This is a genomic window from Brevundimonas sp. ABV4_179, from assembly GCF_056311945.1.
Genome location: NZ_CM149976.1, coordinates 57,672 through 167,285 on the forward strand (window position 1 = coordinate 57,672; position 109,614 = coordinate 167,285).

Consider the following 109,614-nt stretch of genomic DNA (forward strand, 5'->3'; position numbering starts at 1 on the left):
GCGTCGGGCGAGATCCGAACCCTGATCGCAACCTCCGCCGCCCAGGTGGCGCGCGGGGTCGAACTGGTCGAACGGGCCGGCGAGGCCTTGCAGAGCATCGGTCAGCGGGTCGCGGCGGTCGACGACCTGGCCGGCGGCATGGCCTCGGCCTCGCGCCACCAGGCGGATCGGTTGGCCGAGGTGCGCCAGGCCCTGGCACAGTTGGACGAAATCACCCAGCAGAACGCCGCCATGACCGAACAGGCCACCGCCGCCAGCCGCCAACTGGCCAACGAGGCCGAGACCCTGGCCCGCCAGATCGCCGGCTTCCGCTTCGACGAGACCGATGCGCAGCCAGAATCTCAGGCGCGTCGCGCGGCGTGAGGCTTTCTTAAGCGCCGACGCCTAAAAGTCAGGCGCATGGAACGCCGCGCTCTTCTTGGTCTCGCCGTCGTCGCGACGGCCTCCGCCACGACCACCCCGGCCGCCCGCGCCTCTTCGGGCGGCGGCGCGGCTTCGCCCGACACCTATTTCCGCCTGCCGATCATCACCGCCGCGATCATTCACGGCGACGGGCGACGCGGGGTCCTGACCATCGAGACCGGGGTGGACGTGCCGGACGCCGCGCTTCGCACCCGCGCCCAGCAGTCGGCGCCGCGTCTGCGCGCCGCCTACAACACCGTGGCCCAGCGGTTCGGCGCGGGCCTTCGTCCCGGCGCCGTGCCCGACGTCGACCGACTGGCCGCCGATCTCCAGACCGCCACCAACGCCACCCTGGGCCGTCCCGGCGCGCGTTTGCTGCTGGGCACGGTCATGGCCGTCTGAGACCGAGCCGCCCCTAGAGGAACGAATAGGGGTCCACGTCGACGGTCAGGCGCACCGAGCCCGGCGCCTTGACCCGCTGCAGCCACGCCCGCAGGAAGGCTTGGAGGTTCACGTCGCGGTCGGCCCGCACCAGCAGGCGCTTGCGCCTTCGTCCCCGCACCAGGGCCAGCGGCGCATCCGCGGGTCCGTAAACCTCCAGCCGCTCGGCGTTGGGAATGGCTTGGGTCAGATCATTGGCCAGTTTCTCCACCGCGACCGCATTCTCGCTGGACAGGATGATCGCCGCCAGCCGGCCATAGGGCGGCAGGGACGCCGCCGCGCGCTCGGCCATCTCGGCCTCCACGAAGGCGTCTCGGTCGCCGGCCGCCAAGGCCATCAGCACCGGATGTTCGGGCGTCCAGGTCTGCAACAGCGCCCGCCCCGGCTTGTCCGACCGCCCCGCCCGGCCCGTCGCCTGGGCCAGCAGTTGATAGGTGCGTTCGGCCGCCCGCAGGTCGCCGCCGCGCAGGCCCAGATCCGCGTCCACCACGCCCACCAGGGTCAGGCGCGGGAAATTGTGCCCCTTGGCCGCGGCTTGGGTCGCCACCAGAATGTCGATCTCCCCCTCCGTCATCCGCTGGATCAGGGCGCGGGCCGACCGGGCGTCAGGCGCGGTGTCGGAACTGAACACCGCCGTGCGCGCCTCGGGGAATAGCTGGCGCACCTCTTCCTCGACCCGCTCGACCCCCGGTCCGACCGAGACGAGCGAGTCCTCGGCCCCGCATGACGGACACAGTTTAGGCCGCGCCATGGAGAAGCCGGTGAGGTGACAGACCAGCCGCCCTGTATAGCGATGCTCGACCAGCCAGCTGTCAGTGTCCGGCGCCGTCAGCCGATGACCGCAGGCGCGGCACAGGACGACGGGCGCATAGCCGCGCCGATTCAGGAACAGCAGCGTCTGCTCGCCCCGCAGCAAGGTCTCGCCGATGGCCAGCCGCAGCGGCTGCGAAAGCCAGGTCTGGGGATCGGGCGTGTTCTGCCTCAGGTCCAGCAGGCCGATGTCCGGCAGGACGGCCTTCCCGTGCCGCGCGCCCAGCTTCAGCCAGTCGTAGCGACCGCTGTGGGCGTTCCATAGCGTCTCCAGCGAGGGCGTCGCCGAGGCCAGGACCACCGCCGCCCCCTCGATCCGCGCGCGCGCCACCGCCAGGTCGCGGCCGTGATAGACCAGCCCTTCCTCCTGTTTGAACGAGCCGTCGTGTTCCTCGTCCACCACGATAAGGCGCAGATTGACGAAGGGCAGGAACAGGGCCGAGCGCGCCCCGACCACGATGTTGCAGCGCCCGGCGACCACCGCCTCCCACACCTGACGACGGCGCGGCGGAGCGACGCCGGAATGCCATTCAGCCGGGGCCGCGCCGAACCGAGCCGTGATCCGCTCGATCAGGGCCTGGGTCAGGGCGATCTCGGGCAATAGGATCAGGACCTGCGCCGCCGGATCGGCGCGCAGCACCCGCGCGATGGCCTCCAGATAGGCCTCGGTCTTGCCCGATCCCGTCACCCCGTCCAGCAGGAAGGGCCGAAAGCCGCCGCCCGTCACGCCGTCCGCCATGGCCGCCGCCGCCGCCGCCTGGTCGCCGTTCAGCAAGGCGGGCGCATGGTCGGGATCGGGTCGCTCGAACGCGGCCTCTGCCGCGATCTCGATGATCTCCAGCACGCCTTCGTCGATCAGACCCTTGACCACGCCGGACGAGACCCCCGCCGCGCGCGCCAGATCGGCGGCCGTCATCGCCCGGTCGCCCAAGGCGTCCAGCACGCCCGTCCGCGCCGGGGTCGCTCGCGACGGGGCCCGCTCGCCCACCCTCCGCACCCGGCGTTCCGGCCGGGGACGCGGCGCGCGCAGACCCTTCAACGCCGTCGCGGCCATCTCGCCCGGCGGCGACAGGGTCCAGCGCGCGGCCCATTCCACGAACTCCATCACGCCCGCCGGCAGGGCAGGATCGTCCAGCCGACTGTCCACCGCCTTCAGCCGCCGGTTCGATCCGGTCGTCTCGAACACCTCCGACACCACGCCCCGGATCAGGCGCGGCCCCAGCGGCACGGCGACCTGATCGCCGCGCGCCAAATCTCCGTGGGCCAGCGTCAGCGCCTCGGGAACCTCATAGTCGAAGGCCTCCGGCACCGGCAGGGGAATGAGGACCGAGGCGACTTTCACCGAACTGCGCCCTCGGCTATGAAGCCACTCATGAAACTCTTTCTCGATACCGCCGACGTCGCCGTCATCAAGGACATGGTCCCCACCGGGATGGTGGACGGCGTCACCACCAATCCGTCGCTGATCGCCAAGTCGGGTCGGAACATCGCCGAGGTCATCGCCGAAATCTGCGCCCTGGTCGAGGGGCCGATTTCCGCCGAGGCCGTCTCGCTGGATTTCGAGACCATGGTCAAGGAAGGCGACACGCTGGCCGCCATCGCGCCGAACGTGGTGGTGAAACTGCCCCTGACCTGGGATGGACTGCGCGCCTGCCGCGTCTTCTCCGACAAGGGGATCAAGACCAACGTCACCCTGTGCTTCTCGGCCGCCCAGGCTCTGCTGGCCGCCAAGGCCGGCGCCACCTTCGTCTCGCCGTTCGTCGGCCGGCTTGAGGACAACGGCGCCGACGGCATCGGCCTGTTGGAGGAAATCCGCGTCCTGTACGACGTCCACGGTTTCGAGACCCAGATCCTGGCCGCCAGCCTGCGGAATGTCGGCCACGTGGCCGCCGCCGCCGTGGCCGGGTCGGACGCCGCCACCTTCGGAGCGGACACCTTCAAGGCGCTGGTGAACCACCCGTTAACCGACAAGGGTCTTGATGCCTTCGTGGCGGACTGGGCCAAGACGGGTCAGTCGATTCTGTAGCATTTCACGTCCCGGAGAGGTCTGTTGAGCGGCTCATTGGACCTTTTCGAAACGTCTGAAACGGACGCAGGCGCCCCCATCGGCGACGGTCTGCATTGGCCCCAGGTGCGCGGCTGGTTGCAGACCCACGCCCAGACCCTGCTGGACGACCGTTCCCTGCTGGAAGAGATCGGCCTGCGTCCCCATGGGCGCAATGTGGTGGACTTCGGCGCCGCCGCCCTGACACGACTGGAGGCCGTCGCCGAGCGCGAGGCGGGCGCCCGGCGCGAGATCGAGATGGTCGCCCGCGCCAACTTCGCCGCCCAGACCCAGACCCACGTCTCCACCCTGGACCTGATGGAGGCGCGCAATCACTCCGATCTGGCCCGTCGCCTGGACGGGGCGGCGCAAGGGAGGTTCGGCCTGGCGGGCGCCGCCATCGCCCTGGAAAAGCCCGGCGGCGTGCCTTTCGGCTGGCGCGCGCTGGAAGAAGGCGACGTCGACAACCTGCTGGGCGAGCACGGCCTGACCTGGCTGGGGCCGATGATCGCGGGGCTGAACTTTTTCGGCGCCGCCGAGGACGAGGTGAAGTCCATCGCCCTGGTCCGCATGGCGCCGCACCTGACGCCCGGCGGTCCGCCGCGCCCCTGCCTGTGCGCCTTCGGCTCGCCCGAGCCCGAGGGCTTCACGCCCAACATGGGCTGCGAGCTGGCCGCCTTCCTGGCGCGGGTGGTCGAGCGGATGGCCGAGCGATGGCCCATCCTGAACTGACCGCCCCCGACGCCCTGCGCGCCTGGCTGGATCATCTGGCGCATGAGCGGCGGCTGTCGCCCCGCACCCTGGAAGCCTATGGCCACATCGGACGGCTGTACGTCGCCTTTCTGGAGCGCCATCGCGGCGAAGCCCCGTCGCTGAATGACATGGGAACCATCACCGCCGCCGAGGTGCGCGCCCATATGGCCGAGCGGCGCAGCGGCGGTCATCCGCTGGCCGCCCGTTCGCTGAGCCAGACCCTGTCGGCCATTCGCGGCTTTCACGCCTTTCTGGACCGGCGGCTGGAGACGCCTGCGCCGCAGCTGGCCCTGGTGCGCGGCCCCAGGGCCAAGCCCAGCCTGCCCCGCCCGGTGACGGAGGATCAGGCGCGCGGCCTGTTGGCCGAACCCGACGCCGATCCCGACGCCGAACCGTGGGAGGCCGCCCGCGACCGCGCCGTCCTGACCCTGCTCTACGGCTGCGGCCTGCGGATATCGGAGGGGCTGTCGCTGACACGCGCCGATGCGCCGCTGGGCGAGACCCTGCGGATCGTCGGCAAGGGATCAAAGACCCGGATCGTCCCGACCCTGCCCGCCGTGCGTCAGGCGGTGGACGACTATCTGGCGCTTCTGCCCTTTCCGCTCCAACCCGCTGACGCCCTGTTTCGCGCCCGGCGCGGGGGACCGCTCAGTCCCCGCCACGTCCAGGCCTCGGTCCAGCGGCTGCGCGGGCGACTGGGCCTGCCCGACCGGACCACGCCCCACGCCCTGCGCCACAGTTTCGCGACCCATCTGCTAGGCGCCGGCGCCGACCTGCGCTCGATCCAGGAGCTGCTGGGCCACGCCAGCCTTTCCACGACCCAGAAATACACCGGCGTCGACGCGGATAGACTTTTGAACGCCTATGCGGCCGCCCATCCCCGCGCCTAGAACGGTCGGATGAGCATCGACATCTTGGTGATCGGCCTGCCCGCCCTGGCCGACGACATCCTGACACGGCAGGCGTACGAGCGGGGCTGGACCCTGCATCGTCCCGGCCCGGACGGCCTGGGGCCGCCCGAAGTCGCGGGCCGGATCGTCGGTGTCGCCGCCTCGGGCGCCGCAACCGTGGACGCCCGGCTGATCGACACAATGCCGGGGCTGAAGATCATCTCCGTCCACGCCGTCGGCTATGATCTGACCGACGTCGCCCACGCCCGGTCGCGCGGCGTGGTCGTCACCCATACGCCAGACGTTCTGAACGACGATGTGGCGGACCTGGCCCTGCTGCTGGCGCTGGCGACGCTGCGTCGACTGCCCGCCATGGACGCCTATGTCCGCGCCGGGCGCTGGGCGTCCGAGGGGCCGGCGCCCTTGTCGCGCCGCGCATCCGGCCTGAAGTACGGTCTGCTGGGTCTGGGCCGCATCGGCCGGGCCATCGCCGAGCGGCTGGTTCCGCTGGCCGGAGAGATCGCCTATCACACCCGTCGCCCCGTCGCCGACGCGCCCTGGCGGCACGTGCCGAACCTGGTCGATCTGGCGGCCCAGGTCGATGTGCTGATCGTCATCGTTCCGGGCGGCGCATCGACGCGCGGCCTGGTCTGCGCCCAGGTGCTGGCGGCCCTGGGCCCCGCCGGCGTTCTGATCAATGTGGCGCGCGGCGAGGTGGTGGATCAGGACGCTCTGGTCGCCGCCCTGACCACGGGCCGGCTGGGTGGCGCGGGCCTGGATGTCTTCGCCGACGAGCCGAACGCGCCCCAGGCCCTGATCGACAGCGACCGCTGTGTCCTGACGCCGCACGTCGCCTCGGCCACCGTCCAAACGCGAGAGGCAATGGCCGCGCTGATGATCGACAATCTTGAGGCCGTGCTATCGGACCGCCAGCCGGTCAGCCCGGTTCCCAACTGATCAGCGAGGGGGCGGCGCGAAGGGTCGGGGCGCCGGCGCCGGGTCCGGCCGAAGCAGATTGCGCCCCAGCGCCACGCCCTGACCCGGCACATCGAAGCTGATCGGCGTGGGGCAGTTGCTCTGATCGCGCAGATCGAACAGCAGATACCGTCGCGCCTGCCCCGCGTCGCGCGAGCGGTCCAGAAGGGCGCCAGGGCGATCAACCGCGGCCACGGGCTTCGCCCCCGCCTCCTGCAGCATGGGATCGCAGGCGACCGCCGTCCGATTCACGACCGGCGCCGGCCGAACCATCGCCGGATCGATCGCGGCAGCGGAATGGGCGATGGCCGCGCCATCGACGACGATCCGCATCAACAGGGGCAACATCACAAACCTCCAGTCCGAGCCGGCAGGCTACACTCACAACTGCCGATTGCCTAGATCGCCTTGATCGCTCCGCCGTCCAGCCGGATCAGCGAGCCGGTGATATAGGCCGCCAGCGGGCTGGCCAAAAAGGCGGCGGCGGCGCCGAACTCCTCGGGCGCGCCGATGCGGCCGACGGGGATGGACCTGACGGAATCCGCGCGCGCCTGCTGCGGCGTCACGCCCTTCCGTTCGGCCGCCGCCTGGTCCAGCCGCGCTATGCGCGGCGTGTCGATCCGGCCCGGCAACAGGGTGTTGACGGTCACGCCGTCCGGCCCGACCTCGCCCGCCAGGGTCTTGGCCCAGGCGGCGACCGAGGCCCTCAACGTATTTGACACCCCCAGCGCGGCCGACGGTTCGACTACGGTGATGGAGGCGACGTTCAGAATGCGCCCCCATCCCGCCGCCCGCATGGCCGGCAGCACCCGATCCGTCAGACGAAAGATCGACAGCACCATGGCTTCGAAATGGTCGCGCCAGATGGCGGGCTCCAGCCCGGAGACCCCGGAAGGCGGCGGCCCGCCGGTGTTGTTCAGCAATATCTCAACCGGCCCGCCCAGCAGCGCCTCGGCCTGATCGACGGCCTTCAGCAGGCCGGCGTGATCGGCCAGGTCCGCCGGTACGAAGCCCGCCCGCCCCGGCCCCATGGCGTTCAGCGCCTCGGCCGCCTCGGCCAAGGCGGCGCCGTCGCGCGACAGCAGGACGACATGGACGCCCTCAGCGACCAGGGCCGTCGCCACCGCCCGCCCCAGGCCCGACGAGCCGCCGCAGATCAGGGCGCGCTTCCCTTGAAGTTTCAGGTCCATGATCGTCTCCACGCTGCGGTTTGCCCAAGCGATATCGGACGCGCCGCCCGGCGATGCAAACGCGGCGTTAACCGATACGGCGCAACCCTTATTCTCACGCGGCGCCGAAGGCCGTCGGGACAGGCCGGGGAGGGCTAAAGCCCATGTCGACCAAGATGACGTCCAGCACCCGCCGCCACAGCGACCATTTCGAGCCGCAGGACACGGATCCGCAGGAACAGCGGCGCCTGCGCGGCCAACTGGAGCAGATCGACTACGCCGCCTATATCGCCAACAGGGAGGTGATCGGCCAGGCCCTGACCGGCGTCGACCCCTCATCCCTTCAGAAGCTGGCGGTCATGACCGCCACGGCCCGCGCCAAATGGGTGGCGGAATCCCTGCGCCTGGCCCACTCCGGCTCGGCCGTCACCCCCGACCAGATCGCCCGTCTGACCTCGGCCCGCACAGCCTATGACGAACTCGCCGAAGCCTATGAAGCGCTGCGCCGCATCATCGAACGGGGCTATGTCGTCCTGCGGTGAAACGACGTCGGGAACCCGCAGCGACGATGGCCGTTTGGGGCGCCATGACGTTTCGACGAACCCTTCTTCCCCTGCTTCTCGTCGGCGGCGCCGTGGCCCTTGGGGCCTGCGCCACCCTGCAACGCGGGCCGGTCGGCAACATGGCGGTCCCGCAACCGGCCAAGCCCGTCGATCTCGAGCGGTACGCCGGCCTCTGGTATGAGATAGGACGCTACGAAAACGGCTTCGAACGCGGCTGCGAAGGCGTCACCGCCCAGTACACCATGCGTGAAGACGGACGGGTCGGCGTGCTGAACACCTGTAGACAGGGCGGCGTGTCCGGCCCGCAGAAGACTTCCCAAGGCAAGGCCAAGATCGTTCCGGGCAGCCAGAACGCCAAGCTGAAGGTCTCCTTCTTCGGCCCCTTCTACGTCGGAGATTACTGGGTTTTGGATCACGCGGACGACTATTCCTGGTCAATCGTCGGCGAACCCTCCGGTCGTTATCTGTGGTTGCTCAGCCGCTCGGCCCGTCCCTCGGACGAGACGCGCGACGTCATCATGAACCGCACACGCGCGTTGGGATACGATCTGGATCTGGTTAGACCAACCCAGCATTGAGGCCGCACGGACGGTTGAACCCTCCCCCACAATCCCTCCGACCTTGAGGATTTCCCATGCGCAGTTCCGCCATCGCAGCCCTCGCCGCCGCACCCGCCCTGCTCCTGTCCCCCAGCGCCGCATCGGCCGAAACCATCTCGACCCATGTTCTGGACCTGGCGCGCGGCGTCGGCGGGCGCGATGTGCCGGTCACTCTGGCGATCAAGGACGATGACGGCGGCTGGCGACAACTGGCCGCCGCGCGCACGGACGAAAACGGCCGCGTGCGGTCATTCGGCGATCAGATCACCACCCGCGCCGCCACCTACAAGCTGACGTTCGACATGTCCCATTACGGCGAGGCCGAAACCCAGCCCTTCTTCCCCGAAATCGACGTCGTGTTCCAGGTCCGCGACCCCAGCGTCCACTATCACGTGCCGGTCGTCGTCAGCCCCTACGGATACAGCACTTATCGCGGCAACTAAGCCGCCCGCGCCGACATCATTAGGATTAGAACCAAAGGCCTGGTGGAGCCGAGGGGAGTCGAACCCCTGACCTCGTCATTGCGAACGACGCGCTCTACCAACTGAGCTACGGCCCCGTTCCGGCGCTGGATCGGGTTTCACAGGCGAGGCGGACATAGAAGGCGCGCGGGCGTGGTGTCAACGGGCTTGTGCGCGCAATCGGCGCAGGCGCGACGCGGCCGTTGTCGGGAGGGGGGCGAACCGCTAGAAGCGCCGTTCGACTATAGAGGCAGGGTTCATGGGCTACGCGATCGTCTGGTTGATCAACACCATCATCAGTCTGATGATCTGGTTCATCATCGCCCAGGCCATACTGAGCTGGCTGGTGGCGTTCGACGTCGTCAACTATCGCAACCGCTTCGTCTATTCGGTGGGGACCTTCCTGGACCGGGTCACGGCGCCGCTGCTGGAGCCGTTCCGCCGCATCATTCCGAACCTGGGCGGCATCGACATCTCGCCCATCGTGGTGATCCTGCTGCTGCAGTTCATCGGCGTGCTGTTCAACCGTACGGCGGCGCCGGCCCTGATCCAGTTGCTGGGCTGAGGCGACACGGCCGGCGGGAATCTGGCCTGCTGGCGTCAATCCGCTCTTGCGCCGCGCGCCGTCCTTCCTAAAGGTGCCCGCCCGACCACTATCGACCAGGGTTCATGAGCACGATTTCCACAGTCGCCATTCTGGGCGCCGGACAGATGGGCGCAGGCATCGCCCAGGCCGTCGCGCTGGGAGGCTATTCGGTGCGGCTGTACGATGTCGTCGCCGACCGTCTGCCGATGGCCCAGGGCGAGATCGCCGCCAGCCTGGCGCGGCAGGCCGGGCGCGGCCTGGTGGACCCGGCGGCCGCCGACGCCGCCCTGGCCCGCATCAAGCCGGCGAACGGGATCGCCGAGGCGGTGGCGGGCGCCGATCTGGTGATTGAGGCCACGCTCGAGGACGAGGCGGTCAAGAAGGCCGTGTACGCCGATGTGTTGCCGCACCTGGGGCCACAGACGCTGATCGCATCCAACACCTCGTCCATTTCGATCACCCGCCTGGCGTCGGCGACGGACCGGCCGGACCGGTTCGTGGGCCTGCACTTCATGAAGCCGGCGCCGATCATGAAACTGGTCGAGATCGTACGCGGCATCGCCACCTCGGCCGAGACCCATTCCGCCGCCGTCGCCTTCGCCGAAAGCCTGGGCAAGACCACCACGGACGCCGAGGATTTCCCGGCCTTCATCGTCAACCGCATCCTGGTGCCGATGATGAACGAGGCGATCTTCGCCCTGTACGAAGGCGTCGGCAACGTCGCCTCCATCGACAAGGCGCTGCGCCTGGGGGCCAACCACCCGATGGGGCCGCTGGAGCTGGCGGACTTCATGGGGCTGGACGTCGTCCTGGCCATCATGAATGTGCTGTACGACGGCCTGGCCGACAGCAAATACCGCCCCTGCCCGCTGCTGGTGAAATATGTCGAGGCGGGCTGGCTGGGCCGCAAGAGCGGACGCGGCTTCTACGACTATTCGGGCCCCACGCCGGCGCCGACGCGATGAGCCGGTTCGAGACCTATTCCGACCTGCCCGGTCAGACGACCATCGCGGCGCGCCCGGCCCCGCTGTATCCCGTCCTGGCCTGCCTGGCGGGCGCGGCCTGGCCGCCGCTTTGGCTGACGCTGCTGATCTGGCGACCCCATGCGGTCATGCCGGGACGCGACATGGACTGGCGGCTGGTGGCGCTGGTGATCGGGTTGATCGCGGTTCCGCTGGCGCTCTATCGCGTTCTGGGCGAACGTCGGCGCGAGGGGCGGCCGGGCACGCGGCTGGGCGTGGTGTGGCGCTTCATGCTGTACGGCGGCCTGATGGCGGCCTTGCTGCAGATCGTCGTCGCCCTGGGCATGAGCGTGATCGGCTGGTTCGGGGCCGCCGATGTCATGCAGGCCTTGGGAGCCACGGAGACGACGTTGCTGATCTTCGGCGTCGGCGGCCTGCCCATCGCCATGGTGGTGGGCGTCAGCTACGCCCTGTGGGCCGGCCTGTGCGCCGCCTTCATCGCCTTCGAGGCCAAGCCGGCCGTCAAGGATCGCCTGGGCCTGATGCCCAAGGGGTGAGGCCGCGCGTCGGGGATTGACGCCGACGTCCCGGATGCGGAACTCTGGCCCCAACAAGGATCCGGGGGCCTTCAGGATGCTGCAGTCAGACACGCCCCCGGCGCCCGCCGTCGAGCGCATCGCCACTCTGGATCTGGTGCGTGGGCTGGCGGTGCTGGGCATATTGGCCGTCAATGCGGGCGGGTTCGCCGCCACCCTGTCGGCCTATGGCAGTCCGGGGCTGTGGCCTTTTCCCGACACGGGAGCCTCGGCGACGGCCCAGTGGATCGTGGACGCCCTGTTCCACCAGAAGTTCATCTCCCTGTTCTCGATGCTGTTCGGGGCCTCGCTGTTTTTGGTCGGGGGCGAGCGGGCGGATGTTCAGCGCGGGCGGCGGTTGAGGCGTAGGCTGGCGTGGCTGGCGGTCATCGCCCTGATCCACGGCCTGGCGATCTGGTGGGGCGACGTGCTGCTGCTTTACGCCTGGTCCGGCCTGTTCGTAATGCTGGCGCGGTCGTGGCGGCCGGTGATCCTCTTCCGGGTCGGGCTGGTGCTGTTCGGGCTGTTTTCGCTGGTGCAGATCGTGGGGCCGCTGAGCCTGTATTTCGCGCCGGCCGACGTGCAGGCGCGCCTCGCCGCCGAACTGACCCCCACCGCCGCCCAGATCGCCCAGGTGCGGGCCGACATCGCCGAGGCGGCCGGGTCGCTGGCCGGCGCCTATCGCCAGAATTTCAGCGCCTGGGTGGAGTTGCAGTTGTCCAGCCTGATGGTCTTTGTCTTCCCGACCGTCGGCCTGATGATGATCGGCCTGGGCCTGTTCAAGACCGGGTTTCTGGGCGGGGCGCTGTCCGTCCGCCTGTATCGCGGCGTCGTGGCGGCGGGCGCCGTGGCGCTGGCGGTCGTGTGCGGCCTGACTTGGCTCGACGACATGGCTCATGCCCGGATGTTGTGGACGGCCGGGATAGAGGGGCTGCTCAATCCGCTGATCGGCCTGGGCTACGCCTCGATCCTGATCCTGCTTTGGAAGGCCGACCGCGCCGGCGGGCTGAGGCCGCTGGCGGCGGCCGGGCAGATGGCGCTGAGCAACTATCTGGCCCAGTCGATCATCATGACCAGCCTGTTCTGGGGCGGGCGAGGGCTGGGGCTGATGGGCCAGGTGGATCGGCCGATGCTGTGGGCCGTGGTGATCGGTGTGTGGACGTTGCAACTGATCTGGTCGCCGCTGTGGCTGTCGCGCTTCGCCATGGGGCCGGCCGAATGGGTGTGGCGCTGCCTGACCTATGGGCGGCGGTTGCCGATGCGAAAACCAGCCTGACGACGCTTTTATCGTAGGCTCGAACCGACTAACTGAAGGGCATGGCCGCCCCGGACACCCCCGCCGAAACCTTCAAGCGCGCGCTCGGCCACGCCGCGCGGGCCCTGGCCGAACAGCCGGAGCTGGAGGTGGCCTTCGGATCGGACGGGCCGCGGCTGTCGAACGGCGTCCTGACCCTGCCCCATCCGCCCCGCGATCCTTCCGGGCCGGAGAGTGCGGCCCTGCGCGGTCAGGCCGACCGACTGGCCCTGCGGCTGGCCAATCACGACCCGGCGCTGGACGGCCGGATGCGACCTGCCGACGCCAAGGCGGCCGAGGTGTTCGACGCGGTCGAACAGGCGCGGATCGAGGCGTTCGGATCGGAACATCTGGCCGGGGTGCGCGACAACCTGGGCGCCGCCCTGGTGACGCGGCTGGAAAAGAGCGGCGCCCTGCGCATCAGCGAGGCGGAGCGCGTGCCGGTGTCCGAGGCCGTGGCCCTTCTGGTGCGCGAGCGGCTGACCGGCCGGCCCGCGCCGGACGGCGCCAGGGCCATGCTGGATCTGGTGCGCGCCAATATCGAGGCCAAGGCCGGCGCGCGACTGGACGCCCTGGCCGGGACCGCCGGCGATCAGGCAGCCTTCGCCCGCAAGATGCACGAGGTGCTGCGCGCCCTGGACCTGGACCCTGGGGACGGACGCGGCGAGGACGCTTCGGAGGACCCCGGCGACGAAGAGCCGGATCCCCAGGACCCCGCATCCGACGAGGATCAGGACGAGGAGGAGGAAGAGGACGGCGGCGAAGGCTCGCAGTCGATGGAGGGCGACGCCGACGATCAGTCCTCGGATGAAGAGCGTGAAAGCCGCCCGCACGGCGCCCCCGCCGATCCGCAAGGCGAAGGCGCCGACGACGGCCCCGAGCTTCAGGAAGGCCAGCAGCCCAACCGCCAGCAGACCGCCGACGACGGCCGGGCGACCGACCTCTACCGCGTCTTCACCACCGCCTTCGACGAGGTGATAGACGCCGCCGACCTGTGCGATCCGGTCGAGCTGGATCGGCTGCGCGCCCTGTTGGACGGACAGCTTGCGATATTGTCGAGCGTCGTCTCGCGCCTGGCCAACAAACTGCAACGCCGCCTTCTGGCGCAGCAGAATCGCTCCTGGGTGTTCGATCTGGAAGAGGGGATGCTGGACACCGCGCGCCTGACGCGGATCGTCACCGATCCGACCGCTCCCCTGTCATTCAAGGCCGAAAGCGAAAGCCCGTTCCGCGATACGGTCGTGACCCTGCTGCTGGACAACTCCGGCTCGATGCGCGGACGGCCGATCATGGTGGCGGCGGTCTGCGCCGACATCCTGGCCCGGACGCTGGAGCGGTGCGGCGTCAAGGTCGAGATACTGGGCTTCACCACCCGCGCCTGGAAGGGCGGCCAGAGCCGCGAAGCCTGGATCACCGCCGGCAAGCCGCAAAATCCCGGCCGCCTGAACGACCTGCGCCATATCATCTACAAGGCCGCCGACGCGCCCTGGCGCCGGGCCAAGAAAAACTTGGGCCTGATGATGCGCGAGGGCCTGCTGAAGGAGAACATCGACGGCGAGGCTCTGCAATGGGCGCACGGGCGGCTGTTGGCCCGTACCGAACAGCGCCGCATTCTGATGGTCATTTCCGACGGTTCGCCGGTCGACGATTCGACCCAGTCGGCCAATGCGGCGCTCTATCTGGACAAACACCTGCGTCAGGTGATCGCCGAGATCGAGGATCGTTCGCCGGTCGAGCTTCTGGCCATCGGCATCGGTCATGACGTGACCCGCTGGTATCGTCGCGCCCTGACCATCGTCGATGTGGAGCAGCTGGCCGGCGCCATGACCGAGAAGCTCGCCGAACTGTTCGAGAATGAGGGGGCGGCGGCCCCCGCGCGCCGGTCGCGGCGCAAAATCGCGGCATGAGCCGGTTTCGCCGTCTCGCGGTCCTGTGGGCCGCCCTGTCCCTGACGGCCTGCGCCGCGTCGCTGGGCGCGCCCCGCCCCTATCCCTTGTCTGAGGACGGCTGGACCCCGGCGGTGGCGGAGTTGCGCAGCGTGGGCCTGGGCCTGCCCGGCGGGGCGCAACTGGCGCCGGGCGTGCGTTTCGCGGGCGGGCTGAACATCCTGTCGGCGCCGACGTCGCCCCTGCACAGTCTGTCAGACCTGAAGCTGACAGGCGACGGGGGCCTCGTCACCGTTTCGGACGTAGGCGACCTTGTGCGCGCCGACATCCGGCTGGACGCCCGCGGACGGCTGGTCGGCCTGGATCACTTTCGCACGCGGCGGCTGACCCTGGCGGACGGCCGGCCGATCTCCGACAAGCAGGATGGCGACGCAGAGGGTCTGGCCCTGACGGCGTCCGGCGATCTGCTGGTCAGTTTCGAACGGCGCCACCGCATCTGGAACTATGGACCGCTGACGGCCCTGACCGACCGGCCGACGCCGGTGCGCGCGCCGGACTTTCCCTTCACCGAAAACGACGGGATGGAGGGGCTGGCGGCCGGACCGAACGGCTGGCGCGTCGGCGGCGAAGCCGGCGGAGTCTGGGACTGCACGCCTGCCCGCTGCACCGTGGTCACTCCGCCGCCGACCGTGCCGATCCCCGACAGCGAATACCGCATCACCGGCATCGACCGCGATCCATCGGGCGACGGCTGGTTCGTGGTTCAGCGCCGCTATCGCGCCCCGATCGACGCCCGCGCCCATGTGCGCCACATGACGGCGGACGGCGCGCTGGGGCCGGTGCTGATCGAGCTGAAACTGCCCGGCACCACAGACAATTTCGAAGGGATCGCCGCTGAGCGCCGCAATGGGGCGACACGGCTCTACATCCTGTCGGACGACAATTTCAGCCCGGCCCAACGCACCCTGATGCTCGCCTTCGACGTCCGCTGATCGTCACGCCGCCCCGGCCCACCGGGTCGATTGGGACGTCGCCTCGTCCGAGCGCAGCGCCCGCACGAAGTCGTCGCGCCAGATGCCGACATCGGTGGCGCACACCACCTCCATCAACGCCTGCCATTTGCGGATCCGCTCGGCCTTGGGCATGGTCAGGGCCTTCTGGATCGCGTCCGACAACTCCTCGCGGCTGTAGGGATTGACCAGCAGGGCCTCGCCCATCTGCTCGGCCGCGCCGGCGAAACGCGACAGGATCAGCACGCCGGGATCGTCCGGGTTCTGGGCCGCCACATATTCCTTGGCCACTAGGTTCATGCCGTCACGCAACGGCGTGACCAGCCCGACCCGCGCCGCCCGGTAGATGCCGGCCAGCTGATCCCTGCGATACGTGCGGTTCAGATAGCGGATCGGCTGCCAATCCATGTCGGCGAAGGCGCCGTTGATCCGCCCCGCCAGGGCGTCCAGACGCGAGCGGATGTCCTGATAGCTGTCCACGTCGTCGCGCGAGATGGGCGTGACCTGCAGCAGAAAGACCTCTCCCCGCATCGAGGCGTTGTCGTGCAGAAACTGTTCATAGCCCAGCAGCCGTTCTTCCAGCCCCTTGGAATAGTCCAGCCGGTCCACCCCGACGATCATGGACCGGAACGCCGCCGAGGCCGCCATCCGGTCGTAGGTGCGCGCCCCCAGGGTCGAGTTGCGCGCCGCTAGGAAGCCGTCCACGTCTATGCCGATGGGGAAGACGCCGGTCTGGACCCGCCGCCCGAAACACTCCAGCCCGCCGTGGCCGAACAACTCGCCTTGCGCCTCAGACACCACATAGTCGGTGAAAAGGTCGCTCCATTCTCGGGTGTGGAAGCCGATCAGGTCGAAGTCGAACATCGATTCCACCAGCCGCCGATGGTGCGGCAGGGTCACCAGCAGCTGGCGCGCCGGCCAGGGCGTATGCAGGAAGAAGCCGATCCGGTTGCGGATGCCCAGGCGGCGCAGGTCCCGCGCCATCGGGATCATATGATAGTCGTGGACCCAGATGACGTCGTCTGGCTGGATCAGCGGCGCCAGCACCTCGGCGAAGCGGCGGTTCACACGCTCATAACCCTCGCCATACGACCGCTCGTACTGCGCCAGGTCGATGCGGTGGTGGAACAGCGGCCACAGGGTCTTGTTGGCGTAGCCGTTGTAATATTCGTCGACGTCCTGTGCCTCCAGATCGACCAGACCCACGGTCACGCCGGCGCGATCCTCGATCTTGACCTCGCCGGTCCAGTGGTCGACCGTCTCGCCGGACCAGCCGAACCACAGGCCGTCGTATTTTCGCAGGGCCGCGGACAGGGCCATGGCCAGGCCGCCGGCGGAACCGGCGGCAGGGTCCGTCGGGGCGGACACCCGATTGGATACGACGATAAGTCGGCTCATGATTCCACTTCGTTCGGCGGCCCCAGCCCCGGGGCCAGACAGTTCAACGCACGTCGGTCCAGGATCGGCTCAACAACACGGCACAATTGATGATGCCGACCAGCGAATAGGTTTGGGGGTAGTTGCCCCACAGTTCGCCGTCCTCGATGGAGATGTCCTCGCTGAGCAGGCCTGCGGCGGTGCGGCGGTTCAGCATCTCCTGGAAGATCGCGCGCGCCTCCTCGATCCGGCCGTTCTGGTGCAGGGCCTCGATGAACCAGAAGGTGCAGAAGTTGAAGGCCGTCTCCGGCTCGCCGAAGTCGTCAGGTTCGACGTAGCGGAACAGGTGGCTGCCCTTCTTCAGGTCGCGTTCGATGGCGTCGAAGGTGGCGACCTGGCGCGGATCGTGCGCCTCCAAGAAGCCCAGGTCGGTCATCTGCAACAGGGAGGCGTCCAGTTGTCGCCCGCCATAGCTGGCGGCGAACCGGCCCTCGTCGGGCAGATAGGCCTCGGCCTCGATCCGCTCGCGGATAAGACGCGCCCGTTCCCGCCACACCTCGGCCCGGTCCGGCAGGTTCAGATGGTCCGCCGCCTTGGCCAGACGGTCGCACGCGGCCCAGCACATGACCGAGGAATAGGTGTGGACCCGCGCAATGGTGCGGAACTCCCACAGGCCGGCGTCGGTCTGGTCGTGCATGGCGAACGCCCGCTCGCCGACCTTCTCCAGCGCATGGAAATCCTCAATCGTGCCAGGGCGCAGCAGACGCTGGTCGTAGAAGGCCTGAACCAGCGGAAGGACGATCTGTCCGTACACGTCATGCTGCAGATGCTCGTGGGCCTGATTGCCGATCCGCACCGGCTTCATGCCGCGATAGCCCTCTACCGTCTCGACGATGCTCTCGCCGATGCCCGGCTCCAGACCCACGCCATAAACGGGCTGCACGTGGCCGCCGGCGGAATCGTCGACCAGATTCCTTAGATAGACGAGATAGTTCTCCAGGATGTCCACCGCGCCCAGGCGGTTCAGCGCTCGCACCGTGTAATAGGCGTCGCGGATCCAGCAGTAGCGATAGTCCCAGTTGCGTCCGCTCTCCTTGAACTCGGGCACCGAGGTCGTCATGGCCGCCACGATGGCTCCCGTCTCCTCGTAGGCGCAGAGTTTCAGCGTGATCGCCGCTCGGATCACCGCCTCCTGATAATCCAGCGGCAGATAGAGTTTGCGCACCCAGTCCTGCCAATAGGCGACCGTGCGATCCAGCGCCGCCTGGACCCCGTGGCCCACGTCCTGATCATAGCCCTCGTCCGGCCCCAGGAAGAAGGCGTGCGCGCGTTCCAGCCGGAACACCCGCTCCTCCAGAATATGCGACACCGGGCAATCGGTGGTCAGGCGGAACGTCACCTCGGCGCATTGATAGCGGATGTGGTTGGATCCGGACGTATGCGGGGCCGGCCGCGCGCCCCAGTCGGTCGAAGGCCTCAGGCGCACGCGAATGCGCGGCGTCCCAGACAGCGGCCGCACAATGCGCGCGAACGCCAAGGGCCGATAGGTGCGCGAATGTTTCGGATGGCGGGGCGCGAAGTCGATGATCTCGCACGACGCCCCGTCCTCAGCCGTCATCACCGTGCGCAGAACCGGCGTGTTGCGGACATAGGCCTGTTTGATCGACGTCATGCCGTCCATCTCGACCGACCAGAAACCGTGATCGGGGCTCGATCCATCCATCAGGGCCGAGAAGACGGGATCGCCGTCAACGCGCGGCGCGCAGGCCCAGACGAACCGGCCCTGACGGTCGATCAGGGCGCTAACCGCGCAGTTGCCGATGGGAAAGAGGTCCAGATTGGGCGTCATCGGTTCAGGCCTTTGCAACGGCTTCGAGCCAGGTCAGGACATCGTCCACGTCGTTCAGGCGGTATCGCGCCGCCGTTTCTCGTTCGGAGCCGACCAGGACGCCGTAACCGCCCAAAGCGGCGGCGGCCTGAAACCCGTATTCGTCGGTCAGGTCGTCGCCCAGCATGACGGGTACGCCGTTCTTGAACGGCGTCTCCTGCATGAAGGCGGCGACGGCGGTGCCCTTGTCGGCGCCGGGCGTCTTCAGCTCCAGCACCATATGGCCGGGTTGGCAGCTCAGACCGGTCTGGTCCGCCAAATCCTGCGCCAGCGCCTGGGCGGCCCCAGCCGCGTCGGGGGCCATGCGGTAATGCAGACCGGCCGACACGCCCTTGTCTTCAACGATCACGCCGGGGCGGTCGGCGGCGAATATCTTGAAGGCCGCCAGGGCGCGGGCCACGCCCGCGTGGGCGGCAAGGCGCTGGATCGACCCGTCCTTCAAACGTCGCTCAAGACCATGGACGCCGGAGCCGGACATCAGGGCGTTGTCGGAAATCCGGTCGATCTCGGCGATGGTGCGGCCGCTGACGATGGCGACCCGTCCGGCCAGACGCGCCTCGACCGCCTTCAGCGCCGCCGTGCGGCGCGCAACCGGCCCCACGGCGTCGGGGGTCGGGGCCATCGGCGCCAGCACTCCGTCCATGTCCAGAAACAGTGAAATCCCGTCGGCGACGACAGGCGGGCGCGCAAGCAACAGTTCGGCGGCTCCGGCGTGAGACGGCATGGATCGTAAGGCTCTTGTTCAACTTCCCCAGCGACGACAACGCGCAAGCGCGGCAAAGGTTGACCCGAAACCGACAAAGTCGTCTGAAAAGGAAACGCCGCACCATCCCGCGCAACCGTCGCGCGGCGCGCGTCTCGACAATAAGGAGAGCCCGGTTGCGGGCCGCTGGGATCAATGACCGAGATCACGTCTTCCACCCCGCAGGACATCGCCGCCATGACCGACCGCGCCCGAGAGGTCGTGCGGTTGAACATAGAGGCGCTGGAGGCGTTGGAACGCTCCATCGACGTCTCCCTGGCGCGCGCCGTGGATGTGATCATGAGCCGACCGGGGTATGTCGTGGTGACGGGCATGGGCAAGTCAGGCCACATCGGGGGCAAGATCGCCGCCACCCTGGCCTCCACCGGCACCAACGCCTTCTTCGTTCACCCGGCGGAAATGAGCCACGGCGACCTGGGGATGCTGCGCCCGGACGTGACGCTTCTGGCCATCTCCAACTCGGGCGAGAGCCGCGAACTGCGCGATCCCCTGATCTATTGCCAGCGCAACAACATTCCGGTCATCGCCATCACCCAGCGGCCGGCCAGCTTTCTGGGCCGCAACGCCGCCGTCTGCCTGACGATGCCCAGCGTCGCCGAGGCCTGCCCCAACGGTCTTGCGCCCACAACCTCGACCTTGATGACCCTGGCGCTGGGCGACGCCCTGGCCATGGTCTTGATGGATCGTCGCCAGTTCACGGCGATGGACTTCGGCCTGCACCACCCCGGCGGCGCCCTGGGCATGAGCCTGCAGAGCGTGCGCGAATGGATGGGCGACAACGCCGCCGTGCCAGCCAGCGTACCGCTGAACGCCGATTTCGGAGAGGTCGTCTCGGCCATCACCGAGGGTCGCAAGGGCGCCGTGGCGGTGCTGGACGAGACGGGCGCCCTGGCCGGGATCGTCACCGACGGCGACCTGCGTCGCGCCTTCCAGCGTGACACCACCAATCTGAAGGCGTCCGACATCATGGGCGCCAATCCGATCACCGTCGAGCCGGACGCCCGGATGAGCGACGTCGTCGATCTGCTGACGGCCAACAAGATCGCCAACCTGTTCGTGGTCGAGGACGGCCGGCCCACGGCCATCGTCCATATCGCCGAACTGATGCAGGCTGGTTACGTCGCCTGACCATGCGTATCCTTTATGACGCCAGCCGGCTGATGAGCCGGGCCGACCGCTCCGCGCCGACCGGCGTGGACCGGGTCTGTCTGGCCTATGCGGAATGGCTGTTGACGACGCCGGGCGTAATCGTCCTGCCTGTGCGCGGGCGAAAGAACCGGCTGGTGCCGGTCGATCCCGCCTGGTTCGGCCGTTTCATCGCCGACCTTCGCAGCCGCTGGAACGGCGCGGCCTCCACCGCCGGCGACCGCGCCCACGAAGCGCGGCTGCTACAGGCGCTGACGGCGTCGGCGCGTCCCGCCGCCTCGGTGATCGGCGCCCCGCCCGCGCCGGTTCAGGACAAGCCGGCCGACAAGGCGCGGGTGTTCAAGCAGTTCTTCCGGTCGAAGCACGCCACGCCCCTGCCTGACGCGGATCTCTATCTGAATGTCGGCCACACCACCCTGCACGAGCCGACAGCACTGAGGGATCTGGAGGCGGCCGGCATCGAACGGGTCGTGTTGATCCACGACCTGATCCCCATCACCCATCCCGAGTTCTGCCGACCGGGCGATGGCGACAAACATCACGCCCGCGTCGCCAACACCCTGCGCCACGCCAGCCGGATCATCGTCAACTCGGCCTATACGGGCGACGAACTGCGCGCCTTCGCCCAGAGCGAAGGTCTGCCACAGCCCCCGATCCACGTCGCCCACCTGGGTCTGGAGCCCGCCTTCGCCGCCGGCGAAGCGGTCGCCGCGCCGCGCCCCTATTTCGTTCATGTCGGCACTATCGAGGCGCGCAAGAACCTAGCCCTTCTGCTGACCCTGTGGCGGCGGCTGGAGGAACGGCTGGGCGCGCGCACGCCTTCGCTGGTTCTGGTCGGCCGCTACGGCTGGGAGAACGAGGCCGTTCTGGATCACCTGCAACGCTCGCCCAATCTGCAGGGCGTGGTCCACCAGGCGTCCAACCTGTCGGACGCGGCGCTGGCCCGTCTGATGCGCGGCGCGCGGGCGGTCCTGGCGCCTTCCTCCGTGGAGGGGTTCGACCTGCCGGCGGTCGAGGCCTGCGCCATGGGGTTGCGGTTGATCGCCTCGGACATTCCGCCCCACCGCGAGCTGACGCCCGGCGCCGAACTGATCGACCCGCTGGACGGCCTGGGCTGGCTGGACGCCATCGAAAGAGCGACCTTGGCGACATCCGCAGTTCCATCGAACGCCTACGCCGCGCCCGACTGGGCCGGACATTTCCGCATCGTGGCGGAAGCCATCGGTCTTGATCGTGCTTCGCCTCTGGCGAGCGCGACCAAAGGCTTGTAATCAATCCGCGAACAAGGGCTATCCAGCTTCATGACGCGCACCATTCTGCCGCTTGCCATCGTCGCCATCCTGGGCGGCTGCTCCACCCTGCCGCGCGACGGGCCGTCCGGCGCCTCGGTCGACGCCGGGGCCACCACCGCCTCAGCTTTGGGCAGCTACGCCCTTGTGCCGCTGACCTATGAAGTCACAGAGCGGATGAAGCAGGTGCCGCCGCAGTTCTTCGGCACACTGGCGGCCGGTTCCAGCGACCAGCCCGCCGATGTGATCGGCGAAGGCGACACCCTGGCCATCTCGATCTTCGATCCGTCCGGTTCGCTGTTCGGCGGAACCCTAGGGGCCGGCTCGTCGTCCGGCCGCAACGCCGCGACCATGTCCGGCGGCAATCAGGCCCTGCCGGGCGCCACGGTGGATCGCACGGGCTCGGTGACCATTCCCTTCGGCGGCCAGGTTCGGGTCCAGGGCCTGACCTCGACCCAGGCGGCGGCCGCCATCCGCCGCGCCCTGGTCGGCAAGGTCGCCAATCCCCAGGTGCTGGTCTCCATCGCCGGCAATGCGTCGAACACTGTCAATGTGCTGGGCGACGTGCGCCAGCCGGGTCGCGCGCCGCTGGGCGTCAACAGCGACCGGATTCTGGACGTCATCGCGGCGGCCGGCGGCTCGGCCCGCACCACCGACGACCTGACCATCTCGATCCAGCGCGGCGGCCAGACCTATACCGCCCCCCTGTCGGCGGTGACGACCGAGTTCGGCGAGAACGTCCGCCTGCAGCGCGGCGACGTGATCAATGTCCAGTACAAGCCCCGCCGCTTCTCCACCTTCGGCGCCCTGAACGCTGTGGCCCAGGTGGACATGCCGGCCGGCCCCATGACCCTGACCGGCGCCATGTCCAAGGTAGGCGGCCTGAATACGGCGACGGCGAACGCCCGCCGCGTTCTGATTTTCCGCTTCGAGCGCCCCGAGGTGGCCCAGGCCCTGGGCATCACTCAACCCGCCACCCCGCGCGGCGTGCCCGTGGTCTATGAGCTGAACTTCAACGACGCCGCCAACGTCTTCGCCGCCACCAACATGCAGGTCATGCCCGAGGACGTGATCTATGTGCCGCTGGCCGGCGCAGCGGAGGCGCGCAAGTTCTTCGAGTTCGTGCAGAGCGTGACGCGCGTCGTCTATGACGTGTCGGTGACCAGCACGCTGAACCGCTGACGTCATGGTCGGCGGCCGGTCGTTGATCCCGGGCCTGTTTCGACGCCGGCCCGTCGTCGCCTCCGCCGCCGATGCGGTCGATCCGTTCGACCGGCCCGACGACGCGACGCCGGCCGAACCCGACCCGCTCAGCCTGGCGCTGGACGAGATCGAGGCCGGCGCCCTGGCCCTCTATGCGGCGGCGGGTTTGCCGACCCAGGCCGGCCATTACCGGCGCGGCCCCGACGGCGACGACTGGACCTTCGTCGCCGCGACCTTGACGCCGCAGGAACGGTTCGCCCTGGCGCTGGCGCATCCGCCGGAACAGGGCTGGCGCTTCGCCCAGCTGCAGGATCTGGGCGCCCGTTCCGAGCGCGAGGATCTGCGCGCCGCGTCTCGACTGCTGGGCGACATCGCCCGCCTCAGGGCCTCACGCCGCGAAGTTCTGACGCAGGACCACCTGCTGACGGCGATGGAGCTGGGCGCCGCCTGGCGGGCCCTGCGCGATTCCAAAGCCTTCGACGCTTCACGCCTGACCTTGTCCGCGCCCGAAGCCGCGCCGCCCGCCGTCGCACACGACAAGCGACGCAAGCCGCGATAAGGACGCCGCCTCCCCCAAGATCAGGTTCCGTCATCCATGTCCGACACCCCCGAACAGCCGCCAGAATACCAGCCGGTCGGCCGCATCATCGCCATGCCGGCCGACACCAATCCCGAGGGTGACATCTTCGGCGGCTGGCTGCTGGCGCAGATGGACGTGGCGGGAGCGACCCCGGCGTTCGAACTGGCCTGCGGTCGGTGCGCCACCGTGGCCTTGGACGGCATGGTCTTTCATCAGCCCGTCTCGGTCGGCGACGAGGTCAGCATCTACGCCCACGTCATCGGCTCGGGCCGCACCTCGATCCGCGTCCAGGTTGAGGCGTGGAAGCGCGCCCGGGGCCAGCCCCAGGCCGCCTCGGTGCGCGTGACCCAGGGCGTCTTCACCTATGTCGCCATCGACGAAAACCGCAAACCCCGTCCCCTGCCCGGCAAGGCCTGAGGCGCCAAGTCCGACCGCGACGCTCGGAAATCTTGACCTGACGCCGGGGCGGGCCTACCTCCCCGGCATGGCCATCCGTCGCATCCTCACCATCGACAACGCCGCCGATCTGGCGATCCTGAAACAGGTTTCAAAGCCCGTCGCGGCGGTGGACGACGCCGTCCGCGCCCTGATGGACGACATGCTGGAGACCATGTACGACGCGCCCGGCATCGGCCTGGCCGCCGTGCAGGTCGGCGCACTGGACCGGGTCATCGTCATGGACCTGGGCGACAAGGACGGCGTGGTCTGCGAGACCGAGGAAGAGGCCGCCGAAAACGCCGAAGCGCGCAAGAACCCGCGTTTCTTCGCCAATCCCGAAATCCTGTGGACCTCGGACGACCTCTACACCTACGAGGAAGGCTGCCTGTCGATCCCGGAGTATTTCGACAAGGTGGAACGCCCCGCCCGCGTCCGCATTCGCTATCTGAACCGTGACGGTCAGTCGGTGGAGGAGGAGGCCGAGGGTCTCTACGCCGTCTGCATCCAGCACGAAATGGACCATTTGAACGGCGTGCTCTTCATCGACCACCTGTCTCGGCTGAAGCGGGAACGCGCCGTGACCAAGGTCAAGAAGGCCGCCAAGGACAGGATCGCCGCCTGATGAAACGCCAAGCCCGCCCGCCGCTCCGCAGGGGTCAGTCGCTGGTCATCGACACCGAGGGCCGCCGCCGTCTGACCCGCAGCCAGAAGGTCGGCGTCGCCGGCGTGGCCACCCTGGCGGGCGTCGCCCTGATCGGCGTGGTCGCGGGCCTGCTGCTGGATCGTCTGCTCGACTTCGACGACGCGCTGGACGCGGGCGGCGAGTGGGACGAGGGCGGCGGCGTCTTCACCCGCTGGCAGTAAACCTCTAAAGGCGTGCCCATGCGCCTTGCCTTCATGGGAACTCCCGACTTCGCCGTGCCGTCTCTGGCCGAGTTGATCGCCTCGGGTCACGAGATCGTCGCCGTCTATTCACAGCCGCCGCGCCCCAAGGGGCGGGGCCAGAAGCTGACGCCGTCGCCGGTTCACGCCTTCGCCGAGACCATGGGCCTGCCGGTCTTCACGCCCGAGAGCATGAAGACTCCCGAAGCCATCGCCGACTTCCAGAGCCTGGATCTGGATGCCGCCTGCGTGGTCGCCTATGGCCAGATCCTGAAGCCCGCCGTGCTTGAGGCGCCGCGTCTGGGCTGTCTGAACCTGCACGGGTCGCTGCTGCCGCGCTGGCGGGGCGCCGCGCCGATCCAGCGCGCCATCATGGCCGGCGACGCCCAGACCGGCGTCCAGATCATGCAGATGGGCGAGGGGTTGGACGAAGGCCCCATCCTGCTCAGCGAACTGATGGACATTCGGCCTGACGACACGGCCGCCAGCCTGTCCGAACGCATGGCCCACGTCGGCGCCGCCCTGTGGCCCCGCGCCCTGGCCGCCATCGAACGCGGCGGCGTCACCCCGACCGAACAGGTCGGCGAAGCGACCTACGCCAAAAAGATCACCCCCGCCGAGGCCCGCATCGACTGGACCCGCCCGGCGGCGGAGGTGGACGCCCACATTCGCGGCCTGTCGCCCTTCCCCGGCGCCTGGTTCGACGCCCCCTCCGAGGCTGGCTTCGTGCGGGTCAAGACCCTGCTGTCGGCCTTGGCGGAGGGTTCAGGCGCGCCGGGCGCGGTGCTGGACGACGCCCTGACCGTCGCCTGCGGCGCCGGCGCCGTGCGCCTGATCCGCGTTCAGCGCGAGGGCAAGGCGGCGCAGAGCGCAGACGAGATGCTGCGCGGCTTTCCCCTGCCCGCCGGGACCGTGCTCGGCTGATGCCGCGCTACAAGCTGACCCTCGAATACGACGGCACGGCCTATAACGGGTTTCAGGCTCAGGACGGCCAGCCGACGGTGCAGGGGGCGCTGGAAGACGCCATCGCGGCCTTTTCGGGAGAGCGCATCCGCATCGCGGCGGCGGGGCGCACCGACACCGGCGTCCACGCCACGGCCCAGGTCATCCATGCCGATCTGGCGCGCGACTGGCCGGTCGCCACGGTGTTGAACGCCATGAACGCCCATCTGGTGCGTCAGGACGTCTGCGTCCTGTCGGCGGAATACGCGCCTGACGCCGACTGGCATGCGCGCTTCTCGGCTACGGGGCGCGGCTATCTGTACCGCATCCTGAACCGTCGCCCCCAGCCGGTGCTGGAGCGCGACAGGGTGTGGCACGTCAAGAAGACGCTGGATGCAGAAGCCATGCATCACGCGGCCCAGGTTCTGGTGGGCCATCACGACTTCACCACCTTCCGCGACGTGGGCTGTCAGTCCAAATCCCCGGTCAGGACGCTGGACGTGGCCCGCGTCAGCCGCTTCGGCGAAGAGGTGCATCTGGTGTTTCAAGCCCGCAGCTTCCTGCATCGTCAGGTCCGGTCGATGGCCGGGACCCTGGTGGAGGTGGGGCTCGGCCGCTGGAGCGTCCATGACGTCAAGGCGGCGTTGGAGGCGAAGGACCGCGCCCGTTGCGGCCCCGTCGCCCCCTCGGCGGGGCTGTATCTCAGCGGCGTGCGCTACGACTGAACCCCGTTTGTTCGCGGGTGTCAGCCGTTCTGCTGGACCAGAACTTCTGCGATCTGAACGGCGTTCAGGGCGGCGCCCTTCCTCAGATTGTCGTTGGAGACGAACAGGGCCAGGCCGTGCTCGACCGTCGGATCAGGGCGGACGCGGCCGACGAAGACCGGGTCCTTGCCGGTGGCGTCCAGCGGGTTCGGAACCGCGGTCACCACAACGCCCGGCGCATTGCCCAGCAGGTCCAGCGCCGCCTTAACCGAGATCGGACGGTCGAACTCGGCGTTGATCGACAGGGAGTGGCCCGAATAGACCGGCACGCGGACGCAGGTGCCGGACACCGGCAGGCCGGGGATTTCCAGAATCCTGCGGCTCTCGTCGCGCAGCTTCAGCTCCTCGTCGGTATAGCCGTCTTCCGACAGGGTGTAGTTCAGGGCCACCACATTGTTGGCGATCGGCACGACCCACTTTTCAGGCGCGCCGAAATCGACCGAGCCGCCGTCGCGGGCCAGGGCCGCGCCCTGATCGACGCTGGCGCGCGACTGGGTCTCCAGAACGCGGATGCCCTCGACGCCGCCGCCCGACACGGCCTGATAGGTCGAGACCGTCAGACGCTTCAGACCCGCCGCCTCATGCAGGGGCTTCAGCACCGGCATGGCGGCCATAGTTGTGCAGTTGGGGTTGGCTATGATGCCCTTGGGCCGGTCGGCCAGGGCGTGGGGGTTCACCTCGGCGACGACCAGCGGCACCTGCGGGTCGCTGCGATAGGCGGACGAGTTGTCGATGACCACGGCGCCGGCGGCCGCGACCTTAGGGGCCAGGGCGCGCGAGGTCTCGCCGCCGGCCGAGAAGAAGACGATGTCGAGCCCTGCGTAATCCGCAGTCGCCGCATCCTCGACCACCACGTCGACATCGCCGAAGCGGATGGTCTTGCCCGCCGATCGGGCCGAGGCGAACAGGCGAAGCGACGCCAGCGGGAAGTTCCGCTCGGCCAGCAGGCCGCGCATCATCTCGCCAACAAGGCCGGTGGCGCCGACGATGCCGACGTGGGGCGGATTGGACGGGGAAAAGGTCATTTAAGCGTCTCCTGGGAAGGTGGGAGGCGCGGGGTTCAGCCGGATCGACCGCCCCGCGCGTCAGCGGGGCTTGGGATCGGGGTTGTCGCCTAGACCTTGCGCACACCCGAAACCGCCCCGCCGAAGCCGGTGGTTTTCGAGGTAATCGCTTTGGTCATGAGCATGGACACGGCGACGCTCTGTAAGGGCGAGAAACGGTCGTGTAAACGGGCGCTGACGAAAAAATAGACGCGAGACGCGGCCGCCCAAGCTTGTCCCGCGCAATAAAGCCGCCGTCACGCCCCCTACCGTCATCCTCGGGTCAAGCCCGAGGATGATAGGGCCTGAGCGTAGCGCCTCAGACCTTCGACAGGATAAGCGTCCCGTTGGTGCCGCCAAAGCCGAAGCTGTTGGACATGATGTGGGTCAGTTCGCCGTCATGACGCTGGCGCAGGATGGGCATGCCGTCGAACGCCGGATCGAGGGTTTCGATATGGGCGCTCTCGGCGGCGAAACCGTTCTGCATCATCAACAGGCAGTAGATGGCTTCCTGCGCGCCTGCGGCGCCGAGCGAGTGGCCCGTCAGCGACTTGGTCGAGGAGATCATCGGCATCTGGTCGCCAAAGACGGCGCGCACGGCCTCCATCTCCTTGGCGTCGCCCACCGGGGTCGAGGTGCCATGCGGGTTCAGATAGTCGATCCGGGGATTGCCTGCCTGTTCCAGCGCGATCTTCATGCAGCGCTGGGCGCCCTCGCCGGAGGGGGCGACCATGTCATAGCCGTCCGCGTTGGCGCCATAGCCGGTGACCTCGGCATAGATGGTCGCGCCGCGCGCCTTGGCCCGCTCGTATTCCTCCAGCACCACGATGCCCGCACCGCCCGCGATGACGAAGCCGTCGCGATTGGCGTCATAGGCGCGCGAGGCCACCGACGGATTGTCGTTGAAGTCGGACGACATGGCGCCCATGGCGTCGAACATGTTCGACATGGACCAGTCGATGTCCTCGCAGCCGCCGGCGAAGATCACGTCCTGCTTGCCCCACTGGATCTGTTCGACCCCGGCGCCGATGCAGTGGGCCGACGTCGCGCAGGCCGAGCTGATCGAATAGTTGATGCCCCGCATCTGGAACCAGGTCGACAGGACCGCCGACGGACCCGACGCCATGGCCTTGGGCACCGCGAACGGGCCGATGCGCTTGGGCGCGCCCTTTTCGACCGTCGTGGCCGCCGCCTGCAGGATGACCTGGGTCGAGGGGCCGCCCTCGCCGACGATCAGGCCGATGCGGTCGTCGCGGATTTCCTCGGCCGTCATGCCCGACGACTTCAGCGCCTCTTCGAAGGCGATGTGCGCCCAGGCGGTGCCGTTGGCCAGGAAGCGGGCGGCGCGGCGGTCGACCAGTTCTTCCCACGGGCCGATCCGGGGCGGCGCCCAGACCTGGCTGCGGAAGCCGTATTTGGCGTGATCGGGGGCATGAACGACGCCCGAACGGGCCTCGCGCAGCGATTGGGTGACCTCTTCGGCGCCGTGGCCGATGGAGGAGACGATGCCCAGGCCGGTGACGACGACACGACGCATGGTGTTTCCTTCTTATGCTTCTCGACCCGGAGGTCTTCCGCCCTGTTGACGGTATATAGGCGCTCAGGCCGCTGTCGGCTCGTCTTTGGCGGCGCCGAACAGGCCCACCCGCATGTCGTTGCAGGTGTAGATGACCTGGCCGTCGGCCTCCAGCACGCCGTCGGCGATGCCCATGACCAGCTTGCGGTTGATGACGCGCTTCAGGTGGATCTTGTAAACCACCTTCTTGATGTCCGGGGTGACTTGGCCGGTGAACTTGACCTCGCCGACGCCCAGCGCACGGCCGCGCCCCGGTCCGCCGATCCAGCCCAGGTAGAAGCCGACCAACTGCCACATGGCGTCCAGCCCCAGGCAGCCGGGCATGACCGGGTCGCCGATGAAGTGGCACTGGAAGAACCAGAGCTCGGGATTGATGTCGAGTTCGGCCTCGACATAGCCCTTTCCGTGGTCGCCGCCGTCCGCATTGATCGTGACGATGCGATCGAACATCAGCATCGGCGGGGCCGGCAGCTGGGCGTTGCCGGGACCGAACAGCTCGCCGCGGCCCGAGGCCAGCAGGGCCTCGTGATCGAAGGACGAAGGATATTGGGACTGGGTCAAGGCGCTTCCGTTTCTTAAAGGCGTTGCGCGCGGGTTACACGACCACGCCGCTTCGCTCAACAGCGGCGCGTCAGCTCCGGCCCGTGCCAGCAGGCCGGTTGGCGTTGCACAGCGCCCGTTCCTGGGTTCCGAACACGGCGCGTTGCGGCGCCCAGCCCTGCATCCGGCGCGCCCGGACCTTGCACCAGCCGTCCTCGCATTCGTCCAGGGCGATCAAGGCGCGCGGCGACAGGCGCGCACGCACCGAGGCCGTCTCGGATCGGCCCGAACGGATCGGGATTTCCTCGGCCGTCGTGTTGAAGACATAGCGCCGGCCCGACGACACCGTGCGGTGGATCCAGGCCACGGCCCCGTCAGGATCGCAGATCTTGCGCCATTCGCTGGTCTCAGCGATCACCTGCACCGGCAGGCCCGCGGCGCGATATTCCCATAGGATAGGGTAATCCAGCCCTGGCCCCTGGCGCGCCCGCACGTGCGAGGACTTCAGCGAGATCCAGCGCGGCACCTCCAGCCCCGTGGGCGTGGGGCGGCCGTCGGGCATGGTGGCGCCCGCCCCGGCCATCACGGCAAGACCCGTCAGGGCGAGGACCACGACCATGCGGCGTCGCAGGCTTTGGAAGATGGTGGCGGCTTTGCTAGACACTGGATGGAACGACCCGTCGCGCGGGCTTTCGTCCCGAAGAACCGCCGCCCGCAAACCAAGGCCGAGAATGTCCGCCCGCAAGCTTAAGGTCGTATTAACCAGACGCCTGCCCGACGCGGTGGAAACGCGGATGCGCGAGCTTTTCGACGCCGAGCTGAACCTGAAGGACCAGCCGATGGACCGCGCCGCCCTGCAGGCGGCCGTCCAGCGCGCCGAGGTTCTGGTGCCGACCATCACCGACGTCATTGACGCCGACCTGATCGACGGGGCGGGCGACCAGCTGAAGATGATCGCCAACTTCGGCGCGGGCGTGGACCATATCGACATCGACGCCGCCGTAGCGCGCGGGATCGTCGTCACCAACACCCCCGGCGTCCTGACCGAGGACACCGCCGACCTGGCCATGAGCCTGATCCTGGCCGTCAGCCGCCGCATCGTCGAGGGCGCCCAGGTCATCGCCGACAACCGATTCGAGGGCTGGACCCCCACCTGGATGTGCGGCCGCAAACTGTGGGGCAAGCGGCTGGGTATCGTCGGCATGGGCCGGATCGGCCAGGCCTTGGCCCGGCGCGCCAAGGCGTTTGGCCTTCAGGTCCATTATCACAACAGAAAGCCCGTCTCGGCCCTGATCGAGGAGGAGCTGGGCGCGACCTACTGGGACGATCTGGACCAGATGCTGGCCCGCATGGACATCGTGTCGCTGAACTGCCCGGCGACGAAGGACACCCACCATCTGCTGTCGGCCGAACGGCTAGCCCGGCTCCAGCCCCACGCCATCCTGGTCAACACCGCGCGCGGCGAGCTGATCGACGAGGCGGCCCTGGCCCAGGCGGTGGCGATGCGGGCGATCTCGGGCGTCGGTCTGGATGTGTTCGAGAACGAGCCGGACATCCACCCCGGTCTGCTGGGCCAGCCGAACGTGGTGCTTCTGCCCCACTTGGGCTCGGCCACACTCGAGGCGCGCCAAGACATGGGCGACCGCGTCATCGCCAATGTCATGACCTATCAGAACGGCCATCGCCCGCCCGACCGCGTCATCCCGGCGATGCTCTAGGCCGGCGATGCTCTAGGCCGGCGATGCTCTAGGCCGGCGATGCTCTAGGCCGGCGATGCTTCAGGCCGAGGCCAGCAGCCGTTCGGCCGCGTCGGGGTATTTCTGCGCCAGCCGCGCCGCCCAGTCGGCCTTCAGCGGCAGAGGCGAACGGACCTCCCTGATCCGGCGTTCGACCAAGGCGGCCGCCTCGCGGTGGGCGGGCCAGTCCATCAGGAAGCCCAGCGCCGTCTCCAAGTCCGCATGGGCCGCCGCATGCGCCAAGGCCCGATCCAGCGCCTCCACATCGTCGAAATCGGGCAGGCGCGCCAGATAGGCCCGCAGCACGGGCGCCGACAGATCGCGCTCAAACAGCGCCCAGCGCAGATCCTGCGCCTCGTCCTTGCGCCCCTCCGCCTCCATCAGGTCGATCGAGGCCGCCTCCCAGGCGGGCGTCAGGCGCGGCGTCCCCTGCGGCGAGCGGCCGAAGGTCCAGCGCCGATTGGCCGGCGACGGCGACAGGGCGGCCTCCAGCGCCTGGCGCGCCTCGGCCACGCGACCCGCGATCAGCAGCCGCCGCGCCATCGCGGCGGCGAAATCGGGCGAGCCGCGCTCCTCGGGCGTGACCAGCGACAGCCACAGGTCCAGGTCGTCGGCCCGGTCCGCCAACCGCCGCACCACCGTCCGCATCCCGCGCACGCCCGACTCGACGTCCAGCCCCTCCAGCAGGCGCCGCGCCAAGGCGGGCGTCAGCGCCTCGCCCGCCGCGCCGATCCAGCGGGCGTAGTCCAGCGGATGGGCCTGAACGGCGTCGGCCAGGATTTCGGCGATGGCGGGATCGGCCTGGACCGCCGCATCGGCCGCCTGCCACAGGGCGGGTGCCCCCGTTTCGAACAGGTCCGCAACCTCGGCGCGCGGATCCTTGACCCGCTGCGTCAGGCCGCGAAACAGGTCGAACCAAGCCATGCGCCGCACCACTCCCTCCGCGGGCGCCAGTCGGCTCAAGGTCTCCACGCCCTCGCTCAGCACCGACAGGTCGCGGATAAGGTCCGGCCGCTTTCGCCACGACACCCGCGCCCGGCTGGCCGCCACGGCCGTCAGCCGTTTGTCCAACTCCAGCGCCAGGGCGTCGGCCCCCGCCTCCGCCGCCAGGATCAGCCGCAGGCGACGCTTCAGGATCGGGTCCGCATCGGCCGCCTGCATCAACAGATCGCCCAGCCGATCCGCCCCCAGCCCGGTCAGATTGGCGGCGTTCAGGCGTTTCGGCGCGGGGGGTCGTCGGGCCATCCGGCCTCCTTTTTCACAAGTCTGTCGAGCGCCCCTTATACGGCTGTCGAAAACCACGGGCAGGAGCGGAACCGCCGCAGACGAACTTCGTTTCCGGCGTCCTGATTGAGGAAGTGTCGCGTTGGATTCCTACTATTGCATCGTCAATCTGCCCGGCGTGCCGGTCAGGGACATCTGCGTTCTGGACGCCTCGAACGACCAGATCGCCAATCAGGCGCTGGAGGCCGTGGCGCGCAACTGGATCGGGTTCGAAACCCTGTACCTCTACTGCGGCGAACGTCTGGTGACGGTGTTGAGCAACCCGGCCCTGGGCTTCGCTGCGCCCCTTCCCGATCGGGATCTGGCCGACCTGGATCTGGCCGACATCCGCTTCGCCACCGCCGCCTGAGCGGTCAGCCGCACACTGGACAGGCCGGGTCGGCGGCGACCCGAACAGTTCGCGCCACACCCTTCAGACCGTCATACAGCAGCAACCGCCCGGTCAGCGCCTCGCCCGCGCCGGTCAGAACCTTGATCGCCTCCAGCGCGGCCATGGACCCGATCACGCCCGCCAACGCCCCGATCACGCCCACGCGGGCGCAGGTCTCGGCGTCCGGCGGGATTTCGGGAACCAGACAGCGATAGCAGGGCCGCCCCACGAACACCCCGACCTGTCCGCTCCAGCGGCCCAGGGCGCCAGACACCAGCGGCCGCCCGGTCGCGACGCAGGCCGCATTCACCCACAGCCGGGTCTGGAAATCGTCAGTCCCGTCCAGCACCAGGTCATAGGCGCCGATGCGCTCGGCGGCGTTGGCCTGGGTCAGGCGTTCGGCGTGGGTCTCTATCACGACATGGGGGTTCAGCCCCGTCAGCCGATCCGAGGCCGCCTGAACCTTGGCCTGCCCGACCTCGGCGGTCGAAAAGGCGATCTGGCGCTGAAGATTGGACAGGCCCACGACATCGTCGTCGATCAGCCCCAGCGCGCCGACGCCCGCCGCCGCCAGATAAAGGGCCGCCGGCGCGCCGACGCCGCCCACGCCGACGACCAGCACACGCGCGCGTTTCAGCGCCTGTTGCCCCGGCCCGCCCACCTCGGACAGGACCAGGTGGCGCGCATAGCGTTCGACTTCGTCTTCGGAAAAGATCACGCCCCCATCTAGCGATACCGATGGCGGATCGCGAGGGGCGCCGGTCAGACCGCCTTCGGCTGGGTCGGCGAAAGGGCGGTCAGCATCCTATGCAGGGCGTCTTCCATCTCGTCCTCGTCCGTGTCCGCGCTCAGAAAGCGCGCCACGTCCGGCGTCGCCTCGACGCGCGCCATGGCCCAATCAGGGAACATACGCGCCTCCACGCGCCGGTCGGACAGGACGGCCAGATTGGTGTGACGCCCATCGGATCGCACGCGCGTCAGCGTGCGATCAAGATCGACCCGCGCGCCCTCCAGCACCTGCAGGAAACGCCCTTCATGCCGCATCAGAACGCCCGTCAGCTGGTCCCGGCGATTGTTGCGGTCGGACACGCCTATAATGTCCACCAGCGGCATCAGGCCCGATGCGGCCGGTCCGGCGGCCTCGCTGACATAGACGATACGAAACAAGGCCATAACCGAACTCATACGCAACTGTGGGCCGAAACCCCGCCACGACTGCTAGGGCATGAGCGTTAACAGAATGCAGCACCGATCAGGCGGCCTGACGTCGGACCTCCCCGCACAACAGGCGTTCCAGCTCGATGGGTTCGAGGGCGTTCAGCGCCCGGCCAGCCAGCGCCAGCTCGACCTGATGGGGCGTCAGGGCGCACATCCGAATCGGCTCGGTGGCCCGACGGTGGATGACCGGGCGGTCGCCCAGAAGGTGCAGATCGCCCTGACCGTCCGCCTGCATACGGCGCAGCGCGCGGTCCACGTCGACGCGCGCGCCTTCGATCATCTGCACCAGCCATCCGGCGTGGATGAGCATCACGCCGCTGATCTCATCGCGTCGATTGTCCATCATGGCTTCGCCGAGACGTTCAGCCGCAGCACGACCGTCAGGCGCGATCCCGCCGACCAATTCTCTCGCGATGACGAGGCGATAGAGCAACGCGCGTTCCAATTAATGCAAGGCTTGGGGAAGGACGTTGCCCTTATATCGACGACTTCGGTCGAAATATGACACTGTTATGAAAGCGTGGCACGACTTGATCGGGCGGCCCCGCCTGTCCATCTGTCGGTTATGACCCGATCCTTCGACGCGACCGCCTCTTCCTTCCCCGACTGGCATGGCACCACCATACTGGCGGTGCGCAAGAATGGGCGCACCGTAATCGCCGGCGACGGGCAGGTCTCGATGGGCCCGACCATCGTCAAGGGCGCGGCGCGCAAGGTGCGGACCCTGGCGGGCGGCAAGGTTCTGGCGGGGTTCGCCGGCGCGACCGCGGACGCCTTCACCCTGATCGAACGTCTGGAAGCCAAGCTGGAGCAGTATCCCGACCAACTGGCCCGCGCCTGCGTCGATCTGGCCAAGGACTGGCGCACCGACCGTTACCTGCGCCGCCTGGAGGCCATGCTTCTGGTGGCGGACAAGTCGTCGATCTTCACCGTCACCGGCGTCGGCGATGTGCTGGAGCCGGAATACGGCGTCGCAGCCGTAGGGTCGGGCGGCAACTACGCCCTGTCGGCCGCCCGGGCCCTGATCGAGGAATCCGAGCTGGACGCCGAACAGATCGCCCGCAAGGCCATGAAGATCGCCGCCGAGATCTGCGTCTACACCAATGGAAATCTGACGGTGGAAACGCTGGACGCTTGACCCTACGGGTCAGATCACGTCGGCGATCAGGCCCAGGGTCTTGGCTTCCTGCGCCTCGATGTACCAATTTTCCGGCGCACGCTTCAGCACATCGTCCATCGTCACCGACGATCCGCGAACCAGGTTCTCGAACCCTTCGTTCTGGATGGCGATGGAGTGTTCCAACTCATGCAGCACCGCCTTGACCGACGCGATGCAGGTCGTCAGCGGCCCGGCGATGTGCAGTTCCTTGTCCATCTTGCGTTCATGGATCATCACCCGCGTGCCGCGCGTAAGATAGCGGTTCTCGACGGCGAAGAAGCTCATAAAGGTCGCGCCGGCCGAATAAATGGCGGCCTTGCCCAGGAAGACCAGGCGGCGCGACGGATTGATGTCGCTCTGGAACCGGACGTCCTCGCCCATCATGCGCGCTACCTCGGGATCGCCGCCCAGGGTCGACAGTTCGATCAGCGTCAGCCCGGTCTTGGGCGCCTGCGCCAACTGATCGCGGAATCGGTCGTACATGGCGTAGTCGACGGCGCCGGCCAGCAGAATGCGCGGCGTGTCGAAGGCCTCGGCGGTCAGGACGCCGGTTGGGGCGGGATGCGACATCAGGTTTCGGACGACGAGGCGGCGTCTTCGCTGACCGGATAGCCTTGTGCGGAAGCCCAGGACTTCGCCTCGCCGATGGAGAAGAAGGCCTGGTCGCGAATGCGCCGAGACCCCTCGGTGTCCACCAGCTCGCATTCCCACCAGCGGATCGTGCGCCGGTCCGACGTGTTGCAGGTGCGGGCTACGATGAGGGCGTGTGGCGTCATGGCGCTCAACAACGAAACCGGTTCGCCCAGGTTCCGCCCCAATACGATTTATCTTCGCCTAAACAAACGCCTGTGTGCGATCTCAGACATTCGGGGAGCAGCGGCGCGGTGGTGGCCCGACCATGGAATTTGCGGTCAACCGCCCCTTGGCTTAAGCGCGCGGCATGACTGACGACACCCCCATCCGCCCCCTCGCCCGCAATCCACGCGGTTTCGCCGACAAGCGCGGGCGCGACCTGACCGCCGAACGCCGCATTGTTGCGCGCGTGTCCGAGGTCTATGAGCGTTGGGGCTTCGAGCCGCTGGAGACCCCGGCCTTCGAATACGCCGACGCCCTGGGCAAATTCCTGCCGGACGCCGACCGCCCGAACGAAGGGGTCTTCGCGCTGCAGGACGACGCCGGTTCGGACGAGCCAGGCGACTGGATGGCGCTGCGTTACGACCACACCGCGCCCCTGGCCCGGTTCGCGGCCCAGACGTGGGAGACCCTGCCCAAGCCGTTCCGCCGCTATGCCTATGGGCCGGTCTGGCGCAACGAGAAGCCCGGCCCCGGCCGCTTCCGCGAGTTCTGGCAGTGCGACGCCGACACGGTCGGCTCGGACCGGCCCGAGGCGGACGCCGAGATCATCGCCATGGCCTGCGAGGGCCTGCGAGGCTCCGGTCTGGACGCCGGACAGGCCCAGATCCGCGTCTCGAACCGCAAGCTGTTCGACGGCCTGTTCGACGCGGGCGGCGTGACCGAAGCGGGCCAGCGCCTGACCGCCCTTCGCGCCATCGACAAGTTCGACCGTCTGGGCTGGGACGGCGTGGTCCAGCTGTTGGGCGAAGGCCGTCTGGACGACTCGGGCGACTACACCAAGGGCGCGCAACTGCCGACCAGGGTGACGGCGGCCATCGAGGCCTTCCTGGCCTCGGCCAATACGCCCGGCCTGTCGCGGGCCCAGACCCTGGACGCCGTGGCGCGCTCCGGCGATCTGGGCGCGGCGGGCGAGGCGGCGCTGAACGAACTGGCCGCCATCGACCGCGCGCTGAACGCCATGCGGGTCGATCAGGATGCGGTGAAGTTCGATCCGACCATCGTGCGCGGTCTGGAATATTACACTGGCGCCGTGTTCGAGGCCGAACTGCTGCTGGACACCGTTGACGACAAGGGCCGCCCCGTCCGTTTCGGCTCCATCGGCGGCGGCGGGCGCTACGACGATCTGGTCGCCCGCTTCACGGGGCAGAGCGTGCCGGCGACCGGCTTTTCCTTCGGCGTCTCGCGTCTGGCCTCGGCCCTGCGCGCGGCGGGGCGCGGCGCCGAGGACGCCGTGCGCGGCCCGGTCGTGGTCATCGTCTTCTCCGAGGACGACATGGCCCACTATCTGAACGCGGTCGCCGAACTGCGCGCCGCAGGCGTCGCGGCCGAGCTTTATCTGGGTCGCGCGGGCATGAAGGCCCAGATGAAATACGCCGACCGGCGCGGCGCCCCCGCCGTCGTCATTCTGGGCGGCGATGAGATCGCGGCGGGCGAGGTGACCATTAAGGATCTGGACGCCGGACGCGCCGCCGCCGCCGCCATCGCCGACAACGACGCCTGGAAGGCTGAACGTCCGGGCCAGATGAAGATCGCCCGCGAGGGCCTGGTCGCCGCCATCAAGGGCATTATCGAATAAGCTTCGATAATTCGCGGGCGCTAAAATGACTTATCAGCGATAAGTCGAAGAAAGTTCGACTCTGGCGAAACGGGCCGTTGACGACCGACCGGCCCTTGCGTCAAATGAACTCACTCGAGGGCAAGCGTTGCTCAAGCGCGCAGCACTCGAAGGCGTTTCGGGGAGGAAACGTCCGCTCTTTAAAGAGCAAGATAGCCCGCTGCGATGTATCCCCCGCAGCGGGCTTTTCTATGCCTGAAATCCCTGTCCGCCCTCGCTTTGCCGCCCGCGCACGCCGCGCATCGGGGCCATGCGTTGACCATGAAAAAGGCCGGGGCGAACCCCGGCCTTTCCCGTCTATCCAAGAGCCATCGTCTTACCAGATGCGAACGCGCTGGTCCGGCGTCAGATAGTATTTCGCGCCAGGCCGGACGTCGAAGGCGTCGTACCAGGCGTCCACATTGCGCAGCGGACCGATGACGCGGAACTGGGCGGCCGAGTGCGGGTCGGTGGCGACCTGCTGTTTCAGCGCCTCGTCGCGATACTTCGACTGCCAGACCTGGGCCCAGCCGTAGAAGAAGCGCTGATCTCCGGTCGTGCCGTCGATCACCGGCGCGGCCTGGCCGTTCAGCGACAGGTGATAGGCCTCAAGACCCACGGCCACGCCCGAGGCGTCGCCGATATTCTCACCCATCGTCAGGCCGGGGTTGATGTGATAGCCGGCGATCGGCTCGTAGGTGGCGTATTGCTCGCCCAGACGCGTGGTCAGGGCGTCAAACTTGGCCTTGTCTTCGGCGGTCCACCAGTTGCGCAGCACGCCGTCGCCGTCGGACTTGGAGCCCTGGTCGTCGAAGCCGTGGCCGATCTCGTGGCCGATCACGCCGCCGATGCCGCCATAGTTGACCGCCGCATCGCCGTTCGGATCGAAGAAGGGCGGCTGCAGGATGGCGGCCGGGAAGACGATCTCGTTATTGGCCGAGTTGTAATAGGCGTTGACCGTCTGCGGGGTCATGCCCCACTCGGACTTGTCGACCGGCTCGTTCAGGCGCGACAGGTCGTAGTTCCATTCGAAAAGGCCGCGACGCTCGGCGTTGCCCACCAGATCGTCGGCGCGGATGTCCAGGCCGGAGTAGTCGCGCCACTTGTCAGGATAGCCGATCTTGACGGTGAATTTGCGCAGTTTCTCCTGCGCCGCCGCCTTGGTCTCAGCGCCCATCCAGGTCAGGTTTTCGATGCGGTGCGACAGGGCGGTGCGCAGATTGGCGACCAGTTCTTCCATCTTGGCCTTGGATTCGGCCGGGAAATACTGGGCGACGTAAAGGCGGCCCGTCGCCTCGCCCAGCGAACCCTCGGCGAAGGAGATGGCGCGCTTCTCGCGGGTGCGCTGCTCGGGTTGGCCCGACAGGTCGCGCGAACGGAACTCCCACTGGGCGTCCGAGAACCGCTTGGACATCAGCGGCGCCATGTCGTCGGCGGTGTGGAAGGCTTCCCACGCCTGCAGCAGGGCCACCGGCGTTTCGGCGTAGATGGCCGCGATCTTGGGCATGGCCGTGTCCTGACGCACGATCAAGCGCGACACGCCGCCCAGCTTGGCGGCGTCGTAATAGTCCTGCCATTCGAAGCCGGGCGCCTGCTGGGCCAGCTGAGCGATGGTGAACTCGTTATAGGTCTTGTCGCGATTGCGGTTCTCGACAGGGCTCCAGTGGGCCTCGGCGATCTTCTGTTCCAGGGCGACGATCTGGGCGGCGGTCTCGGTAGGGTTCTCCCAGCCGATCATCGTCAGCATCCGGCCGACATAGGCCTGATACTTCTCCTTCTTGTCCGCATAGCGGGCGTCCAGATAATAGTCGCGGTTCGGCAGGCCCAGGCCCGACTGGCCCGTTGAGACGACATAGCGGGTCGGCTGTTTCGCATCGATGGTGATGCCGGTGCCGAAGAAGGACGAGCCGAAGCGGCCGACCGTCTGGCCCATATAGACGGCCATCTTCTCATGGCTGTCGGCGGCGCGGATCGCCGCCAGATAGGGTTGCAGCGGCTGGGCGTCCAGTTGCTCGATACGCGCCTCGTCGATGTATGAGCGATAGGCGTCGGCGATCTTGGCTTCGTCCGAACCGGCGGCTAGATCGCGGCGCGCGGCGAGCCCCGTCACCAGCTCCTTCATGCGGTTGTCCGACAGTTCGCGCAGCAGGGCGAAGGAGCCGTAGCTGGTGCGGTCCGACGGAATGACCAGCTTCTCCAGCGCCTTGCCGTTGGCGAACTGGAAGAAGTCGTCGCCCGGCTTCACCGCCGTGTCGCGGCCCGCCATGTCGAAGCCCCAGGTTCCATAACGCGGAGCCTGCGTGCCCTGCCAGCCCGCGGCGGTCTCCTCGCCCGAGAACAGGGAGACGATCGAACAGGTCTCGTCGATGCAGGCGTGGTCGTGGTCGGCGTCTTGAGCGAAGGCGGCGCTGGCGGGCAGCAGAAGGGCGCCGACGGCGGCGCCGATAAGCAGTCGTTTCATCACTGGATCCTAGGCTCCGCCCCGGAAATGGGCGGTTCGGCGCGGACCCTAGACCCGGTTGGGGGTGTGTCGCCTTAAAAAAAATTCATGAAGGCGCTGCGACGTCTCGCCACGGTCGCCGGTTCAGGGTCAGATGCACCGACGACGGAGGGGCGATGCACGGACACGGCGGGGATTATAAGGATCTGGTGGTCTTCTTAGCCGCCGCCGGGGTCATGGTGCCTCTGGTCAATCGGCTGAAAATCAGCCCGGTGCTGGGTTTCCTGGCGGCGGGGGTGGTTTTGGGGCCCGACGGTCTGGCCCGGTTCGCCCACGCCCTTCCCTTCCTGTCCTATTTCACCATCAGCGATCCGGGACAGCTGGCGCAGCTGTCGGAATTGGGCGTGGCCTTCCTTCTATTCATGATCGGGCTGGAGCTGTCGTGGGAGCGGCTGCGAGCCATGCGCCGGCTGGTGTTCGGCCTGGGGCTGATGCAGGTGGCCGCGTGCGCCGCGGTCCTGGCCGGAGGCTTCATGCTGATGGGCCAGACGCTGGCCAGCGCCGTGGTTCTGGGCATGGGGCTGGCCCTGTCCTCGACCGCCGTGGTCATGCCGGTTCTGGCGGAACGCGGACGGCTGAAGGGCGTGGTCGGCCGCTCGACCTTCGCCATCCTGCTGGCCCAGGACCTGTCGGTGGCCCCCATTCTGATCACCGTCACCGTCCTGGCGGCCGTGGCCCAGCAGGGGGGAGCGCTGGAAGCCGCCATCCTGGGCCGGTCGCTGTTCACCCTGATCCCGGCGGCGGTGGGGCTGGGTCTTCTGGTCCTGCTGGGGCGGTTGGTTCTGCGGCCCATGTTCCGGTCGGTGGCCAAGGCGCGCAAGGCGGCCCAGGGCGGGGAGCTGTTCGTCGCCGCCAGCCTGCTGGTTGTCGTGGGCGCCGGTCTGGCGGCCCAGGCCAGCGGCCTGTCCATGAGCATCGGCGCCCTGGTCGCCGGGGTCCTTCTGGCCGAGACAGAGTTCCGGCGCGAGGTCGAGGTGTCGATCGAACCGTTCAAGGGGCTGCTGTTGGGCGTCTTCTTCGTCGGCGTCGGCCTGGGGCTGGATCTGGACGCCATCGCCGCCGATCCGGTCGGCGTCTTCGGCCTGGCCCTGGCCCTGACCGCGGTCAAGACCGGCGTCATCTTCGCCCTGGCGCGGTTGTGGGGGCTGGGCGCGCGGCCCGCGTTGGAGACAGCCCTGGTCCTGGCCCCGGCGGGCGAGTTCGCCTTCGTCGTCTTCGCCACCGGGATGGTCGAAGGCCTGGCTCCGACCGGCCTGACCAACACCGTCGCCCTGTCGGCGACCGTCAGCATCTTCTCCATTCCGCTACTGGCCATGATCGGTCAGAAGCTGACCAAACGGACAGGACCGGACACGGCGGTCCTACCCGACATCCCCGGCCCGGCGGCGGCGGACGGCGCGGTCATCATCGTCGGATTCGGCCGGGTGGGCCGTCTGATCGGCGAGATGCTGAAGGAACACGACCAGCCCTTCATCGCCCTGGACACCGACGCCGCCGCCGTCTCCATCGGCCGTCGCGACGGATTCGAGGTCTTCTATGGCGACGCCGGTCGGCGCGAGATGCTGCAGCACTGCGGCGTCCAGTCGACCCGCGCCCTGATCGTGACCATGGATACCCCCGCAAAGGTGGACGAGGTGGTCCAGGCGGCGCGGGCGATGCGCGACGACCTGATCCTGATCGCCCGCGCCCGCGACGACCAGCACGCCATGCGCCTGTACGCCCTGGGCGTGACTGACGCCGTGCCGGAGACGACCGAGGCCAGCCTGCAGCTGGCCGAGAACACCCTGGTCGATCTGGGCGTGCCGATGGGTCTGGTCCTGGCCTCGATCCACGACCGGCGCGACCAGTTCCGAAAGGCCTTCCAGGCCGCGACGCCGGTCGAGCGCCGTAATCGCCCCAGCCGCGCCCTGCGCCGCACGGCGCGGCCCGTCCGCCCCGAACCCAACGCCGGCTAAGGGTTGATACCTAGCGTCGTCCGGCGGACCCATTTTCGTCATGGTTCCGTGATGCAAGCGCACCATTGCTATTCCTGCGCCGATAGGGCGGAAAGCGCCTGTCCGTCCCGGCACCGGGGCCGCGATCTTCACCTCAAGTCGCCTTCGGGCCCGCCTGCGGCGTCCGAGACTTAAAGTAGAGTAAAAGCCTGAATTCATGACTGATACCGTCGCAACCCTCGCCGTCGAACCTCGCTTGAACCGCCGCCAGGCCGCCAAGATCCGCACACGGCAAAAGGTTCTGGACGCCGCCCGCTCGCTGTTCGCCGAGCGGGGCTACGAACCCGCCACCATCCGCGACATCGCCAAGGGCGCGGGCATGTCCACCGGCGCCGTCTTCGCCAACTTCCAGGACAAGGCCGAACTGTTCGAAGCCGTCCTGACCGAGGACATGACGCGCTTGGCCGAGGTGGTCGAGGCCGCCGCCCCGGCGGGCGAGCCCGTCCGCCAGCGTCTGCTCAGCGCCTTGACCGCCGGCTATCAGTCGTCATTGGAACATCTGCCGCTGTTCCAGGCCATCGTCGCCCGCTCGTGGTTCCAGCCCCTGGCCGCCGAGATGCGCGCCCGCGCCGCGACCAAGAATCTGCTCTTGGCCATCGGCGGCATTCTGCAGGACGCCGTGGCCAAGAACGAGCTGAGCAAGGACGCCGACATCCGCCTGTTGGTCGAACTGATCTGGGACGCCTATCTGTCCAACTATCGCCGCGCCGCCTATGACGAATGGGACGCTCAGGCCCTGTCGGACCATATGGGCAAGCAGATCGACGTGATCCTGGCCGGCGCCCTCGCCGCCAAATAGGCCGACGACAGACCGCTTCGAAAGGCCGGGTCCGCCAGCGCGGGCCCGGCCTTTTTCCATGGGTCAGACGCGACGCTTCAGGGTGACGTAGAAGGCGCCGTTGCCGCCATGCCTCTGGTGGGCGGTGGTGAAGCCGGACACCACGCCGCGCAGGGCCGGCGACTGCATCCACTCGGCGAAGGCCGAACGAATCACGCCGCCGCCCATCCGGCCCTGGCCGGTGATGACCAGAACCGCCCGCATCCCGCGCGCCTGGCACGAGGTTAGAAAGCCGCGCAACTGATCCTCGGCCTCGAACCGGCCGAAGCCGTGCAGGTCGATGCGCGCCTCGATGGGATCGCGTTCGCGCGACAGCCGCTGCTTGCGGCGCGGCTCCAGCGCTTCCGGCGCCGGCTTGGGGCGTGTCGGCGAGACCCGCGGCTTGTCGATGGGCGAGGCCGGCGCCGGGCGCGAGGGCTTCGGCGCCGGACGCAGGGGGACTGGCGACGTCGGTGCGATGACGGGCGGCGGCGTCTCCGCGCCCGGCGTGACGCGCGCGGCCTTTCGCGCGCGCGGCGGAGCGACCGAGTTGGAGACCCGGGTCCAGATGCGACGGTCCTCGGGCGTCAATCCGTTGTCGTCGCGCCCCGGCCCCTTTCGCCTCATGCCGCCTCGTCGTCCTCGAACACGTCGCCCGGACCCGGCTCGTGCGCCAACAGGTCGCCGGGTTGGCACTCCAGTTCGCGGCACAGGGCGTCCAGGGTCGAGAAGCGCACCGCCCTCGCCTTGCCCGTCTTCAGAATCGACAGATTGGCCACCGTCACGCCGACACGATCCGCCAATTCGGTCAGGGACATGCGGCGTTCGACAAGAACGCGATCGAGCTGGACGCGAATGGCCATGCGGAAATCCTAGTCGAAACGGCTCAGATCGTCAGTTCGGATTCGCGGCGCAGGCGCGCACCCTCGCGGAACACCTCCGCCAGGACGAAGACGATCAGGACAGAGAATATGGGGGTCAGCAGTTCGCCCAGGCCTTGCGGGTCCATCACCCCGGGCGCCAGTCGCTTGGCCACGAACCCCTGCGCCAGCCAGACGCCGCCGGTCACCACCGCCAGGGTCAGGCCGATCTGGCGCAGACGGCGCACATTGTCAGGCTGGAAGGGGTCGCCCATGGCCAGGGTGCGGATTATGCGCCGCAGGCTGCGCAGGATCAGCATGAAGCCGCCGAAATAGGAGGTCGCGGCGCCAAGGCCGAACAGCAACAGCGTGCGGGTCAGCGGCAGTTGCTTGCCGCCGGCGTCGCCGCTGACGGTGATGTTCACATTGTCCAGGGGAATGAAGATGGCCGCGATCACCAGCAGCAGCAGAACCCCGGTGATCAGCCACAACAGCACATAGGCCACGTCCAGCACCATCTTCAGCACGCTGGACACCGATCCCGGCCCCATGGCCTTCAGCCATGTCAGGGATCGCGCCTCGCCTCGCTTCGTCGGATGTCGCGGCGTCGGCAGGCGCATGGCGGTTCTGGTCTCAGGTCTGAAGAGGACGGGCGGCGGCCGCGCGGGGTGCGAAGAACCCGCGCGCGGCTCTATACATCGCGGTCTTCATGCAGATCGTCAAAACTCTCGTGATCGAAATGGCGTAAGGATCAGAAGGCTTGCATCAGCACGGTCACGAGGGCGGTCGGCAGGGCGGCGATCAGAACCGTGCTGACGAAAGCAGCGCCGACCCTGTCCAGCCACATCGAGGTGTTCATCGTATGCATCTTAGTTCTCCGTCTTTCCTGAAGGACGATTATCGCCCGGTTTGTTTTTGTGATCGCACGAACCTTTCGGCTTTGACCGAAATCAAGAACGCTGCGACCTCGTTCTCGATGATCGAGAGATAGGCCGTGCGAGATGGAAAAGCACGTTACATATCGTTTAACGATATTAAACTTTGGCAATAGACTGTTTCAGAGGTAGGAGCGCCTATGAACCTCAAGCTTATCAAGGGGATGCGGATCGTGGTCGCGACCCACAATCCGGGCAAGGTCCCGGAAATCTCGGCCTTGCTGGGCGGAGATTACGAGATCGTCACAGCGGGCCAGCTGAACCTTCCCGAGCCGGACGAAACCGAGACCACCTTCGCCGGCAACGCCATGCTGAAGGCGCGCCATGCAGCCGAGCGGTCGGGGGAGGTGTCGCTGGCCGACGATTCCGGCCTGTCGGTCGCGGCGCTTGACGGAGCGCCGGGCATCTTCTCGGCGCGCTGGGCCGGACCGGGCAAGGATTTCGCCGTGGCCATGACCAAGGTTGAGCAGCGCCTGGAGGAGATCGGCGCGACCGACCGCACGGCCTGGTTCACCTCGGCCCTGGCCGTCGCCTGGCCCGACGGCCCCTGCGTCGTGGTGGAAGGGGTGGTCGACGGTCATCTGACCTTCCCGCCGCGCGGCGACCGGGGCTTCGGCTACGACCCCCTTTTCATTCCCCAGGGCGGCGACCTGACCTTCGGCGAGATGGAGCCGGCGGCCAAGGACGCGATCAGCCACCGCACCCGCGCCTTCGAAAAGCTGAGGGCCGTCCTGATTGACTGACATGCCGCCGCCCGATCCGGGGTCGGACGTCGCCCTCTATGTCCACTGGCCCTATTGTTCGCGCATCTGCCCCTATTGCGACTTCAACGTGGTGCGCGACCGGGGACGGGCGGCCGAGCAGGCGGGGCTGGCCGCCGCCATCGTTCAGGATCTCCAGGCCCAGCGGACGCTGACTGGGCCCCGGCGGCTGGCCTCCATCTTCTTCGGCGGCGGCACGCCCTCGCTAATGGCGCCTGAGGCCGTGGCCCGCATCGTGGAGACGGCCCAGCGTCTCTATCCGCCCGCCGGCCGGATCGAGATCATCCTAGAGGCCAATCCCACCGACGCCGAGGCCGCCCGCTTCGCCGCCGTGGCCCAGGCCGGGGTCAATCGCCTGTCGATGGGGGTTCAGGCGCTGGACGACGACGCCTTACGCTTTCTGGGCCGCGATCATTCGGCGGCCGAGGCCTATCGCGCGGTCGACCTGGCGCGCCAGGTCTTCGACCGTCTGTCCATCGACCTGATCTACGCCCGACCGGACCAGACGCCTCGGGCCTGGGCCGCCGAACTGACGACCGCGCTGGACCTGGGGTTCGAACACGTCTCGCCCTATCAACTGACGATAGAGCCGACCACCGCCTTCGGCCGGGCCTTTGCGCGCGGAACCCTGATCCCCCCGGACGAGGATGTCGCCGCCGCCCTTTACGAGACCACCCAGGCGGTTCTGTCGGCGGCCGGTTTCGGGGCCTATGAGGTGTCCAATCATGCGCGCGGCCCGGCCGCGCGCTCGGCGCACAATCTGCACGTCTGGCGCGGCGGCGACTATCTGGGCCTGGGCCCCGGCGCCCACGGGCGGCTGACGCTGGGCGGGGTCAGGACCGCGACCGTCGCCCACCGCCGCATCGCCGACTATGTTGCGGGCGTGGAGGCCTCTACGCCGTGGTCGGACCGCGAAACCCTGTCGCCCGCCGATGCGGCGGAGGAACGGTTCCTTCTGGCGCTGCGGACCACCGAAGGCGCGCCGGCGGCCCTGTTGTCGGCGCTGGGCCTGTCGCCCGAGGCCGCGCCGGTCGCAGACCTCATCGCGGACGGATTCCTAACGCTGCGCCAGGGCCGGCTGATCGCCACCGACCAGGGCCGACCCGTTCTGGACGGGGTGCTGAAGTCGCTTCTGACCTAGCTCTTCTTCAGACCCAGCATTCCCAGCCAGCCGCCGCTGGTTAGCAGGGCCACGTCCAGCAGGGCCAGAGGCAGGGGCGTGGAGACGGGCGCGGCGATGAAGCGCGAGCGCCAGTCGGGCGCGAACTTGGCCTTGTAGCTGCGCAGGCCCTGGAAGCCGTAAAGCGCGCCCCCCTCGTCGAACACCAAGGCGCCGACCCGGGCGAACACCGGCGCGATCCGCCGATCCTCCAGTCCCGCCAGCGGCGCCATGCCAAGGTCGAAACTGGCCAGACCCTGATCCTTGGCCCATTGGGCGCAGCGGATGAACAGATAGTCCATCACCCCATGCGGCGCGTCCGGGTGGTGGCGCATCAGATCGACCGCCGCCTCGTCCGGCGCCGTCAGCAGATTGGCGAAGGCGACGATCCGTCCGCCCTCCCTCACGACCGCCAGCGGCGTCAGGTCCAGATAGTCGACGTCGAAACGTCCCAGGGAAAATGCCTTTTCCGCCCCCTCATGCATGGCCAACCACGCATCGGACACCGCCTTCAGTTCGTCGGCGATGGGACGCGCGGAGCCCGGCGGCAGGATTTCGAAGGTCGCGCCCTCGCGTTCCGCCCGGTTGATGGCCGTCCGCAAATTCTGCTTGGACTTGCCTTCCAATGAGAAGGCGGCGGTGTCGATCACCGCCGTCTCGCCGACCTTACGCACCGCCAGCCCCATGGTGGCCAGGTCGCCCAGCGCCTCTTCGCTGACGGAATAGAAGACCGCCGCCCCGCCGTAGCTGTCGGCCATTTCGGCGAAGGACCACAACAGTTCGCGCCTTTCGGACTTCAGACCCGCCGGCTCGCCCATGGCGATCCACCGCCGCCCGCGCACGCGATAGGCCAGGAAGCTGCCGCCGGAGGGGCTGAACATCAGCGCCTTGTCGCCCAGCATGGCCAGCCAGGCCTCGGGCGTCGCCGAATCCGCCGCCGCCAGCGCCGCGCGCGCGCGTTCGATGTCGGCAGGCTTCGCCGGACCGTGGCTGTGGGCGCCAGGCGAGCTGAGCAGCGACCGGCCCGCCACCACCAGCGTCAGGATCGCCAGCACCAGGCCCGCGCGCAGGAAGCCCGACGCCTGGCGATCGCTGAGGAAGCGCCACCACAACTCGTCATTATAATCGACGTCGCGATAGGCGAAGAAACCCAGCCACAACATGGCCGCGACCACCGCTGTCAGCAGCAACAGCCAGCTGGGCCGCAGCGGCTCGCTGAGGCGTGAGCGTCGGTTGAAGGCGGTGCGGCAGGGCGCGAGCAGGGCGGCCACGATCAGCAGGTCGGTCGCCTGTTGCCAGTCCAGCCCCTTCAGCACCGAGAACACCGCCCCGATCCCCAGCACGGCCAGCGCCGCCCAATAGGCGCCGCGCCGACGCCGCCATAGACCCGCTGACAGCATCAGCAGAAGAAAGCCCGCGATGCTGCCCACGAAATGGGACAGGTCCACCAGAATTGGCGACACCACCCCGGTCAGCTTGCGCAGACGGTCGTCGAACTCGGGCGTCACGGCCGAGACCAGCATCAGGGCGCCGGCCCCGAAGGCCAGGACCGCGAAGACCAGCGGCGTAAGCTCATAGGCCAGGCCCAGAAGACGGCGGATAAGGCCTGAGGTGTGCGCGGGGCGGTTGGACAAGCAGGAAGCCTTCGATTCGCAAGCGCCCGACCATAGACCAAGAATCGTCCAACCGGGGCGCTCACAAGGTCATTTCGGGGCGGATGAAACAATCGGTAACGCGGGGAGTATATTGGGGTGCGGGCGTCGGGCCCGCGTAACAGGGGACAGTTTCCCATGACCATCAAGACCGCTCTTCTGGCCAGCGCCGCCGCCTTCATGTTCGCCGCGCCCGCCCTGGCGCAGGAAACGCCTGCACCCGCTCCGACCGAGGCGCCCGCTGCGGCCGCCGCTTCGCAACAATCGCTTTCGCTGAACCCAGGCATGACCGTCAGCGGTCCTGACGGCGAGCTCGGCAAGCTGGAAGGCGTGCAGAACAACGCCGAAGGCAAGCAGGAACTCACCGTGCGCGGCGCCGATGGCCAGCTGCGCGCTGTGCCGCTGAGCGGCATCCGTCAGGAAAACGGCGGCGTGGCCGTGGCCTACACCAAGGCCGAATTTGACGCCGCAGCCGCAATCCCTGGCGCCCCGGCGGCCCCCGCTCCGGCGGCTGATCCCGCCGCTGCTCCGACGACGCCGGCCGCCGATCCGGCAGCCCAGCCGACCGATCCGTCGGCGACGCCGCCGACCACGGCCCCGGATGCCGCCGAACCGACCCCGGCGCCGACCGAACCGAACTGATCGGTCGATAGACGACGAAACAAGGGCGGTCGGGTCATCCCGACCGCCCCTTTTCGTATCTGAAGTCGGGCCTCATCCGCGTCATGACGCAGCAAAAAGGGGCGGCTCCCGCGAGCCGCCCCTTCTTCATGTGATGCCGATGTGATCAGGCGCGACGCTTGATCAGACCCAGCAGGAACAGCAGGATGACGGCGCCGATGGTGGCGATGACGGTCGAACCGATCCAGCCGCCCCAGCTGATGCCCAGGGCGCCGGCGACGAACCCGCCGATCAGGGCGCCGATGATGCCGACGATCAGATTGGTCAGCAGGCCGTGGTTGCGGCCCATGATTTGTTCCGCGAGCCAGCCCGCGACGATGCCGATGATGATCCAGGCGATAATGCCCATGGTGAAAACCCTTCCTGTAAAAGCCAAGCTGTCGCTTTAAATGCGCCTCAATCGATCCGGTTGCGCCGCGTGCGCCAGGAATGACGTTTCCCCTGTCGCGCGAACCGGCATGCGGATTGCCGCCGTCGCCGCGTGTCGTCCCGCATCGGGACAGACGTCGCGACGAGGATCACGTCATGGCAGACGATATCGACCTGCATCTGGGCCGCCGCCTGCGCCGGCGCCGACGTCTGCTGGGCCTGACCCAACAACAGTTGGCCGTTCAGGTCGGCATTCGGTTCCAGCAAATTCAGAAATATGAATGCGGCGCTAACCGCATCTCGGCGGCCCGCCTGTGGCAGTTGGCCGAGGCGCTCGAGACGCCGGTCGCCTATTTCTACGACGGCCTGGCCGAGGCGCTGGATCAGGACACGGCGCCGCTGAAAGGCGGCGAGGTCTTCTCACGCAAGGAGACGCTGGACCTGATCCAGGCCTACTATCAGCTGGACGAACGCCCCCGTCGCCGCCTGCTGGACCTAGCCAAGGCGCTGCATTCCGACAGCGCCCCGGCCTGAAACGCATCTGGGGCGCCCAAGCCGTCGAAAGCGCGGTAAGGGAACCGCATGACCGAATACGAAGCCTTCGCCATCGAACTGGCGCGCGAAGCCGCGCGCGTCACCCTGCCCTTCTTCCGCTCGGACATCAGCCATGAGGACAAGGGGGGCCCGGCCGGCTTCGATCCCGTCACCGAGGCCGACAAACAGGCCGAGGCCGCCATCCGCCGCCTGATCGCCGACCGCTATCCCGACCACGGCGTCATCGGCGAGGAATACGGGGCCGACCGTCCCGATGCTGAACATGTCTGGGTTCTTGACCCCATCGACGGCACCCGCGCCTTCATCTCGGGCCTGCCGCTTTGGACGACCCTGATCGCGTTGCGCCAAGCCGGAACGCCCTCGGTCGGCATCATCGCCCAGCCTTATCTGGACGAGATCTTCATTGGCGGCCCGTCCGGCGCCCGCCTGCTGCGTGGCGAGACCGAGACGCCGTTGGCCGTCAGGGCGTGCGAGAAACTGACCGACGCCGTCATCTCCACCACCGACCCCGACATCTTCAACGGCGCGGAACTGGGGGCCTGGACCCAGGTGCGGGCCGCCGCCCGCCTGGCCCGTCTGGGGTGCGACGCCTATGCCTATGCGATGGTGGCGGCGGGCAGGATGGACTTGGTGGCCGAGACCAGCCTGAAGCCCTGGGACTGGTCGGCCCTGGTTCCGGTGATCCAGGCCGCCGGCGGCAAGGTCGTCAACTGGCGCGGCGCGGCGCCCGACGACAACGGCCAGATCCTCGCCGTCGGCGACGCCCGCCTGATCGACCAGGCCCTGGTGACGCTGAAACGGGCGGCGATCTGACGAGCTTACGGGAGTTTAACTGGTCCACGCTTGCGCTGACGGTCCACAAGACCCGGACCTGATTGGTCAATAGGGAGCGACCCATGGATCGGCGCCTTATGCTTCGCACGGGGCTGGCGGCTGTGGCCGGATCGATGATGAGCGGCGCCGCCTGGGCGGTCGAACCCGATCATGATGTCACATTCGTCAGTGATTTCGACGAGTTGTGGGAGACGCTGCGCGATCGGTACTGCTTCTTCTCGGAAAAGCGCACCGACTGGGACCGCGTGCGTGCTTTCTACCGGCCCCTCGCGCGACAGGCGCAATCCCAAGAGGCCTTCGCCGAAGTCCTGCGCTGCACCCTGGCTGAGCTTTACGATCCCCACACCGCGCTGGCCGACCCGCCCGCGGGCTCGCAACGGTTGCCGATCTCCGATCTGATCACAGAATGGCGCAACGGACAGGCCGTGATCATCGCGATTGCGTCCGACAGCGCGGCCGAAGCGGCTGGACTGAAGCTGGACGACGTCATCCTGTCCGCTGACGACCGCGCCATTTCGACCCTGGCTCAGGGTCTGCTGCCCCGATGTCTGACCCGGCCAGATCCGGCGGCGCGGGCTTACGCCCTCAACAGCGCCGTGGCGGGTCTTCGTGGCCAGCCGCGCCGTTACCGCGTGGCCCCAGGTGCGGCGGAACCGCGCGAGGTCGTCCTTCCGATCCGCCAGTCCTCGCCTAAACCCAATGTCGATTGGCGACGACTGGAGGAAGGCGCGGGTTATATCGCCATCCGCAGCTTCGCCGACGACGCCGTGACGGAAAGCTTCGACGAGGCGCTAGCAGAACTTCGAGACGCGCCGGGCCTGATCATCGACGTACGTGACAACGGCGGCGGCGACACGGCGGTAGCGCGCCCGATCATGGGTCGGTTCATCACCGAGACGAAACCCTATGCCCGGATGCGACGCCGGGAAGGGCGGGGCCTCAGCGACTTCTGGACCGAGACCGTCGAGCCGCGCGGTCCATTCACCTACACCCGGCCGGTCGTCGTGCTGACCAACCATTGGAGCGGCAGCATGGCCGAGGGTTTCCCTATGGGAATGCGGGGCCTGGGTCGCGCGACGATCGTCGGAACCCCGATGATGGGACTGGGCGCAGCGGTCTTTCCCATCACCCTCGACCGCACAGGCCTCAAGGCCCAGTATTCCGCAGAGCCCGTCTATGACATGCAGAATCGGCCCCGCTGGCTGATGCAGCCGGACATCGTCGTGCTGGACGGGGCGGATATTCTGGCGGCGGGGCGTCGCGTCCTGGCCGCCGCGACCGCCTAGAGCGCCGCCGTCGCGGCCGTGACGTCCAGGGGCCGCGCCGAGGGGTCGACTGCCGCATCCGCCGTCGGCGACACCAGATCGGCCATGGCGTCGAACTCGTTCAGGAAGACCGCGCGCATATCGTCGGCCTCCATGATGACCTCGTGCTTGGCGCCGGCGACCTCGACATAGCGGCCACGCGGCAGGCGTTTGGCGGCCCAGCGGGTGGTCTGTTTCCACACCACGTCGTCGGCGTCGGCCTGGACGATGCAGACAGGGGCCCTGACCGCCTTCAGAGCCTTGGGCTTCAGGGCGCGCTCACCGGCATCCAGCGCAAAGGCCAGCCAGCCATAGGTCGGTCCGCCGATGGCCAGGTGCGGGCAGGCGAACAACTGCTGACGCCACATCTCGTAGCGGCTGGCGTCCGAGGTCAGGGCGTCCTCGGCGAAGTTGTGGTCGAACGGATCGTCCGGGTCGCCCAGGATGTAGTCGCCCGCCTGGCCGTGACGGATGTTCCAGCGCACCACCAGCTTGACAGACCACATCGACCGCTTGCCGGTCTTGATGCGCAGCATGGGGCTTGACAGGACGGCGCCCGCGAACCGCTCCTCGCCGCCTTCCAGCGTCAGCAGGTTCAGACAGGCGCCCATCGAATGGCCCACCATGATCCACGGCTTGGGACACTGGGCCTCATAGGTGTTCAACAGGCGATTGTAGTCGTCCAGGAACTCCTCGACCGCGCGGGCGTGGCCCTTAAGCCGGTCGGGCAGCAGACGGGCGGACAGGCCCTGACCCCGCCAGTCGTGGGTCAGGACGCACCAGCCCCGCGCCAGGAAATTGCCGATGACTTCGTAGTATTTCTCGATCGGCTCGGTGCGGCCGGGGCTGAGGACCACGGTGCCGCGCACCTTGTCCGCGCTGAGGTGCGACGGCGTCCACAGGCCGGCGCGCAGGCGCATTCCGCCCGCGCCGCGAAACCAATCCCCCTTGCCGCCAGGGGGCGGATAGGCGCCGGGCACCCCCATCAGGGGGGCGTTGGCGGCGAAGGCTTGGGCGCGGTTCACTCGGGCTTCCTGAACTTCAAGGTCATGCGATCGCTCTCGCCGATCGCCTCGTATTTGGTCCTGTCGAAGGTCGGATCGGCCGGTTGCCCGCGCGGCGCGGTCAGGCGGGTCGGCGCCAGGGTGTCGACCCCGAACGGATGATCCTTGGTGTCTTTCGGATTGGCGTTGATCTCGGACGCCTCGACGAAGACGAACCCGGCCTCGGCGGCCAGCTGGCGCACGAAGGCTTCCTGGACGTAGCCGTTGGCCGCCACGGGGTCCTGATCCTGCGCCGGCGCCAGACGATGCTGTTCGACCCCAAGGACGCCGCCGGGCCGCAACGCCGCGAAGGCGTCGGCAAAGGCCTTCTCGGCGATCCCTGCCGCCATCCAGCCATGCAGGGTGCGCATGAACAGGCACAGGTCCGCCGTGCCGGGCGCCGTCACCGGCCCCGAGGCGGCGCCGAACACGCTGAACTGCGGCTCGCCGTACAGTTTCTTGTCGCTGGAAAAGCGCGTGCGGAAGGCGGCGTTCAGCACCGCCTGCGCCGGATCGGCCGTCGGCCCCTCTGGGAACAGGGCCGCCACATAGGCGCCGCCGCCGCTGGCCAGATAGGGGGCCAGGATTTCGGTGTACCAGCCTCCGCCCGGCCAGAACTCAACCACCGCCATCTTGGGCTGAAGCCCATAGAAGCGCAGGGTCTCCATCGGGTGGCGGAAGGCGTCGCGGGCCTTATCCTGGGCCGAGCGCCACGATCCCTGGACCGCCCATTCCAACGACCCTTCGGGCGGGCCAGAGGGGGCGGGCGGGGCGTTCGGCGCGGCGGGCGCCCTGGGCTCGTCCTTGCGGCCGCAGGCGGCCATGCCGGTCAACGCCATAGCGGTCACGCCGCTCAGCAGGAACCGACGCGACACGCCGCGCCCCATCGCCTGACCTTCCGCCATTCCATACTCCCGCAAGGGTGCGGCCCCGCGCCCGACACACCCGGCGCATCGGGCTTAATCGGGTTCGCGGGCCGGGTCAAAACGGAACGGCCTATTCCGGCTTGCGGAATCGCAGGGTCATCCGATCGCTCTCGCCGATGGCGTCGAAGGCGGCGCGTTCCTCGGCCGTCAGGGTCCGGCCGGACGGATCGTTGCGGGCCGCCGACTGGCGAATGGGCGGCAGGGTCCAGACGCCGAACGGGTGGTCGTGATCGTCCTTGGGATTGGCGTTCAGCTCGCTGCGCGCCTCCAGCACGAAGCCGGCGTTGCGCGCCTCGTGGATCACATAGCTTTCGGGCACATAGCCGCTCGAGGCGACCTCTGCGGCTTTCAGGCCCTCGGCGCTGCGGTGCTGTTCGACGGCCAGGACGCCGCCGGGCTTCAGAGCCTTGAAGAAGGCCTGCAGATAGGGCTGGGTGCGGCCGTCGCGCGCCCAGTTGTGGAAGGCCCGCGCCACCAGGATGAAGTCGGCCTGACCGTCCGCCACGCCCATGCTTTCCAGCGGTTTGTTGACCGGGACATAGCGCCCGCCGGTCGCGGCCGCATAGGGCTCCAGAATGTGACGCCACCATCTGGCGCCGCCCGGCTCGATCTCGACCACCGTCATGCCGGGCGTCAGCCCCCAGAAGGTCAGGGCCTCGTAGGGGTGACGATAGACGTCGCGCGCCCGGTCGGCGGCGGGCCGGGTCTCGGCGGCGACGGCGGCTTGAAGCGCCGTATCCTCGGCGAAGGTCGGCATGGCGCTGGACAGGGCCGAACGCGGCGGCGTCCAGGCCCCCTCGGTCTGGGACGCCGGCGGCGCGGTCTGGGCCATCACGGGCGCGGCGGCCGCCGCAAGGGCGAGAAGGCTGAGGGCGGCGAGACGCATGGGCGACGATCCTGCTCTAAAGGTCGCTTCTCCATAGGCCGCACGGCCTCCGACGCAAATGACGATGGCGCGACGCCGACGATCGGTCGCAGCCTGTCGCGCGCACCCCTTGACGCCGCATTCGGGGTTCCCATCTGATCCATCGAGGGCGCCGATTTCGGGCCCTTCAGACTGACGACGCCGGTTTCGGGTCGTCGATCTGATCGCCTGCCGTCCGGGCCAAACCGCCGGGCGGCTCAACCTTGCTGATCCTCAGGAGGATGCTGATGCGTACCTATGATTTCTCGCCGCTGTACCGTTCGGCCGTCGGCTTCGACCGTCTGGCCAATCTGCTGGAAAGCGCCTCTCGCGCGACCGGCCAGGACACCGGCTACCCCCCCTACAACATCGAGACGACGGGCGAGAACGCCTATCGCATCGAGATCGCCGTCGCGGGCTTCACCACCGATGAACTGAACATCGAGGTGAAGGAAAACCTACTGACCGTGACCGGGCGCAAGACCGCCAACGACGACGCCGCTCCGCAGAAGACCTATCTGCATCGCGGTCTGGCCGAGCGCGACTTCGAGCGCCGGTTCCAGCTGGCCGACTATGTCGTCGTGACCGACGCCGATCTGGTCAACGGCCTGCTGTCGATTTCGCTGAAGCGCGAACTGCCCGAGGCGCTGAAGCCCCGCCGTATCGAAATCGGCGCCGGCTCGACTTTGATCGAAGGCAAGGCCGAGGCGGCCTAAGCCGTCTTACCGTAAACTGGGCAGAGGGCGGCGTTCGCGCCGCCCTTTTTCTATGCGGCCAGATGGGCGAAGGCGGCGACGACCTGTTCATAGGCGGGGCGTTTGAACGGCACGATCAGGTCGCACGCCTCCGACAGATCGCCCCAGCGCCAGGTGTCGAACTCAACCTCCTTGTCGGCGGTCAGATCGATCTCGGTGTCCTCGCCGGTGAAGCGGAAGGCGAACCACTGCTGCTTCTGGCCCTTGAAGCCGCGCCAGGCCTTGGCGTTGTTCATCGCCTCGGGCGGAAAGTCGTAGCGGATCCAGTCCGCCGTCCGGTCCAGCAGCTCGACCGAGGTGACGCCTGTCTCCTCGTGCAGCTCGCGCCGCGCCGCCGCCTCCAGGTCCTCGCCCTCGTCCACGCCGCCTTGCGGGAACTGCCAGTTATAGGGTCCGGGCGTGGCGTGACGGCGGCCATACCAGACGCGGCCGTCGCGATTGAACAGCACGACCCCGACATTGGGGCGATAGGCGGAAAGATCGGACATTAGCGGCCGGGCCGCATCGACATGGCTGAAGCGGGCGCCAGTTGCAGGCCGCGCTGGTCCAGGCCGGCCGTCCAGCGGGCGGCGGCCTCGACCGTCACCGGATAGCTGAAGCCGGTTCCCAGCGCCGAGCCGCGCAGCTTGGCCTGGGCCTCCAGCCCGTTCAGGGCGGCGATGATGGCGGCAGGCGACTGGGTGCGGTCGATGACCCGGTCGGCGCTGGCCCGCGACCAGGCGCCGGGTCGACGCTGAAACGACCCGTCGTCCAGGAAGGCCACGCCCTTCTGGCGCAGCACCGTCAGGAAGGCGTTCATGCCGGTGTCGGAACTTGCGAAACGGTCGCCCAGATAGTTGGTCACGCCGAAATAGCCGGTCGCGCGGCTCAGCAGCCAATCCATCTTGGCCGCCACGTCGTCGGCGCCGCCGTCGGCCAGCAGCGTATAGGGGCCGGGATCGTTGTCGGGATAGCCGGTCGGCTCCATCGGCATTTCCAGCATGACCTCATGGCCCTGGGCCCGCGCCTGGTCGATCCAGGATTGCAGGTTCTCCGCATAGGGCACGAAGCTCAGCGTCACCTCCGGCGGCAGGCGTTCGATGGCGGCGCGGGTCGTCACCGCGTTCAGCCCCAGCCCGCCCACGATCAGGGCCACGCGCGGCTTGCCGTTCGGACGGAACGGTCGGGCATAGGCCTGGGCCGGCACGCGGCCGTCGGGCGCGATCATCGGCAGGGGGCCGTTCGATCCGGGCTGCGACAGGCCCGCGATCGGCGCCTTGACCAAGGGCGAGGCTGCATGGAGCGGCGCCGTATAGGCGGCCGGCGCGGACCCCGACACGCTGCCGCCGTCGGGCAGGGTGATGACCGCCTCGCCGTTGGCCGCCGGATCGCCGCCGCCCGCCAGATTCTGATAAAGCCCCATCGCCCCCATCGAGAAGGCCTCGAACCCGCTAGGGGCCGGGGCGGCCGGGGCGGGCTTGTCGCGCTCCAGCGCCACATGGGCAGAGGGCGCGCCCGCATTGGGGTCGCCCAGCACGGTCAGAAACAGGGCGCCGGCGCCCAGCAGCAGCAGACCCGCAAGGCCCGCCGCGACCGGCGGCTTCCTCAGCGCCTCCACGACGGGCTTGAGGCTGGCGCCGTCCCTGACGCGCGGAGCGGCTCCGGCGGCGGCGGCGAGGGCGGACTGGCGTTTTGCGAACATGGGCACGGGCGGGACCGATCTGGACTCCTACGCCCCATCATCGGCGTGCGCCGGTTAAGAAACCCTAACGGCCGGTTCACCATGATCGTCTGGTTTCGCCCTTTGACACGGTTCGTGCGTTGACGTGACGGTTTGGCATACTTCACATGCGCATCTCCCCGCCTAAGCCCTGGATTACGCAATGATGAGCCCCGCCGCCGACGACGCCATGCGCGATGAAGTCCGTCTGTTGGGCGGCATTCTGGGCGAGGTCATCCGCAAGGAGGGCGGCGAGGCCCTGTACGAGCATGTCGAGGCCGTGCGCCAGGCCTCCATCGCCTATCACCGCGATCCGGCCTCGCACCCGGCCAAGCGGCTGGAGAAGCTGCTGACGGCCATGACGGTGGATCAGGCGGCGGGGCTGGCGCACAGTTTCGCCCTGTTTTCCCTGCTGGCCAATATCGCCGAGGATCGCGCCACCCGCAGGCGCGCGCGCGACCAGTCCGAGGCCGGCGCCCGCCTCGACACGCCCGAGGGGACGCTGAAACGCCTGGCCGAACAGGGCGTGGACAAGGCGGCGGTGACCGATCTGCTGCGTGAAGCGCTGGTCTCGCCCGTTCTGACCGCCCACCCGTCCGAGGTGCGCCGCAAGAGCGTGATCGATCGCATCGCCGCCATCAGCGACCTGCTGGACGCCTGCGACAAGGCCGGGGCGGCCTGCACGCCGGGTTCGATCACCGAGCCGCTGCGCCGCCAGATCGTGATCCTGTGGGCCACGCGCCTGGTGCGGACGCAAGGGCTGGTGGTGCAGGACGAGATCGAGACGGTGGTGTCCTTCCTGGATCGCATCTTCCTGCATGTCGCACCCAAGCAGTTGTCGGCATGGCGCAGCCTGCTGGACGCGCCTGACCTCAAACCCTTCATGCGGGTCGGGACCTGGGTCGGCGGCGATCGCGACGGCAATCCGAACGTGGACGCGGTAGTTCAGGGCGACGCCTTCCGAACCCAGTCGCGCGCGGTGCTGAACTTCTATCTGGACGAGGTTCACGCCCTGGGCGCCGAGCTGAGTCTGGCCGCCGAACTGGCCGAGGTGTCGCCTGCGCTTCAGGCCCTGGCGGACGCCGCCCAAGACCCCTCGCCGCACCGGGCCGACGAGCCCTATCGCCGCGCCCTGACCGGCGTCTATGCACGTCTGGCCGCCACCTATGACAAGCTGGGCGGGTCGCCGCCCCCGCGCCGCGCCCTGGTCGCCGCCGAGGCCTATTCCGGCCCGAACGCTTTCGAAGCCGACCTGAAGGTGCTGCATGAAAGCCTGGTCGCCCAGCATGGCGGCGTCTTCGCCAACGACCGGCTGACCGATCTGATCACGGCGGTCGAGGTGTTCGGCTTCCACATGGCCACCCTGGACCTGCGTCAGAACTCGGACGTACACGAGCGGGTCGTGGGCGATCTGCTTAAGGTCGCGGGCGTCTGCGACGACTATGCCGCGCTGGACGAGGAAAGCCGGTTGTCGGCGCTGGCCGCCGAACTGGCCTCGCCCCGTCAATTGTTCAGCGAATACGCCGAGTATCAGCCTGAGACCCTGAAGGAACGCGCGATCCTTCAGGCCTCGGCCCGCGCCCTGGCCGCCTTCGGGCCCCAGGCCATCCGCACCCATATTGTGTCCAAGACCGATGCGGCGTCGGATCTGCTGGAGGTCTATCTGCTGTTGAAGGAGGTCGGGCTTTACCGGCCTGAAGACCCCGCCGCCTGCCCCATCCAGGCCGCGCCCCTGTTCGAGACCATCGAAGACCTGCGCGCCGCCCGCCCGACGCTGGAACGGCTGCTGCAGGAGCCGTCCGCCCTTGCCGTGGCCAAGGCGCGCGGGGTGCAGGAGGTGATGATCGGCTATTCGGACTCCAACAAGGACGGCTCCTATCTGACCTCGGGCTGGGAGTTGCATGAGGCGTCGCGCGCCCTGGTGGAGGTGACGCAGGCCCATGACCTGAAGCTTCAACTGTTCCACGGGCGCGGCGGCACGGTCGGACGCGGCGGCGGTTCGGCCTTCGCCGGCGTCCTGGCCCAGCCGGAGGGCACGGTTCAGGGCCGCATCCGCACCACCGAACAAGGCGAGGTCATCGCCAACAAATACGGCGAGCCGGAAATCGCCCTGCGCAATCTGGACGCCCTGACCTGCGGGGCGGTGCTGGCGTCGCTGGGCAAGGGGCAGGATCACCTCTTCACCGCCGATCACGGCGCGACCCTGTCGGACCTGTCGGCGCGGTCGATGGCCGCCTATCGCAAGCTGGTCTATGAGACGGAGGGTTTCGTCGACTACTACCGCGCCGCCACCCCCATCGCCGAGATCGCCGACCTGAAGATCGGCTCGCGCCCGTCGTCACGGACGGCCTCGACGCGGATCGAGGACCTGCGCGCCATTCCCTGGGTGTTCAGCTGGTCGCAGAGCCGGGTCATGCTGCCCGGGTGGTACGGGTTCGGATCGGCGGTTCAGGGGCATGACATGGCCGAGCTGAAGGCCATGGCCGAAACCTGGCCCTTCTTCAGGACCCTGGTTCAGAACATGGAGATGGTCATGGCCAAGTCCGACATGACCATCGCCCGCCGCTATTCGACCCTGGTGAGCGACGCCTCTTTGGCGGCCCGCATCTATGGCGAAATCCGCGAGGAGTGGCAGAGAACCCATGACGCCATCCTGGCCATCAATGGTCACGACAGCCTGCTGGGCGGCCAGCCCGAACTGGACCGGCTGATCCGCATTCGGATGCCCTATGTCGAACCGCTGAACCACGTCCAGATCGAACTGATCCGCCGTCGCCGCGCCGGGGACGAGGACCCGCGCGTCCGCGAAGGCATTCTGCTGGCCATCAACGGCGTGGCGGCGGGGTTAAGGAACAGCGGGTAAGGCAGGGCCGCACCGCCTCCGTCATCCTCCGGTCAAGTCCGAGGATGACGGCGGTTAAAGGCTACAGCCACTTCGTCTTCTTGAAGGTGACGAACAGGCCGGCGCAGATGGCGCCCATCAGAGCTAGGGCGGCGAGGTAGCCGTAACGCCAGTGCAGTTCGGGCATGAACTCGAAATTCATGCCGTAGATGCCAGCGATCGCGGTGGGCACGGCCAGGATGGCGGCCCAGGAGGCCAGTTTGCGGGTGATGACGCCCTGGCGCTGCTGTTCCAGCAGATTGGCGACCTCAAACACCGACGACAGAATGTCGTTCAACCCGCCCAGTCGGCTGTTCACCCGCTGCACATGGTCGCTGACGTCGCGAAAATAGGGTCGGACATCGACGTCGATACAGGGCAGGTCCAGCGACTGCAGCCGCCGCGCCACCTCTTCCATCGGCCCCAGGATCCGGCGGAACTTCAGCAGTTCGCGGCGAAGGGTGAACAGGCGCCGGATCTCAACGCGCGACAGGAAGGCGTCCAGCGTCTTCTGCTCCATCTCCAGCACGCTGTCCTCGGACTCATCGACGATGGGGGCGTAGGCGTCGACGATGAAGTCCAGAATGCCGTGCAGGACGAAATCCGGTCCGCGCCTGAGTTCGTCGGGCGAGGCTTCGAGCTGGGCGCGCAGGCTGTCGTGGGTGCGCGACGAGCCGTGGCGGATGCTGATGACATGGTCCGGGCCGACGAAGATGTGGGTCTCGCCATAGATGATCCGTTCGTCGATCCGGGCCGCCGTTCGCGCCACCACGAACAGTTCGCGGCCATAGACTTCGACCTTGGGCATCTGGTGCGCGGCCAGGGCGTCCTCGACCGCCAGGGGGTGCAGCTTGAACCGTTGGACCAGGACGTCGAACTCGGCGTCGGTCGGATCGACCAGACCGACCCAGACGAACTCGCCCGTCTCCAGGGCCAGCCCCTCGGCCGTCAGCGGCGCCGCGCGCAAGCGTTGACCGTCACGATAGACATAAGAGGCGACGACCGGCATGGACGCTCCGTAGATGATCGACCTCAGACTTAGAGGGTGCGGCGGCGCAGTTGAAGCGCCTGCATGGTTCCGACCCGCGCGATCTGCCGGTCGAACCTGACCGAAATGTCATGACGTCGAATTATGAATGCGCCGTCTTTCCGCCCCGGAAGCTTCGCCATTTCGATCCGATCCAGCTTCACCGTTCCCTGCCCCGGAAGACAAGGGGCGGAAAAATGGAAACAGGATCATGTTCAGGATCGCCTCTCTGACGACCGCCGCTGTCCTCGCCGCAGGCTCGGCCGCCGCCGCCCCGATCGAAGCCCGCATTCCCTATGGCGACCTCGACCTGTCGAGCCGCGCGGGGGCGACAGCGTTCGACAACAGGGTTCAGCGTATTGCGCGAAACCTCTGCACCGGCCGGCGGCCCGTCGAAAGGCTGAGTTGCGTGGAAAAGGTGAGGGACGAAGCCCTGTCGCTTCTGCCCGACCGCGCCCGCGCCGACTATGCGCGCGGCCGCATCGCCTTCGACGCCTGAAACGAAAGGACGCCGCCGGACGGATCGTCCGACGGCGTCGCATTCATGACGCTAAAGACCGCCCGAAGGGCGGCGCCCCCATCAGGAAACGGGGAAGCCGCGAACCTTAAGCAAGGCCGCCACGTCCGGGTCGCGACCACGGAAGGCGCGATAGGCCTCGGCGCGGTCGGTCGTGTTGCCCGGCGCCAGCATGATCGACTTGAAGCGGCCCGCGATGTCCGGATTGAACACGTCGCCCGACTCCTCGAAGTACGCCCAGGTGTCGGCGTCCATCGTCTCGGACCACAGATAGCTGTAGTAGCCCGCCGAATAGGCGTCGGACGTGAACAGGTGATTGAACTGCGGCAGGCGGTGCCGCATCACGATCTCCTTGGGCATGCCGATCCGGGCCAGACTGGCCTTTTCGAAGGCGTCGATATCGGTCGGCGGCACGGCCTGGGTGTGCAGGTCCATGTCCACGATGGCCGAGGACAGATAGCTGACCGTCGCATAGCCCTGGTTGAAGGTGGCGGCGGCCTCGATCTTGTCCACCAGCGCCTGCGGCATGGCCGCGCCGGTCTGATAGTGTTTCAGATAGCCGTCCAGGATCGGACGGCTCAGCACCCAGTGCTCATGCACCTGCGACGGATACTCCACGAAGTCGCGCGGCGTATTGCCGAACGACGGATAGGTCACCACCGACGAGAAATAGTGCAGGGTGTGGCCGAACTCGTGGAACAGGGTCTCGGCGTCGTCCAGCGAGATCAGGACGGGCTGGCCCGGCTCGGGCTTGGTGAAGTTGTTGTTGTTCGACCCCAGGATCACCTTCGATCCATCCAGCGTGGAGAATGACCGATAGGTGGTCATCCAGGCGCCCGAACGTTTGCCCGGACGGGCGTAGTCGTCCGTGTAGTAAAGGCCGATCAGCTTGCCGGTGGCCTTGTCGTGCAGCTCATAGACCTCGACGTCCGGCTCGAAGGTCGGGACCGAACCCTTGGGCAGTTTGGTGAATTTGAAGCCGTACAGACGCTCGGCCATGGCGAAGGAGCCGGCGCGGACCGCGTTCAGTTCGAAATAGGGCTTCAGCTGGTTCTGATCCAGGTCGTACTTGGCCTTGCGGACCTTCTCGGCGAAGTAGAGGTAGTCCCACGGCTCGATGTCGAAACCGGCGATCGCCTTCATGTCGGCGACCTCCTCGGCGACGCGGGCCTTGGCCGGCGCCCAGACGCGGTTCATCAGGGCCTCGGCGGCAGCCGGGGTCTTGGCCATGGTGTCCTGCATGCGCAGTTCGGCGTGGTTGCGATAGCCCAGGAGCTTGGCGCGCTGATCGCGCAGCTTCACGATCTCGGCGATGGTCGAGTTGGTGTCGTTGGCGTCGCCGTTGTCGCCGCGATTGACGAACTTCTTCCAGACCTGCTCGCGCAGGGCCCGGTCGTCGGCGAAGGTCAGGAAGGGATCGACCGCCGAACGGGTGTTCAGGATGGCCCAGCCCTGGATGTTGCGGCTGCGCGCGGCCGATGCGGCGGCGGCCTTGTTGGACTCGGGCAGGCCCGACAGACCCGCCTCGTTCGGGATCACCGTCCAGGCGTTCTCGTCGGCGACGACCTTCTGACCGAAGCGGGTGAAGGCGTTGGACAGCGCGGTGTTGATCCGGCCCAGCTCGGCCTTGCCGGCCGCGTCCAGATTGGCGCCCGAACGGATGAAGGCGTCGCGACGGCGCTCGGCCAGACGCTTCTGCTGGGCGCTCAGGCCCGCCGCGTCGGCGGTGTCGGCGACGGTCTTGACCCGCTGGAACAGCTTTTCGTTGAAGGTGATCTCGTCCGAAGCCGCCGACAGCAGGGGCGACAGTTCGGTGTCAACCGCATCATAGGCTTCGCCGCCGATGTTGGAGGTCATGACGCCATAGACATTGGACGCCCGGTCCAGCGGCTCGCCGGCCAGCTCCAGCGCCGCCATGGTGTTGGCGAAGGTCGGGGCCTCGGGGTTGTTCGCAATGGCGGCGATGTCGGCGCGTTGCAGCTCGATGCCTTCCAGCATGGCTTCGCGCAGCTTGGCCGGCGTCACCTTGTCGAACGGCGGCACGCCGTCGTACTTGCCGGTCCAGACCTGAAGCAGTTCGGCGCGCGGCGCCTGGGCGGGCAGGACGGCGCGGGCGATGCGCGCTTCCTCGGCGACGCTGGCGGCCGACGGCGCGGCGGCGGACCCGCCCGAGGCGGCGCCGGTCGCGGCCCCCGTCGAGGCGCAGGCCGACAGGGCCATCAGGCTGCCGCCCGCGATGAGAAGCTGGCGTCTATGCATGGAATGCTCCGAAACATGATCATGGTTGGTCACACACTTAGGCGCACGAAACGGCCCCGTCACCTGATGGAGACGTAATCTTCGCTCCAATCCGGTTGGATACGTCGTCGCACTGTTTTAAAGGCGGGCCATGGCCATTGGTGTTTTCGACTCCGGCGTGGGCGGTCTGACCGTCCACCGCGAACTGACGCGGCGTTTCCCCCAGCGGGACTTCGTCTATCTGGCCGACCAGGCCCACGCCCCCTATGGCGGACGCGGCGGCGAGGACATCGTCGAACTGACCAAGGCGGGCTGCGAGCGTCTGTTCGAGGCCGGGGCCTCCATCGTCGTTCTGGCCTGCAACACCGCCAGCGCCATTGCGCTGCGCCGCCTGCAACAGTCCTGGCTTCCGGGTCTGCGCGAGCGGCTGGGCCGCCCCGTCAACATCCTGGGCATCATAGTGCCGACCATCGAGGCGGCGACCGGCAAGCCCTGGAGCTTCGAGGCCGAGCGCCCGCAAGAGGGCGAAAAGGTCGCCTCCATCGACATCACCGGCGTCTTCTGCACCGCCGCCACCGCCATCAGCCGCGTCTATGAGATCGAGATCGACAAGCGACGCGAGGACATCGCCGTCTTCTGCGAGCCCTGCCCCGGCCTGGCCGGCCTGATCGAACTGGGCGCCCCGGCCGAGGAGTTGAAGGTGGTGATCGACGACCACGTCGATGCGCTGCGTCGCCGCATCGGCCGCCACCCGGACAAGGCCATCCTGGGCTGCACCCACTATGAGATCGTCGCCGAACTGTTCGCTCAGGCCCTGCCGGCGGGGACCGTGCTGATCGAACAGCCTACGGCCGTGGCCGACGCCCTGGAACGCTATTTCAAGGCGCACCCCGAGTACGACCTGGGCGACAGCGGCCGCCGCGACTTCCTGACCACCGGCCAGGCCGGCCCGCAATCCGAACTGGTCGCCCAGTTCTGGGGTGCGCCGGTGACCTTCGAGCAGGCGTAAGGCGGCGTTCGCGCCCCTTCATCCCGTCGAGCATCAACACCCCGGACAATCCGGCAGCGGTTCGTTCTCCAGCTGCAGGGTCGTATGGTTGATGGCGTAGCGCCGCGCCACCGCCTGGGCCTCGGCGATCAGCACGCCTGAATCCGTACGGTCGTGAACCAGATGCGCGGTCAGGGCGGTGTCCGTGGTCGACAGGGCCCAGACGTGCAGGTCGTGCACCGCCCGCACGCCCGGCAAACCCACCAATGCCTTCTCCAGCGCCGGCACGTCCACCCCGCTGGGCGCCCCGTCCAAGGCCAGATTGACCGAATCCTTCAGCAGACCCCAGGTGGACCACAGGATCGCCGCCACAATCACCAGGCTGACCAGCGGATCCACCACCGACCAGCCCGTGGCCAGGATGACCGCGCCCGCGATCACGACGCCCAGCGACACGCCGGCGTCGGCCATCATGTGCAGATAGGCCCCCTTGGCGTTCAGGTCGTGCTGGGACTTCATGAACAGCAGCGCCGTGCCCAGGTTGATGACGAAGCCGATCCCGGCCACCAGCATGATGGTCGCCGACCCTACCGGCGCCGGTTCGTTGAAACGCCGCACGGCCTCGAACGCGATGGCCCCGCAGGCGAAGATAAGCAGAAGCGCATTGCCCAGCGCGGCCAGCACCGTCGCCTTGCCGAACCCATAGGTCCGCCGACCGCCTGCCGCCCCGTGCGCCCCACGCCGCGCCAGCCAGGCCGCCCCGCCCGCCATGGCCAGACCCAGGACGTCGGACAGATTGTGCCCCGCATCGGCCAGCAGGGCGGTGGAATCCGCCATCAGCCCGGCCCCGAACTCGCACGCTACGAAGATCAGATTGACCACCAGCCCGACCGCATAACGCCAGTCGCCCGTATCGACTGGCCCGTGGCTGTGGCCGCCATGACCATGGCTGTGACCGTGCGCGTGCGAATGGCCGTGGCCGTGATCGGCATGACCGTGGTCGTGATCTGGGCCGTGATCAGGGTCGGAGCTGTGATCGTGCGCGGCGTTCATGGTTTCGCCTATACGCCCTTTATCGGAACAGCCAAGCTGCTACTTGATAACAGATTGAATGTTATCACATAATGTCAGTGCTGATGCATGGCCACGACCAGACCCAGCGCGATCAGGGCCAGACCCAGGACCGCCCCTTCGTAACGCGCCCAACGCTCCAGCCGCAGGATGGAGGCGCCGGCGCTAGCCAAGGCCGTGAACACCGCCATGCCTGCGACCGTGCCGACCGCGAACATCACCGTCAGCATAGCCAGGGCGCCGATCCCCGCAGAGGCCGAGGACAGATAGATGGGCAGCAGAACTTCGCCCGGCGACAGCGCCATCATGGCGACCAGGCCCAGGAAGGCCGCCTTGTCCGACACGGCCGGCTCAGGCGTCGCCAGCGCCGGGCCGCCGGCCAGGGCCGGCCGCCGCAGGGCCGAGCGCGCCAGGTAGAAGGCGCCGAACAGGAACAGCAGCACCGCCGCCAGATGCGGCAAAACCCCCTCTATCCATTGGTCCAGCGCCAGGCCCGCCGCCACGATCAGCCCGCCGACCACCGCCGTCGTGGCGATATGGGCCAGGCCCGCCGCCGTCACGACCAGCAGGATGCGATGCGGCCGCCAGCCTTGCGCCCGTCCGACCAAAGTGAAGGGCAGCCAGTGGGTCGGCAGGGCGGCGTGCAGAAAAGCCGCGACGAAGCCGCCCCCCAGCAGGGACAAGAGCACGGACTGTTCGGCGCCGGGGGACATGAGCCGGCCTATAGCGTGTTACTTTATAACAGTCGAGCGGAATTCGACTCTTTACAGCCAGTCGGCGAACGGCTCCCGGTCCAGCATTTCTTCATAGGTCGGACGCGGACGGATCACGGCCCACTGATCCCCGTCCACCAGCACCTCGGGGATCAGCGGCCGGCTGTTATATTCGCTGGCCATGACCGCGCCATAGGCGCCCGCCCCGGTGAAGACAACCAGATCCTCGGCCTCGAGCGGCGCCAGGTCGCGATCGCGCGCGAAGGTGTCGCCCGTCTCGCACACCGGCCCGACCACATCGTAGGCCAGGGCCGCGCCGCCGCGCGGCGCCACCGGTCGGATGTCGTGGAAGGCGTCATACAGCGCCGGCCGCATCAGGTCGTTCATCGCCGCGTCCAGCACCAGGAACCGGCGCCCGTCCGATCTTTCGTTGACTTGGATCACCTGGCTCAACAGCACCCCGGCGTTGGCGGCCAGCAGCCGGCCCGGCTCGAACGCCGCCTCGACGTCCAGCCCGTTCAGCACCCGCGCGGCCATGGCGACATAATGGGCCGGCGACGGCGGCTCGACGCCGCCCGAATAGGGCACGCCCAGGCCGCCGCCCAGGTCCAGCCGGGTCACGGCGTGGCCCTGGCCGCGCAGGGCGCGGGTCATCTCCGCCAGAACGGTGAAGGCGGCCTCCAGCGGGGCCAGGTCGGTGATCTGGCTGCCGATGTGGCAGGCCAGACCGACCGGCGTGACATGCGGCGAGGCCGAGGCCTGGGCGTAGAGGTCCATCGCCTCCTCGACCGGCACCCCGAACTTGTCGCCCTTGCCGCCGGTCGTGATCTTGGCGTGACCGCCCGCCCCCACATTCGGATTGACCCGGATGGCGATGGCCGGCGCCGCATCCATCATCGCCGCGACAGCGATCAGCCGGTCCAGCTCGGCCCCGGATTCGATGTTGATCTGGCGCACCCCGACGCTGATGGCGAAGGCCATCTCGACGTCGGTCTTGCCCACGCCGGAAAAGATGATCCGGTCGGCCGGCACGCCCGCCGCCAGCGCGCGCCGGATTTCGCCCTCGGACACGGTGTCGGCGCCAGACCCCAGCCTCGCCAGGGTCGCCAGGACAGAAAGGTTGGAGTTGGCCTTGACCGCAAAGGCGATCAGGGCCTCGCCCAACGCATCGCGATGCGCGTCGGCGGCGGCGCGCAGCAGGCCGTAATGCCGCTTCAGCGTCGCGGTCGAATAGACATAGGCGGGCGTGCCCACCTCGTCGGCGATCAGCTCCAGCGGCACGCCCTCGGCATGCAGGGCGCCGTCCTTCAGGTCGAAATGGTGCAAGGTCTATCGCGGATCGTTCTGGGCGGCGCCGGCGCCGATGGGGTTGGAGGGGCCGCCGTCGATCGGCAGGCTGCTGGACGGACGGTTTATCGTCGCCGGCTCGGGCAGATGCGGCGCGCGGCTGTCGCGCGGCGCCCGTTCTGTCTGGCGCACCGGCGATTCCAGATCGGCCATGCGGCCGCAGGCGGCGGTCAGGAGGGCGAGCGCGCCCATGAGGATCAGGGTCTTTTTCACAGGCGATCTCTCCAGTCGGCGATGCGCGCGCGGACCTGTTCCGGCGCGGTTCCCCCATAGCTTTGGCGGCTCTGGCACGAAGCCTCGGCGGTCAGCACCTTGTAGACTGTTTCGGTGACGCCCGGCTCCAGTTTCTGCAGTTCGGCCAGCGGCAGTTGCGACAGGTCCACGCCCAGCGCCTCGGCCTGTTTGACGGCCGCCCCCGTGACATGGTGCGCCTTGCGGAACGGCAGGTTCAGTTCGCGCACCAGCCAGTCGGCCAGATCGGTCGCGGTCGAGAAGCCCGCGCCGGCGGCGGCGGCCATCCGTTCGGTGTTGGGACGCAACGCCGCGACCATGGCGGTCATGGCGTTCAGGGCCAGGTCCAGGGCGTCGAAGGCCTCGAACACCGGCGGCTTGTCCTCCTGCATGTCCTTGGAATAGGCCAGCGGAAGACCCTTCATCACCGTGGACAGGGCGACCAGAGAGCCCATGATCCGGCCCGTCTTGGCCCGCACCAGTTCGGCGGCGTCGGGGTTGCGCTTCTGCGGCATGATGGACGAGCCGGTGGTCAGGTCGTCAGGCAGGGAGGCGAAACCGAACATCGGCGTCATCCAGACCACGATCTCCTCGGCCAGGCGCGACAGGTGGCCCGCGGTGATCGAGGCTGCGGCCAGGCTTTCCAGCGCGAAGTCGCGGTCGGACACGGCGTCCAGACTGTTGGCCATCGGGCGCTCGAAGCCCAGGTCCTGCGCCGTCATATGGCGGTCGATGGGGAAGGGTGAACCGGCGAGCGCGGCGGCGCCCAGCGGGCTTTCGTTCATGCGGGCGCGGGCGTCGGCGAAGCGGCCTGCGTCACGGCCGAACATCTCGACATAGGCCATCAGATGGTGACCCAGCGTCACCGGCTGGGCGGTCTGCAGATGGGTGAAGCCCGGCATCAGGTCGCCCGCGTGCTGTTCAGCCCGGTTCAACAGGGCGGCCTGCAAGGCCTTCAGTTGGGCGACGGAGCGATCGCAGGCGTCGCGCACCCAGAGGCGGAAATCCAGCGCCACCTGATCGTTGCGGCTGCGCGCCGTGTGCAGACGGCCCGAGGGTTCGCCGATCAGTTCATTCAGTCGAGCCTCCACATTCATGTGGATGTCCTCGAACTGGTCGCGGAAGGGGAATGTCCCGTCCACGATCTCGGATTCGATGGCGTCCAAGCCGCCCAGGATGGAGTCAGCGTCAGCCTGTTGAATGATCCCCTGCTTGGCCAGCATCCGGCAATGGGCGCGCGATCCGGCCAGATCCTGACGCCACAAACGTTGATCCACGCCGATGGAGACGTTGATCGCCTGCATGATCTCGGCCGGGCGCGACGAAAAGCGTCCGCCCCACATGTCTTGACCCGCCGGCTTCACCGGCGCAGTCGAACCGGCGGATGACGTGGCGTCGGCAGGAGTGGATTGGGTCATGAGCGGCTCTAGAAAGGCGATCTGGGCGATAATCGGCGCGGTCGTGGTGGTCAGCACCATCGCCGGCGTCGGCGGCATGGCGATGTCGCTATACGCCAATCACCGCCAGGACGCGCAAGTGCAAGAGGCCGCAAACGCCAATGCGGCGTCGAAAAGCGATCTGGCGCGCTTCGCTGTCGGGTCGCTTTCCACCCTATCGACCCCGGCCGACCACGCCCTGGCGCCCGAATACGCATTTCGCGACCGCACCGGCACGGCCGCCCGCTTCTCGGCCTTTCACGGCAAGGTGGTGCTGGTGAACCTGTGGGCCATGTGGTGCGCGCCGTGCAAGGCCGAGATGCCGACGCTCCAGGCGCTGGCTAAAGCCTATGCGGCCAACGAGGATCTGGTGGTCCTGCCCATCAACGTCGACGCCACCCCGGACGCGGCGGCTGAGGCCAGGCGCTTCCTCGACGACCACGCGCCCCTGCCCTTCTACAGCGACGCCAAGTTCCAGCTGCCGTTCGAGTTTCCGGGCAAGGGCGCCATGCCCCAGACCATCCTGCTGGATCGCGAAGGCCGCATCCGCGCCGTCAAAACGGGCGAGGCCGACTGGTCCGGCCCAGAGGCCCGCGCCCTGATCGACGCCCTGCTGGCGGAAGGCCCCAAGCCCCGGTGACGGCCGCGCCCGCCTGGCCGGGCTGGATCAGTTCTTGGCCGGAACCCGCGTATCGGTCGCTGGGTCAATGGCGCCGGGCTTGCCCTCGGCGGCGGCCTGGGCTTGTTCGTTCTCCAGCTTGTCGGCGACCTTGCCCGCGCCCGTCTCCACGGCCTGAGCGGCCTTCATCGCCCCGCCCTCGATAACCTCGCCGGCCTGAGAGGCGGCGCTGGCGGTCTTGTCGGCGGCGGCCTCGGCATGGACCTCGGCCTTGTCCTGCTCGGCCTGGGTGCAGGCGGCGGCGCCCAACGTCAGAACGGCGGCGGCCATCAGGGCTGTGGTGCGGATCGTCACGGCGTCTCTCCAGTCAAGGTTGAAAGCTCGACCGTAAACGCAGGATGGGGATGCGGGTTGCAGCAAAAAAGGTGGTGACTGGAGGCGGGATCGAACCGCCGACCTGTGGGTTATGAATCCACCGCTCTAACCATCTGAGCTACCCAGTCCCGGGCGTCGCGGGGCCGGGGCCGGCCGCGAAGGAGGCGTGCCTATATCGCCGTCGGGCGTCGTGTTCAAGTCGTCTTGGGCGAGATCGTGCGGCGATAGAGCGCAGGATAGCCGCCGGCCGGAACGGTGACGATGGGACCGTCGTTTTCGGCCGATACCGCCCCCTGTCTTTTCGGAGCCTGCGCCATGCGCCTGATCGTCGCGGCCGCGTCCACCTCGCTGCTCGTCCTCGCCGCCGCCTGCGGGGCCAGCGGCGAAAGCGCGTCCTCGGCGCCTCAGTCCCACCCTGGCGCCCCGCTGGAGACCCGTCCGGCCAACAATCCCGACCAGCGACCGGCCTTCGATGGGCAAACCCGAGCGCCGGGCGTAAAGAGCGAACAGGCCATGAGCCACACCGTCGTCGCCTCGGGCCTGGTGCATCCCTGGGGGCTCGCCGCCCTGCCGGACGGTCACTGGCTGGTGACGGAAAAGCCCGGCCGCCTGCGCGTCGTCACCGCCCAGGGCCAGGTGAGCGAGCCGATCGCGGGCCTGCCCGCCGTCGATGCGCGCGGCCAGGGCGGCCTGCTGGACGTGATTGTCGGCCCCCGCTTCGCCCAGGACCGCATGATTTACTGGAGCTACGCCGAGCCCCGCCAGGGTGGAAACGCCACCTCTGTCGCGCGTGGGCGGTTGTCGGATGACGGATCGAGGGTGGAGAACGTCCAGGTCATCTTCCGTGCGCTGCCGATCTATGACGGCGACAAACATTTCGGCTCCTCCCTGGCCTTCGATCCCGCCGGGCATCTGTTCGTCACCCTGGGCGAGCGATCCGACAAGCCCATGCGGCCCCAGGCCCAGGATCTGGGCTCGCACATGGGCAAGACCATCCGCATCAACGCCGACGGCTCGGCGCCCCGGGACAATCCCTTCGTCGGCCGCGCGGGGGCCCTGCCGGAGATCTGGAGCCTGGGGCACCGTAATGTCCAGGGCATAGCCATCCAACCGGGAACCGGCGCCGTCTGGACCATCGAACACGGCACGCGCGGCGGGGACGAGGTCAATATCGACAAGGCCGGACTGAACTACGGCTGGCCCGATGCGGCTTACGGCGTCGAATATGCGGGCGGCCGGATCAACACCGGGGCGACCCAGGCGCCGGGCACGGAGCAGCCCGTCTATTATTGGGATCCGGTCATCGCGCCCGGCGGGGCGACCTTCTATCAGGGGGCCATGTTCCCGGGGTGGGACGGGAACCTGCTGGTCGCGGGGCTGAAGGAAAAGCACATCGCCCGTCTGGTGATCCGGAACGACCGCGTGGTCGGCGAGGAGCGCCTGCTGACCGATCTGGGCGAGCGTATCCGCGATGTGGCGGTCGCCGCCGACGGATCCGTCTGGGCCATCACCGACGAGCAGAACGGCAAGCTGGTCAGGCTGGCGGCGGCGCAGTAGGGTTTTCATCGCCAGGGGGCGAAGTCGGGGCGTGCGCGTCCAAAAGGGAGCAACCGAGCCATGCGTATCCTGATCCTCTCCACCGCCCTCGCCCTGCCATTGCTGGCGGCCTGTGGCACGACCGGCGCGACCAACACCTATCAGCAGGAGTTGGACGTGCTGGAGGCGGCCTGCACCCGCGACCAGGGCATCCTGACGCCCACCGGCCTTCAGACGGGTCGACCGCAAACCGAGTACGCCTGCAAGATCACCGGCGGCGCCACCCGGATCCACCGCGCCAACTGACCCTCGGGGGCCGAAGCGATGTCTTTGGCCCGACATCCTGTCAAGACGACGACGTTGTGCGGCACCGCCCTGGCGCCGCATCACGCGGCTTATTACTTGACGTTGACGTAAACGTAGGGTTCTTGGCGTCCGAGCTTAGACCCGTCCTTTATCGGAGACGTATTCTCATGGCTGACGCCTATATCTATGACGCCGTCCGCACCCCGCGCGGCAAGGGCAAGAAGGACGGCTCGCTGCACGAGATCACCGGCCTGTCGCTGGCCTCCCAGGTTCTGGAAGCGCTGCGCGACCGCAACGATCTGGACACCTCCAAGGTGGACGACGTGATCCTGGGCTGCGTGACCCCGGTGGGCGAACTGGGCGCCGATGTCGCCCGCACCGCCGTCCTGACCGCGGGCTGGGCCCAGACCACCGCCGGCGTCCAGATCAACCGCTTCTGCGCGTCGGGCCTGGAAGCCGTGAACATGGCCACCGCCAAGGTGAAGTCCGGCGAGGCCGACTTCGCCGTCGGCGGCGGGGTCGAGGTCATGAGCCGCGTGCCGATGGGTTCGGACATGGGCGCCTGGCCGACCGACCCGTCTTCGGCCTTCCCCAGCTATTTCGTGCCCCAGGGCGTGTCGGCGGATATGATCGCCACCAAATACGGCTTCAGCCGCGACGACGTGGACGCCTATTCGGTCGAGAGCCACAAGCGGGCCGCCAAGGCCTGGGCCGAGGGCCGGTTCAAGAATTCGGTTCTGGCGGTCAAGGACCAGCTGGGCCTGACCATCCTGGACCACGACGAGACCATTCGTCCGAACACGGACATGCAGACGCTGGGCGGACTGAACCCCTCCTTCGCCATGATGGGCGAAATGGCCTTCGACGCCGTGATCAATCAACGCTACCCCGAGGTTGAGCGCGTCAATCACGTCCACACGCCGGGCAACTCGTCCGGCATCGTCGATGGTTCGGCCGGCGTGCTGATCGGTTCGCTGGAAGCCGGCCAGGCCCTGGGCCTGAAGCCACGCGCCAAGATCCTGGGCGGCGCCTCGATCGGCTCGGAGCCTTCGATCATGCTGACCGGCCCTGAGTATGTGACTCGCAAATTGCTGGGCAAGCTGGGCATGACGCCCGACGACATCGACCTGTGGGAGCTGAACGAGGCCTTCGCCGCCGTCGTCCTGCGCTACATGCAGGCCCTGGACATCGATCACGCCAAGATGAACGTGAACGGCGGCGGCATTTCGATGGGCCACCCCCTGGGCGCCACCGGCGCCATGATCACCGGCATCGCCCTGGACGAGCTGGAACGCTCGAACAAGTCGACAGCCCTGATCACTCTCTGCATCGGCGGCGGCATGGGCACCGCCACCGTCATCGAACGCGTCTGATCCGGGAGCGAAAGACTATGGAAAACTTCAAGATCGACGTCGACGCCGACGGCATCGCCCTGGTCACCTTCGACGTGCCAGGCCGTTCGATGAACACCCTGACCGGCAAGGTGATCGCAGAGGTCCCGCAACTGGTCGAACGCATCAAGACCGACGACGCCATCAAGGGCGCGGTCATCACCTCGGGCAAGGCGTCGGGCTTCTGCGCCGGCGCGGACCTGGGCGACATGGCGGGCGGCATGCTGGCGGGCGGGGGCGACCTGCAAAAGGCGTTCGACGCCGGCTGGACGCTGAACGGCGCCTTCCGAGCGCTGGAAACCTCGGGCAAGCCGATTGCGGCGGCCATCAACGGCCTGGCCCTTGGCGGCGGGCTGGAGTTCACCCTGGCCTGCCACTATCGCGTGGTGGAAAACGACAACAAGATTCAGCTGGGCCTGCCCGAGATCAAGGTCGGCCTGTTCCCCGGCGGCGGCGGCACCCAGCGCCTGACGCGCCTGGTCGGCGTCCAGAACGCCATGATGGCCATGAGCGAGGGCAAGTCCTTCCGTCCCAACGACGCCAAGGGCGCCGGCATCGTCCACGAAGTGGTCGAGAAGGGCCAGTCGGTCGAGGCGGCCAAGGCCTGGATCAAGAATGGCGGCAAGGCGATGCAGCCGTGGGACGAAAAGTCCTTCAAACTGCCCGGCGGCGGTCCCTTCCATCCGGCGGGCATCCAGAACTTCATGGTCGGCAACGCCATGCTGCGCAAACAGTCCTACGGCAACTATCCGGCCGTGGTGAACCTGATGAAGGCCGTGTTCGAAGGCACGCAGGTTCCGATGGACGCCGCGCTTCGCATCGAGACGCGCTATTTCATCAAGACCCTGATGACGCCCCAGGCCCAGGCCATGATCCGTTCGCTGTTCCTGTCCAAGCAGGAACTGGACAAGGGCGCCGTGCGGCCTGCTGGCGTGCCCAAGTCCGATCCCAAGAAGGTCACGGTCATCGGCGCCGGCATGATGGGCGCCGGCATCGCCTATGTGCAGGCGCTGGCCGGCATCGAGACCATCCTGATCGACCAGACCCAGGAAGCCGCCGACAAGGGCAAGGCCCATGTCGAGGAGTTGCTGAAGAAGCGTCTGTCGCGCGGTCAGCTGACGCAGGAGAAGTACGACGCCCTGCTCGGCTCCGTCACGGCGACCACCGACTATGATCTGATCAAGGGTTCGGACCTGGTCGTCGAGGCCGTGTTCGAGAACCGCGAGATCAAGGCCGATGTGACCAAGCGCGCCGAGGCGCAACTGGCCGAGGGGGCCGTGTTCGGCTCCAACACCTCGACCTTGCCGATCACCGGTCTGGCCGAGGCCTCGGTCCGCCCTGAAGACTTCATCGGCATCCACTTCTTCTCGCCGGTCGACAAGATGATGCTGGTCGAGATCATCCTGGGCGAAAAGACGGGTCAAGCCGCCATCGCCAAGGCGCTGGACTATGTGCTGAAGATCAAGAAGACGCCGATCGTCGTCAACGACAGCCGCGGCTTCTACACCTCGCGCTGCTTCTCCACCTTCCTGATGGAGGGCATGGCGATGCTGGAGGAGGGTTACGGCCCGGCCCTGATCGACAATGTCGGCCGGATGACCGGCATGCCGCGCGGCCCGCTGGAGATGCACGACGACGTCGCCCTGGACCTGTCCTACAAGATCGCCAAACAGACGGCTTTGGACCTGGGTGACAAATACGTCCCGTCGGAAGGCGCCGACATCGTCGCCAAGATGGTCGAGGGGGGACGTTTCGGCCGCAAGAACGGCAAGGGCTTCTACGACTACGACACCAAGCCCAAGACGCTCTGGAAGGGTCTGTCCGACCTGGCGCCCGTCACCAAGGGCATCGACCAGCCGGAAGAGCCGACCGCATTCGCCCAGATCGACGAGCTGAAAACGCGCCTGCTGTATCGCCAAGCCGTCGAAGTGGCGCGTTGCTGGGAAGAGGGCGTCATCGACGACCCGCGTGAGGCGGACCTGGGCGCCATCCTGGGCTGGGGCTTCGCGCCCTGGACCGGCGGCCCGATCAGCTTCATCGACGGCATCGGCCTGGCCAAGTTCGTCGAGACGGCGGACCGTCTGGCGGCGTCGTACGGCGACCGCTTCAAGGTCCCGCAGCTGCTGCGCGACATGGCCGCCAAGAACGAGACCTTCTACGGCAAGTTCGCCCCGGAGAAGGCCGCCGCCTGATCGGTCTCGGACATCGCTGGTCTACGGAACGGGCGGCCTTCGGGCCGCCCGTTTTGGTTTGAGCGCTACCTCTCTCCCGCTCATCCCGGCGAAAGCCGGGACCCAGTTCTGTCGCTCAGCAGTGCGTTGGATCGATTGCCCCGGCCAATGCACAAGCCGTATCTGCCAAAGCACTGGGTCCCGGCTTTCGCTGAGATGAGCGGATAGGTTGAACAATCGAACTCAAGTCCCGCGAACCCTGCTAATCCAAAAAAGAAAAAGACCCGCCCGACACGAGGTCGAGCGGGTCGCTCCGCCGCCCTTCGCGGGGTCGGTGGCGGGTCGCTAGGGGCGACGGAGTAGCGGTGAAAAGACCGGGCCGCAGCCGAAGCGAACGCTCAAAGCCCGCCCGACCGCGCCCAGCCCCTCGTTCTGGCGTCAGCCTTCCAGATCCTGGCCTTCGTCCGGCTCGGGCGCGCCCAGCATGTCGTCGGCGATCTTGTTGGTGGACTGGCGCACGGCCTTTTCGATGGAGGCGGCGATGTCGGGGTTCTGTTTCAGGAACTCGCGCACATTCTCGCGGCCCTGGCCGATCCGGGTGGAGTCATAGCTGAACCAGCTGCCGGCCTTTTCGATCACTCCGGCCTTGACGCCCAGGTCGATGACCTCGCCCAGTTTGGAGATGCCCTCGCCGTACATGATGTCGAAGATGACCTCGCGGAACGGCGGGGCGACCTTGTTCTTGACCACCTTGACCCGGGTGGTGTTGCCGACCACCTCGTCGCGGTTCTTGATCGCACCGGTGCGGCGGATGTCCAGACGCACCGAGGCGTAGAACTTCAGCGCATTGCCGCCCGTCGTCGTCTCGGGGCTGCCGTACATGACGCCGATCTTGTGACGGATCTGGTTGATGAACAGGACGATGCACTTAGACTTGGAGATGGAGGCCGTCAGCTTGCGAAGCGCCTGGCTCATCAGGCGCGCCTGCAGGCCCGGCAGGCTGTCGCCCATCTCGCCCTCGATTTCGGCGCGCGGGGTCAGGGCGGCGACGGAGTCCACGACCACGATGTCCACAGCCCCCGAACGGACCAGGGTGTCCACGATCTCCAGCGCCTGTTCGCCGGCGTCCGGCTGCGACACCAGAAGATCGTCCAGATTGACGCCCAGCTTCTGGGCATAGACCGGGTCCAGCGCATGTTCGGCGTCGACGAAGGCGGCGACCCCGCCCTTCTTCTGCACCTCGGCGACCGTGTGCAGGGCCAGGGTCGTCTTGCCGGACGACTCAGGGCCGAACACCTCGATCACCCGCCCGACCGGCAGGCCGCCGATGCCCAGGGCCATGTCCAGACCCAGCGAGCCGGTCGAGACGCTCTCGATCTCGTTCACCTGCCCGGCCTTGCCGAGCTTCATCACCGAGCCCTTGCCGAAGGCGCGGTCGATCTGCGCGATCGCCGCCTCCAGGGCGCGCTGCTTGTCGCCGTCGTCCTTGCCCACCAATTTCAATGCCGCCTGCGAAGCCATTGCCTTCGTCTCCCTTGCCATGATTCCCGTCATTAAGCTTGGGAGAGACCCGCCTGGACCCGCCCCCGTTTCGTGAGGCCGACTATGGGCACGGTTTGTTCTAGTTCACAAGATGTTCTCTCGATCAAAACGAGAACATAAAATCGAACACGACCGTTTCTGACGCATCCAAGTCAGGCGATCAGTCGCGCGCCCAGCCCGGCGACCATCGCCGCCACGACCAACCCTCCCGCAATCCGGCTCAACGCCCGGATGCCGCCAGCGGCGCCAGGCGACAGTGGTCGGCAGAGGGGCACGATCAGCAAAGCGATCACGCCCAGAACACCCGGCAGGTCCATGCCGACGCCCATAAACACGCCATGTCCCTGCACCAGCAGCCACCCGCCGACGACGGCCGTCGCCAGCGCCGCCGGGATCAGGACGGTCCAGGTGGTCAGACGCGCGGAGATCAGGGCCGCGGTCGCGGCCGTCACGGCGGCGATCAGGGCGGGCCAGATCAGCAGGAAGGCGGCCTCGGGCGCCACGGCCTGGACGGCGACGCCCAGAACCAGCACTAGGCCGATCAAGCCCAGCCACCCGCCCCAGGGCGTTTCCTCCGCCGCGCGCGGCCACAGGCTGAGACCGATCGCGACGGCCGCCGCGCCCAGGACGACCGGATCGACACCCGCGAGGACGGTCGTCAACGCCGCCGCCGCGACCAGGCCAAACGCGACCGTCCGCCCGCCGGCGCGCCCCGCAATCAGCAGCAGCGCCAGGCCCGACAAGGCAAGCGCCACGCCGATCTCCAGCGCCGGCAGACGCCGCAGCAGGGTGTAATAGGTCTCGGGCGACTGAACCCGTCCGCCCAACGGTCCGGCCAGCACCCGCACCGCCTGGCCCGCGACCACGGCGGCGGCCAGCAGCCACAGGCCGTCCGCCGCGCCGCCCAAGACCGCGCCCACCTTCAAGCCCTGAACGCGACGCACCCGCCAGACCGCCAAGCCGGTCGCCAGGGCGGCGATGGCCAGCAGGACCCACCCCACGACCGGCGGATGCCGCACGACCGCCAGGCCGAACAGGTCGGCATAGACGGCGTTCTGTGTCGCCTGGGGCAGCGTCGGGGCGCGCAGCCAGGCGTCAGCCACCTCCAGCGCCTGCGATCCGATATGCTGCAGACTGCCCTGATCCAGGGCGTCCGGCGTGGCGGCGGGCGAATGATACTGATCCGGCCGCCCGATGAAGGCCAGATTGATCCCCGCCAGCCCCTTGGCCGCCGTCACGGTGAAGTCGGTGCCGTTCGGCATCAGTCGATAGACGAAGATCGCCAAGGCGTTGCTGGACGGGCCGCCCGTCACGGCGCCGGCGGCCCGCGCATAGTCAGCGATGACGCCGGCGTTGCCCGGCCCTGTCTCGAACATCATGGCCCGACCGCCGCCGCCCCGCGCCTCCAGATTGACGACGGCCCCGATCCGGTCGCGCCACGGATGGGCGGCGAAGAACGTCCGCGCACCGTCCAGATTGAGTTCCTCGGCGTCGGTCAGCAGGACGATCAGATCGCGGTCCGCCCCGCCGCGCGCCTTGATCGCCCGCACCGCCTCCAGAATGGCCGCCACGCCCGTCGCATCGTCGGCCGCACCGGGCGAACCGGGCACGCTGTCGTAATGGGCCATCATAAGGACGGCGGGCCGGTCGGGGTCGCGGCCGGGCAGGACGCCGACGATGTTGGCCGCCGCCAACCCGTGAGGGCTTCGCCCCTCGCGCTCCAGCCGTTGCACAGCCCCTGGCGACAGGGGGCCGGTCTGTATCCTGGGCGCCAGGCCCAGGGCTGTCATCCGTTGCATCAGATAGGCCTGGACCCGCGCGTGGTCGTCGGACCCGACTGGATGTGGCGCGCGGGCGATCTCGCGCACATCGGCCATCGCCCGCGCGGCGGAAAAGGCTTCGACCGGGGTCGAGACCGGCCGCGGCGCGGGCGTCTGACTGGCGATCACGGCCAGACCCAGGGCGACAGCCAGCGCCGTGAACAACAGGATCAGCCGCATCGTCTTGTCCCCCTGATCGCGATCGGTCCAGTCAGCCCTGCGCGGACGACCGGCGCAAGGGGCGAGCCGATCAGCGACGCACGCTGTTGCGCGCCGTCAGATTGCCCGTGGCGCCGTCCCCGTCGTCGATGCTGGACCCGAAGGGCCAGCCCCGGTCGTCACCGCAATAGGACCTGCGCCCCTCGCGCGACCCGATCACCACCGCGCGGGGCCTGAACCAGCCGGCGCCGGTGAAGACATTGTCCGTGATCCGATTATAGGAGGGCGTCTGGTGGCGGATCACCCCATCCTCGCCGCAGTTGCGGTACAGAAAGACCCCGCCGCGACCGTCCAGCGCCAGCCGGTTGCCGACGATGCGGTTGGCGCCCGATCCGTCCACGGCGATCTGCTCGCGCCCGGTGCGAATGTCGAAATCGTTGTCCTGGATCAGGGCGCCGGCGCTCTCTGCGTCCAGATAGATGGCCACCGACGTTGATCGGCCGGAAAAGCGCGACCGCGTCACCGTGGTCTGCGTGACCCCCGGCCCGACATAGAGGGGAATGGTTCCCACGCCCTGAAACCGCACCCGGTCCAGCACCACCCTGATCGGCGCGGCCGACTGGGCCGCCAGTGTATGCCCGGCCGTGCGCGACGAGGCCAGCAGGTCCCGCATCGACCCGCCCGCCCCCATGCCCCAGATGCGGACATTGCCCGCGACGCCGCAGTTGCGGATGGCCACATCGCTGGGCCTGGACCAGCCGTCGCCCTGGCGGTGCGACCAGACGGCCACGGTCGGGGCGCCGGTGGTCGCCTGGCCCGGCGCGCGGATCTCGCCCCCGCCGCAATCCAGCGCGGCGCCGGACGCAGCCTGGCCCTCGATCAACACCCGACGGCGAATGTCGCGCCCGCCTGTGTCGGCCTGGCAGGCCAGGCGATAGGGCTGGCCCGAGGGCGTGATCAGGTCCGCCAACTCCTGCGCCGTGCAGGGTCGGGCGGCGGGCAAGTCCGAGGCGGACTGGAGCGCGACCGCCAGGGCGAACCAGCCCGCCATCTCAGGGCAGGACGGTCGCCAGGGCCGCCCGCTCGGCCGCGCATCCGGGATTGGTCAGGCCCGTGCGGCGGGCGGCCGCCAGTTCGGCGCGCGCCGCCGCCATATCCGCCTGGAAGGCAGGGTCGGCTATGGCCTGGGCGGCGACCTGACGGCCGATCGTCTCGCCCGCCGCCACGTCGCTGGGATAGTGCATGGCGCAGACCAGGCGGCTGATCCCGATTTCATGTCCGATCCGGCGCACGGCCTCGGCGCGATCCGGCTCCAGCGCCGCGAACGCCTCGCCATAGGCCACGCCGACCGCCGCGCCGCCCGACGGATAGGAGCCGCTGCGGCGCGCGGCCGCGTCCAGGGTCTGGCAGGCGCGGCGCTGGGGATCGTCCGCGATCGGACGGGGGCGCATCTGACGCGCCTTGACCTGTTCGGCCACGCTGGCGGCGTCATGGAAGACGCGGCTCATCATCCGGTCCAGCGCCGGCGTCTCGGCCGAGCCCAGCCGGACCCCCAGAGCGCAGTCGAAATGCTGCAGCGCCAGCGGCGGCCGCACCTCGGCGTGGGAGGTGGCCAGCAGCCAGCGGTCGCCGTCCTCCAACGCCGCGTAGCGGGCCGAAGCCGTCTTGTCCGCCACATCCTGGGTCGAACCCGGCGTCGGAGGAGCGGGGACGGCGGCGGCCATGTCCGACAGCACGGCGGCCGACAGATAGCCGTCCTTCGGCATCGTCACGACCGACTTCGGCGATCCGGCGCAGGCGGCCAGGACAAGGACGGCGCCCGCCCCTGCCGCCAGCCGCGCCGCGCGTCCGATCACGACCCGGCGCTCCAGTTCATATGCACCGAGGTTGCGCCGTCGGGGCTGGGGGCCGCGACGACCTGTAGCGAGGGGCCGTCGGCGGCGTCGCCGGCCGCGCCATAGGCCCGCGCCTCGCCCTGATTCATGCCCGTCACCGACTTCAGCCCGGCGGCCTCGGCTCGCTGGCGGTAGAAGGCCACAACCTCGTCCGGCGAGGCGTCGGTGGTGAAGGTGACCAGGCCGCCCGGCCCGGCCGCGCCGTCAGCCGCCAGGGGCGCGCCGTCGATCCGGGCGCCGGGATACAGGGGGGCGAACGCCGGAGCGGCAGGCGCGGGCTCTGCGGCTGGCGCACGCGCCCCCACGGCTGCGGCGGATCCTGCCTCCGCCGTCTTGGGCGGGACCGCCGGCGCGGCCGTTTCCGCCGTGGCGGAAGGTTTAGCCGGGGCGTTCGCCCGGTCGCAGCCAGCGAGGCCGAACAGAACAACGGCGGAAACCGCCGCCAAACGAAGCATCATCGAAGAAGCGTCCCTGGACCAAAGGGTCTAAGCGCCACCGTGGCGCAGGCTTGCGGCGGCGGCAAGGCGTGGCGCGCCTATTCCTTGCGACCGCCCTCGGCCGGATCGCCGCCAGCGCCTTCGAAATCCCGTCCCGAACCCGCGATTGCGTCCGGTCCGGCGTCCGATGGCGAATCGGGATCGGCCTCGGACCGGCCTTCCTCGGCCAGGGTCTCGTTGATCTTGCGCGAATCCGGGTCGTCGTCCGAACCGCCGGCCGATCCGCCGCGCAACGAGCCCGCGCGGGTGTCGGAGCCCGAATCGCTGCCGTCCAGGGCGTCGATCAGGGTGTCGGCCTTATGGCCCAGGTCCGGGCGCTCGCCCATGTCGGCGGCTTCGCGCGCGTCGTCGCACTCGGCTTCGGATTTCGCGTTTTCGGGCGGGGTGGGGTCGGCGTCCGTCATGGCGCAGCTCTTTCATGGTGGAGACGATTTAAAGCGCCCGACGCCGTTGCGGTTCCCGCGCGCTCGCTCTTGAACGCCGCGCGCCAGCCCCGATCTAGGCGTCATGATCCCGTTCTCAGTCCTCGACCTGTCGCCTATCGTCGAAGGCGGCGACGCCCGCCGCGCCCTCGACGAGACCCTAGCCTTCGCCAAGGCCGCTGACCGCCTGGGCTTCCGGCGGTTCTGGCTGGCCGAACACCACAATATGCCCGGCATCGCCAGCGCGGCGACCGCCATCGTCATCGGCCATGTGGCGGCCGGAACGCAGCGCATCCGCGTCGGCTCGGGCGGCGTCATGCTGCCCAACCATGCGCCTCTGGTCGTCGCCGAACAGTTCGGCACGCTGGAGACCCTGTTCCCCGACCGGATCGACCTGGGCCTGGGCCGCGCGCCCGGCACGGACGGCGCCACCGCCCGTGCTCTGCGTCGCTATTTCGAAGGCGCCGACCAGTTTCCGCGCGACGTGGTCGAACTGATTCAATGGTTCGAGCCGGCGGCCGAGAACCAGCCCGTCCGCGCCGTGCCCGGCGCCGGCCTGCGCGTGCCGATCTGGCTTCTGGGCTCCAGCCTTTTCAGCGCCCAGCTGGCGGGACAACTGGGGCTTCCTTACGCCTTCGCCAGCCATTTCGCCCCGGAACTGTTGCTGGAGGCCCTGGCGCTGTATCGCCGCAATTTCACCCCCTCCGACCGCCTGGCCCAGCCCCACGCCATGGCCGCCATCAACGTCTTCGCCGCCGATACGGACGCCGAAGGGGTGCGCCTGTCCACGTCCATGCAGCAGAGCTTTGCCCGCCTCTCGACCGGCAAGCCCGGCAAACTGCCCCCTCCGGTGGACGACATCGCCACGGTCCTGACCCCGCAACAGATCGAGGCCGCCAGAGGCCGCCTTCTCTATTCCGCCATCGGGGGGCCGGAGACGGTCAGGAAGACGTTGGCCGACTTCATCGCCCTGACCGGGGTGGACGAACTGATGGTCACCGGCATGGCCTTCGACAACGCCGCCCGCATCCGCAGCCTGGAGATCGTCGCCGAGGTGCGCGAGCAGATGACGCGGGGACAGGCCGTCTAGCGGTCCAAACCGGCCAGAAACTCCAGCAGCAGAGCGTTCACTTCGTCCGCGCGCTCCTGCTGGATCCAGTGGCCCGCTCCCGGCACCACCACCGAGCGCGTCAACCCCGGAGCCCAGTCCTTCAGCCCCGCCTCCGCGCTTCCGGCATAGTGGCGCACCGGATCGTCTTCCCCGACCACGAACAGGGCGGGCGGCGTGATCCTCTGATCCTGCACAAAGGCCGTCTGCGACCAGTTCAGGTCCAGCGCCCGATACCAGTTCAACGGCCCAGCGAACCCGCTGTCCGAAAAGGCCTGCACATATTCCGCGAAATGATCCGCGCCCATCCAAGGCGGCAGGGTCGCATCGTCGGCGATGGTGTCGAGCAAGGCCACGCCCTCAGGCATGAAGCCGGTCGATTTCAGCCCCGCCGGCGTCGCCCCGTCATAGGCGTAGAACAGCTTTCTCAGCGTCGTCGCCGGATCGGCTTCCAGCGCCCGATGCGCGTCCGCCGCCTGGAAGCGCACGATATAGAGGTCGCCCAGCCCCGCCCGCTTCGCGATCGCCGCCATGGCCGCCGTCGGCGGTCCTTTGGTCCGGCGGGGCTGGAACGGCACCGACAGGCCCGCGACAGCGCGAAACACGTCCGGCCGCAGCAGGGCGCAATGCCAGGCCACCGGCGCGCCCCAGTCGTGGCCCACGACGGCGCAGGACGTCTTGCCCAGCGCCCGGACCAGATCGACCATGTCGCCGACCAGGTTCAGGATTGAATAGGCCGCCGCGCCTTCGGGCTTTTCGGTCCCGCCGTAGCCCCGCATGTCGGGGGCTGCGACGTGATAGCCCGCTTGGCTCAGCGCCTGGACCTGGGCGCGCCAGCTGACGCCCAGTTCGGGAAAACCGTGGATCAGCAGGACCAGCGGCGCGTTGTCGTCGTCGAACCCGGCCTCCAGCACCTGTTGGACAAGCCCGTCGGTCTTGATAAGCCGCGTTCGCATTCCAACCCTCCCGGTGGTGTTCGCACCACGCTTCGCTCAGGACGGACATGACCCGCCTCGTCACATTCGCCGACGGTACGACCGTTCCCGCCCTCGGCCAAGGCGCCTGGGAGATCGGCGACGACCCCGCCCGGCGCGACCAGGAGCAGCAGGCCCTGTCGCGCGGGATCGACCTCGGCATGAGCCTGATCGACACGGCCGAACTTTATGGCGACGGCCGCTCGGAACGGCTGGTGGGCGAGGTCATCGCCGGTCGCCGCGACGAGGTTTTCATAGTCTCCAAGGTGCGGCCCGAGAACGCCTCGGAGATGAAGATGATGCTGGCCTGCGAACGCTCGCTGGAGCGGCTCAAGGTCGACCGGCTGGACCTCTATCTGCTGCACTGGGAAGGCCACATTCCGCTGGAGGAGACGGTGGAGGCGTTTCGCGAGCTGGTGGATGAGGGGATGATCGCCCGCTGGGGCGTGTCCAACCTGGACCTGGATGCGATGGAGCGGCTGATGCAGATCGAAGGGGCCGAGGACTGCGCCGTCAACCAACTGCTCTACAACCTGGGTTCGCGCGGGGTGGAATACGATCTGCTGCCGTGGATGCAGGCGCGCGACATGCCGATGATGGCCTATTCGCCCCTGGGACGCGGCGGCCTGTTGGAGCATCCCCTCATCCTGGACATCGCCAACCGGCATTCGGCCGAGCCGGCCCAGGTGGCCCTGGCCGCCGTCCTGCGCCACGACGGCGTCATCGCCATCCCCAAGGCGGGCAGCGTCGAACACGTCGAGGCCAACGCGGACGCCCTGGACATCCAGTTCGACCCGGAGGACCTGGAACGGCTGGACCAGGCCTTCCCCCCACCGACCCAGGCTGTGCCGCTGGATATCATCTGAGACTATCCGCCATCATCCTAGACCTTGTGGCTAGGATGACGAACGGAGGATGGACAACAGCCGCGCCCGGTCATCCTCCGTATACGGAACAGCCGGCCCTCGCCCCCAGACGGGATCGGGCCACAGGTCGTCGTCGCGGCGGCGGCCCACGACATGAACGTGCAACTGAGCGGTGATGTTGCCGATGACGCCGACGTTAAGTTTGTCGACCGGCCTCAACCGCCGCAACAGCGCTCCGGCGCGCACCGTCTCCTCCATCAGCATCACCCGCTGATCCGCGCTCAAATCCTCCAGCTCCACCGCCCCTTCGACGTGCGGGATCAGGATCAGCCAGGGAAACCGCGCATCGTCCTGCAGCCGCACATGGCACAGCGGCCAGTCGGCGGCCGCGACCGATCCGGCCTCGAAGGCCGGCGCGACGGAAAACCCCATCAGTTCAGCCCGTAGATGACGCAGGCGCTGTCGGTCAGGGTCTGCAACGGGGGCTGCAACGCCAGTCGCGCCGCCGCGATGTCCGTTTCGCTGGGGCCAGGTCCGCCTGCCGCCGGGGCGGGCGGCGGCGGCGGCGCTGCATATTCCATGCGCCTCTGCACCCTCGATCCCGTCACCACCACCTCGTCCACCGTCGTCTCCTGACCGCTCCCGGCAGCGTAGGAGGGCCAACCCGCCAACACGTCTGTCTGACAGACGCGACCTGACGGATCGATGATCTTGACCCGGCCCAGGGTGGCGCCCGCATTCGTCGCCGCCGCTTCGGCCCGGCGCCGCGCATCCTTCATCGCCTCGGCCTGAAGATTGGCCTTCCAGCCGTTTTCCGGCTCCAGGTTGAAGTTCACCTGGCTGATGGAGGTCGGACGCGAGGCGACGATGGTGGCGTAAACCCGCTCGATCAGCGTCACGTCGCGCACGGTGACACGCACGGACGCATCGGCCTGATAGCGGGCGATCCGGTCGGCGCGGGTGTTGTCGCGCATCACCCCGTCGCCATCGCGATACTGGTCATAGATGGGCTGGGTGGTGACGCTGGTCTCGACCCGCACCTTGTCCGCGCCATAGGCCGACAGCGCCTGGCTCAGCGCCCGCACCTGGTCGGCGGCGGCGCGCGAGGCCTCCGTCACGCTGCGATCCACCGACTGGAAGCTGGCCGAGACGAAGGCGCGGTTGGCCTGGATTTCGACCCGCACCTGGCCGACCGAGGCGATGACCGGATCGCGCATCCACCAGGGCGCGGGGATATAGCGGTCGCCGACGGTCGCGGGCGGCGTCTGGGCCAGCGCAGGCGCGGCGACCGAGGCCAGCAGCAGGGCGAAAGCGAATGAACGGCGCATCGAAATCCTCCGGTTGTCGCCCGACCTTCGCAAGCCTGACCAAGGCCGTAAAGCGAGGTTCTTGCGACAGGCGCGCGAGGGGTCTATGCCGCCCGCACGATTAATCCCCATTTCGCACACGCAATAAACGGAGACATCCATGGCTCGCGCGAAGATCGCCCTTATCGGCGCCGGCATGATCGGCGGCACCCTGGCCCACGTGGCCGCTCGCGAAGCCCTGGGCGACGTGATCCTGTTCGACATCGCCGAAGGCACGCCGCAGGGCAAGGCGCTGGACATCGCCGAGGCCTCGGCCGTCTTCGGCCAGGACGTAGCCCTGAAGGGCGCCAACGACTATGCCGACATCGCGGGCGCCGACGTCTGCATCGTCACCGCCGGCGTGCCGCGCAAGCCGGGCATGAGCCGCGACGACCTGATCGGCATCAACCTGAAGGTCATGAAGGCCGTCGGCGAAGGCATCAAGGCCCACGCCCCCAACGCCTTCGTCATCTGCATCACCAACCCGCTCGACGCCATGGTCTGGGCCCTGCAGAAGTTCTCGGGTCTGCCCAAGGAGAAGGTCGTCGGCATGGCTGGCGTCCTCGACTCGGCGCGTTTCGCCTACTTCCTGGCTGAAAAGACCGGCGTGTCGGTTCAGGACATCCATGCCTGGACCCTGGGCGGTCACGGCGACGACATGGTGCCGATGGTGCGTCACTCGACCGTCGGCGGCCTGCCCCTGCCGGACGCCGTCGCCGCCGGCTTCCTGAGCCAGGCCGATCTGGACGCCATCGTCGACCGCACCCGCAAGGGCGGCGGCGAGATCGTGGCCCTGCTGAAGACCGGCTCGGCCTTCTACGCCCCGGCTGAATCCGCCATCGCCATGGCCAAGTCGTACTTGCTTGACCAGAAGCGCGTCCTGCCCTGCGCCGTCTGGCTGTCGGGCGAATACGGCCTGTCGGACCTCTACGTCGGCGTCCCCGCCCTGATCGGCGCCGGCGGCGTCGAGAAGGTGGTCGAGTTCACCACCAACGACGAAGAAAAGGCGATGTTCGAAAAGTCCGTCGCCTCGGTCCAGGGCCTGCTGCAGGCCTGCAAGGACATTGATTCTTCGCTGGCCTAAGCCAAGCGTCAATCGAATAACAATGGGCCGCGGAGCAATCCGCGGCCCTTTTTCTTTCTCCCTTCTCCCGTTGGGAGGGAGGTTCAATCCCGCACGTGCGCCAGCCAGTCCTTGCTTTGCATCTCGTTGAAGCGCGAAACGGTGCGTTCGAACTCGAACGCCCCCACCCCCTCGGTATAGAGGGCCTCAGGCTTGGCCGCCGCCAGCACGATCAGCTTGGTCTTGGCCTCGTAAAGCGCGTCCACCAGGGTCACCAGACGCCGCGCCTCGTGGTGGTTGGCCGAACTCAGGATCGGCACATCCTCTAGGAACAGGGTGTGGAACCGCTGGGCGATGGCCAGATAGTCCTGCGGCCCCAGCGGCCGGGCGCACAGGTCGGCGAAGGTCGCCCGCGCCATCGACCCCACGGTTCGCTCCACCACCACGTCGCGGCCCAGCACCGTCAGGTGCGCCGGTTCCTCCGGCTCTCCCCCCTTCAGTTCGCGCCACAGGTCCTCGAACGCCGCGCGGTCTTCGGGCGTGTGCCAAACCTGGGCCGAGGTCATCCGGTCCAGCCGCCAGTCGCGCGCCCCGGCCGTCTCCACCACCACGCAGCGCTGGCGGATGATGTCGATGAAGGGGGTGAACAGCTGGCGATTGATGCCGTTCTTGTAGAGGTCTTCCGGCGCGCGGTTCGAGGTGATGGCCAGCACCACGCGGTCCTCGAACAGGGCCTCGAACAGCCGCCCCAGGATCATGGCGTCGGCGATGTCTGTAACCTGCAGCTCGTCGAAGCACAGCAGCCGGGCTTCCGAGGCGATCAGCTTGGCGATCGGCGGGATCGGGTCGTCGCCCTTATGGGTTCCGAACACGGCCTTCCGGGTCCTGGCGTCCCCCTCGCGCCACTGTTTCACCAGATCGTGGATGCGGGCCATGAAGGCGTGGAAGTGCGCCCGCGTCTTTCGCGGCTCGGGCGTCGCCGAATAGAACAGGTCCATCAGCATCGACTTGCCCCGTCCGGGCGGCCCGTACAGATAGACGCCGCGCACCTCGGGCGGCTTTCCGAACAGACCCCGCTTGCCCAGATCGACCTCGAGGCGTTCCAGCGCGGTGATCACGTCGGCCTGCGCCGGATCGGGCGTCAGAACGCCCTCTTCCACGCGGATATCGTAGGCGTTGCGGATGCGGGAGGTCATGGCGGCCCTGCTTAAAGTCCCCCGCGCCGAAAAGCGATTGCTTCGCGGCTGCGAACGCCTAAATGCACAGCACACACCAAACCGCGCTCAAGCAGCAAGGCTCCGCTGAGCCGAGCGTCAGCGCGTCCGAAGGACCAACAAAAATGGGTTATCGCGTCGCCATCGTCGGAGCCACGGGCAATGTGGGCCGCGAAATGCTGAACATCCTGGAGGAAGTCGAATTCCCCGTGGATGAGATTCACGCCATCGCCTCGCGCAAGTCCAAGGGCGTGGAAGTCTCCTTCGGCGACAAGACCATCAAATGCCAGGACATCGAACAGTTCGACTTCTCCTCCGTCGATCTCGTCCTGATGTCCGCCGGCGGCGCGGTGTCCAGGGAATGGTCGGAAAAGATCGGCAAGGCCGGTCCCATCGTCATCGACAACTCCTCGGCCTTCCGCAAGGACGCCGACGTGCCGCTGATCGTGCCGGAAGTGAACCCCGACGCCATCAAGGACGCGACCAAGAAGAACATCATCGCCAACCCCAACTGCTCGACCATCCAGCTGGTCACGGCGCTGAAGCCGCTGCACGATGCGGCCAAGATCAAGCGCGTGGTCGTCTCGACCTATCAGTCGGTATCCGGCGCCGGCAAGGAAGGCATGGACGAGCTGTGGAACCAGACCAAGGCCATCTACGGCCTGGGCGATGCGCGTCCCAAGAAGTTCCCCAAACAGATCGCCTTCAACGTCATCCCCTACATCGGCGCCTTCCTGGAAGACGGTTCGACCGACGAGGAGCAGAAGATGTCGGACGAGACGCACAAGATGCTGGACCCGAACATCCAGGTCACCGTCACCTGCGTGCGCGTGCCGGTCTTTGTCGGTCACTCCGAGGCCGTGAACATTCAGTTCGACCGCCCCCTCGCCCCAGACGAAGCCCGCGCCATCCTGCGCGAGGCGCCGGGCGTGCTGGTCATCGATAAGCAGGAGCACGACGGCTATATCACCCCCGTCGACGCCGCCGGCGAACACGCCGTCTATGTGTCGCGCATCCGCAAGGACCCGACGGTCGAGAACGGCCTGAACCTGTGGGTCGTGTCCGACAACCTGCGCAAGGGCGCCGCCCTGAACGCCGTCCAGATCGCCCAGCTTCTGGACGAGACCGGCGTCATCAAGTCCTCGTCGGGCTATCGTTCGATCACGGTGTAGGCGGCTTCGAACTCAACACTCACCGTCGTCCTCGGGCTTGCCCCAAGGATCGGACCTGACAAGCGTCCATGCTCTACCCGTTCGCATCAGCGGCCGATCACCCGATCCTCGGCTCCAGCACGAGGATGACGGCGAAGGCGTGGAAGGATAAGCGCCCATGACATCCGCCACCCCCAACGACCCCCGCGCGGTCGGCACCGCCGTCGCCTGCTACACTCTGTGGGGTCTGTTGCCGCTGCTGTTCATGGCCATGGCGGCGGCGGGGTTTGGCGCGCCCGAAATCTTGGCCCACCGGGCGGTCTGGTCGGTCTTCGTCGCCGGAGCGGTGCTGCTGATGGCCGGGCGGTGGGGCGAGGCGCGTCAGGTGCTGGCCAGCCCGCGCACCCTGGCCTGGCTGGCTCTGTCGGCCCTGCTGATCGGCACGAACTGGAGCCTCTATGTCTTCGCCACCACCCATCACGCGACGCTGGAGGCCAGCCTCGGCTACTATATCAATCCCCTGCTGAACATGGCGGCGGGCGCCGTCCTGTTCCGCGAGAAGATCGACCGCTGGAGCGCCGCCGCCATCGCCCTGGCCGCCGTCGGGGTGGCGGTCCAGACCGTGGCCCTGGGTCATGTGCCGATCATCGGCCTGACGCTGGCGGTCACCTTCTGCGCCTATGCGGTGATCCGAAAGCGTGTCCCGGCCTCGGCCCAGACCGGCCTTTTCGTCGAATGCCTCGTTCTGCTGCCCATCGGCGCCGTCTTCCTGGCCTGGCTGGCCACCCATGGCCAGGCCGCCGGCTTCGCCTCGCCCACGGGCCTGGCCTGGGCGCTTTTCAGCGGCCTGGCGACGGTGGTGCCCCTGGTCCTGTTCGCCTGGTCGGCGCGGCGCCTGCCTCTGTCGACCATCGGCTTCATCCAGTTCCTGGCCCCGACGCTGCAGTTCGCCTGCGGCGTCCTGACCGGCGAGGCCCTGACGCCGCTGCGCATCGTCTCCTTCGTCTTCATCTGGACCGGCGCGGCCGTCTTCGCCCTGGGCGCCCTCAACCGCTCGCGCGCCGCGCGGCGCGCCGTGGCCCTGTCCGAAACCGTCTAGAGCGCAGCGTAAACCGCCTCCAGCAGGCGCCGCGGGCGCGGATCGCCGATCAGGTGCGGCGACTGCCGCGTCATCACATAGGCTGCCGACAGGCGCTGCGACGGATCGGCCATGGCCATCGACCCGCCCCAGCCGTAATGGCCCCAGGCCGCGTTCGGGCCAAAGACATTCAGCCCGTCGTTGCGCATCAGGCCCGCCGCCCAGCTGATGACATAGGGCAGGACCTTGTCCTGACCGTGGATGCGTTCGCGGGTCAGTTGCTCCAACGTCTGGCCCGAAAGGATCGAACGGCCGTTCAGCCGCCCCTCATTGGCGACCACGCCCAGCAGTTTCGCCAGTCCCAGCGCCGTGCCGTGCAAATTGGCCGAGGGAATCTCCATCCGCCGCCACTCCACCGACCCGCGCCCGCCCGGCGCCGAGCCGCGGTCCAGGAAGGCCGCCTGTTTGATCGGGTCGATGGTCCCCAGGCTGGGCGCCGCCGTCGGCTTTCTCATCTGCGCGACACGGCCATGTTCGCTGTCAGGCAGGCCGATCCACAGGTCCAGATTGGCAAAGTCTTCGCGCAGGGTGTGGCCCATGGTCCGGCCCGTCGCCCGGCGGAACACTGCATTGGCCAGATAGCCGACCGTGATCGGGTGGTATCCGGACGCCGTTCCCGGGGCCCACATCGGCGCCTGGGCGGCCAGCTTCTCGACCACGGCCTGGGCGTCGAACCAGATGGAGGGTTCAACCGCCTCTGAGAAGCCCGGCAGGCCCGACTGGTGGCTCAGCAGTTGGGCCACGGTCACGTCCTCTTTCCCCGCCGCCCCGAACGCGGGCCACAGCGAGGCGACCGTCTGGTCGTAATCCACCTGCCCCGCCTCGACCGCCGTCGCCATCAACAGGGCCATGACCGCCTTGCCGGTCGAAAAGACCGAGGTCAGGGTGGTGTTCGTGAACGGCGTCGTCTTCGCCGTATCGGCCCAGCCGCCCCACAGATCGACGACCGTCTCCTCCTCGATCACCACGCTGAACCGGGCCGCCTGTTCGTCCAGCCCCTCGGGCGCGTCGGTGAAGTTGGCGGCGAACGCCTCCCGCACAGCCTCGAAACCGGGCGCGCAGACGCCGTGAATGTCGATAAGATCGGTCATGCGCCGGTCTTAGCCGCCCGCCGCCGATCTGTCAGCCGGGCGCGCTTATTCCAGCAACCCGCGCGTAGAGGCTTCGCCCGGCGTCAGATTCAGGATCAGCTCCAGCCGCGCCCCCTCCGCAGGCGCGCTGGGACGGTGGGCCGTCAGGGTCATGCCGTGCCCGCGATAGCGTTGCGCCGTCATTTCAGGCAGGGCTATCGGTCCGCCGTCCTTCCTCCAGCCCAGGCTTTCCAGCCGTTCCAGCGCCATCTGCGCCGCGTCGGCATAGCCATAGACCAGCACCTGACAAGCCGGATCGTGGAAGGTCACGAAGGCGGCCATGCCGTGCCTGTCGCTGGGGGCATCGGCGATCATGGCAGTAAAGCCCATAGTGCTGTAGGACGCCGCCTCGCGCATTTCCGGCAGAGGGATCATCTGCACCGGCGCACCGCGTCCATAGCCGGCGTCGAAGGCGGCTTGGCGCAGCCCCTCCAGCGAATAGGGCTTGTCGCCCAGGAACCAGCCGCAGAACCCGTCGACGCCGTTCAATATGGCGATCACGGGCTCGACCGGCGGCGGCGGTGCAGGACGGGTAGGCGCGGGACCTACAGCCGCGCTGGTCGACGCCTGTTCTGTAATCCCCTGCGCCGCCACGGCCCGCGCTTGGGCGTTGGCTCGCGCGATCCGCGCCTCCAAGGCCGCGCTCGAAGGACACGACGTCGGAATATGAATGACCTGGCCCGCCCCGCCCAGGCGCACCGGGGGCTGATAGATCGCCATGGCGGGCCGGCACCCGTTGGCGTCCAGGTTCGGCTCGACCATGGCCGCGCAGCCGGACATTCCGCCGACCCCCGCCAGAACCGCAAACAGGGTCGTAATGCGCTTCACGATCGCCTCGGAGGAATTGAAAACGGCCCCGACGCGATCACGCCAGGGCCGTTTTCGTCAACTGAAATATGCGCGTTCGACGATCAGCCCGCGACGACCTCGGTGGCCTGTTCGGCCAGGATGGTCAGGCCCTCGCCGTTCACGTCGGCGAAGCCGCCGTGGACGTCATACTGGGTCTTGGCGCCGCCATTATAGACGGTGACCAGGCCTTCGCGCAGGGCGGTCATGAAGGGCGCGTGGTCGGGGAGCACGCCGAAGTCGCCCTCGACGCCCGGCGCGTCCACCTGGTCCACGAGGCCCGAAAAGACCTCGCGTTCCGGCGAAACGAGGGAGAAGTTCAGCTTGCCGGCCATGATCAGGCTTCCGCCGCCATCTTCTCGGCCTTGGCGACGGCCTCTTCGATGGCGCCGACCATGTAGAATGCGGCTTCCGGCAGATGGTCGTATTCACCGGCCACGATGCCCTTGAACGAGCGGATCGTGTCGGCCAGTTCGACGAACTTGCCGGGCGAGTTGGTGAACTGTTCGGCCACGAAGAAGGGCTGCGACAGGAAGCGCTGGATCTTGCGGGCGCGCGACACGACCAGCTTGTCCTCTTCCGACAGCTCGTCCATGCCCAGGATGGCGATGATGTCCTTCAGGCCCTTGTACTGCTGCAGCACTTCCTGGACCGAACGAGCGACCTGATAGTGTTCTTCGCCGATGACCAGCGGGTCCATGATCCGCGAGGTCGAGTCTAGCGGATCGACGGCGGGGAAGATGGCCTGGGCGGCGATGTCACGCGACAGCATGGTCGTCGCGTCCAGGTGGGCGAACGAGGCGGCCGGCGCCGGGTCGGTGGGGTCATCGGCCGGGACGTAGATGGCCTGGACCGAGGTGATCGAGCCCTTCTTGGTCGAGGTGATGCGCTCTTGCAGGTTGCCCATCTCGGTGGCCAGCGTCGGCTGATAGCCCACGGCGGACGGGATACGGCCCAACAACGCCGACACTTCCGAACCGGCTTGCGTGAAGCGGAAGATGTTGTCGACGAACAGCAGAACGTCCTTGCCTTCCTCGTCGCGGAAATACTCGGCCTGGGCCAGGCCGGTCAGGGCGACGCGGGCGCGGGCGCCGGGGGGCTCGTTCATCTGGCCATAGACCAGGGCGCACTTGGAGCCTTCGGTCGAGCCGTCGTTCTTGGCCGGGTCCACGTTCACGTTGGACTCGATCATCTCGTGATACAGGTCGTTGCCTTCGCGGGTGCGCTCGCCCACGCCGGCCAGAACCGAATAACCGCCGTACGCCTTGGCGATGTTGTTGATCAGTTCCTGCATGGTGACGGTCTTGCCCACACCGGCGCCGCCGAACAGGCCGATCTTGCCGCCCTTGGTGTAGGGGCAGATCAGGTCGATCACCTTGATGCCCGTGACCAGGATTTCCGACGAGGTCGTCTGTTCCTCGAAGGTCGGAGCCTCGCGGTGGATCGGGCGGTATTCCGTGGTCTGGATCGGACCGGCCTCGTCGATCGGCTGGCCGACGACATTCATGATGCGGCCCAGCACGCCCGGGCCCACCGGGGTCTGGATCGAGGCGCCGGTGTCGGTCACGGCCTGGCCGCGCGTCAGGCCCTCGGTCGTGTCCATCGAGATGGTGCGGACCATGTTCTCACCCAGGTGCTGGGCGACTTCCAGAACCAGGGTGAAGGGCTCGCCCGTCTTCTGGTCGATGTTCTGGGTGTGCAGGGCGTTCAGGATCGCCGGCAGGTGGCCGTCGAACTCAACGTCGACGACGGCGCCGATGACCTGGGCGATGCGGCCTGCGGCGGCGGCGTTGACGGGCGCGGCGTCCGGGGCGGCCTTCTTGGCGGCGGGCTTGCGGGCGGCGGGCTTCTTGGGGGCGACGGTGTCGGTCATGGCTGGGGTCCGTGTCGGAATGTCTGTGCGGTCGGGATCAGAGGGCTTCGGCGCCGGCGATGATCTCGATCAGCTCGGTGGTGATCTGGGCTTGGCGCTTGCGGTTGTATTGCAGCGTCAGGGCGTTGATGAGGTCGCCGGCGTTGCGCGTGGCGTTGTCCATCGCCGCCATCTGCGACCCGAAGAAGCCCGCCTGGTTCTCGTACAGAGCCGCCAGGATCTGGGTCGTCAGGTTGCGCGGAAGCAGGGTTTCCAGGATTTCCTCTTCCGACGGCTCATACTCATAGACCGCGCCGTTCAGGTCGATCGGCTGCGCATCGCCCTCGACCACGGCCGGGATCAGCTGCTTGCCGGTCGGGACCTGTTGGATCACCGACTTGAACTGGCTGTAGAACAGGGTGACCACGTCGGCCTGACCGTCCTCGAACGCGGTGGCGATCATTTCGGCGACCGGCTGGGCCGAAGGCAGGCCGATGGTCTTGTGTTCCGACAGTTCGAAGGTGTGGATCACCTTGTCGCCATACAGACGCGACAGTTGGTCCCGCGACTTCTTGCCGACGGCGATGATCTTCACGTCCTTGCCGTTGGCGATCAGGCTGTTGATCCGCTCGCGCGCGGCGCGGATGACGTTGGTCGAGAAGCCGCCCGCCAGACCCTTGTCCGCCGTGGCCACCACGATCAGGTGACGCTGATCGCCGCCCGTGCCCGCCAGCAGGCGCGGCGCGTCGGAGCCCGACACGCCGGCGGCCAGGTTGGCGATGACCGAGGCCATCTTCTGCGCATAGGGACGGGCGCTCTCGGCCTGATCCTGGGCGCGTTTCAGCTTGGCCGCGGCGACCATCTGCATGGCTTTCGTGATCTTCTGCGTGGCTTTCACGCTTCCGATCCGATTGCGCATTTCCTTTAGGCTGGCCATCCGGCGCTACTCTCTCAGCTTATCCGGTCGAACTCAGGCGAAGGTCTTCACGAAGGCGGCCAGGATGTCCTTCAGCTCGGCTTCCAGCTCGGGCGTCAGGTCCTTCTTGGCGCGGATGCCTTCCAGCAGCGAGGCGTGGTTTGCATGGATGCGCGCCAGCAGTTCCTTCTCGAAACGACCCACGTCGCCCACGGCGATGCCGTCGATATAGCCGCGCGTGCCGGCGTAAACCGAGACGACCTGCTCTTCCATCGCCAGCGGCGAATACTGCGGCTGCTTCAGCAGCTCGGTCAGGCGGGCGCCGCGCGCCAGCAGCTTCTGGGTCGAGGCGTCCAGGTCCGAACCGAACTTGGCGAAGGCGGCCATTTCACGATACTGGGCCAGCTCGCCCTTGATGGTGCCGGCGACCTTCTTCATCGCCTTGGTCTGGGCCGACGAGCCCACGCGCGACACCGAGATGCCGACGTTCACGGCCGGGCGGATGCCCTGATAGAACAGGTCCGATTCCAGGAAGATCTGGCCGTCGGTGATCGAGATCACATTGGTCGGGATGTAGGCCGACACGTCGTTGGCCTGGGTCTCGATGATCGGCAGGGCGGTCATGGAGCCCGAACCATAGTCCTCGTTCAGCTTGGCCGAACGCTCCAGGAGGCGGCTGTGCAGATAGAAGACGTCGCCCGGATAGGCTTCACGGCCGGGCGGACGGCGCAGCAGCAGCGACATTTGGCGATAGGCCACGGCCTGTTTAGACAGGTCGTCATAGACGATCAGGGCGTGCATGCCGTTGTCGCGGAAGAACTCGCCCATGGCGGTGCCGGCGAACGGGGCCAAGAACTGCAGCGGGGCCGGCTCGGACGCGGTGGCGGCGACGACGATGGTGTATTCCAGCGCGCCGGACTCTTCGAGCGTCTTGACGATCTGGGCCACGGTCGAACGCTTCTGACCGACAGCGACGTAGATGCAGTAGAGCTTGGCGCTCTCGTTGTCGGTCTTGTTGACGTTCTTCTGGTTCAGGATGGTGTCGACGGCGACGGCCGTCTTGCCGACCTGACGGTCGCCGATGATCAGCTCGCGCTGGCCGCGGCCGACGGGGATCAGGGTGTCGATGGCCTTCAGGCCGGTCTGCATCGGCTCGTGCACCGACTTGCGCGGGATGATGCCCGGCGCCTTGACGTCGACGCGGCGGCGCTCGGTGAACTGGATCGGGCCCTTGCCGTCGATCGGCTCGCCCAGCGGGTTGACGACGCGGCCCAAGAGGCCCTTGCCGACCGGCACGTCCACGATCTCGCCCAGGCGGCGCACGTCGTCGCCCTCGGCGATGGCGGCGTCGGCGCCGAAGATCACGGCGCCCACGTTGTCGCGTTCCAGGTTCAGGGCCATGCCCTTGACGCCGGCCTTGGTGAACTCGACCATTTCGCCGGCCTGGACATTGTCCAGACCGTGAATGCGGGCGATGCCGTCCCCGACGGACAGCACGCTGCCGACGTCGGAAACGTCGGCTTCGACGCCGAAGTTGGCGATCTGCGACTTCAGGATGGCCGAGATTTCAGCGGCGCGGATGTCCATGGGATCTCTCTGTCTAGGTCTTCTTCGGGGCGAGCCGTTCGGACCCGCTGCAGTCTTTGGGGCTCAGAACGCTCAGGCGCGCTTGAGGGCGAATTTCATCTGGTCGAGCTTGGTCTTCAGCGAGGCGTCGAACAACTTCGACCCCACCTTGACCTTCAGGCCGCCCAGGATCGACGGATCGACCCGCGTGGTCAGCTCCGGCGCCTTGCCCAGGCTGGCGTTCAGGGCGGTCTTGATGGCGGCCAGTTGCTTGGCGTCCAGCGGCTGGGCCGACACCACCTCTGCGGCGACGATCCCGGCGTGTTTGGCGTAAAGGCGCTCGAAGCCGGCGACCACGGCGCCCAGGTCTCTGGCGCGGCCGTTCTGGGCCAGCAGACCCAGGAAGTTGACGGTGTTCTTCTCGAACCTGGCCTGGGTCGCCACCGCGACCAGACCCTTGGCCTGATCGGCGGTCGAAATGACCGGCGACGTCGCCAGACGGCGCAGGTCGGCGCTCTCGGTCCAGGCGGTCTTCAGCGAGACGACATCGACCCGAACGGCGTCCAGGCGGCCGGTTTCCAACGCCAGGTCAAACAGCGCCTGTGCATAGCGATCGCCGACTTCCGTCGTTCTGAAATCATCAGCCACTGATTAGGGTCCGAGGTCGTTGTGTCAGGGTCGCGACCGACTGCGAAGGTTCACAACGGTCAAAAGCTTGAAATGCTTAGGGAAAGCACGACAGAGGCCGTATCCGTGAACACGCCCCCTTCAAGCCGGGCGCCTGATAGCACGGGGTTTCGCCAGTCGCAACATTCCGTGAAGGCGCGTCGATGCCGCAGGCCGGATCAAAGTCTCCTTCCCATGCAATGGGGAGGAGGGACCGCAAAGCGGTGGAGGCGCTCTTGAAGTCCCACAAACGCCTGTGATGCGGCGGAAGCCCCTCCGTGTCTCTGCTCCGCAGGGAGGAGACAGCGCCTTAGCATTTGCTGCGACCCAGCAGGCGCAGGCAGGGGGTGCGACCATGACGCCGCACCCGTCCGCTTGATCGGAACCTGCGTCGGCCCTAGCGCTTTCCGCTCAAGCTTTTACCCCCCTCAGGAACCCCGATGCTCGACAGCATAACCCCGCTTCTCTCCGATCCGGCCGCCTGGGCCGCATTGGTGACCCTCATCGTGATGGAGGTGGTGCTCGGGATCGACAACCTGATCTTCATCTCCATCCTGTCGAACAAATTGCCAGAGCATCAGCGCTCCAAGGTGCGGCGCATCGGCATCGGCCTGGCCCTGGTCATGCGTCTGGCCCTGCTGTCGATCATCGCCTGGCTGGTCGGACTGGTTCAGCCGGTCTTCACCGTCATGGGCAACGAATTCTCGTGGAAGGATCTGATCCTGATCGCGGGCGGCCTGTTCCTGGTTTGGAAGGCGACCAAGGAAATTCACCACACGGTGGACCCGACGCCCACGCCCGACGTCCTGGACAAGAAGGACGTCATGATCACCAACGCCGGGGCCGCGATCGTCCAGATCATCATCCTGGACATCGTCTTCTCGATCGACTCGATCCTGACCGCCGTGGGCATGACCGAACATCTGCCCATCATGGTGGTGGCGGTTCTGGTCGCCGTGACCGTGATGCTGCTGGCCGCCGATCCCCTGGCCAACTTCATCAACAAGAACCCGACTGTCGTCATGCTGGCCCTGGGCTTCCTGCTGATGATCGGCATGGTTCTGATCGCGGACGGCTTTGGCTTCCATGTTCCCAAGGGCTACATCTACGCCGCCATGGCCTTCTCGGCCGGGGTGGAGGCGTTGAACATGCTGGGTCGGCGATCCGCGTCCAAGAAGGAAAAGGCCGAGTTGGCCCGCAGCGAGGCGAACGCTGCGGAAGCCCGCGCCCGCAAGGCCGAGGCCGAAGCCGCCGCCGAGCGGAGCTGAGGATCATGATCGGTCCGTCGTCCCGCCTCGCCGGTCTTTTCGCCGGCCTGCTGCTGGCGGCGGGCGGTCTGTTCGGTCCCGCCGCCGCCGAGGTTCCGGTCCAGTCCTATGAGGTCGTGCGCGCCTATCCGCACGACCGCACAGCCTTCACCGAGGGCCTCTTCTTTCACGATGGCGCCCTTTACGAGAGCACCGGCCTGTATCCGTCCTTCATCCGCAAGGTGGATCTGGAGACGGGCGCGGTGCAGCGCCAGCGCGACCTGCCGACCATCTATTTCGGCGAGGGCATGACCACGCTGAACGGCAAGCTCTACAGCCTGACGTGGCGCAACCACATTGGCTTCATCTGGAAGCTGGACGACTTCTCGCCCCTGGGCGGCTTCTCCTATCCGGGCGAGGGCTGGGCCCTGACCACCGACGGCCGCCGGCTGATCATGAGCGACGGCACAGACCAGATTCGCTTCCTCGATCCGGACACCTTGGCCGAGACCGGCCGCGTTTCCGTGACCGCCGACGGCCGGCCGCTGGATCAGATCAACGAACTGGAATGGATCGATGGCGAGGTGTTCGCCAACATTTGGCAGGACAGCCGCATCGCGCGCATCGATCCCGAGACCGGCGTGGTCAAGGCCTTCATAGACCTTGCCGCCCTGGTCCCCAAGGACGCCGGGCTGGATCCCAACGACGATGTCGCCAACGGCATCGCCTGGGACGCTGCGGGCAAACGCCTGTTCGTCACCGGCAAACGCTGGCCGCAACTGTTCGAGATCAGGCTGAAATAATCTGCCGTCATTCCGGGGGCGTCCGCAGGACGAACCCGGAATGACGATGGCAACCGGATCACGCTCACCCGAGCAGGTCGAACCGATCCAGCTCCATCACCTTGGTCCAGGCCGCCACGAAGTCTGTCGTGAACCTGGCCTGGGCGTCCGCCCCGGCATAGACCTCGGCCAGGGCGCGCAGCACGGCGTTGGAACCGAACACCAGATCGACCCGCGTCCCGGTCCATTTCGCCTCGCCCGTGCGGCGGTCGCGGCCTTCGAACACATCCCTGGCGTCCGAGGTCGCCGTCCACTTCACGTCCATGTCCAGCAGGTTGACGAAGACGTCGTTCGACAGCACGCCCGGCCGGTCGGTCAGCACGCCATGCGTCGCGCCACCCGTATTGATGTTGATGGCGCGCAAGCCGCCGATCAGCACCGTCATCTCCGGCGCCGTCAGGGTCAGGCGCTGGGCCTGATCGATCAGCAGGGCCTCGGCCGGCACGCTGTAGCGCGCCTTCTGATAGTTCCGGAACCCATCGGCGGCCGGCTCCAGATAGGAGAAGGATTCGACGTCGGTCTGCGCCTGACTGGCGTCGGCGCGCCCCGGATTAAAGGGCACGGACACCTCCTGCCCCGCCGCCTTGGCCGCCTGTTCGACGCCCAGATTGCCGGCCAGCACGATCAGATCGGCCAGGGACACGGCCTTGCCGCCCGTCTGGTCCTGGTTGAAGGCGAACCGCACCCGCTCCAGCGTCTTCAGCACCCGGTCCAGCAGTTCGGGCTGGTTGACGGCCCAGTCCTTTTGCGGGGCCAGGCGGATGCGCGCCCCGTTCGCTCCGCCGCGCTTGTCCCCGCCCCGGAAGGTCGAGGCCGAGGCCCAGGCGGTCGCGACCAGTTCAGCCGGGCTGAGGTCCGTCTCGGCGATCCGCGCCTTCAGATCGGCCGCGTCCGCCGCATCGATCAGCGGATGATCCACCGCCGGGATCGGGTCCTGCCAGATCAGCTCCTCGCGCGGGATTTCCGGCCCCATATAACGCGAGCGCGGCCCCAGATCGCGGTGCGTCAGCTTGAACCAGGCCCGCGCGAAGGCTTCGGCGAAGGCTTGCGGATTGTGCAGGAAGCGGCGCGAGATCTTTTCGTATTCGGGGTCGAACCGCAGCGACAGATCGGTCGTCAGCATGGTCGGCCGCTTCTTTTTCGATGGATCGTGGGCGTCGGGAATGATCTCGCCCGCATCCTTGGCCACCCACTGGTGCGCCCCGGCCGGCGACTTCTCCAGCTCCCATTCGAAGCCGAAAAGGTTCTCGAAGAAGAAGTTGCTCCACTGGGCCGGCGTCTGGGTCCAGGTGACTTCCAGCCCGCTGGTGATGGCGTCGCCGGCCTTGCCCGAGCCGAAGCTGGAGGTCCAGCCCAGCCCTTGCGCCTCCAGACCGTCCGCCTCCGGTTCGGGTCCGACATGATCGGCCGGCCCGGCGCCGTGCGTTTTGCCGAAGGTATGGCCGCCCGCAATCAGGGCCACCGTCTCCTCGTCGTCCATGGCCATCCGCTTGAAGGTGTCGCGAATGTCGTGCGCCGCCGCCAGCGGGTCGGGATTGCCGTCCGGTCCTTCCGGGTTGACGTAGATCAGCCCCATCTGCACAGCCGCCAGCGGGTTCTCCAGATCGCGCGAATGCTCATGGCCGTCCGCGTCGTCGTCCAAGACCAGCACGGCCTCGTCGGCCGGCTTGTCCACCCCATGCGAACCGTGGGCGTAGCGCAGGTCGCCGCCCAGCCAGGTGGTCTCGCGCCCCCAATAGACGTCCTGATCGGGCTCCCAGACATCCTCGCGTCCGCCGGCGAAGCCGAAGGTGCGGAAACCCATGGTCTCCAGCGCCACATTGCCGGTCAGGATCAACAGGTCGGCCCAGGAAATGGCCTGGCCGTATTTCTGCTTGATCGGCCACAGCAGGCGGCGCGACTTGTCGATGTTGACGTTGTCGGGCCAGGAGTTCAGCGGCGCGAACCGCTGCTGGCCGCGTCCGCCGCCGCCGCGGCCGTCGCCGACGCGATAGGTGCCGGCGCTATGCCAGGCCATGCGGATGAACTGCGGCCCGTAATGACCGAAGTCGGCGGGCCACCAGTCCTGCGAATCCGTCATCAGCTTGCGCAGATCGGCCTTCAGCGCCTCATAATCCAGCGTCTTGAACGCCTCGGCATAGCTGAAGTCCTGCCCCAGCGGGTTGGACCGCGACGAATGCTGGTTCAGCAGATCGGTGCGCAGATGCCCGGGCCACCAGTCGCGGTTCTGCGTCCCGCCGCCTGCGACGGATTCTGTCGTGCGGCCCGAGAAGGGGCATTTGGCTTCGTCGCTCATGGTCGTCTCTCCGGAGTGGACGGGACGGCGGCGCGGCGTTGCGCGGCATTGCCCCTGGTGATCCCAGGGGCATTTGGGGCCAGGCCAGAAAATAGATCAAATCGATTATCTTTGATTTGTTCATAGACTGACCCTATGTCGCACCTATGCTCCCCACCCTGCGACAGCTTCAGTATCTCGAGCTTTTGGCCGAACACGGTAGTTTCTCGCGCGCCGCCGAGGCCGCCCACGTCAGCCAGCCCGCCCTCAGCGCCGGGGTCCAGGAACTGGAGCGTATTCTGGGCGCGCCGGTGGTCGAGCGGGCGCGCGGGGCGGTCATCATGACAGCCGTGGGGGCCGAGGCCGTGCGCCGGGCCGAGGACGTGCTGGCCCGCACCGAGGACCTGGTCGAAGCGGCCAAGAACGCTGGCCGGCTGCTGTCCGGCCGCTTCCGGCTTGGCGTCATCCCGACTGTCGCGCCCTTCCTGTTGCCCGCCAAACTGCCGTCGGTGAAGGCCGCCTACCCCAGCCTGAAGCTTTTCATCCGCGAAGACCTGACGCCCCGCCTGATCGCGGCGCTGAAGGCCGGTCAGATCGACGCCGCCGTCATCGCCCTGCCCTATGACGCCCCCGGCATCGCCCACGCCCGTATCGGCGACGATGAGATCATGGCCGCCGCCCCCGCCGACCACGCCCTGGCCGCGCCCGGCCCCATCGGCCCCGGCTCGCTGCGGGCTGAGGACCTGATCCTGCTGGAAGACGGCCATTGCCTGCGCGACCACGCCCTGGCGGCGCTGGACATCGAGGCGCCGCGCGGCGACGACGTCTTCGCCGCCACCAGCCTGCATACCCTGGTCCAGATGGTCGGATCAGGGCTGGGCGTCTCCTTCCTGCCCAAGATGGCGGTGCAGGCGGGTCTCGCCGACAACCCGTCCGTCGCCATCCGCGCCTTCGAGAATCAGGCCGACGGGGCCCCGCCCCGCCGCGAGATCGTGGTCGCCTGGCGCGCCGGCTCCAGCCGCGCGGCCGAGGCCCGACTTCTGGCCGAGGCCCTGACGCTGGATTAAACAACTGGCAAGGGAAATGCGTCGATGGCACAACCCGTGCATGTTAGACGACATTGGTATTCCAAACGGATCAGGCAGACATGGATCGGAAGAATTTCGAGTCTCTGGCCGCTGAATGGCTGGCGCGATCGTTTGACGAGCCGTCGCCCGCGCTGAGCGAGGCCTGCGTGCAGATGGCGGCCCTTTGCCACGCCATGGCTGACTTCTCCGCACGTCTCGACCGAATTTCCACGCAGCAGCCGTGCGATGCGCGCGCCTGAAACGCAATCACCCGAAGGTCTTGCGACCTTCGGGTGACGACAGGCGATCTTCTACGCCAGATCGGCGTGTCGATTACTCGGCGGCGATCGGCGCTTCGGTTTCGGGGCCGCGGGCCAGGTTGCGCAGGACGTAGGGCATGACGCCGCCTGCGCGCAGATAGTCCAGCTCGGTCTGGTTATCGATGCGGCAACGAACCGGGAAGCGGGCCATCTTGCCGTCCGACGGACGGAACAGTTCGACCCACAGGTCCTGACGCGGCTTCAGCTTGCCGATGTTGGCGTCGGTCAGTCCGCGGATGGTGACGATCTCTTCGCCCGTCAGGCCCAGCTTCTGCCAGCCGTCCTGCTTGAACTGCAGCGGCACCACGCCCATGCCGACCAGATTCGAACGGTGGATGCGCTCGAAGCTTTCGGCGATGACGGCGCGGACGCCCAGCAGGTTGGTGCCCTTGGCCGCCCAGTCGCGCGACGAGCCGGTGCCGTATTCCTTGCCGGCGAAGACGACCAGAGGACGGCCTTCCGACTGGTAACGCATGGCCGCGTCATAGATCGACATGGTGTCGCCCGACGGGAAGTGTTTGGTCACGCCGCCTTCGATGTCGGGCGTGATGCGGTTCTTGATGCGGATGTTGGCGAAGGTGCCGCGCATCATGACTTCGTGGTTGCCGCGACGGGCGCCGTAGCTGTTGAACTCGGCCGCCTCGACGCCGTGGTTGGTCAGATAGACGCCGGCGGGCGAGGTCTTCTTGATCGAACCGGCCGGGCTGATGTGGTCGGTGGTGATCGAGTCGCCGAAGATGGCCAGGACGCGCGCTTCCACGATGTCCTGAACCGGCGTCAGCTCCATCGACAGACCTTCGAAATAGGGCGGGTTGGCGACATAGGTCGACTTGTCGTCCCACTCATAGGTCTGGCCGCCGGTGACCTTGATCGCCTGCCAGTGCTTGTCGCCCTTGAACACGTCCTTGTAGCGTTTGGCGAACATGGCCGGGGTGACGGACTTGCGCTGGATGTCCGAGATTTCCTGCGCGGTCGGCCAGACGTCCTTCAGGAAGACGTCATTGCCCTTCTTGTCCTGACCGATCGGGTCCTTGGTGATGTCGATCCGCATCGAACCGGCGATGGCATAGGCCACGACCAGCGGCGGCGAGGCCAGATAGTTGGCCTGGACGTCCGGGTTCACGCGACCTTCGAAGTTGCGGTTGCCCGACAGGACGCTGGTGGCGACCAGGGCGTTGTCGTTGATCGCCTTGGAAATCGCCGGGTCCAGCGGGCCCGAGTTGCCGATGCAGGTGGTGCAGCCATAGCCGACCAGGTTGAAGCCCAGGGCGTCCAGGTCCTTCTGCAGACCGGCGTCGGTCAGATAGTCGGTGACCACCTGCGATCCCGGCGCCAGCGAGGTCTTGACCCACGGCTTGGCCTTCAGGCCCAGCGCATTGGCCTTGCGCGCCACCAGGCCGGCGGCGATCAGCACCGACGGGTTGGAGGTGTTGGTGCAGGAGGTGATGGCCGCGATGACCACGTCGCCGTCGCCGACCGAGAACTTCTCGCCTTCCACGTCGGCGCGGGGGGCGTCGGACGGGCGGTTGAACACCTCGCTCAGGGCGGTTTCGAACGAAGAGGCGGCGGTGGTCAGCTCGACGCGATCCTGCGGACGCTTCGGACCCGCCAGCGACGGCACGACGGTCGAGATGTCCAGTTCCAGCACGTCGGAGAAGACCGGGTCTTCGCTCGTCTCGTCGATCCACAGGCCTTGCGCCTTGGCGTAGGCTTCGACCAGGGCGACACGCGCCTTGTCGCGGCCCGTGGCGGTCAGATAGCCGATGGTGGCGGCCGAGACGGGGAAGAAGCCACAGGTGGCGCCGTATTCCGGGGCCATGTTGGCGATGGTCGCTTGGTCCTCGATCGTCATGTTCGGCAGGGCGTCGCCGAAGAACTCGACGAACTTGCCGACCACGCCCTTCTTGCGCAGCATCTGGGTGACGGTCAGCACCAGGTCGGTGGCGGTCGCGCCTTCCGGCAGACGGCCGGTCAGCTTGAAGCCGATGACCTCGGGGATCAGCATCGGGATCGGCTGGCCCAGCATGGCGGCCTCGGCCTCGATGCCGCCGACGCCCCAGCCCAGGACGGCCAGACCGTTGATCATGGTGGTGTGGCTGTCGGTGCCGACGACGGTGTCGGGATAGGCGACGGTCTTCTTGCCTTCGTCCAGGGTCCAGACGGTCTGGGCCAGGTTCTCCAGGTTCACCTGGTGGCAGATGCCGGTGCCGGGGGGCACGACGCGGAAGTTGTTGAAGGCCGAAGAGCCCCAGCGCAGGAAGTTGTAGCGCTCGATGTTGCGCTCGTATTCACGCTCGACGTTCTGACCGAAGGCTTTCGACGTGCCGAAGTTGTCGACCATGACCGAGTGGTCGATGACCAGATCGACCGGCACCAGCGGGTTGATCTTGGCGGCGTCGGCGCCCAGGGCGCTCATGGCGTCGCGCATGGCGGCCAGGTCGACCACGGCGGGAACGCCGGTGAAGTCCTGCATCAGCACGCGGGCCGGACGGAAGGCGATTTCGTGCTCGACCGAGCCCTTGTTCTCGACCCAGGCGGCGACGGCCTTCAGGTCGTCCTCGGTGACGGAGACCCCGTCCTCGTTGCGCAGCAGGTTCTCCAGCAGCACCTTCATCGAGCGCGGCAGGCGGGAAATCCCGGAAAGCCCTGCTTCCTCGGCGGCGGGAAGGCTGTAATAGGCGTATTTCTTACGCCCGACGGAAAGGTCCTGGCGGGTCTTGAAGCTGTCGATCGACGGCATGGAGAGTTCCTCTGGTCAGCGCCGCCCGACAATCCGGTTGCGCCTTCGCGCGACAGACGCAGCGGCTCACAGGGCCCCTGCGCGCGCGGCGAAAGCCTGCTGCGGCGACCGTGCCTATAGCCCCGCCTGAACCGACCGTCCATGTGTCCACACCCACGACGAGGACATTGAGAAAGGTTCGCAGATTCGCGCGCCTCCGCCACCCTCCCCGCGCCACGGAGGGTGGCGGAGCCCAGCGAGGTCGGATGGGGGCGGCGGCCCGCCGCATGGCCGATCCGCCTCGCGTCTGGGAGTGCGCCCCTGCCGGGTCGCCCCCACCCGGTCGCTGCGCGACCACCCTTCCCGGCGCGAGGAGGAAGGGCCCGCCATGATCCACACCCTCACCCTTTCCGGCCTGACCGTCTCGCGCGGCGAGCGGCGGCTGTTCCACGGGCTCGATCTCACCCTGCGCGCCGGCGAAGTGCTGGCCCTGACGGGCGCCAACGGGGCGGGAAAGACCAGCCTGCTTCGCGCCATCGCCGGCCTGCTGCGCCCCGACGCCGGAACCGTCGCCTTCCACGACGGCGACGGCAATTCGCTGGACGAGCGACAGGCGCGAGGCCGCGAGACCCATTTTCTCGGCCATCTGGACGGGCTGAAAGGGGGGCGCACGGCGCGCCAGGAACTGGGCTTCCAGTGCGACTGGCTGGGCCACACCCAGTACGGCGTCGATCACGCCGCGCAGGCGTTCGGCCTTTCGCCCCTGCTGGACCTCGAGGTCCGCCGCCTGTCCGCCGGCCAGCGCCGCCGTCTGGCCATGGGCCGCCTGGTCGGATCGCCGCGCGCCCTGTGGCTGCTGGACGAGCCCATGGCGCCGCTGGACGCCCGCTGGCGCACGGCCTTCGCCGAACAGATGCAGCGCCACCTGGACGCCGACGGTCTGATCGTCGCCGCCGTCCACGACCCCCTGCCCCTGCCCTCGCGCAGCCTGGACCTGGGGGGGCTGGCATGAGCCGCCCGACCGACGATCACGAACCCCGCCCGCCCGGCCTGCGGGGCGCAACCCGCGTCCTGCTGGAACGCGAACTGGACCTGGCCTGGGGCGGGGGCGGCGGGCCGCTCCTGGCCTGCGGCTTCTTCGCCTGTCTGACCGCCATCCTGCCGCTTGCGGCCGGCGGCGATCCGCGCACCCTCGGCCCTGTCGCGGGCGGCGTCGCCTGGTTGGCCCTGGCCTTGGCCTCCCTTCTGTCGCTGGAGCGGCTGTTCGAGCGCGATCTGGAGGACGGTGCGCTGGACCTGCTCGCGCTCGGCCATCTGGCGCTGGAGCAGGTCGTGTTGACCAAGGCCCTGGCCCAATGGATCGCGGTCGGCCTGCCCCTGGCCCTGACCGCCCCCGTCGCCGCCCTGGCCCTTGGCCTGCCCGTGTCGCTGACGCCGCTCGTCGCCCTGACCGCTCTGATCGGAGGAGCAGGCTTCGCCTTCACCGGGGCCCTGGGCGCCGCCCTCGCCCTGGGCGCCAGGCGCGGCGGCCTGCTGATCGCCGTGGTGGTCCTGCCGCTGTTCATCCCGCCGGTCGTCTTCGGCGCCGGAGCGCTGGAACGCGCGGCTTCGGGCCAGTCTGTCGGACCGGCCCTCGCCCTGCTCTGCGCCTACGTCCTGTTCGCCGCCGTCGTCGCGCCCTTCGCAGGGGCGGCCGCCGTTCGGAACGCGCAAGGGTGAGCTTGCCCGTCGTCCCTTCGCCGCGTAAGCGCTGAACCGATGTTCGGCCTGTCCAATCCGCAGCGCTTCATGGCCTTCACCGGCCCTTTGACACCCGTCCTGTGGGGGCTCGCCGCCGTGCTGCTGGGCGTCGGCGCCTGGCTCAGCTTCTCCGTCCCGGCCGATTATCAGCAGGGCGACACGGTGCGGATCATGTTCGTCCACGTCCCCGCCGCGACCCTCGGCCTGGGCGCCTATGCGGCCCTGGGCGTGTCCAGCTTTTTCGCCCTGGTCTTTCGGCACGCCCTGGCCGACGCCGCCGCTCGCGCCGCCGCCCTGCCGGGCGCGGCCTTCACGGCGCTGGCCCTGATTACCGGCTCACTGTGGGGCCAGCCGATGTGGGGAACCTGGTGGGTGTGGGATGCCCGACTGACCAGCGTTCTGGTGCTGTTCCTCTTCTACCTCGGCTATATGGCGCTGAGGGCCTCCATCGATGACGAGCATAAGGCCGGCCGCGCCGCGGCCGTCCTCGGTCTGGTCGGCCTGATCAACCTGCCGATCGTGAAGTTTTCGGTCGACTGGTGGAACACCCTGCATCAGCCCGCCAGCTTCC

General features: G+C 68.0%; 112 protein-coding genes and 2 tRNA genes (2 of these 114 running past the window's edge). 57 read left to right on the plus strand and 57 right to left on the minus strand.

From position 1 onward, the window contains the following. A protein-coding gene (locus tag ACYX4P_RS00250; protein ID WP_248118705.1) for a methyl-accepting chemotaxis protein crosses the window boundary here: on the plus strand, positions 1-363 show its 3' end. Its footprint begins 1,122 nt before the window's first position; the window shows 363 of its 1,485 coding nt (coding positions 1,123-1,485); the start codon falls outside the window, past its left edge; its stop codon occupies positions 361-363. 36 nt (positions 364-399) lie between these two features. Further along, a complete protein-coding gene (locus ACYX4P_RS00255) occupies positions 400-804 on the plus strand; it encodes a Tat pathway signal protein (protein WP_248118706.1) in 405 nt (134 codons plus the stop codon). A gap of 13 nt (positions 805-817) precedes the next feature. Here ACYX4P_RS00255 and ACYX4P_RS00260 read toward each other — a convergent pair whose 3' ends face one another. Further along, the gene (locus tag ACYX4P_RS00260) at positions 818-2,995 is read right to left on the minus strand and encodes a primosomal protein N' (RefSeq protein WP_476070163.1); all 2,178 of its coding nucleotides are present in this window, start codon (positions 2,993-2,995) and stop codon (positions 818-820) included. 30 nt (positions 2,996-3,025) lie between these two features. Between ACYX4P_RS00260 and fsa the strand changes: the two genes are divergently transcribed. From fsa to ACYX4P_RS00280, 4 genes are read left to right on the plus strand one after another with little or no spacing between them, the layout of a single operon-like run. Next, a complete protein-coding gene (gene fsa / locus ACYX4P_RS00265) occupies positions 3,026-3,679 on the plus strand; it encodes a fructose-6-phosphate aldolase (protein ID WP_248118708.1) in 654 nt (217 codons plus the stop codon). A gap of 36 nt (positions 3,680-3,715) precedes the next feature. Beyond that, positions 3,716-4,429, plus strand: coding sequence for a DUF484 family protein (locus ACYX4P_RS00270; protein WP_248118728.1), 714 nt, complete (start codon positions 3,716-3,718; stop codon positions 4,427-4,429). Then, positions 4,411-5,340 (plus strand): tyrosine recombinase XerC, encoded by a 930-nt coding sequence (locus ACYX4P_RS00275; protein ID WP_248118709.1) that lies wholly within the window; start codon positions 4,411-4,413, stop codon positions 5,338-5,340. The genes ACYX4P_RS00270 and ACYX4P_RS00275 overlap by 19 nt, the downstream gene beginning before the upstream one ends. A gap of 9 nt (positions 5,341-5,349) precedes the next feature. After that, positions 5,350-6,297 (plus strand): NAD(P)-dependent oxidoreductase, encoded by a 948-nt coding sequence (locus ACYX4P_RS00280; protein ID WP_248118710.1) that lies wholly within the window; start codon positions 5,350-5,352, stop codon positions 6,295-6,297. On the opposite strand, the gene ACYX4P_RS00285 is transcribed toward ACYX4P_RS00280, so the two are convergent. Continuing rightward, complete coding sequence (locus ACYX4P_RS00285) at positions 6,298-6,663, minus strand: hypothetical protein (protein WP_248118711.1); 366 nt, start codon at positions 6,661-6,663, stop codon at positions 6,298-6,300. 50 nt (positions 6,664-6,713) lie between these two features. After that, positions 6,714-7,505 carry an SDR family oxidoreductase gene (locus ACYX4P_RS00290; RefSeq protein WP_248118712.1) on the minus strand — a complete coding sequence of 264 codons (792 nt, stop codon included), beginning with the start codon at positions 7,503-7,505 and terminating at the stop codon, positions 6,714-6,716. A 143-nt stretch (positions 7,506-7,648) separates the two neighbouring features. Between ACYX4P_RS00290 and ACYX4P_RS00295 the strand changes: the two genes are divergently transcribed. From ACYX4P_RS00295 to uraH, 3 genes are read left to right on the plus strand one after another with little or no spacing between them, the layout of a single operon-like run. Continuing rightward, the gene (locus tag ACYX4P_RS00295; protein ID WP_248118713.1) at positions 7,649-8,026 is read left to right on the plus strand and encodes a hypothetical protein; all 378 of its coding nucleotides are present in this window, start codon (positions 7,649-7,651) and stop codon (positions 8,024-8,026) included. A gap of 44 nt (positions 8,027-8,070) precedes the next feature. Then, on the plus strand, positions 8,071-8,625 hold the full coding sequence (locus ACYX4P_RS00300; RefSeq protein WP_248118714.1) for a lipocalin family protein: 555 nt from the start codon (positions 8,071-8,073) through the stop codon (positions 8,623-8,625). A 56-nt stretch (positions 8,626-8,681) separates the two neighbouring features. Then, the gene (gene uraH, locus ACYX4P_RS00305) at positions 8,682-9,089 is read left to right on the plus strand and encodes a hydroxyisourate hydrolase (protein ID WP_248118715.1); all 408 of its coding nucleotides are present in this window, start codon (positions 8,682-8,684) and stop codon (positions 9,087-9,089) included. Between the two features lie 40 nt (positions 9,090-9,129). Here uraH and ACYX4P_RS00310 read toward each other — a convergent pair. Continuing rightward, positions 9,130-9,205: transfer RNA gene (locus tag ACYX4P_RS00310), tRNA-Ala, on the minus strand. Positions 9,206-9,366: 161 nt separating this feature from the next. Here ACYX4P_RS00310 and ACYX4P_RS00315 point away from each other — a divergent pair. From ACYX4P_RS00315 to ACYX4P_RS00340, 6 genes are all read left to right on the plus strand, one after another. After that, positions 9,367-9,672 (plus strand): YggT family protein, encoded by a 306-nt coding sequence (locus ACYX4P_RS00315; protein ID WP_248120786.1) that lies wholly within the window; start codon positions 9,367-9,369, stop codon positions 9,670-9,672. 104 nt (positions 9,673-9,776) lie between these two features. Next, positions 9,777-10,658, plus strand: coding sequence for a 3-hydroxybutyryl-CoA dehydrogenase (locus tag ACYX4P_RS00320; RefSeq protein WP_476070164.1), 882 nt, complete (start codon positions 9,777-9,779; stop codon positions 10,656-10,658). Beyond that, positions 10,655-11,212 (plus strand): phthalate transporter, encoded by a 558-nt coding sequence (locus tag ACYX4P_RS00325; protein ID WP_248120791.1) that lies wholly within the window; start codon positions 10,655-10,657, stop codon positions 11,210-11,212. The genes ACYX4P_RS00320 and ACYX4P_RS00325 overlap by 4 nt, the downstream gene beginning before the upstream one ends. A gap of 76 nt (positions 11,213-11,288) precedes the next feature. Then, positions 11,289-12,506 (plus strand): DUF418 domain-containing protein, encoded by a 1,218-nt coding sequence (locus ACYX4P_RS00330; RefSeq protein ID WP_248120793.1) that lies wholly within the window; start codon positions 11,289-11,291, stop codon positions 12,504-12,506. Between the two features lie 41 nt (positions 12,507-12,547). Further along, entirely contained in the window at positions 12,548-14,431 is a 1,884-nt protein-coding gene (gene cobT / locus ACYX4P_RS00335) for a cobaltochelatase subunit CobT (protein ID WP_248120795.1), read from the plus strand. Then, the gene (locus ACYX4P_RS00340) at positions 14,428-15,402 is read left to right on the plus strand and encodes an esterase-like activity of phytase family protein (protein WP_248120798.1); all 975 of its coding nucleotides are present in this window, start codon (positions 14,428-14,430) and stop codon (positions 15,400-15,402) included. The genes cobT and ACYX4P_RS00340 overlap by 4 nt, the downstream gene beginning before the upstream one ends. A 3-nt stretch (positions 15,403-15,405) precedes the next feature. Here the strand turns inward: ACYX4P_RS00340 and ACYX4P_RS00345 are convergent, their stop codons facing one another. Genes ACYX4P_RS00345 through otsB form a run of 3 tightly spaced genes read right to left on the minus strand, consistent with a single transcriptional unit; the run spans position 15,406 to position 19,409 of the window. Further along, entirely contained in the window at positions 15,406-16,818 is a 1,413-nt protein-coding gene (locus ACYX4P_RS00345; protein ID WP_292047425.1) for an alpha,alpha-trehalose-phosphate synthase (UDP-forming), read from the minus strand. A gap of 43 nt (positions 16,819-16,861) precedes the next feature. After that, positions 16,862-18,646: a glycoside hydrolase family 15 protein gene (locus tag ACYX4P_RS00350; protein ID WP_248120802.1), complete on the minus strand. Its 1,785-nt coding sequence runs from the start codon at positions 18,644-18,646 to the stop codon at positions 16,862-16,864. 4 nt (positions 18,647-18,650) lie between these two features. Further along, positions 18,651-19,409: a trehalose-phosphatase gene (gene otsB, locus ACYX4P_RS00355; protein WP_248120810.1), complete on the minus strand. Its 759-nt coding sequence runs from the start codon at positions 19,407-19,409 to the stop codon at positions 18,651-18,653. Positions 19,410-19,583: 174 nt separating this feature from the next. On the opposite strand from otsB, the gene ACYX4P_RS00360 reads away from it, so the two are divergent. From ACYX4P_RS00360 to truA, 9 genes are all read left to right on the plus strand, one after another. Continuing rightward, the gene (locus tag ACYX4P_RS00360; RefSeq protein ID WP_248120812.1) at positions 19,584-20,576 is read left to right on the plus strand and encodes a KpsF/GutQ family sugar-phosphate isomerase; all 993 of its coding nucleotides are present in this window, start codon (positions 19,584-19,586) and stop codon (positions 20,574-20,576) included. Positions 20,577-20,578: 2 nt separating this feature from the next. Continuing rightward, positions 20,579-21,865, plus strand: coding sequence for a glycosyltransferase family 4 protein (locus ACYX4P_RS00365; protein WP_248120814.1), 1,287 nt, complete (start codon positions 20,579-20,581; stop codon positions 21,863-21,865). Between the two features lie 30 nt (positions 21,866-21,895). Continuing rightward, a complete protein-coding gene (locus tag ACYX4P_RS00370; RefSeq protein ID WP_248120817.1) occupies positions 21,896-23,065 on the plus strand; it encodes a polysaccharide biosynthesis/export family protein in 1,170 nt (389 codons plus the stop codon). A gap of 22 nt (positions 23,066-23,087) precedes the next feature. Then, complete coding sequence (locus ACYX4P_RS00375; protein WP_248120820.1) at positions 23,088-23,645, plus strand: hypothetical protein; 558 nt, start codon at positions 23,088-23,090, stop codon at positions 23,643-23,645. A 36-nt stretch (positions 23,646-23,681) separates the two neighbouring features. Then, complete coding sequence (locus ACYX4P_RS00380) at positions 23,682-24,083, plus strand: acyl-CoA thioesterase (RefSeq protein WP_248120822.1); 402 nt, start codon at positions 23,682-23,684, stop codon at positions 24,081-24,083. Positions 24,084-24,150: 67 nt separating this feature from the next. Continuing rightward, positions 24,151-24,726 (plus strand): peptide deformylase, encoded by a 576-nt coding sequence (gene def / locus ACYX4P_RS00385; RefSeq protein WP_248120824.1) that lies wholly within the window; start codon positions 24,151-24,153, stop codon positions 24,724-24,726. Further along, complete coding sequence (locus ACYX4P_RS00390; protein WP_248120826.1) at positions 24,726-24,968, plus strand: hypothetical protein; 243 nt, start codon at positions 24,726-24,728, stop codon at positions 24,966-24,968. Before def ends, ACYX4P_RS00390 begins: the two co-directional genes overlap by 1 nt. An 18-nt stretch (positions 24,969-24,986) precedes the next feature. Further along, complete coding sequence (fmt, locus tag ACYX4P_RS00395) at positions 24,987-25,910, plus strand: methionyl-tRNA formyltransferase (RefSeq protein WP_248120828.1); 924 nt, start codon at positions 24,987-24,989, stop codon at positions 25,908-25,910. Further along, entirely contained in the window at positions 25,910-26,653 is a 744-nt protein-coding gene (gene truA / locus ACYX4P_RS00400; RefSeq protein WP_248120830.1) for a tRNA pseudouridine(38-40) synthase TruA, read from the plus strand. The genes fmt and truA overlap by 1 nt, the downstream gene beginning before the upstream one ends. Positions 26,654-26,673: 20 nt before the next feature. Here the strand turns inward: truA and ACYX4P_RS00405 are convergent, their stop codons facing one another. From ACYX4P_RS00405 to ACYX4P_RS00420, 4 genes are all read right to left on the minus strand, one after another. Further along, complete coding sequence (locus ACYX4P_RS00405; protein WP_248120832.1) at positions 26,674-27,717, minus strand: aspartate-semialdehyde dehydrogenase; 1,044 nt, start codon at positions 27,715-27,717, stop codon at positions 26,674-26,676. A 337-nt stretch (positions 27,718-28,054) separates the two neighbouring features. Then, positions 28,055-29,272, minus strand: coding sequence for a beta-ketoacyl-ACP synthase I (fabB, locus tag ACYX4P_RS00410; RefSeq protein WP_248120834.1), 1,218 nt, complete (start codon positions 29,270-29,272; stop codon positions 28,055-28,057). 63 nt (positions 29,273-29,335) lie between these two features. Beyond that, the gene (gene fabA / locus ACYX4P_RS00415; protein ID WP_248120836.1) at positions 29,336-29,872 is read right to left on the minus strand and encodes a 3-hydroxyacyl-[acyl-carrier-protein] dehydratase FabA; all 537 of its coding nucleotides are present in this window, start codon (positions 29,870-29,872) and stop codon (positions 29,336-29,338) included. Between the two features lie 70 nt (positions 29,873-29,942). Then, complete coding sequence (locus ACYX4P_RS00420; RefSeq protein ID WP_248120838.1) at positions 29,943-30,515, minus strand: SH3 domain-containing protein; 573 nt, start codon at positions 30,513-30,515, stop codon at positions 29,943-29,945. Positions 30,516-30,582: 67 nt separating this feature from the next. Between ACYX4P_RS00420 and ACYX4P_RS00425 the strand changes: the two genes are divergently transcribed. Continuing rightward, positions 30,583-31,569, plus strand: a complete 987-nt coding sequence (locus ACYX4P_RS00425; protein ID WP_248120840.1) for a 2-hydroxyacid dehydrogenase — start codon at positions 30,583-30,585, stop codon at positions 31,567-31,569. Positions 31,570-31,629: 60 nt separating this feature from the next. Here the strand turns inward: ACYX4P_RS00425 and ACYX4P_RS00430 are convergent, their stop codons facing one another. Further along, complete coding sequence (locus ACYX4P_RS00430) at positions 31,630-32,832, minus strand: DUF6880 family protein (RefSeq protein ID WP_248120842.1); 1,203 nt, start codon at positions 32,830-32,832, stop codon at positions 31,630-31,632. Positions 32,833-32,953: 121 nt separating this feature from the next. On the opposite strand from ACYX4P_RS00430, the gene ACYX4P_RS00435 reads away from it, so the two are divergent. Next, on the plus strand, positions 32,954-33,220 hold the full coding sequence (locus ACYX4P_RS00435; RefSeq protein ID WP_248120844.1) for a hypothetical protein: 267 nt from the start codon (positions 32,954-32,956) through the stop codon (positions 33,218-33,220). A 4-nt stretch (positions 33,221-33,224) separates the two neighbouring features. Here ACYX4P_RS00435 and ACYX4P_RS00440 read toward each other — a convergent pair whose 3' ends face one another. The 3 genes from ACYX4P_RS00440 to ACYX4P_RS00450 all read right to left on the minus strand — a co-directional run bounded on the left by ACYX4P_RS00440 (position 33,225) and on the right by ACYX4P_RS00450 (position 34,892). Further along, entirely contained in the window at positions 33,225-33,959 is a 735-nt protein-coding gene (locus tag ACYX4P_RS00440; protein ID WP_248120846.1) for a HesA/MoeB/ThiF family protein, read from the minus strand. A 44-nt stretch (positions 33,960-34,003) separates the two neighbouring features. Further along, entirely contained in the window at positions 34,004-34,414 is a 411-nt protein-coding gene (locus ACYX4P_RS00445) for a BLUF domain-containing protein (protein ID WP_248120849.1), read from the minus strand. A 79-nt stretch (positions 34,415-34,493) separates the two neighbouring features. Then, the gene (locus ACYX4P_RS00450; RefSeq protein WP_248120850.1) at positions 34,494-34,892 is read right to left on the minus strand and encodes a BLUF domain-containing protein; all 399 of its coding nucleotides are present in this window, start codon (positions 34,890-34,892) and stop codon (positions 34,494-34,496) included. A gap of 132 nt (positions 34,893-35,024) precedes the next feature. Here ACYX4P_RS00450 and hslV point away from each other — a divergent pair, with 132 nt between their 5' ends. Continuing rightward, positions 35,025-35,597, plus strand: a complete 573-nt coding sequence (hslV, locus tag ACYX4P_RS00455) for an ATP-dependent protease subunit HslV (RefSeq protein ID WP_248120852.1) — start codon at positions 35,025-35,027, stop codon at positions 35,595-35,597. 9 nt (positions 35,598-35,606) lie between these two features. On the opposite strand, the gene ACYX4P_RS00460 is transcribed toward hslV, so the two are convergent. Further along, complete coding sequence (locus tag ACYX4P_RS00460; RefSeq protein ID WP_248120854.1) at positions 35,607-36,188, minus strand: ATP-dependent Clp protease proteolytic subunit; 582 nt, start codon at positions 36,186-36,188, stop codon at positions 35,607-35,609. Next, positions 36,188-36,394 carry a hypothetical protein gene (locus ACYX4P_RS00465; RefSeq protein ID WP_248120856.1) on the minus strand — a complete coding sequence of 69 codons (207 nt, stop codon included), beginning with the start codon at positions 36,392-36,394 and terminating at the stop codon, positions 36,188-36,190. The genes ACYX4P_RS00460 and ACYX4P_RS00465 overlap by 1 nt, the downstream gene beginning before the upstream one ends. Before the next feature lie 164 nt (positions 36,395-36,558). On the opposite strand from ACYX4P_RS00465, the gene hisS reads away from it, so the two are divergent. Continuing rightward, positions 36,559-38,049, plus strand: coding sequence for a histidine--tRNA ligase (gene hisS / locus ACYX4P_RS00470; RefSeq protein ID WP_248120858.1), 1,491 nt, complete (start codon positions 36,559-36,561; stop codon positions 38,047-38,049). Between the two features lie 355 nt (positions 38,050-38,404). On the opposite strand, the gene ACYX4P_RS00475 is transcribed toward hisS, so the two are convergent. Beyond that, positions 38,405-40,528 (minus strand): M13 family metallopeptidase, encoded by a 2,124-nt coding sequence (locus ACYX4P_RS00475; protein WP_248120861.1) that lies wholly within the window; start codon positions 40,526-40,528, stop codon positions 38,405-38,407. A gap of 155 nt (positions 40,529-40,683) precedes the next feature. On the opposite strand from ACYX4P_RS00475, the gene ACYX4P_RS00480 reads away from it, so the two are divergent. Both ACYX4P_RS00480 and ACYX4P_RS00485 read left to right on the plus strand, forming a co-directional pair. Further along, entirely contained in the window at positions 40,684-42,522 is a 1,839-nt protein-coding gene (locus ACYX4P_RS00480) for a cation:proton antiporter domain-containing protein (protein WP_248120863.1), read from the plus strand. A 196-nt stretch (positions 42,523-42,718) separates the two neighbouring features. Continuing rightward, complete coding sequence (locus tag ACYX4P_RS00485; RefSeq protein ID WP_248120865.1) at positions 42,719-43,360, plus strand: TetR/AcrR family transcriptional regulator; 642 nt, start codon at positions 42,719-42,721, stop codon at positions 43,358-43,360. 63 nt (positions 43,361-43,423) lie between these two features. Here the strand turns inward: ACYX4P_RS00485 and ACYX4P_RS00490 are convergent, their stop codons facing one another. From ACYX4P_RS00490 to ACYX4P_RS00500, 3 genes are read right to left on the minus strand one after another with little or no spacing between them, the layout of a single operon-like run. Next, positions 43,424-44,005 (minus strand): Smr/MutS family protein, encoded by a 582-nt coding sequence (locus ACYX4P_RS00490; protein WP_248120867.1) that lies wholly within the window; start codon positions 44,003-44,005, stop codon positions 43,424-43,426. Next, entirely contained in the window at positions 44,002-44,241 is a 240-nt protein-coding gene (locus tag ACYX4P_RS00495; RefSeq protein WP_087121176.1) for a helix-turn-helix domain-containing protein, read from the minus strand. The genes ACYX4P_RS00490 and ACYX4P_RS00495 overlap by 4 nt, the downstream gene beginning before the upstream one ends. Positions 44,242-44,264: 23 nt before the next feature. Beyond that, entirely contained in the window at positions 44,265-44,858 is a 594-nt protein-coding gene (locus ACYX4P_RS00500) for a DUF2975 domain-containing protein (protein WP_248120869.1), read from the minus strand. Positions 44,859-45,313: 455 nt separating this feature from the next. Between ACYX4P_RS00500 and rdgB the strand changes: the two genes are divergently transcribed. Beyond that, a complete protein-coding gene (gene rdgB / locus ACYX4P_RS00505; RefSeq protein ID WP_248120871.1) occupies positions 45,314-45,916 on the plus strand; it encodes an RdgB/HAM1 family non-canonical purine NTP pyrophosphatase in 603 nt (200 codons plus the stop codon). Between the two features lies 1 nt (position 45,917). Then, positions 45,918-47,075: a radical SAM family heme chaperone HemW gene (hemW, locus tag ACYX4P_RS00510; protein WP_476070262.1), complete on the plus strand. Its 1,158-nt coding sequence runs from the start codon at positions 45,918-45,920 to the stop codon at positions 47,073-47,075. Here hemW and ACYX4P_RS00515 read toward each other — a convergent pair. Continuing rightward, the gene (locus ACYX4P_RS00515; protein ID WP_248120873.1) at positions 47,072-48,727 is read right to left on the minus strand and encodes a GNAT family N-acetyltransferase; all 1,656 of its coding nucleotides are present in this window, start codon (positions 48,725-48,727) and stop codon (positions 47,072-47,074) included. The genes hemW and ACYX4P_RS00515 overlap by 4 nt on opposite strands. A gap of 156 nt (positions 48,728-48,883) precedes the next feature. On the opposite strand from ACYX4P_RS00515, the gene ACYX4P_RS00520 reads away from it, so the two are divergent. Then, positions 48,884-49,387, plus strand: a complete 504-nt coding sequence (locus ACYX4P_RS00520; RefSeq protein WP_248120875.1) for a hypothetical protein — start codon at positions 48,884-48,886, stop codon at positions 49,385-49,387. Between the two features lie 145 nt (positions 49,388-49,532). On the opposite strand, the gene ACYX4P_RS00525 is transcribed toward ACYX4P_RS00520, so the two are convergent. Further along, positions 49,533-49,775, minus strand: a complete 243-nt coding sequence (locus ACYX4P_RS00525; protein ID WP_248120877.1) for a GlsB/YeaQ/YmgE family stress response membrane protein — start codon at positions 49,773-49,775, stop codon at positions 49,533-49,535. 176 nt (positions 49,776-49,951) lie between these two features. On the opposite strand from ACYX4P_RS00525, the gene ACYX4P_RS00530 reads away from it, so the two are divergent. From ACYX4P_RS00530 to ACYX4P_RS00540, 3 genes are all read left to right on the plus strand, one after another. Beyond that, on the plus strand, positions 49,952-50,329 hold the full coding sequence (locus ACYX4P_RS00530) for a helix-turn-helix domain-containing protein (protein WP_248120879.1): 378 nt from the start codon (positions 49,952-49,954) through the stop codon (positions 50,327-50,329). A gap of 48 nt (positions 50,330-50,377) precedes the next feature. Next, entirely contained in the window at positions 50,378-51,163 is a 786-nt protein-coding gene (gene hisN / locus ACYX4P_RS00535) for a histidinol-phosphatase (protein ID WP_248120880.1), read from the plus strand. Positions 51,164-51,246: 83 nt separating this feature from the next. Next, positions 51,247-52,470, plus strand: a complete 1,224-nt coding sequence (locus ACYX4P_RS00540) for a S41 family peptidase (protein WP_248120882.1) — start codon at positions 51,247-51,249, stop codon at positions 52,468-52,470. Here ACYX4P_RS00540 and ACYX4P_RS00545 read toward each other — a convergent pair. The 3 genes from ACYX4P_RS00545 to ACYX4P_RS00555 all read right to left on the minus strand — a co-directional run bounded on the left by ACYX4P_RS00545 (position 52,467) and on the right by ACYX4P_RS00555 (position 55,343). After that, positions 52,467-53,513 carry an alpha/beta fold hydrolase gene (locus ACYX4P_RS00545; RefSeq protein WP_248120884.1) on the minus strand — a complete coding sequence of 349 codons (1,047 nt, stop codon included), beginning with the start codon at positions 53,511-53,513 and terminating at the stop codon, positions 52,467-52,469. The two genes, ACYX4P_RS00540 and ACYX4P_RS00545, sit on opposite strands and share 4 nt — an antisense overlap. Continuing rightward, the gene (locus ACYX4P_RS00550) at positions 53,510-54,436 is read right to left on the minus strand and encodes a class I SAM-dependent methyltransferase (protein ID WP_248120886.1); all 927 of its coding nucleotides are present in this window, start codon (positions 54,434-54,436) and stop codon (positions 53,510-53,512) included. Before ACYX4P_RS00550 ends, ACYX4P_RS00545 begins: the two co-directional genes overlap by 4 nt. 91 nt (positions 54,437-54,527) lie before the next feature. Further along, positions 54,528-55,343, minus strand: coding sequence for a class I SAM-dependent methyltransferase (locus tag ACYX4P_RS00555; RefSeq protein WP_248120888.1), 816 nt, complete (start codon positions 55,341-55,343; stop codon positions 54,528-54,530). Between the two features lie 266 nt (positions 55,344-55,609). On the opposite strand from ACYX4P_RS00555, the gene ACYX4P_RS00560 reads away from it, so the two are divergent. Next, entirely contained in the window at positions 55,610-56,077 is a 468-nt protein-coding gene (locus ACYX4P_RS00560) for an Hsp20 family protein (protein WP_248120890.1), read from the plus strand. A 50-nt stretch (positions 56,078-56,127) separates the two neighbouring features. On the opposite strand, the gene ACYX4P_RS00565 is transcribed toward ACYX4P_RS00560, so the two are convergent. Both ACYX4P_RS00565 and ACYX4P_RS00570 read right to left on the minus strand, forming a co-directional pair. After that, positions 56,128-56,604, minus strand: a complete 477-nt coding sequence (locus tag ACYX4P_RS00565) for an RNA pyrophosphohydrolase (protein WP_248120891.1) — start codon at positions 56,602-56,604, stop codon at positions 56,128-56,130. Next, a complete protein-coding gene (locus ACYX4P_RS00570) occupies positions 56,604-57,797 on the minus strand; it encodes a divergent polysaccharide deacetylase family protein (protein ID WP_248120995.1) in 1,194 nt (397 codons plus the stop codon). The genes ACYX4P_RS00565 and ACYX4P_RS00570 overlap by 1 nt, the downstream gene beginning before the upstream one ends. A gap of 181 nt (positions 57,798-57,978) precedes the next feature. On the opposite strand from ACYX4P_RS00570, the gene ppc reads away from it, so the two are divergent. Further along, positions 57,979-60,678 (plus strand): phosphoenolpyruvate carboxylase, encoded by a 2,700-nt coding sequence (ppc, locus tag ACYX4P_RS00575; RefSeq protein ID WP_312570873.1) that lies wholly within the window; start codon positions 57,979-57,981, stop codon positions 60,676-60,678. A gap of 61 nt (positions 60,679-60,739) precedes the next feature. Here ppc and ACYX4P_RS00580 read toward each other — a convergent pair whose 3' ends face one another. Then, complete coding sequence (locus ACYX4P_RS00580; protein WP_248120893.1) at positions 60,740-61,705, minus strand: magnesium and cobalt transport protein CorA; 966 nt, start codon at positions 61,703-61,705, stop codon at positions 60,740-60,742. Positions 61,706-61,934: 229 nt separating this feature from the next. Here ACYX4P_RS00580 and ACYX4P_RS00585 point away from each other — a divergent pair, with 229 nt between their 5' ends. Beyond that, the gene (locus tag ACYX4P_RS00585; RefSeq protein WP_248120895.1) at positions 61,935-62,222 is read left to right on the plus strand and encodes a UrcA family protein; all 288 of its coding nucleotides are present in this window, start codon (positions 61,935-61,937) and stop codon (positions 62,220-62,222) included. A gap of 81 nt (positions 62,223-62,303) precedes the next feature. Here ACYX4P_RS00585 and ACYX4P_RS00590 read toward each other — a convergent pair whose 3' ends face one another. Further along, positions 62,304-64,499 (minus strand): M3 family metallopeptidase, encoded by a 2,196-nt coding sequence (locus ACYX4P_RS00590; protein WP_292075136.1) that lies wholly within the window; start codon positions 64,497-64,499, stop codon positions 62,304-62,306. A 130-nt stretch (positions 64,500-64,629) separates the two neighbouring features. Between ACYX4P_RS00590 and ACYX4P_RS00595 the strand changes: the two genes are divergently transcribed. Continuing rightward, a complete protein-coding gene (locus ACYX4P_RS00595; protein WP_248120898.1) occupies positions 64,630-65,487 on the plus strand; it encodes a glutamate racemase in 858 nt (285 codons plus the stop codon). Between the two features lie 33 nt (positions 65,488-65,520). On the opposite strand, the gene ACYX4P_RS00600 is transcribed toward ACYX4P_RS00595, so the two are convergent. From ACYX4P_RS00600 to argH, 5 genes are all read right to left on the minus strand, one after another. Beyond that, positions 65,521-66,519 (minus strand): cation diffusion facilitator family transporter, encoded by a 999-nt coding sequence (locus tag ACYX4P_RS00600; RefSeq protein WP_248120900.1) that lies wholly within the window; start codon positions 66,517-66,519, stop codon positions 65,521-65,523. A 74-nt stretch (positions 66,520-66,593) separates the two neighbouring features. Continuing rightward, entirely contained in the window at positions 66,594-67,250 is a 657-nt protein-coding gene (locus tag ACYX4P_RS00605) for a hypothetical protein (RefSeq protein WP_248120902.1), read from the minus strand. A 51-nt stretch (positions 67,251-67,301) separates the two neighbouring features. Further along, on the minus strand, positions 67,302-68,576 hold the full coding sequence (gene lysA / locus ACYX4P_RS00610; protein ID WP_248120904.1) for a diaminopimelate decarboxylase: 1,275 nt from the start codon (positions 68,574-68,576) through the stop codon (positions 67,302-67,304). Positions 68,577-68,579: 3 nt separating this feature from the next. Next, positions 68,580-68,810, minus strand: coding sequence for a hypothetical protein (locus ACYX4P_RS00615; RefSeq protein ID WP_248120906.1), 231 nt, complete (start codon positions 68,808-68,810; stop codon positions 68,580-68,582). Then, positions 68,807-70,246, minus strand: coding sequence for an argininosuccinate lyase (argH, locus tag ACYX4P_RS00620; protein WP_374321927.1), 1,440 nt, complete (start codon positions 70,244-70,246; stop codon positions 68,807-68,809). Before argH ends, ACYX4P_RS00615 begins: the two co-directional genes overlap by 4 nt. Between argH and ACYX4P_RS00625 the strand changes: the two genes are divergently transcribed. Continuing rightward, the gene (locus ACYX4P_RS00625; RefSeq protein WP_248120908.1) at positions 70,245-70,904 is read left to right on the plus strand and encodes a TlpA family protein disulfide reductase; all 660 of its coding nucleotides are present in this window, start codon (positions 70,245-70,247) and stop codon (positions 70,902-70,904) included. The genes argH and ACYX4P_RS00625 overlap by 2 nt on opposite strands. Positions 70,905-70,931: 27 nt before the next feature. On the opposite strand, the gene ACYX4P_RS00630 is transcribed toward ACYX4P_RS00625, so the two are convergent. The 3 genes from ACYX4P_RS00630 to ACYX4P_RS00640 all read right to left on the minus strand — a co-directional run bounded on the left by ACYX4P_RS00630 (position 70,932) and on the right by ACYX4P_RS00640 (position 71,575). Further along, the gene (locus ACYX4P_RS00630) at positions 70,932-71,237 is read right to left on the minus strand and encodes a hypothetical protein (RefSeq protein ID WP_248120910.1); all 306 of its coding nucleotides are present in this window, start codon (positions 71,235-71,237) and stop codon (positions 70,932-70,934) included. Positions 71,238-71,309: 72 nt separating this feature from the next. Beyond that, positions 71,310-71,386: transfer RNA gene (locus ACYX4P_RS00635), tRNA-Met, on the minus strand. Positions 71,387-71,452: 66 nt separating this feature from the next. Further along, complete coding sequence (locus ACYX4P_RS00640) at positions 71,453-71,575, minus strand: hypothetical protein (protein WP_282438975.1); 123 nt, start codon at positions 71,573-71,575, stop codon at positions 71,453-71,455. Between ACYX4P_RS00640 and ACYX4P_RS00645 the strand changes: the two genes are divergently transcribed. From ACYX4P_RS00645 to ACYX4P_RS00660, 4 genes are all read left to right on the plus strand, one after another. Continuing rightward, a complete protein-coding gene (locus tag ACYX4P_RS00645; RefSeq protein ID WP_248120914.1) occupies positions 71,574-72,815 on the plus strand; it encodes a PQQ-dependent sugar dehydrogenase in 1,242 nt (413 codons plus the stop codon). The genes ACYX4P_RS00640 and ACYX4P_RS00645 overlap by 2 nt on opposite strands. A 60-nt stretch (positions 72,816-72,875) precedes the next feature. Then, positions 72,876-73,100 carry a hypothetical protein gene (locus ACYX4P_RS00650; protein WP_248120916.1) on the plus strand — a complete coding sequence of 75 codons (225 nt, stop codon included), beginning with the start codon at positions 72,876-72,878 and terminating at the stop codon, positions 73,098-73,100. Between the two features lie 167 nt (positions 73,101-73,267). Next, positions 73,268-74,473 carry an acetyl-CoA C-acetyltransferase gene (locus tag ACYX4P_RS00655; RefSeq protein WP_248120917.1) on the plus strand — a complete coding sequence of 402 codons (1,206 nt, stop codon included), beginning with the start codon at positions 73,268-73,270 and terminating at the stop codon, positions 74,471-74,473. A gap of 17 nt (positions 74,474-74,490) precedes the next feature. Continuing rightward, positions 74,491-76,683, plus strand: coding sequence for a 3-hydroxyacyl-CoA dehydrogenase NAD-binding domain-containing protein (locus ACYX4P_RS00660; protein ID WP_248120919.1), 2,193 nt, complete (start codon positions 74,491-74,493; stop codon positions 76,681-76,683). A 417-nt stretch (positions 76,684-77,100) separates the two neighbouring features. On the opposite strand, the gene recA is transcribed toward ACYX4P_RS00660, so the two are convergent. From recA to ACYX4P_RS00690, 6 genes are all read right to left on the minus strand, one after another. After that, positions 77,101-78,183, minus strand: a complete 1,083-nt coding sequence (recA, locus tag ACYX4P_RS00665; RefSeq protein WP_248120921.1) for a recombinase RecA — start codon at positions 78,181-78,183, stop codon at positions 77,101-77,103. Between the two features lie 173 nt (positions 78,184-78,356). Next, positions 78,357-80,204, minus strand: coding sequence for a M20/M25/M40 family metallo-hydrolase (locus ACYX4P_RS00670; RefSeq protein WP_248120923.1), 1,848 nt, complete (start codon positions 80,202-80,204; stop codon positions 78,357-78,359). A 70-nt stretch (positions 80,205-80,274) separates the two neighbouring features. Further along, positions 80,275-81,234, minus strand: a complete 960-nt coding sequence (locus tag ACYX4P_RS00675) for a right-handed parallel beta-helix repeat-containing protein (RefSeq protein ID WP_248120925.1) — start codon at positions 81,232-81,234, stop codon at positions 80,275-80,277. Between the two features lies 1 nt (position 81,235). Beyond that, on the minus strand, positions 81,236-82,039 hold the full coding sequence (locus tag ACYX4P_RS00680) for a phosphatase PAP2 family protein (RefSeq protein WP_248120928.1): 804 nt from the start codon (positions 82,037-82,039) through the stop codon (positions 81,236-81,238). After that, positions 82,036-82,536 carry a hypothetical protein gene (locus ACYX4P_RS00685; RefSeq protein WP_248120930.1) on the minus strand — a complete coding sequence of 167 codons (501 nt, stop codon included), beginning with the start codon at positions 82,534-82,536 and terminating at the stop codon, positions 82,036-82,038. Before ACYX4P_RS00685 ends, ACYX4P_RS00680 begins: the two co-directional genes overlap by 4 nt. A 77-nt stretch (positions 82,537-82,613) precedes the next feature. After that, positions 82,614-82,979, minus strand: coding sequence for a ribonuclease (locus tag ACYX4P_RS00690; protein ID WP_248120932.1), 366 nt, complete (start codon positions 82,977-82,979; stop codon positions 82,614-82,616). 103 nt (positions 82,980-83,082) lie between these two features. Between ACYX4P_RS00690 and ACYX4P_RS00695 the strand changes: the two genes are divergently transcribed. Next, entirely contained in the window at positions 83,083-84,087 is a 1,005-nt protein-coding gene (locus ACYX4P_RS00695; RefSeq protein ID WP_248120935.1) for an LLM class flavin-dependent oxidoreductase, read from the plus strand. Here ACYX4P_RS00695 and ACYX4P_RS00700 read toward each other — a convergent pair. Continuing rightward, positions 84,084-85,061 (minus strand): alpha/beta fold hydrolase, encoded by a 978-nt coding sequence (locus tag ACYX4P_RS00700; protein WP_248120938.1) that lies wholly within the window; start codon positions 85,059-85,061, stop codon positions 84,084-84,086. The genes ACYX4P_RS00695 and ACYX4P_RS00700 overlap by 4 nt on opposite strands. Positions 85,062-85,108: 47 nt before the next feature. Here ACYX4P_RS00700 and ACYX4P_RS00705 point away from each other — a divergent pair, with 47 nt between their 5' ends. Further along, complete coding sequence (locus ACYX4P_RS00705) at positions 85,109-85,945, plus strand: aldo/keto reductase (protein WP_292048199.1); 837 nt, start codon at positions 85,109-85,111, stop codon at positions 85,943-85,945. 30 nt (positions 85,946-85,975) lie between these two features. Here ACYX4P_RS00705 and ACYX4P_RS00710 read toward each other — a convergent pair whose 3' ends face one another. Both ACYX4P_RS00710 and ACYX4P_RS00715 read right to left on the minus strand, forming a co-directional pair. Then, complete coding sequence (locus ACYX4P_RS00710) at positions 85,976-86,380, minus strand: HIT domain-containing protein (protein WP_374321947.1); 405 nt, start codon at positions 86,378-86,380, stop codon at positions 85,976-85,978. Next, a complete protein-coding gene (locus tag ACYX4P_RS00715) occupies positions 86,377-87,273 on the minus strand; it encodes an SIMPL domain-containing protein (RefSeq protein WP_248120944.1) in 897 nt (298 codons plus the stop codon). The genes ACYX4P_RS00710 and ACYX4P_RS00715 overlap by 4 nt, the downstream gene beginning before the upstream one ends. Positions 87,274-87,412: 139 nt before the next feature. Here ACYX4P_RS00715 and mdh point away from each other — a divergent pair, with 139 nt between their 5' ends. Next, positions 87,413-88,375 (plus strand): malate dehydrogenase, encoded by a 963-nt coding sequence (mdh, locus tag ACYX4P_RS00720; protein WP_248120946.1) that lies wholly within the window; start codon positions 87,413-87,415, stop codon positions 88,373-88,375. Positions 88,376-88,458: 83 nt separating this feature from the next. On the opposite strand, the gene zapE is transcribed toward mdh, so the two are convergent. Then, positions 88,459-89,550, minus strand: coding sequence for a cell division protein ZapE (gene zapE / locus ACYX4P_RS00725; RefSeq protein WP_248120948.1), 1,092 nt, complete (start codon positions 89,548-89,550; stop codon positions 88,459-88,461). A 143-nt stretch (positions 89,551-89,693) separates the two neighbouring features. On the opposite strand from zapE, the gene ACYX4P_RS00730 reads away from it, so the two are divergent. Both ACYX4P_RS00730 and rarD read left to right on the plus strand, forming a co-directional pair. Beyond that, on the plus strand, positions 89,694-90,740 hold the full coding sequence (locus ACYX4P_RS00730) for an aspartate-semialdehyde dehydrogenase (RefSeq protein WP_248120950.1): 1,047 nt from the start codon (positions 89,694-89,696) through the stop codon (positions 90,738-90,740). A 157-nt stretch (positions 90,741-90,897) separates the two neighbouring features. Further along, positions 90,898-91,818 (plus strand): EamA family transporter RarD, encoded by a 921-nt coding sequence (gene rarD, locus ACYX4P_RS00735; protein WP_248120952.1) that lies wholly within the window; start codon positions 90,898-90,900, stop codon positions 91,816-91,818. Here rarD and ACYX4P_RS00740 read toward each other — a convergent pair. The 7 genes from ACYX4P_RS00740 to ACYX4P_RS00770 form a co-directional block, all read right to left on the minus strand. Further along, positions 91,815-92,948 (minus strand): serine hydrolase domain-containing protein, encoded by a 1,134-nt coding sequence (locus ACYX4P_RS00740; RefSeq protein ID WP_248120954.1) that lies wholly within the window; start codon positions 92,946-92,948, stop codon positions 91,815-91,817. The two genes, rarD and ACYX4P_RS00740, sit on opposite strands and share 4 nt — an antisense overlap. Positions 92,949-92,993: 45 nt before the next feature. Next, a complete protein-coding gene (locus ACYX4P_RS00745; RefSeq protein ID WP_248120955.1) occupies positions 92,994-93,815 on the minus strand; it encodes a hypothetical protein in 822 nt (273 codons plus the stop codon). Between the two features lie 83 nt (positions 93,816-93,898). Continuing rightward, positions 93,899-94,168, minus strand: a complete 270-nt coding sequence (locus tag ACYX4P_RS00750) for an ATP synthase F1 subunit epsilon (RefSeq protein WP_248120957.1) — start codon at positions 94,166-94,168, stop codon at positions 93,899-93,901. 2 nt (positions 94,169-94,170) lie between these two features. Beyond that, the gene (gene atpD / locus ACYX4P_RS00755) at positions 94,171-95,706 is read right to left on the minus strand and encodes a F0F1 ATP synthase subunit beta (protein WP_312570855.1); all 1,536 of its coding nucleotides are present in this window, start codon (positions 95,704-95,706) and stop codon (positions 94,171-94,173) included. Between the two features lie 37 nt (positions 95,707-95,743). Further along, positions 95,744-96,622, minus strand: coding sequence for a F0F1 ATP synthase subunit gamma (locus ACYX4P_RS00760; protein ID WP_248120959.1), 879 nt, complete (start codon positions 96,620-96,622; stop codon positions 95,744-95,746). Positions 96,623-96,655: 33 nt separating this feature from the next. Continuing rightward, positions 96,656-98,188: a F0F1 ATP synthase subunit alpha gene (gene atpA, locus ACYX4P_RS00765; protein ID WP_312572229.1), complete on the minus strand. Its 1,533-nt coding sequence runs from the start codon at positions 98,186-98,188 to the stop codon at positions 96,656-96,658. Between the two features lie 72 nt (positions 98,189-98,260). Beyond that, positions 98,261-98,815 carry a F0F1 ATP synthase subunit delta gene (locus ACYX4P_RS00770; protein WP_248120963.1) on the minus strand — a complete coding sequence of 185 codons (555 nt, stop codon included), beginning with the start codon at positions 98,813-98,815 and terminating at the stop codon, positions 98,261-98,263. A gap of 458 nt (positions 98,816-99,273) precedes the next feature. Here ACYX4P_RS00770 and ACYX4P_RS00775 point away from each other — a divergent pair, with 458 nt between their 5' ends. Next, entirely contained in the window at positions 99,274-100,101 is an 828-nt protein-coding gene (locus tag ACYX4P_RS00775; RefSeq protein ID WP_248120965.1) for a TerC family protein, read from the plus strand. Positions 100,102-100,106: 5 nt separating this feature from the next. Further along, on the plus strand, positions 100,107-100,883 hold the full coding sequence (locus ACYX4P_RS00780; protein ID WP_248120967.1) for a glutaminyl-peptide cyclotransferase: 777 nt from the start codon (positions 100,107-100,109) through the stop codon (positions 100,881-100,883). Positions 100,884-100,947: 64 nt separating this feature from the next. Here ACYX4P_RS00780 and katG read toward each other — a convergent pair whose 3' ends face one another. Continuing rightward, a complete protein-coding gene (katG, locus tag ACYX4P_RS00785) occupies positions 100,948-103,218 on the minus strand; it encodes a catalase/peroxidase HPI (RefSeq protein WP_248120969.1) in 2,271 nt (756 codons plus the stop codon). A gap of 146 nt (positions 103,219-103,364) precedes the next feature. Here katG and ACYX4P_RS00790 point away from each other — a divergent pair, with 146 nt between their 5' ends. Both ACYX4P_RS00790 and ACYX4P_RS00795 read left to right on the plus strand, forming a co-directional pair. Then, positions 103,365-104,264, plus strand: coding sequence for a hydrogen peroxide-inducible genes activator (locus tag ACYX4P_RS00790; RefSeq protein WP_248120971.1), 900 nt, complete (start codon positions 103,365-103,367; stop codon positions 104,262-104,264). Positions 104,265-104,344: 80 nt separating this feature from the next. Beyond that, complete coding sequence (locus ACYX4P_RS00795; RefSeq protein WP_248120972.1) at positions 104,345-104,524, plus strand: hypothetical protein; 180 nt, start codon at positions 104,345-104,347, stop codon at positions 104,522-104,524. A gap of 73 nt (positions 104,525-104,597) precedes the next feature. Here ACYX4P_RS00795 and acnA read toward each other — a convergent pair whose 3' ends face one another. Beyond that, entirely contained in the window at positions 104,598-107,324 is a 2,727-nt protein-coding gene (gene acnA / locus ACYX4P_RS00800) for an aconitate hydratase AcnA (protein ID WP_248120974.1), read from the minus strand. A gap of 367 nt (positions 107,325-107,691) precedes the next feature. Here acnA and ccmA point away from each other — a divergent pair, with 367 nt between their 5' ends. The 3 genes in view from ccmA to ACYX4P_RS00815 are tightly spaced (at most 39 nt apart) and all read left to right on the plus strand, a layout consistent with a single transcriptional unit that may run on beyond the window. Beyond that, positions 107,692-108,315 carry a heme ABC exporter ATP-binding protein CcmA gene (ccmA, locus tag ACYX4P_RS00805; RefSeq protein WP_248120976.1) on the plus strand — a complete coding sequence of 208 codons (624 nt, stop codon included), beginning with the start codon at positions 107,692-107,694 and terminating at the stop codon, positions 108,313-108,315. Further along, positions 108,312-109,022: a heme exporter protein CcmB gene (gene ccmB / locus ACYX4P_RS00810; RefSeq protein WP_248120978.1), complete on the plus strand. Its 711-nt coding sequence runs from the start codon at positions 108,312-108,314 to the stop codon at positions 109,020-109,022. The genes ccmA and ccmB overlap by 4 nt, the downstream gene beginning before the upstream one ends. A 39-nt stretch (positions 109,023-109,061) precedes the next feature. After that, a protein-coding gene (locus tag ACYX4P_RS00815; RefSeq protein WP_248120979.1) for a heme ABC transporter permease crosses the window boundary here: on the plus strand, positions 109,062-109,614 show its 5' portion. 167 nt of this gene lie beyond the right edge of the window; 553 of the gene's 720 nt are visible here — the first part of the coding sequence; the start codon lies at positions 109,062-109,064; its stop codon lies beyond the right edge, outside the window.

Bases quoted from the DNA above. Each gene is read 5' to 3' on its own strand.
- hisN (WP_248120880.1), top strand. From the start codon at position 50,378: ATGACCGAATACGAAGCCTTCGCCATCGAACTGGCGCGCGAAGCCGCG.
- ACYX4P_RS00555 (WP_248120888.1), bottom strand. From the start codon at position 55,343: ATGCGTCTCGCCGCCCTCAGCCTTCTCGCCCTTGCGGCGGCCGCCGCG.
- ccmA (WP_248120976.1), top strand. From the start codon at position 107,692: ATGATCCACACCCTCACCCTTTCCGGCCTGACCGTCTCGCGCGGCGAG.
- ACYX4P_RS00300 (WP_248118714.1), top strand. From the start codon at position 8,071: ATGACGTTTCGACGAACCCTTCTTCCCCTGCTTCTCGTCGGCGGCGCC.
- ACYX4P_RS00595 (WP_248120898.1), top strand. From the start codon at position 64,630: ATGGCCATTGGTGTTTTCGACTCCGGCGTGGGCGGTCTGACCGTCCAC.
- ACYX4P_RS00430 (WP_248120842.1), bottom strand. From the start codon at position 32,832: ATGGCCCGACGACCCCCCGCGCCGAAACGCCTGAACGCCGCCAATCTG.
- ACYX4P_RS00585 (WP_248120895.1), top strand. From the start codon at position 61,935: ATGTTCAGGATCGCCTCTCTGACGACCGCCGCTGTCCTCGCCGCAGGC.
- ACYX4P_RS00465 (WP_248120856.1), bottom strand. From the start codon at position 36,394: ATGACGCCACACGCCCTCATCGTAGCCCGCACCTGCAACACGTCGGAC.
- ACYX4P_RS00705 (WP_292048199.1), top strand. From the start codon at position 85,109: ATGACCCGCCTCGTCACATTCGCCGACGGTACGACCGTTCCCGCCCTC.
- otsB (WP_248120810.1), bottom strand. From the start codon at position 19,409: ATGCCGTCTCACGCCGGAGCCGCCGAACTGTTGCTTGCGCGCCCGCCT.
- ACYX4P_RS00775 (WP_248120965.1), top strand. From the start codon at position 99,274: ATGCTCGACAGCATAACCCCGCTTCTCTCCGATCCGGCCGCCTGGGCC.
- uraH (WP_248118715.1), top strand. From the start codon at position 8,682: ATGCGCAGTTCCGCCATCGCAGCCCTCGCCGCCGCACCCGCCCTGCTC.
- ACYX4P_RS00550 (WP_248120886.1), bottom strand. From the start codon at position 54,436: ATGGCGGAAGGTCAGGCGATGGGGCGCGGCGTGTCGCGTCGGTTCCTG.
- rdgB (WP_248120871.1), top strand. From the start codon at position 45,314: ATGAACCTCAAGCTTATCAAGGGGATGCGGATCGTGGTCGCGACCCAC.
- ACYX4P_RS00275 (WP_248118709.1), top strand. From the start codon at position 4,411: ATGGCCCATCCTGAACTGACCGCCCCCGACGCCCTGCGCGCCTGGCTG.
- ppc (WP_312570873.1), top strand. From the start codon at position 57,979: ATGATGAGCCCCGCCGCCGACGACGCCATGCGCGATGAAGTCCGTCTG.
- ACYX4P_RS00500 (WP_248120869.1), bottom strand. From the start codon at position 44,858: ATGCGCCTGCCGACGCCGCGACATCCGACGAAGCGAGGCGAGGCGCGA.
- argH (WP_374321927.1), bottom strand. From the start codon at position 70,246: ATGACCCAATCCACTCCTGCCGACGCCACGTCATCCGCCGGTTCGACT.
- fmt (WP_248120828.1), top strand. From the start codon at position 24,987: ATGCGCCTTGCCTTCATGGGAACTCCCGACTTCGCCGTGCCGTCTCTG.
- ACYX4P_RS00380 (WP_248120822.1), top strand. From the start codon at position 23,682: ATGTCCGACACCCCCGAACAGCCGCCAGAATACCAGCCGGTCGGCCGC.
- truA (WP_248120830.1), top strand. From the start codon at position 25,910: ATGCCGCGCTACAAGCTGACCCTCGAATACGACGGCACGGCCTATAAC.
- katG (WP_248120969.1), bottom strand. From the start codon at position 103,218: ATGAGCGACGAAGCCAAATGCCCCTTCTCGGGCCGCACGACAGAATCC.
- ACYX4P_RS00650 (WP_248120916.1), top strand. From the start codon at position 72,876: ATGCGTATCCTGATCCTCTCCACCGCCCTCGCCCTGCCATTGCTGGCG.
- ACYX4P_RS00345 (WP_292047425.1), bottom strand. From the start codon at position 16,818: ATGAGCCGACTTATCGTCGTATCCAATCGGGTGTCCGCCCCGACGGAC.
- ACYX4P_RS00360 (WP_248120812.1), top strand. From the start codon at position 19,584: ATGACCGAGATCACGTCTTCCACCCCGCAGGACATCGCCGCCATGACC.
- ACYX4P_RS00365 (WP_248120814.1), top strand. From the start codon at position 20,579: ATGCGTATCCTTTATGACGCCAGCCGGCTGATGAGCCGGGCCGACCGC.
- ACYX4P_RS00685 (WP_248120930.1), bottom strand. From the start codon at position 82,536: ATGATGCTTCGTTTGGCGGCGGTTTCCGCCGTTGTTCTGTTCGGCCTC.
- mdh (WP_248120946.1), top strand. From the start codon at position 87,413: ATGGCTCGCGCGAAGATCGCCCTTATCGGCGCCGGCATGATCGGCGGC.
- ACYX4P_RS00290 (WP_248118712.1), bottom strand. From the start codon at position 7,505: ATGGACCTGAAACTTCAAGGGAAGCGCGCCCTGATCTGCGGCGGCTCG.
- ACYX4P_RS00390 (WP_248120826.1), top strand. From the start codon at position 24,726: ATGAAACGCCAAGCCCGCCCGCCGCTCCGCAGGGGTCAGTCGCTGGTC.
- ACYX4P_RS00670 (WP_248120923.1), bottom strand. From the start codon at position 80,204: ATGCGGCTGATCCTGTTGTTCACGGCGCTGGCTGTCGCCCTGGGTCTG.
- ACYX4P_RS00750 (WP_248120957.1), bottom strand. From the start codon at position 94,168: ATGGCCGGCAAGCTGAACTTCTCCCTCGTTTCGCCGGAACGCGAGGTC.
- ACYX4P_RS00560 (WP_248120890.1), top strand. From the start codon at position 55,610: ATGCGTACCTATGATTTCTCGCCGCTGTACCGTTCGGCCGTCGGCTTC.
- ACYX4P_RS00655 (WP_248120917.1), top strand. From the start codon at position 73,268: ATGGCTGACGCCTATATCTATGACGCCGTCCGCACCCCGCGCGGCAAG.
- ACYX4P_RS00475 (WP_248120861.1), bottom strand. From the start codon at position 40,528: ATGAAACGACTGCTTATCGGCGCCGCCGTCGGCGCCCTTCTGCTGCCC.
- ACYX4P_RS00600 (WP_248120900.1), bottom strand. From the start codon at position 66,519: ATGAACGCCGCGCACGATCACAGCTCCGACCCTGATCACGGCCCAGAT.
- ACYX4P_RS00525 (WP_248120877.1), bottom strand. From the start codon at position 49,775: ATGGGCATTATCGCCTGGATCATCATCGGCATCGTCGCGGGCTGGCTC.
- ACYX4P_RS00460 (WP_248120854.1), bottom strand. From the start codon at position 36,188: ATGTCGCATCCCGCCCCAACCGGCGTCCTGACCGCCGAGGCCTTCGAC.
- atpA (WP_312572229.1), bottom strand. From the start codon at position 98,188: ATGGACATCCGCGCCGCTGAAATCTCGGCCATCCTGAAGTCGCAGATC.
- acnA (WP_248120974.1), bottom strand. From the start codon at position 107,324: ATGCCGTCGATCGACAGCTTCAAGACCCGCCAGGACCTTTCCGTCGGG.
- ACYX4P_RS00790 (WP_248120971.1), top strand. From the start codon at position 103,365: ATGCTCCCCACCCTGCGACAGCTTCAGTATCTCGAGCTTTTGGCCGAA.
- ACYX4P_RS00485 (WP_248120865.1), top strand. From the start codon at position 42,719: ATGACTGATACCGTCGCAACCCTCGCCGTCGAACCTCGCTTGAACCGC.
- ACYX4P_RS00325 (WP_248120791.1), top strand. From the start codon at position 10,655: ATGAGCCGGTTCGAGACCTATTCCGACCTGCCCGGTCAGACGACCATC.
- def (WP_248120824.1), top strand. From the start codon at position 24,151: ATGGCCATCCGTCGCATCCTCACCATCGACAACGCCGCCGATCTGGCG.
- ACYX4P_RS00715 (WP_248120944.1), bottom strand. From the start codon at position 87,273: ATGCGCCGTTCATTCGCTTTCGCCCTGCTGCTGGCCTCGGTCGCCGCG.
- cobT (WP_248120795.1), top strand. From the start codon at position 12,548: ATGGCCGCCCCGGACACCCCCGCCGAAACCTTCAAGCGCGCGCTCGGC.
- ACYX4P_RS00255 (WP_248118706.1), top strand. From the start codon at position 400: ATGGAACGCCGCGCTCTTCTTGGTCTCGCCGTCGTCGCGACGGCCTCC.
- ACYX4P_RS00350 (WP_248120802.1), bottom strand. From the start codon at position 18,646: ATGACGCCCAATCTGGACCTCTTTCCCATCGGCAACTGCGCGGTTAGC.
- ACYX4P_RS00780 (WP_248120967.1), top strand. From the start codon at position 100,107: ATGATCGGTCCGTCGTCCCGCCTCGCCGGTCTTTTCGCCGGCCTGCTG.
- ACYX4P_RS00660 (WP_248120919.1), top strand. From the start codon at position 74,491: ATGGAAAACTTCAAGATCGACGTCGACGCCGACGGCATCGCCCTGGTC.
- ACYX4P_RS00445 (WP_248120849.1), bottom strand. From the start codon at position 34,414: ATGGCCTTGTTTCGTATCGTCTATGTCAGCGAGGCCGCCGGACCGGCC.
- ACYX4P_RS00690 (WP_248120932.1), bottom strand. From the start codon at position 82,979: ATGACGGACGCCGACCCCACCCCGCCCGAAAACGCGAAATCCGAAGCC.
- ACYX4P_RS00740 (WP_248120954.1), bottom strand. From the start codon at position 92,948: ATGACCGATCTTATCGACATTCACGGCGTCTGCGCGCCCGGTTTCGAG.
- ACYX4P_RS00530 (WP_248120879.1), top strand. From the start codon at position 49,952: ATGGCAGACGATATCGACCTGCATCTGGGCCGCCGCCTGCGCCGGCGC.
- rarD (WP_248120952.1), top strand. From the start codon at position 90,898: ATGACATCCGCCACCCCCAACGACCCCCGCGCGGTCGGCACCGCCGTC.
- ACYX4P_RS00645 (WP_248120914.1), top strand. From the start codon at position 71,574: ATGCGCCTGATCGTCGCGGCCGCGTCCACCTCGCTGCTCGTCCTCGCC.
- ACYX4P_RS00495 (WP_087121176.1), bottom strand. From the start codon at position 44,241: ATGGCCATTCGCGTCCAGCTCGATCGCGTTCTTGTCGAACGCCGCATG.
- ACYX4P_RS00285 (WP_248118711.1), bottom strand. From the start codon at position 6,663: ATGTTGCCCCTGTTGATGCGGATCGTCGTCGATGGCGCGGCCATCGCC.
- ACYX4P_RS00730 (WP_248120950.1), top strand. From the start codon at position 89,694: ATGGGTTATCGCGTCGCCATCGTCGGAGCCACGGGCAATGTGGGCCGC.
- ACYX4P_RS00540 (WP_248120882.1), top strand. From the start codon at position 51,247: ATGGATCGGCGCCTTATGCTTCGCACGGGGCTGGCGGCTGTGGCCGGA.
- fsa (WP_248118708.1), top strand. From the start codon at position 3,026: ATGAAACTCTTTCTCGATACCGCCGACGTCGCCGTCATCAAGGACATG.
- ACYX4P_RS00280 (WP_248118710.1), top strand. From the start codon at position 5,350: ATGAGCATCGACATCTTGGTGATCGGCCTGCCCGCCCTGGCCGACGAC.
- ACYX4P_RS00565 (WP_248120891.1), bottom strand. From the start codon at position 56,604: ATGTCCGATCTTTCCGCCTATCGCCCCAATGTCGGGGTCGTGCTGTTC.
- ACYX4P_RS00320 (WP_476070164.1), top strand. From the start codon at position 9,777: ATGAGCACGATTTCCACAGTCGCCATTCTGGGCGCCGGACAGATGGGC.
- ACYX4P_RS00490 (WP_248120867.1), bottom strand. From the start codon at position 44,005: ATGAGGCGAAAGGGGCCGGGGCGCGACGACAACGGATTGACGCCCGAG.
- ACYX4P_RS00405 (WP_248120832.1), bottom strand. From the start codon at position 27,717: ATGACCTTTTCCCCGTCCAATCCGCCCCACGTCGGCATCGTCGGCGCC.
- ACYX4P_RS00340 (WP_248120798.1), top strand. From the start codon at position 14,428: ATGAGCCGGTTTCGCCGTCTCGCGGTCCTGTGGGCCGCCCTGTCCCTG.
- ACYX4P_RS00570 (WP_248120995.1), bottom strand. From the start codon at position 57,797: ATGTTCGCAAAACGCCAGTCCGCCCTCGCCGCCGCCGCCGGAGCCGCT.
- ACYX4P_RS00700 (WP_248120938.1), bottom strand. From the start codon at position 85,061: ATGCGAACGCGGCTTATCAAGACCGACGGGCTTGTCCAACAGGTGCTG.
- ACYX4P_RS00370 (WP_248120817.1), top strand. From the start codon at position 21,896: ATGACGCGCACCATTCTGCCGCTTGCCATCGTCGCCATCCTGGGCGGC.
- ACYX4P_RS00760 (WP_248120959.1), bottom strand. From the start codon at position 96,622: ATGGCCAGCCTAAAGGAAATGCGCAATCGGATCGGAAGCGTGAAAGCC.
- atpD (WP_312570855.1), bottom strand. From the start codon at position 95,706: ATGACCGACACCGTCGCCCCCAAGAAGCCCGCCGCCCGCAAGCCCGCC.
- ACYX4P_RS00580 (WP_248120893.1), bottom strand. From the start codon at position 61,705: ATGCCGGTCGTCGCCTCTTATGTCTATCGTGACGGTCAACGCTTGCGC.
- ACYX4P_RS00625 (WP_248120908.1), top strand. From the start codon at position 70,245: ATGAGCGGCTCTAGAAAGGCGATCTGGGCGATAATCGGCGCGGTCGTG.
- ACYX4P_RS00695 (WP_248120935.1), top strand. From the start codon at position 83,083: ATGATCCCGTTCTCAGTCCTCGACCTGTCGCCTATCGTCGAAGGCGGC.
- fabB (WP_248120834.1), bottom strand. From the start codon at position 29,272: ATGCGTCGTGTCGTCGTCACCGGCCTGGGCATCGTCTCCTCCATCGGC.
- ACYX4P_RS00675 (WP_248120925.1), bottom strand. From the start codon at position 81,234: ATGGCGGGCTGGTTCGCCCTGGCGGTCGCGCTCCAGTCCGCCTCGGAC.
- ACYX4P_RS00605 (WP_248120902.1), bottom strand. From the start codon at position 67,250: ATGTCCCCCGGCGCCGAACAGTCCGTGCTCTTGTCCCTGCTGGGGGGC.
- zapE (WP_248120948.1), bottom strand. From the start codon at position 89,550: ATGACCTCCCGCATCCGCAACGCCTACGATATCCGCGTGGAAGAGGGC.
- recA (WP_248120921.1), bottom strand. From the start codon at position 78,183: ATGGCTTCGCAGGCGGCATTGAAATTGGTGGGCAAGGACGACGGCGAC.
- ACYX4P_RS00295 (WP_248118713.1), top strand. From the start codon at position 7,649: ATGTCGACCAAGATGACGTCCAGCACCCGCCGCCACAGCGACCATTTC.
- ACYX4P_RS00330 (WP_248120793.1), top strand. From the start codon at position 11,289: ATGCTGCAGTCAGACACGCCCCCGGCGCCCGCCGTCGAGCGCATCGCC.
- ACYX4P_RS00520 (WP_248120875.1), top strand. From the start codon at position 48,884: ATGACCATCAAGACCGCTCTTCTGGCCAGCGCCGCCGCCTTCATGTTC.
- ACYX4P_RS00590 (WP_292075136.1), bottom strand. From the start codon at position 64,499: ATGCATAGACGCCAGCTTCTCATCGCGGGCGGCAGCCTGATGGCCCTG.
- ACYX4P_RS00425 (WP_248120840.1), top strand. From the start codon at position 30,583: ATGTCCGCCCGCAAGCTTAAGGTCGTATTAACCAGACGCCTGCCCGAC.
- ACYX4P_RS00640 (WP_282438975.1), bottom strand. From the start codon at position 71,575: ATGGCGCAGGCTCCGAAAAGACAGGGGGCGGTATCGGCCGAAAACGAC.
- ACYX4P_RS00795 (WP_248120972.1), top strand. From the start codon at position 104,345: ATGGATCGGAAGAATTTCGAGTCTCTGGCCGCTGAATGGCTGGCGCGA.
- hisS (WP_248120858.1), top strand. From the start codon at position 36,559: ATGACTGACGACACCCCCATCCGCCCCCTCGCCCGCAATCCACGCGGT.
- hemW (WP_476070262.1), top strand. From the start codon at position 45,918: ATGCCGCCGCCCGATCCGGGGTCGGACGTCGCCCTCTATGTCCACTGG.
- ccmB (WP_248120978.1), top strand. From the start codon at position 108,312: ATGAGCCGCCCGACCGACGATCACGAACCCCGCCCGCCCGGCCTGCGG.
- hslV (WP_248120852.1), top strand. From the start codon at position 35,025: ATGACCCGATCCTTCGACGCGACCGCCTCTTCCTTCCCCGACTGGCAT.
- ACYX4P_RS00480 (WP_248120863.1), top strand. From the start codon at position 40,684: ATGCACGGACACGGCGGGGATTATAAGGATCTGGTGGTCTTCTTAGCC.
- ACYX4P_RS00315 (WP_248120786.1), top strand. From the start codon at position 9,367: ATGGGCTACGCGATCGTCTGGTTGATCAACACCATCATCAGTCTGATG.